The following is a 115,343-nucleotide window of genomic DNA, read 5'->3' as shown; positions in this document are numbered from 1 at the left end:
GAGCGATGGCTGTAGAGAACGCCCTTGGGGTTGCCGGTGGTACCCGAGGTGTAACACAGGATAGCGCCGGCATTCTCATCGAAGCTCGGCCACTGATCGAAGGACTCTTCCTGGGCCAGCAGCTGCTCGTAACCCAGCAGGTTCACGCCGGGCATGTCCGGCAGGTCCGCGTCGGCAAGCATGATGAAATGGCGGATATTGGTCAGCCGGGGCAACAGGCGCTGCACCAGATCGGCGAAGTTGCGCTCGAACAGCAGTACGCTGCTACCCGCATGGTTCAAGGTATAGGCGATCTGCTCGTCCGACAGGCGCGGGTTGCCGGTATGCAGTACAGCGCCGATGCCGGGCACCGCGAAGAACAGCTCATAGTGCCTGTGGGTGTTCCAGGCCAGGGTCGAGACGAAATCCCCCGGGCCGACTCCCAGCCGCTTGATCATGTTGGCTGCGCGCCCTGCCCGCTCGGCGAGGCCGGCATAGTCGTACCGCCACAGCGGCTCGTCTACCAGCCGCGAGACGATTTCACGGTCGCCGTGGGCGACCGCCGCGTGCTGCAGGATGCTGCTGATCATCAGCGGAACCCGTTGCATGCTGCCGATTTGGAATTTCTGCATTGTGCTACTCCTTGTTTTTGTTATCAAAGCGCCGGCCATGGCCGTATCGAGCATGGCCGTGATAGAACCGCCTGGTCAGTCACCACCCAGATTGCGGGCAATGACCAGCCGCTGTATGTCGCTGGTACCTTCGTAGATCTGGCAAACTCGCACATCGCGATAGATGCGCTCGAGCGGGAAGTCCCGCAGATAGCCGTAGCCGCCGAGTGTCTGGATGGCTGCCGAACAGACCTTTTCCGCCATCTCGGAGGCGAACAGCTTGGCCATGGAGGCCTCCGTCAGTGCCGGCTGTCCGGCATCGCGCAGCGCTGCCGCGTGGTGCACCATCTGCCGCGCCGCGGTTATCTGCGTGAGCATGTCGGCCAGCCTGAACGCCACCGCCTGATGTTCGGTCAGCGGCTTGCCGAAGGCCTCGCGCTCTCTGGCGTAATCGCGAGCCACCTCAAAGGCTGCACGGGCCATCCCCACTGCCTGGGCAGCGATGCCGATGCGCCCTCCCTCCAGATTGGCCAGGGCAATGCGATACCCCTCACCCTCTTCGCCCAACCGGTTTGCCGCTGGCACCCGCAACCCATCAAAGGCAATCTGGCAGGTATCAGAGGCGTGTTGACCGAGCTTGTCCTCAACCCGTACCACCTGATAACCAGGGCTGTCGGTAGGTACGATAAAGGCGCTGATGCCACGTTTGCCGGCATCCGGATCAGTGACCGCGAAGACGATCACCGTGCCTGCCTCGCGCCCCGAGGTGATGAACTGCTTGGCACCGTCCAGCACATAGCTGTCACCATCGCGGCGAGCCCGGGTGCGCAGTGATCCGGCGTCGGAACCGGCATGCGGCTCAGTCAGGGCGAAGGCGCCGATCTGCTCGCCTTTAGCCAGCGATGGCAGAAAACGACGCTTCTGTTCGTCGCTTCCGAACCGCAGGATCGGCGCGCAACCAACCGAGTTGTGCACGCTCATGATGGTCGAGCAGGCACCGTCACCGGCGGCAATTTCTTCCAGCGCCAGGGCGTAGGTCAGATAGCCGGTATCACACCCGCCCCACTGCTCTGGCACAAGCATGCCGAGAAAACCCAGCTGCCCCATCTCGGCCAGCGCCTGGGCAGGGAAGCGGTGCTCCCGATCCCAGTCCGCAGCGAAGGGCAGCAGCCGCTCCCGGGCAAATTGCCGGGCAACACCGACGATTTCCCGTTGTTCTTCAGTCAGCAGCATGATCTTCTCCTCAGTCCAGCAGCTCGATGGCCATGGCCGTAGCTTCACCGCCACCTATGCAGATCGCCGCCACCCCCTTGCGCTGACCGCGGGTGCGCAGTGCCGCCAGCAGGGTAACCAGGATGCGGGCGCCCGAAGCGCCGATCGGATGGCCCAGAGCGCAGGCACCGCCATGCACGTTGACCTTTGCCGGGTCCAGCCCCAGCTCCCGCACCGCGATCATGCTGACCACGGCAAAGGCCTCGTTGATCTCGAACAGATCGACCTCATCCAGCGACCAGCCAGTGCGTTCCTGCAGTTTGCGGATGGCGCCGATAGGGGCAACCGGAAACAGGCCTGGCTCGTCGGCAAAGGCCGCATGACCACGAATCGCTGCCAGCGGCTTGAGCCCCCGGCGCAGCGCCTCGGACTGGCGCATCAGCAACAATGCTGCGGCACCATCGGAAATAGAACTGGAATTGGCCGCGGTCACTGTGCCACCGTCACGGAAGGCCGGCTTCAGGCTGGGGATACGGCTCGGATCGACCTTCAGCGGCGTCTCATCCACCTGCATCTGTACCACCCGCCGCCCGACCTGGGCGCTGATCGGTGTCAGTTCCTCCGCGAACAGCCCCTGCTCGATGGCCGCCTGCGCCCGCTGCACCGATTGCAGCGCCCAGGCATCCTGCTCTTCACGGGTAAAACCATGCTGCTGGGCGCAATCCTCGGCGAAGGTGCCCATCAAACGACCCTTGTCATAGGCATCCTCAAGCCCATCAAGGAACATGTGATCAAGCAGACGCCCATGCCCCATGCGCAACCCCTGACGGGCACCATCGAGCAGATAGGGTGCGTTGGACATGCTCTCCATGCCACCGGCCACCACCACATCGACACTGCCGGCCAGCAGTCGGTCATGGGCGATGATCGCCGCCTGCATGCCCGAACCGCACATCTTGTTCAGGGTGGTGCACACCGTGGACTTGGCCAGCCCGACCGCCAACGCCGCCTGGCGCGCCGGTGCCTGACCGAGGCCGGCGGGCAGCACACAACCCATCAGCACTTCCTGTACCGCCTCGGCGGCCAGACCACTGCGCTCGACCGCAGCGCGAATCGCCGTAGCACCGAGCTGCGGGGCGGGAACACCGGCAAGTTCACCCTGGAGGGCACCCATGGGCGTGCGGGCACTCCCGACGATGACAACTGGATCCTGTTGCATAGGGGCCTCCTCAGCGTGCAGCCATGCGCAGCGCTCCGTCGAGACGGATTACTTCGCCATTCAGCATGGGGTTCTCGATGATATGGCGCACCAGCGCCGCGTACTCCTGCGGCAGTCCCAGACGAGGCGGGAAAGGCACAACCCGAGCCAGGGAATCACGCACTTCCTGCGACATACCGGCCATCATCGGGGTCTCGAAAATGCCTGGGGCAATGGTCATCACCCGGATCCCATGGCGTGCGAGTTCCCGCGCGATCGGCAGGGTCATGCTCACCACTCCCCCCTTGGAGGCGGAGTAGGCGGCCTGACCAATCTGCCCGTCATAGGCTGCGACCGAAGCGGTATTGATAATGACGCCCCGCTCGCCGTCGGCGTTGGCTGCACCCTCGGCCATGACCGCTGTGACCAGACGCAGCATGTTGAAACTGCCCAGCAGATTGATCCGCAGCGTCCGCTCGAAACTGGCGAGCGCGTGCGGCCCACTGCGGCCCAGCACCTTCTCGCCAGGTGCAATGCCTGCGCAATTGATCAGGCCGTGCAATGGGCCCAGGTCGGCGAAGGCCGCATTCACGGCGTTGTCGGCCTGCTGCTCATCGGCAATGTCGGCCACATAGCCTCGGGCCTGGGCACCCAGTGCGCTGACCTGCTGCTGCAGCGCCGCCGCGTTGAGATCGATCAGCCCCACATTGGCTCCCGCCTCGACCAGCATGGCAGCAGTCGCGGCGCCAAGGCCCGAGGCGCCGCCAGTGATGAGAAAAGTGTGTTTGCTCAGTTGCATGAAGGCTCCTGCTCAGGGCCGCTGCGGGCCCGTTCCGGTTGATATGCAACCATCTTGTCTGCGCTGGGCACCCGGGACAATGGTCGTTCCCTTCAACCTGCCTGACCGTTTTGGACACCCGGGAAGGCCAGGCCGAGCGGGCGCTCGCTGTGGGGCAAGGCCCCGATCAACAGCGAGCACCGGCACTCAGAAGCTCACGAACATCAGCAGTTGCGCATACAGATTGTCGCCCCTGCCACCGAGCTGCGTGCCGCCCTCGGCCGCTGATTTTTCCGGACTGAACAACCCGACCAGCGGGATCAGGGAGATGTGGTCAGTGGCGGCCCATTCGGCATACAGGTCCAGCTCCTGTCCGGACAGATCGCCCTCACTGGTATCCCGTGTACTGAAATCAAAGGCGGCAAGACCTATGCTCAGGTCTTCGCGCGGATTCAGCAGCAGACCGAGGTGGTGCACCTTGGCATTGCTGCTGAACGGGCCGGCATAGTTGGCCGCGACTTCACCCTGGTACCAGGTGCCGAAGCCCCGCGTGAAGCCGTAGAACAACGGATCGTAACCAGTGGAGAACTGGCTGTAGCGATAGGTCAGCGCAGGCTGCCAGGCGCGTTCGGTAAAGGTCCAGCCGGTCTCCAGATACCAGGCATTCTCGGTTCCCGAGTCGACCCTCTGGTGGGCATATTCGCCAGACAGGAACAGCTGCTCGATCCCGGCGTTGCCCTGGAAGCGGGCACTGTACACCTTCATCCCATCACGCTCTTCCAGGCCCAGGGCTTCGGCATAGCGCTGCTCGACATCCAGTCCCTTGAACGCCGACAGGCCGAACGTGGCGTTCTCCCCAACATGCTCGATGTTGGCGACGGCCATTTCCATTTCCGCCTGGAAGGGGTTGTCGGACCTGAGGTACATCAGATCCCCACGCCAGCCTTCGGCGCCGCCGACGGTGACGATGGCGGTGCGGTCGAAGGCAGTGCGTCCGCCCAGATAATAGGCACCGCCGCGGTCGAACTCGTCGCCCAGCCCACGGCCCATACTGACCATATCGGTGCCGAGGATGAAGCCGTCACCCAAGGTGGCGGCCTGGCGACCGGCCGAGATCACCAGACCATCCGCACCCAGCGCTGAGAGCAGCTGATCCGAACTCCAGCGCAACCAGGCCTGTTCCAGCTCGGTTTCGCGCTCACTGCCGTTGGAGAAGCCGGCAGCATCGCCATCGCCCCAGGTGCCCGAGCTCAGGGCGGTGAGCGCCCCGTCCCAGCGCCCCAGTGTGCTGCGGTAGCCGAAATGCAGACCGTATTCCAGATAGGCCTCACGCCAGGACACATCGCCGGCATCCACAGCACCGTCCATGTTGTAGCGCTTGTCGCTGTGGAAGATCCCCGCTGCGCCATTGACCTCGAAATTGAGGTGGCCGTTGGATCCGGAGGCCAGCTCCCAGGCGCTGGCTTGGGAAGCCACAGTCAGACTCAGAATGACAGGCAGCAGGATACGCCGCCCAGAAGTATGTTCGGTATGCATGATGAACCTCGTTGTTCTTGTTTGATGTGCCGCTCCGGTCACCCGGAGCGGCGGGGTATTACCGGATGAAGATCTGCGGCGTGGTGGTGGACATGTCTCCCCCCGGCAGGCGGATGCTGCCGATCTTGTCCAGGGTTTCCGGATCGTGGATGCTGATGTCGTTGAAGGTGCCAGCCAGGTACAGCTTGTCCCCGGCATGGTTGAATGCCAGCACGTAGTAGGTGTGATCCAGCTCCTGGGCATCGATCAGCGTCTGGGTGGCGATGTCGTACTTGGTCAGACGGTTGAGGACCGCATACATGTGTTTGGGATCCTTCGGCGAGCGAGCCCCGGTGAAATACACCTCAGTGAAGGGGGCGAAATCCTGGGTCATGGTTTCACCGGTCCTCAGATTGATGTTGTAGAAGCCGAACATGAACTCGGCAGTGTCCAGATTCTGCGTTTCATCAGTGAACTTGGGCGCGGCGTAGAGGATGCTGAAATCTCGACTGACCTGTTGCTTGGGCCACAGGTAGAGCACGTCCGGCTGACCATAACCCTCACGCTCCCAATCGCGAACGGGAATTGCAATTTCGCGCTCCCCGGTCTGGACATTGACGCGGTAGATGTTGTCCGCAGCCAGGTAAAGCGAGCCATCCTCGGCAGCCTGCATCAGATAGGACTGCCGGGGCGCCGGAAATACCCGGATCGGCTTGGCATCAATTCCCGCGCTGGTGTCATACACCTGCAAGCGAGGATCCCCCACTACATAGTGGTCCGGATTCTTCTGCGACGGATTAGCGACGGTATACAGCTCCTTGCCATCCGCGCTGATGGCGAATGAGTACATCGAGCGTGCCAGCTCACCTGGCGCCTGTGACAGCTCAGCGCGGAAGGACATATCGCAGCTGTCCAGTTCGATTCCATACACGGTGCTGTAGCGATTGCCGAGCACATAGGCGCGGGAGCCGTCCGGACTGACGATCGGCGTACCGGGGCCGAACTGATCGGGCAGGTCGCAGCTCTTGTAGACCTCGTCGGTGGCGACATCCACTACATGCAGGTTGTTGGGATAATTGGTGATGACCATGTATTCATGGCCGTCCTGCAACACCCGGCCGGCATTATTCGCCATCGCCGGCAACGCCAGCGCTGCCAACACTGCGGCGGCCATCATCTGTTTGTTTTTGTTGAACATAATCAAATCCTCAAGCCCCGAGCTTACTTGTCGTTGGGGAAAACCGTATCCAGTTTGCGCCAGTCCGTGCTGGAGTCGGCGGCATCCTTGTTCCAATCCGAGTGGGTACTCATCAGATCCGGCACCTGGGCCGGCCACCAGCATGGATCGGCGCAGCCGTAAAGATCAGCCTCCATGGGCTGACAGAGACCAGCCACCCCACCAAACACATCGGTTTCCCAGCCCGGATCAACCGTGCTGGTGCAGCCTACGGTAGCGTTCATCGCCAGGACTTCCTCGACCCGGTCCTGGGCCACGGCCTGCTCGAGCGCCTGCGCTTTATTGTTGATTGCTTTGAGATGTTTCATGTCAGTGCACCTTACGCGGAACGATATGGCGGGTAATGAAATCCGGATTGCTGCTCATGATCCGGGCGTAGACTTCGATACCGAAATCCACCCAGTCGCGCAGCAGGTCGCAGTAGTGATAGTTGGGGTGCTGGGGATCGCCATAACGGGCGTAGCTCTCGTGATAGCAGCCTCCCGAGCACAGATTGCGGATCCGACAGGTCTGGCAGCCGGTGTTGCTGCGATCCAGCCGATCCGAAAGAAACTGCGTCAGCGACGCATTGTCCACTTCGCCGTGGACGTTGCCGAAGGTCGGCAGCGAAGACCCGGTGAAGCGGTGGCACAGATTCAGATCGCCCTTGTGGTCCACCGCGAGCATCTTCAGGCCGGCTCCACAGGGCAGGGATTTCTTGTGCCCTTCATGGATGTCCGTCAGCAGCTGGTGGAGGTTCGAAAAACCGATATTGACGCCCTGCAGAGCGGCCTGCAGGTACCGCCGTCCCAGCGCCTTGAAGTTGGCGAACAATGTCACCAGCTCCTCCGGCGTGAGGTTGAAGCTGCTGATGTCACCTGAGGTCACCGGGGCAAAACCGACTTCGGCGAAACCAAGATCATTGATCAGGTGATCCCAGATTTCCTCGACCTCGGTGGTACCCCGGGTCAGGGTGACCCGGGCGCCTACCGGCCTGCTGTCATAGCGAGACAGCAGCATTTCGGCCTTGCGACGCACGACCTCGTAGGTGCCCTGCCCGCTGACAGTGATACGGTTCTTGTCATGGATGGCCTTGGGCCCGTCCATGCTGATCGACAGACCGAAGCGATGCCGATTCAGGTAATCGACTATCTCCTCGGTCAGCATGGTAGCGTTGGTGGTCATGATGAAATCCACCTGCTTGCCGGCCTCGGCAAAGCGCTTTTCACAGTAGTCCACCATGTACTCGATCAGGGGCCGATTGCTCAACGGCTCTCCGCCGAAGAACACAACCGAATACCGCTCCTCGTCCGGTGACTGCTCAAGCAGCATCTCGACCGAGGCGATTGCGGTTTCCGCAGCCATGCGCTTGCCGGCGGAAGGCTTATCCAGGTCTTCCTTGTAGCAATAGGTGCAGCTGAGGTTGCAGCCGGTATTGACGTTCAGTACCACCGTATTAAGGGCGGTTTTAGTAACGCCACCGGGGAATACGTCGCTGCTGAGCGGCGACCCATCGCCCACGATCTGCAGGGCGAGCAGGTCCTGCAGGGCTTCATCAATGTCCGCCACGGCAAAGCGTCCTGCCAGCGCCGACTGGACATGGTCGCGGGAGTCCGCACCAGCCCGCAACGCCCCCAGAATGCTGCTGGTCAGCTCGTCCTGAGCGAATAGCGAACTGGTGGGTATGTGAAACAACATCTGTTCGGCATCCACCTGCACCTGATGCAGGTTGTGCTCGATTACATTCAATTTGATGCCCATATGACCTACCTCGCTGAGTTTATCGGTGGCGCTTGCATCGCAGATCCCCACGGTCAGGGGATCGGCGGTATCACCCAGCGCTGCACGCCGACTATCAGCTGACCTTCGCCGGTCACAGTGTTGCCGCCCTCGTCCACGGTAGCGATCACCTTGAGGTTGCCCACGTTGTTCGCCATCATCTTGCGGTCAGGGTTGGGGCCTGCATCGCCCGGCACGAACACGCCGGTATGGCGATCCATCACGCCGGCATACTTGACGTCCTCAAGCTCTTCAGCTTTCTCATCGAAGGCTTCAACGGACCAGGTCGCCGGGACGAAACCAATGCGGTACGGCGTCTTGCCGTCCTCGCCGATCGCCCAAGCCTCGGCATCAAAGTGGCCTTCCACCTTCTCGGTCGGACTGCCATTGCCGCCGATCCGGGCCACCGCATAATCCGGTACCACCCGTACTTCGCTGATCTGACGGTAGATCGCCAGCGTAGCGCCGTCGGCGTCGCCCACGGCTACCTCACGCACACCCACCGGTGCGTCCGCAGCCACCCGGACCTGAACACGCATGCGCTCCGGGGAGCTGTCCAGCACCTTGATCACTTCGATGCCTTCGCCCAATTGCGGTGTGCCATTCAGTCCACTGCCGATCAGCGTCAATTCCTGCTGCTCGCCTACCTTCAGATAGGCCGGCTGCACTGCCACCACAGCTGCCGCGCTGTCCGGCACTGCGCGGAAATCCAGACCGCGTTCGTCGTGGTCCCGCTCGAACATGCGGCCGGTCATCTCGTTGTTCACTACGGCAAACACCTGGCGGAGGACGGTGCCATCCACCTCGACATTGGCGCGCCACTCGTAACCGTTGTGGACTACCGCCTTGCCGGTACCGACGAACGGCGTGCCATCGGCGTAACGCCCGTCCACCCGGACCTCGAAATTGTCTTCACCGATGTACTTGGCGGTCATGCTGCCGGTCAGCTCGCCCTTGCCGGGATAGTGACCGGTGAATATCCAGCGGCCCGCCAGGGTTTCGCTATCAGGACGCTGCTGCAGCCACTGGAACCAGGCTTCGCTTTCCAGGGGGAAACGCTTGGCCAGGTGCGGGACGGTTTCGTTGATGGCGATGGGGAACCAGTCACGGTCGCGACTGAGGGCCTGATATTCGAGGGCCGGCCAGTGGCCGAGGTGGAAATTGACCAGGTGACGCCATTCCTGTTCTGTACGCCCCTGCATGGCCAGGCGAGCACCGGAGTGACAGCGCACGCACATCTCCCCGAGCTGTGGATCTTCCATCAGGGTTTCCTGGGTATTGAGGCGGCGCTCCAGTGCATAGCGATAATCAGCTGTCTCGCTCGGAGCCATGCCCTGTTTATCGGCCAGGTATTTGATCAGCGTGCGGCGCTCTTCATCGGTCAGCTGAACCTTGTGCGCGGTCTGCATTCGCCCGATAGTCATCAGCCAGCCTTCCGGAGTCTTGCGCTGGTAACTGATACGGCTGTACTTGTCATCGCCCTCGGCCTGGTGACAGGCCGCGCAGCGGGTCGCCAGCAGCTCCTGCGCCGAGGCGGATTGCTCTGCCATGCCCATACCGGACTGAAGGAGCAATGACAGCCCCAGCAGTCCTCCGGCTACCCCTTGCCTCAAGAGTCTTGTTCTCATCGGGTCGTGCCTCCCACGGATATTATTCTGATAGTTATTCCAGCTTCGGCCTGCTCCTCTGGGGAGCGTGCCTGCCGCGCTTGAAAAGACAAGAGCAAGACCCGTGCCATAGATTTATTTTCCTTTAAAATCATCTGATTACACATCAAGCCAGAAATAGACCTCGGGATAGCGGTGTTTAATAGCGCGACAACTTGACTCAGTCGATGACACACAAAGCGCCACCGGGCCTGTGTTCCGCGCGACTGTCGCACCCCCTTCCGGGGTTGTATCACTTTGCTACAGCTTTTGTACGTTACCGAGGCCACGGGGAACCCGCCTCGCTCCCCCGATGCCCCACCACTGGCAGCGCGGGGATCTCTTGGCACACAGGTTGCACCAGGGCATGGGGACTTCATCCATCAGAGAGAAAACAAGATGACTGATGCGTACCCCCTCCACCCGCAAACCCGGGAATTTCTCGACCGCCCATGCCGCATGCTGATTGGCGGCAAGTGGACTGTCAGCGAGCAAGGCCAGACCATGGCGCTGCTCAACCCGGCCACCGCCACCCACCTGATTGATGTGCCCCGGGGCACGCCGGCGGATATTGATCACGCTGTCAGACAGGCCCGCCGCGCCTTCGACGATTCCAGCTGGAGCAGAATGCGGCCGCGTGAACGGCAGAATCTTCTGCTGAAGCTGGCCGATCTGCTCGAGCGTGACGCCGAAGTACTGGCGGAGCTGGAGTGTCTGAACAATGGCAAGAGTGCCCAGATGGCCCGCGCTGTGGACGTTCAGCTGTGTATTGACTTCTTCCGCTATATGGCTGGCTGGGCTACAAAGATAACCGGCACTACGGTGAACCCCTCTCTGCCGCTGATGCCCGATGCCCAGTTCCACGGCTACATCGCCCGAGAGCCGGTGGGTGTGGTTGGCGCCATTGTCGCCTGGAACTTTCCGCTGCTGCTGGCCTGCTGGAAGATCGGCCCGGCGCTCGCTACCGGCTGTACCGTGGTACTCAAACCAGCTGACGAAACCCCCTTGACCGCGCTGAAGCTGGGGGAGCTGATCCAGGAAGCGGGCTATCCGGACGGGGTGTTCAACGTGGTGACCGGTATCGGCGCCGAGGTCGGTGCTGCCCTGTCTGCCCATCCGGACATCGACAAGGTCACCTTCACCGGCTCGACCCCGGTCGGCAAACTGATCGGCAAGGCCGCGCTGGACTCCATGACCCGCATCACCCTCGAGTTGGGTGGGAAATCCCCGACCATAGTGCTGGAGGACATGGACCCGATGGAGGCTGCAGTGGGCGCAGCAAATGCGATCTTCTTCAACCAGGGTCAGGTCTGCTGTGCCGGCTCGCGCCTGTACGTGCAGCGGCGCCACTTTGACCGGGTGATGGCGGATATCTGCAGTATCGCCAACGGCATGAAGATGGGTAACGGCCTGGACGCCAGTGTGGACATGGGCCCGCTGATCTCTGCCAAGCAGCAGGCCCGGGTGCAGGGCTACATCGATATGGGCCGCGAACTCGGTGCCACCATCGCCTGCGGCGGAACGTCCTCCGGCCCCGGCTATTTCGTGCGTCCTACCCTGATCACCGATGTCGATCAGAAATGCCCGCTGGTGCAGGAGGAGATCTTCGGTCCGGTACTGGTGGCCCAGCCCTTCGACGATATCGAGGACGCCATCCGCCTGGCCAATGACAGCCCCTTTGGTCTGGGCGCCAGCATCTGGTCCAACAACCTCAGCCAGGTGCACCGGATGATTCCACGCATTCGCGCCGGCTCGGTCTGGGTCAACTGTCACACAGCGCTGGACCCTGCCCTGCCCTTCGGTGGCTACAAGATGTCGGGGATCGGCCGGGAAATGGGCGAAGCCGCACTGGAGTACTACACCGAAACCAAATCGGTGCTGATCAAGGTGTGAGGGCGTGGCCGGATGCTGCGGTATCCGGCCCGAATCCCACGTTTTGCAACCAGGCCGCCACCGGGCCACGCTGGGTCGGTGGCAGGCCGCTGATGACCTGTTCCCATGGCGTCTCCCGCAAGGCGTCGACCAGGGGCGCCAGTTCCACGCCATTAAGATGCCAGATGCCCAGCGGCTGATCCGGGGTGATGACCACCCGTGCCCGGCCGATTCGATCGCCGGTAACCACCGGAGCCCAGTCGGTGACGATCTGTTCCGGTGTCACCGGGACATGGGAGGGGTGATCGTCCGGCCACTGCTGACGCTGCTGCCAGAAGGATTGCTCCGGCACGGCTGTGGCCTGCCGATAGAAATCCCGCCCCAGTCGCGCGAATCGATAGAACAGTTCAGTCACCCTCCGGCAGTGAAAGCGCTGGGCCAACTCGGCATCCGCAGGGTACTGCAGCAAGGTGTTGATCACCGCCGGCGCCTGCAATGCAGACGACAACGACTGGAAAATGCCGTTGCCTGACAGTGGATCAACCGCCATGGCGGCGTCGCCTACGCGGATGCTCCGTACGTCGCACAGATTGGCAGCCAGGGTGCAGGTGGAACTGCGTGCGCGCAATTCCACCGCTTCGCCGGGATCGACGGTAAAGAACTCTCCCGCCAGGCGGCTGGTTCCGCGCTGGGCCGCACACCAGGCAGGCAGCTCGGCCTTGCCGGGCATATGCGGGTGGCGGGCGTCGAAGGTCCATTGCCAGTACTGGTCGCCACCCGGCAACCGGGCCAGCCAACACCAGCCGGACACCAGACTTTCCGCCGCGCTTGCCGCTGGCCCTTCCAGCCCGCGCCAGCGACACAGCAGACTCAGGGTTTCCGGCCCGCGTACGGCTTCGCCCGATTGGGGTGCCTGCCGCCCGCGAGCATCAACCACGAAGTCCGCCTCAAGGCTCGCCGCCCCATCAAGCTGCAGGCAGACACCGTCGGCGGCCACATCCACCGTCAGCACCCGTGCTTCCAGCAGGGCTATGCCGCTTCGACGCAGATCCTCGCGCAACGCTCGATCGAAGACCTGCCTGTCCAGCAGCCACTCGCGGTTTCTCAGGCTGTGATGACCCGCCCAGTAGACTTCCCGTCGTGCGGCGGCGATCGCTGTGCCGCTGGCCTGCCGCAGCCCGACGGTGCGCAGGGCATGCAGGACCCGCTCGGAGGTGCCTTCAATGGCGTTGAAACGACGCCAGTCGCTGATCACCGTGACCCGGTAGCCCAGGCGCAACAGCCCCAGCGCCGCTGCCGACCCCGCCGGGCCGGCGCCCAGTATGGCTATGTGTTTTCTGCGCACAGCGGCTCCCTTGTCTGCGGCCCGCTACGAATGGCGTGCTGCCGGAAATAATGCAGAACCTCAGCCCCACTCAGGCTCGGGCGCTCTGTCCAGAAGGCAGCGAGCATGCCGCTGAAGCGGGCGCAGGCCATGGACGCGCCGCCCTCGGCGCCCCTACCCACTGGCGCGCCGAATTCGGCACGCTCCTCCTGCAGCCAGCTCCATTGCCCCGGCTGGCAACGCGCATCACCGGTTACCGCTACCACGCCGCTATAGGCCGCCGGATAAACCGGCTGCCCCATCGCCGGACTGGAGGCACAGATCAGTACGCCCTGTTCCGCCGCCTGGCGGCATAGTTCACGCAACATCGGGCGGTCGGCGTGCAACCCCAGGCTGCAGTTGATCAGGCTCACACCCTGCTCCAGCAACCAGGCCAGCCCGGCACCAACCTGGGCAGCGGTAGTCGCGGGACGCTCGCCGAAGACCTGGGCCATCAACAACTGCGCTTGCGGGGCCTGCTCCGACAGCAGCTGCGTCACCAGGGTACCGTGTCCCAGATGATCCTGACCAAGCGGCCGGAGTAGAACCTCCTCGTCACTCAGAACAAAGGACTGACCACCGTGCAGGCGCTGCCATTGACCGCGCTGAAGACCGGTGTCAATGATGCCCACCCTCATGCCACGCCCTCGGTGGCGGGGCTGCGCAGCGTGAGCTGTCCGTCCAGCAGCTGGAAGTGCAGATCCGCGCCATCGGCGGCGCCGGGCCGGTGACTGATGATGATGCGGGTGCGCGTAGCAAAGAGAATGTCGATTTCCCTGATGATCGCCTGCTCGGTTTGCACATCCACCGCTGAAGTAGCCTCATCCAGCACCAGCACGTCCGGTTGCTGAAGCAGTGCTCGGGCGATGGCAATGCGTTGCCGCTGTCCGCCAGACAACTGTTGGCCACGCTCACCCAGCCGGGTATCCAGCCCTTCCGGCAGACTGGCCACCAGCTCCTCGAGCCGAGCCAGTCGGACCACACCGGCAACCTCTTCCTCCGTCGCCTCCGGCGCAGCGTAGCGGAGATTGTCAGCCAGCGACGCGCGGAACAGCACGATGTCCTGGCTGACCACCGCGAGCCGCTTGCGGTAGTCGGCCAGGTCCAGCTCGCGCAGGTCCACGCCACCATAGGTGATATGGCCCCGGTCCGGATCGTAGTAACGCTGCAGCAGATCAATCAGCGTGGTTTTACCGGATCCCGAGGGTCCGGTGAGCACCACCTTGCTGCCCACGGGGAAACGAGCTCTGCCGCCATCGATGATCTGTTGCTGCCGTCCCGGGTGGCGGAAACTGATGTCATGCAGCACCAGTTCGGCGGGAGCCCGCGGGGTGGGAACGGGCTTGGCTGCCGTGACAATATCGGGCTGCTCATCCCGCAGCTCGGTCACCCGCTGCAGGCTGACCGCCATGCGCTGCACGGCGACATACAGACCCAGAAGGCTCTGGGCCGGTCCTACCACCATACCCAGGTAGGTGGCGAAGGCAATCAGCGAGCCGAGCTGCCATGTACCCGTGATGACCCAGTAGCCGCCGATCATGAAGGCCAGCGCCCGGGTGACGGAGGTCAGCATGGTGGGAACGGCACTGGTGAAGAACTCCACCACCTGTAATCGCAGCAGCTGCCCGAGATAATTCTGTCCCAGACCGTGCAGGCGCTCGGCCTCATGGCGCTGGCGACCGGCTGCCTGGACGAACTTGATCGCTGGCAGGGTTTCCACCAGGAAGGACGACATGTCACTGGAGCGCTCGCGCAGAGAGCGGGTCTCATCTGCTACCTTGCGCCGCATCCAGCGCAGCCAGAGGAGCTCCAGCGGCACCAGCACAGCCACCAGCAGTGCCAGCTGCCAGGACAGCAGCGCCAGCAGAATGGCCGCGCCGATCAGACCTATGATGCTGGAGGTGGCGGAAAACAACGCATCGATGGCAAAGCGCTGGATCTCGGCGATGTCGCCATCCAGCCGGCTGAGCAGATCACCGATGCGGCGCCGCCCGAAGAATCTTGGTGACAGCTGCTGCAGGTGTCCATACAGATCCTCGCGCAGGGCAAACAGCACCTGCCCGGATAACCGCGTGTGCAGGTAGCGGTTGACCCCGGAGAGCACAGTCGCCAGTACCGTAGCACCTATCATGGCCAGGACTACTGCTCCGAGCATGGGGAAATTCCCCGCCAGCAGGCTGTCGTCGATCAACATTTTTGTCAGCCAGGGCTGCGCCAGAACCAGCAGGGAAGCCGCTATCGACAGCAACATGAGTCCGAGAATGGCGCGCAACTGTGGCCGGACGAAGCTGTACAGCCAGCGCAGCCCGCCCTCTACCGAGTCCCTCGGTTCACTGCTGACCAAGCGCGACAGCAGGCCGATCAGCATCCACCGGCCTGCTTGAGTTTTCGGTACAGGGTCGCTCGGCTGATACCCAGGGTGCGTGCCGCCGCAGAGACGTTGCCCTCATGGTCGGCCAGCGCCTGACGGATCATCTCCTGCTCGCGAACGCGGATGTTGCCGTCCTGCTCGCAGACCTCCTCGCTCAGTAGATCTTCCAGGGTACTGGATGGAAGGTGGTCGAGCCCCAGCTGCCGGTCCTCCGGCGCTCGCACCGCCAGCAGAGTACGCAGCACCATTTCCAGCTGACGAATGTTGCCCGGCCAGCGGTAACGCTCGAACAATCCAAGCAGATCGTCGTTGAGACTGACCTGCCCGGCACCGAGCCGGCGCAACAGAGTCTGGCAGAGCTCACGCATGTCCTTGCGCTCACGCAGCGCCGGCAGATGCACCGCCATCCCGTTTATCCGGTAGTAGAGATCCTCGCGGAAGCTGCCTTCGGCCACCAGCGCTCTGACCGGCCGGTGCGTGGCGCAGATCAGATTGATGTCCAGGTCCTGTTCGACTCCCGCCCCCAGTGGTGCCACCTTGCGCTCCTGCAGCACTCGCAACAGACGCGCCTGCAGCGGCAACGGCATGTCTCCCACCTCGTCGAGGAACAGCGTCCCGCCATGGGCTTGCTGCAGCCGCCCGGTCATGCCGCCGCGCCGGGCACCGGTAAAGGCACCGTCACGGTAGCCGAAGAGCTCAGACTCGATCAGCCCCTCGGGAATGGCCGCACAGTTCACCGCAATGAAGGGTTTGTCCGCCCGGTCACTGCCCTTGTGCAGCGCGCGCGCCACCAGTTCCTTGCCAGAGCCGGTTTCACCGAGCAACAGGATAGGTAACCCGTGCCGCAGGCCCCGTGCGGCCATGTCCAGCTCACGCAGATAGCGAGGATTGTTGTTGCCGGCAAGCCCCTCCAGGGTCGGCGTAGCCGGCTCCTTTCGCAGGCTGGGCACCGACACCGGGACGGACACCGCTTCCGGCAGGTGCAAGGTCTTGAAGAAAAAGTCACCGCGCGGCGTACGCAGATGCCCGGCAATGCCCCGGCGCACCTGTTCGAACCGTTCCTGCCATCCGGTGATCAGACTCTCACCGGGGAGGCCGACCATCTGCGCGCGCTCCATGCCGAAGAACTCACAGGCGCGCTGGTTGGCGGCCAGAATCCGGCCGTCGCCGTCCAGCGCCAGCAGACCCTGCCAGGCGGTATCCAGATACTGCCGGCGGGGATGGAAGGCCACGACATATTGCTGGCCGAAGGAGGCAATGAACAACCGGCTTTCAATCTGGCTGGCGGTCATGTCCAGCAGCAGAAGGCTGTCCTGGGCCTGCAGCGTCGGCCCGAGGCGAGTCAGGTCAAGCACACCCTCGATCTTGCCCTGGGGGTCTCGGATCGGCACGGAGGCACAGGAGAAGATGCTCAACCGGTCGAGGAAATGCTCGCCGTAACCGATCATTGTCGGTCGCCCTTCCACCAACGCAGTACCGAGTGCGTTGGTCCCACGCACGGCCTCGCTCCAACAGGCTCCCTCCTGGAGATCTCGCAGTTCCCGCCACTTGCTGCCGCCACCTTCAATCGCCAGCACTGTGGCCTGGGAGTTCACCAGAATCAGCAAGCTGTCATTACCGTGGTGTCCAAGACGGTCAGTCAGGTGCTGCAGAGCCGGCTCGGCACAGTCGAGCAACATGCGATTGCTCTCGTACAGCTCATCAACAGCGAGCGCCTGTGGCTCGGAACTGGGCGGCTCGGAGTCGGGCTGCAGGCCGTAGCCCATGCTGCGCTGCCAGGAAGCGCGAATTGGCTCACGCAGGGTAAACTCCTTGGCACACCATCCCCGGGCCGTCAGCGCCCTCTCCCGAGCGCGGAATATATCCGTCAATTCCTGGTCGAGCTTTGTATTCAGGTGCATAGGCCCTCCATCGAGTCTGTTTGCAGACTTTTATTCTATGAGGGATGCCGGTGTTCCGATTTCAACCCTCGAGGTGATACAGCAATAAACGAGCCAGCCTGTGGCGCAAGCTCCGCTGGCCGCCCGCGAGGCGGGCAGTACGCTCTGCATCATGCAGGGCGCTGCTGTATCGCAAGGCGCCTGCATGCGGACTGGTGTTTCATATTAAGACAAAGTCTCGGACAACTGGACACCTTTGGAACACAAGCCAGGTATTCAGCAGATGGATCGGCCCGGGGCAACCGCGGGTAACGGAGACACGGGCGTGGTGAGCGGGAGGTATCCCAACAGCGGGGCGGCCGGCGTCACTGCTCCCCCAGGATCAGCTGTCGATAATGCCCCGGATTGGTACCTGTCCATTTACGGAAGGCCTTGTAGAACGAGCTCACATCGGCAAAGCCGAGCCGCTCGGCGATGTCAGGGTAGCTGATCGTCGGTTCCGCCAGCCACCGAGTCGCCTGCTCTTCCCGCAGGCTGTCCTTGATCCCCTGATACTGAACACCTTCGGCCAGCAGCCGCCGGCGCAGGGTTGATGGTGACATGCACAGTGATTGCGCAAGGGCCTCGCTGGTGGGCCAATCGGCAGCAGGCAGGGCACGCAGAACATTACGTATCTGACTGACCAGACTGTTGGCATCCCGGTAGCGCACCAGAATATTGCCTGGTGCCTGTTCCAGAAATGCACGCACCTCCGACTCAGTGCGCCGGACCGGTACATCCAATGCTTCGGCTGCGAAGATGATGCGGGTGCAGGATTGGCCGAAGCGCAGATTGTCGGAGAACATTACCTGATAATCGTCAATATACTCCGGCTCCGGACAACGCAGCTCGACCGCCAGCAGGGGGATGCGCCGCCCGGCCAGCCAGCAGGCGAGTCCATGCACTATCATCCAGTAGGTGAAATAGGCAAACGGACGTTGCGCCTGCCCCGGCGTCTCGTCGAGCACAATCTCGGCAAGACTGCGGCTGCGTATCAGGCGTCCGCGGAAATTCTCCAGCATCAAGCCAAGAAAATTGACTATATGGATAAGCGCCTGCCCCACGGTCGGCTGGCTGATGCCTGTTCGGCACAGAAAGGAGAAACTGCCAACCCGCAACGGTCGCGGGTCCATGCCGAAGAACTCGTCATCATGTGCTGCGGCCAGTCGTAGCCAGACTGCACTGTAGTGGTCCACCGATATCCGCTCGTCAGGCTGATGCAGCGGCAGTTGCGCAAACCCCAACTCTGCCAACAGCGCCTCGGCGCTCTGGCCGGAACGGGTAAACCCGAGCAGGGCTTCCTGCAACAGGCGAACGGAGATGGTGTCTTTGCGCATGGTTCTGACAACCCAGCGTCCCGGGTCGCGGGAGCATCGAATCTATCGGATCAGAAGAGAGGGAGTGTAGCGCTGAGCATCATTGCCTGCTATCCCGCGCAGTGCGGGAAAGAGCAGGCAGTGATGGTCGCCGGGCGGCAGTCGCCCGGCAGCGGGTCAGAAGATCTGCCGCAGGATGATGGTCTCGTTGCGGTCGGGACCGGTGGAGATGATGTCGATGGGGGCGCCCACCAGCTCCTCGATCCGCTTGATGTAGGCCTGCGCAGCAGCCGGCAGCCCTTCGACGGTCTGGATGCCCAGGGTGGATTCGCTCCAGCCGGGCATTTCTTCGTAGACCGGCTCCAGTCCGGTGTAGCTGTCGGCATCGCTGGGGGCTTCGATCAGGTTGCCCTCGTCGTCGCGGTAGCCCACGCAGATGCGGATCGAATCCAGACCGTCGAGCACATCCAGCTTGGTCAGGCACAGACCGCTGATACTGTTGATCTCGATCGCCCGACGCAGGATCACCGCATCGAACCAGCCGCAGCGACGCGCACGTCCGGTGGTGGAGCCGAACTCGTGACCGCGGGTAGCCAGGCGCTCGCCGATATCGTCGAACAGCTCGGTGGGGAAAGGACCGGAGCCGACACGGGTGGTGTAGGCCTTGGTGATACCCAGCACGTAATCCAGGTACAGCGGGCCGACACCGGAACCGGTGGAGGTACCGCCGGCGGTAGTGTTGGAGCTGGTGACGTAGGGATAGGTACCGTGGTCGATGTCCAGCAGCGTGCCCTGGGCACCCTCGAACATGATATTGGCACCCTGGCGGCGCAGCTCGTGCAGACGGGCAGTCACGTCGATTACCAGGGGCTTCAGCCAGTCGGCAAAGGCCAGCGCCTCTTCCAGGGTCTTCTGGAAGTCGATCGGCTCGACCTTGTAATAGTTCTTCAGCACGAAGTTGTGGTAATCCAGTACCTCGCCGAGCTTGGCGGCAAAGCGCTCGCGATGGAACAGGTCACCGACGCGCAGGCCGCGGCGGGATACCTTGTCCTCATAGGCCGGACCGATACCACGACCGGTGGTGCCGATCTTGGCTTCGCCGCGGGCGTTCTCGCGGGCCTGATCCAGCGCCACGTGGTAGGGCAGGATCAGCGGACAGGCGGGGCTGATGCGCAGGCGGTCGCGTACCGGCACGCCACGGGCTTCCAGCCCACCCACTTCCTTGATCAGCGCTTCCGGGGACAGCACCACACCGTTGCCGATGTAGCACATGACATTCTCGCGCAGGATGCCCGAGGGGATCAGGTGCAGTACTGTCTTCTCGCCATCGATCACCAGGGTGTGGCCGGCGTTGTGACCGCCCTGATAGCGCACGACGGCGGATACCTGATCGGTCAGCAGATCGACGATCTTGCCCTTGCCCTCATCACCCCACTGGGTGCCCAGGATGACAACATTCTTACCCATGTTCAGCTCTTGCCTCACTCAATATGAATCGGCCCGGGGGCCAGAAAATCAAACTTGCAGTTCGTCAACCTGCCAGCCGTCGTTTGCAAAACGCAGTATGCGATCACATCCCAGTTGCGCTGCATCGGCATCCACCTGCCCCGGCAGCGCCGCGATCACCCGCTCGCCCGCCTGCCGCAGCTCTGCCACCTTCTCCTGCAACCCCGGCTGCTCGCCATGGGGTGCCCAGATGCCGCGATCGCGGCGGCCATCTGCCTGAATCTCACCGCATGCCACCAGCAGGCGCAGGTCGGTGGAAAAACCCGTCGCCGGGCGCGCCCGGCCGAAGTCCCGGCCGATCTCATCGTACCGGCCGCCCTGGGCGATGCTCTGGCCGGTTCCCGGTATGAAGGCCGCGAAGGTCACCCCGGTGTGGTAGTGATAGCCACGCAGCTCGGCCAGGTCGAAATACAGCGGCACCTGCGGATAGCGCCGCCCCAGTACCCGGGCAATCTCCGACAGCTCATCCAGGGCGACCATGATGCTCTCCGGTGCACCCTTGAGCAGGACATGGGCGCGCTCCAGCACCTGCGCATCCCCGGACAGGTCCACCAGACCACTGAGCATGGCCGCCAGCTCCGGCTGGGTGATGTGGGAGGTTAGCTCACGCACTTCATCCCCGGCCTTGCGCTGCAGTGCATCGAACAGCGCCCGCTCGGTAGCCTCGTCCAGCTCGGCGGCCTGCACCAGACCACGGTAGATGCCGACATGGCCCAGATCCAGATGCACATTCTCTACCCGGCTCGCTGCGAGGGTTTCCAGCATCAGCGAGATGACTTCGATGTCGCTGGCGCTGGAGGCGTCGCCGTAGAGTTCCGCACCCAGCTGAATCAGGCTGCGCGAGGTGGACAGCGGTCGCGGCAGCGTGTGCAGGACACTGCCGCAATAGCATAGACGACTGGGGCCTTCGGCACCGAGGGTATGGGCGTCGATACGCGCCACCTGGGGCGTGATGTCTGCGCGCAGGCCCAGCATGCGGCCGGACAGACGGTCAGTCATCTTGAAGGTCTGCAGGTCGAGATCATGACCGGAGCCGGTCAGGAGGGATTCCAGATATTCGATATGCGGGGTAATGACCAGGTCATAGCCCCAGCGGGAAAACAGATCAAGCAGTTGCCGGCGGGCGGCTTCGGTACGCGCCGCCTCCTCGGGCAGCACTTCCTCGATCCCGTCAGGCAAGAGCCAGCGATCAACAGTAGGCATCATCAGAACCTTAATTTCGTTAGCGGATCAGGTACAGACAGGCCGTACCCGTCAGCATGCACAACAGGCCGGCCACACGCAGCTGACGCTCTCCCATGAGGCTCACAGCTGCCAGCATGCGCTTCCAGGTCGCGGGGGCAAGAAACGGCATCAGACCTTCGATCACCAGCACCAGACACAGCGCCGTCGCCAGACTCTGCCACATCGGCTCATACCTCTATCCCGGAACCACCGGTCACAAAAAAGCCGGGAGGGCCCGGCTGCGCGATTGTAGCATGTTTTGAGGTGGCCACACCTGCCCGGCGGACAAGTGTGGCCAGTTTCCGATCAGGGCCGCTGCGCCCCCTGGAAGAACCGGAAGAACTCGCTGTCCGGATCCAGCACCAGCACGTCGGACTTGCTGGAGAAGCTTTCCCGATAAGCCTGCAGGCTGCGGTAGAAGGAGTAGAACTCCGGATCCTTGTTGTAGGCCGCCGCGTAGATGGATGCCGCCTCGGCATCACCCTGACCGCGGATCTCCTCGGCTTCGCGGAAGGCCTCGGCCAGGATCACCCGCTGCTGACGGTCGGCGTCGGCGCGGATACCTTCAGCCAGCTCGCGGCCCTTGGCGCGGTGTTCACGTGCCTCACGCTCACGCTCCGAGCTCATGCGCTCGAACACGCTGCGGTTGACTTCCCGCGGCAGATCGATGGCCTTGACCCGCACGTCCAGCACCTCGATGCCCATCTCGCGACTGGCAACCCGGTTGAGGTCGGCGGTGATGTCCGCCATCAGCTGGTCACGCTCGCCCGCCACGACCTCGTGCAGGGTGCGGCGAGCCACCTCGTTGCGCAGACCTGACTCCAGCTGCCGGGACAGACGCTCCTCAGCGATGGAGCGCATGCCGGAGGTAGCGGTGTAGTAGCGCTGGACATTGATGATGCGCCACTTGGCGAAGGAATCCACCATCAGCGCCTTCTTCTCCAGGGTCAGGTAACGCTGGGTAGCCGTGTCCAGGGTCAGCAGGCGGGCATCGAACAGCTTGGCCTCCTGCACAAAGGGCAGCTTGAAATGCAGACCGGAGGGCACATCATCACGCACCACCTTACCGAACTGCAGCACCAGCCCACGCTGAGTCTCGGAGACGATGTAGAAGCTGTTCCAGCCGACAACGATCACCACCAGCGCGACGATCAATCCGAAAATCGATTTGTTACTCATCAGCGAGCCTCCCTTGAACGCAGATCACGCTGCTGCAGTTGAACCGGTATGCGGTTGCTGGCGTCCGCCCCGGTGGCGGTGCCGGCCGATTGGCTGCTGGAGGATGACGATCCGGTGCTGCCGCCCTGTTGCATCAGCTTGTCGATCGGCAGGTACAGCAGATTGCTGTTGCCCTCGCCCGACACCATGATCTTGCTGGTATTGCTCAGCACATCCTGCAGGGTCTCGATATACAGGCGCTCGCGCATGACCTCCGGCGCCTGACGGTATTCGCTGATCAGCAGGTTGAAGCGCTCGGCCTCACCCTGGGCCCGCGCCACTACCGCCTGACGATAGCCGTTGGCCTCTTCGAGCAGGCGCTGGGCCTGACCGCGGGCTTCCGGAATGACACTGTTGGCATAGGATTCGGCCAGGTTGCGCTCACGCACCTCGTCCTCCCGGGCACGGATCACGTCATCAAAGGCATCCTGCACCTCCGCCGGTGCCTGAGCGCTCTCGATGTTCACCTGAACCACGGTAATACCGGTCTCGTAGGCATCCAGATAGCGCTGCAGACGTTCGGTGGTTTCCACCCCCATCTGTTCACGCCCTTCGGTCAGTACCTGGTGCATGGGGGTTGAACCCACCACGTGGCGCAGGGCACTTTCGGTGGCATGGCGCAGACTGGTTTCCGGATCCTCTACCTTGAGCACGAAATTCTCCAGGTTGGAAATACGGTACTGCACCGCCAGCGGCACCTCGACGATGTTCTCGTCCTCGGTCAGCATCTGACCCTGTTGGCGATAGGAACGGATTGCGGTGACGTTGCGCTGGAATTTCTTCTCGATCGGCGGGAAGTAGATATGCAGACCCGATTCAACCGTACGGTTGTACTCACCGAACCGCAGAATGACCGCCTGCTCCTGCTCGTCGACCATGTAGATGGCGTTGAACAACCAGAATACGAACAGCAGCACCCCACCGATGACCCAGGCTCCCCGGGGGATACCCTGGCCACCACCGACGCGCCGGCCGTTGCCACCGGCACCGCCGCCACGCTTCTTGTTGCCGAAAATGCCGTTCAGGCTGTCCTGCAGCTTGCGCAGGGCCTCGTCCAGGTCCGGCGGCCCCTGTTTGCCGCCGCGGTTGTCACCGCCGCCACGGTTACCGCCGCCCCAGGGATCCTGGTTGTTCGAATTGTTACCGCCACCAGGCTCATTCCACGCCATAGCGTTCTCCGTTGTCAAAAACCGTGAAACCGCTCAGGTCGGCCCGCCGGCCGACACAATCATTCGCGCATCCTACAGCAAATGCCGGCCGCTTCGCGAACCGCGGCCAGCATCCATTATTGCAAAGTATGTTGCTCGAGGAAGGCGTCGGGCTGCCAGCCCTCGCGTTTGACCAGGCGGTTGAAGTCCGCCCGGGGCAGGCGCAGGTCCAGCTGTTGCCGGCCATCCTCGGTCACACGTTCAGCTGTGACCGCGCCGGCGGCATAGAATTGCGCGCGCAGTCGGGCTTCAGCGTGCTCGAGCAGTATGCTCTGCTGTACTATGTCCTCGCCCAGCCGCTCGGCAATCGCCTGCGCCAGCAGGTCCAGCCCCTTCCCGTCCCGTGCGGAGAGCCAGACACGTACCGCCACTCCCTGCTCGTCGCGCTGTATCTGCGGCTCGAAGTCCTCAAGCAGGTCGATCTTGTTGTAGACCTCGAGAATCGGCAGCTCAAGGGCGCCGATCTCGCCCAGCACCAGATGCACCTGCTCGATATTGGAAGTCCGCTCGGGATCGGCGGAGTCGATCACATGCAACAGCAGATCGGCCTGACTGGATTCCTCCAGCGTGGCACGGAAAGCCTCTACCAGCTTGTGCGGCAGATGGCGGATGAAACCTACGGTATCGGCCAGCACGACAGGGCCTATATCGGCCAGCTCGATGCGGCGCAGGGTCGGATCCAGGGTCGCGAACAGCTGATCGGCGGCGTATACCGCCGCCTCGGTCAGCCGGTTGAACAGGGTGGATTTGCCGGCGTTGGTATAGCCGACCAGGGAGACCACGGGGATTTCCGCCCGTCGCCGTGCACGTCGGGCCTGATCACGCTGGCTGCGGACCTTCTCCAGACGCTTGGTGATCTGCTTGATGCGCACCCGCAGCAGACGGCGGTCGGTTTCCAGCTGGGTTTCCCCCGGACCACGCAGGCCGATACCACCCTTTTGCCGCTCAAGGTGGGTCCAGCCGCGGACCAGACGGGTACTCAGATGATCGAGCTGGGCCAGCTCGACCTGCAGCTTGCCCTCGTGGGTACGGGCGCGCTGGGCGAAGATATCCAGAATCAGACCGGTACGGTCGATTACCCGGCACTCCAGTTCGCGCTCCAGGTTGCGCTCCTGGCTGGGGGTAAGAACATGATTGAAGATGACCAGGTCACCCTCCCCCGCCTTGACCAGCGCACGCAGCTCGTCCACCTTGCCGCTGCCGATCAGGAAACGCGGGCTGGGCTGATAGCGGGTGATGGTCATGAAATCGACCACCTCGGCGCCCGCTGACCTTACCAGTTCGAGAAACTCCTGAGGGTCCTCACGACTGTGCTCGTCCTGACTTTCGAGATGAACGAGTACCGCCCGCTCACCCCCTTCATGGCGCTCGAAGAACAATCAGGCCACCTTCAGGCTCAAGGATTACCTGCCTCGGCTTCATCACCACCCTGAGCCGGCAGACGCACCGGACGGCCCGGAACCACGGTGGAAATGGCATGCTTGTAGACCATCTGGCTGACGGTGTTCTTCAGCAGGATGACGAACTGGTCGAAGGATTCGATCTGCCCCTGCAGCTTGATGCCGTTGACCAGATAGATGGATACCGGAACACGTTCCTTGCGCAGGACGTTCAGGTAAGGGTCTTGTAGGGAATGCCCTTTTGACATTACTCACTCCTTATGGAAACTAGTAGAGAAACTGTTTTCGAAACAAAAAATCATCTGGCCGGTCCGCCAGAGACGGACAGCCCGAAACCTGCCGACAGAACGGGATAAGCTATATGGCGATTGTCCTGAGATGTTTCAAGAGCTTGTCTGATCTTTTCGGATCCAGGCTGTCGAACCATTCGATTTCCTCATGCCAACCGCGCAGCCAGGTGAACTGGCGCTTCGCCAACTGCCGGGTGGCAATTACCCCGCGCTCGACCATCTCCTCCAGCGAGAGTCTCCCCTCGAGATAGTCCCAGGCCTGCCGGTACCCCACAGCCCTGATCGACGGCATCGACACATCCAGATCCCCCCGCGCATGCAGGGCTTCCACCTCGGCAAGGAACCCCTGCTCCATCATCTGCTGGAAGCGCAGGGCAATGCGTTCGTGGAGAATATGCCGCTCACGCGGAGCCACAGCCACATAGCGCGTAGTATAGGACATATTCGGCCTGCCAGTCGCGCTGCTTTCGGCATTTTCCAGCGCCTGGCGACGATGCCATTCGCTGAGCGGCACGCCGGTCAGCAGAAACACCTCATAGGCCCGCTGGATGCGCTGCGGGTCATTGGGGTGGATGCGCTGCGCCGCCTGCGGATCGACCTTCGCCAGCTCCCCGTGCACGGCCTCCCAGCCTGCGGCGGCCGCCATAGCCTCGATGCGCTGACGCACCTGCGGGTCGGCCGAGGGCATCTGTGCCAGCCCCCCAGCCAGGGCCTTGAAGTACAGCATGGTACCGCCGACCAGCAGCGGGATGCGCCCGCGCTCGAGGATGTCCGTGATCAGCGCCTGGGCATCGACACGGAAACGCGCCGCCGAATAGGCCTCGGCCGGATCGAGGATGTCCACCAGGTGGTGGGGGTAGCGAGCCAGGGTGGCCGCGTCGGGCTTGGCTGTGCCTATGTCCATGCCCCGATAGACCAGCGCCGAATCGACGCTGATCAGTTCACAGGGCAGATGCTCGGCCAGATGCAGGGCCAGGTCGGTCTTGCCCGCGGCGGTCGGCCCCATCAGGCAGATCACCGTGGGCGAAGCAGGGGAAGTCATCTAGCGCCCCCGCAGGAACAGCTTGTCCAGCTCGGCCATGCTCATGCGCGTCCAGGTCGGGCGCCCGTGATTGCACTGGCCGCTGCGCTCGGTCTGTTCCATGTCCCTCAGCAGCGCATTCATTTCCGCCAGCGTCAGCCGCCGATTGGCGCGGACCGAGCCGTGGCAGGCCATGGTCGCCAGCAGCTCGTTGCGGTGCGCCTCGATCCGGTCGCTGGTACCGTACTCCATCAGGTCGGCGATCACGTCCAGCACCAGCTGGGCGGCATCGGCCTGGCGCAGGAGCGCCGGAATCTCGCGGATCGCCAGTGTTTCGGGCCCCATGCGCTGCAGGGCGAAGCCCAGCCGGGCAAACCACTGGGCGTGTTCTTCGGCGCAGTCGGCCTGGCGCTGACTCACCGCCAGGGTTTCAGGCACCAGCAGCGGCTGGCTGCGCAGGCCTTCCAGATCCATGGCCTGCTTCAGGCGCTCGTAGGTGATGCGCTCATGGGCGGCATGCATGTCGACCACCACCAGACCCTCGGCATTCTCCGCCAGGATGTAAATGCCATGCAGCTGGGCAATGGCGTAGCCCAGTGGCGGCACCTCGCCAGCTTCGACTTCGGCCATCGGCATGGACGGGGCCGCCGGCTCACCATACAGATCGGCATAGGAACGGGTGGCGGCGGCCAGCTGCCCGGGTTCCGGACGGGTGACCGGCGGAACCGACCAGCCGGCGGCAGGCTCGTGCAACGGCATGCGGGTCTGCCCGGAGAACACGCCGGCATCTATGCCGCTGACGGTATTCACCGGACCGGTTGACTGCAGCGCCTCCGCCCCGGCGAGCGAACCGGCATCACCGGGCGCCTGACCGTCGGGACGCTGGTCCGCCAGCGCCCGGTACAGGGTACTGAACAGGAAATCATGCACCATGCGGCCGTCACGGAAGCGCACCTCATGCTTGGTCGGGTGCACGTTGACATCCACCACCGCCGGGTCCAGCTCGAGAAAGAGTACGAAGGTCGGGTGCCGGCCGTTGAACAGCACGTCCCGGTAGGCCTGGCGCACCGCATGGGCGACCAGCTTGTCACGGATCATCCGGCCATTGACGCAGAAATACTGCAGATCCGCCTGACTGCGGGAAAAGGTCGGCAGCCCCACCCAGCCCCAGAGCCTCAGACCGCCGCGCTCCTGGTCGATGGTCACCGATTGCTCGACGAAGGCGGGACCGCAGATGCTGGCCACCCGGCGCCGGGCTTCCTGCTCGGTATGTGCCGGTCGCAGGCTGAGTACGGTACGGCCGTTGTGACGCAGATTGAAGGCCACATCGAAGCGCGACAATGCCAGGCGCTTGACCACCTCCTCGAGGTGGCCGAACTCGGTTTTCTCGGTACGCAGAAACTTGCGCCGTGCCGGCGTGTTGAAGAACAGGTCGCGCACTTCGACCGTGGTGCCCTGCGGGTGGGCAGCCGGCTGAACCCGGGGGTTCATGTCGCGCCCCTCGGTCTCGACCTGCCAGGCCTGATCTGCGTCTTCGGCACAGGAGGTCAGCAGCAGGCGCGATACCGAGCTGATCGAGGCCAGCGCCTCGCCGCGAAAGCCCAGGGTGGCCACCCGCTCCAGATCATCCAGATCGGTAATCTTGCTGGTGGCATGGCGCGACAGGGCCAGCGGCAGATCCTCATGGGCGATGCCGCGACCATCATCGCGCACCCGCAACAGCTTCACGCCGCCCTGCTCGACATCGATATCAACGCGAGTAGCGCCGGCATCCAGGCTGTTTTCCAGCAGCTCCTTGATGACCGAGGCCGGCCGTTCCACCACTTCACCGGCGGCGATCTGGTTGGCCAGCCGCGGCGTCAACAAATGTATTCGGGACATCTTCAACCCCATGACCGCATCAGGGGTCATTTTTCACCAACATGCTGGAGGCCGGTACCTTGAGTACCTGCCCCACTCGAATCTGATCGTTGCGCAACCCATTGGCCTGGCGCAGGCTGGCCAGGCTGACATCGTGCCGGGTGGCAATCAGCGACAGGGTATCACCCCTGCGCACCGTGTACTCGCGATCCACCTGGGCCAGCTGGCCATTGCTCTTGAGCGCGGCCAGTCGGGTGCCCGGCGGCGGGTTGCGGTGGAAGTAGCCGCGGATCCCGCCGAGCATGGCCCGCGCCAGAGCCTGCTGGTGACTGCGGGTCACCAGTTTCTGCGCTTCCCCCGGGTTGGAGATGAATCCGGTCTCGACCAGGATTGACGGGATGTCCGGCGACTTGAGCACCATGAAACCAGCCTGTTCGACCCGGCGCTTGTGCAAGGGAGTGATCTGGCCGATGGAGCTGAGCACCTGCTGGCCCACGTCCAGGCTGGCCGACAGGGTCGCGGTCATCGACAGGTCGAGCAGCACGCTGGCCAGCACCTGGTCCTTGTTGTCCAGGCTCACCCCGCCCACACCACCGATAAGGTCGGAGCGGTTCTCCCGATCCGCCAGCAGGCGTGCGGTTTCCGAGGTAGCCCCCCGGTCGGACAGGGCGAACACCGATGCGCCAAAGGCACTGGGCCGGGTAAAGGCGTCGGCGTGGATGGAGACCAGCAGATCGGCATTGTGCCGGCGGGCAATCTCGGTGCGGCGGCGCAATGGGATGAAGTAGTCACCGGTACGCACCAGCACGGCCCTGAACCCGGGCTCGGCATCGATCAGGGTCTTGAGCTCCCGGGCGATTGCCAGCACCACGTCCTTTTCCAGCGCCTTGTTGTGACCGATGGCACCGGGGTCCTCACCGCCGTGACCGGCGTCCAGAGCAATGATCACATCGCGCTGCCCGGCCTCGGTCACCGATCGGGTCGGCGTCTGCGGCAGGGGTGAGGCGCTGGGCTCGGCGCGCGGAGGCAGCGAAGGGGCCGGCTCCTGATCGTAGAGGTCGATCACCAGACGATGGCCATACTGCTGGTTGGGTGGCAGCGAGAAACTCTTGGCGGTCACCTGGCGTGACAGGTCCAGCACCACGCGCAGGTCGGAGCCATCCCGGGGCGCCGAGCGCAGGCCGGTCAGCGGCGTATTCTCCAGCGCCAGGTTGCTGGTCGAGGCGTTGAAGGTGGTGCCACTGATATCGATGACGATCCGCTCGGGGCTGGCGAGAGTGAACAGCGTATGGTCGGCGGGCCCGCTCAGGTCGAACACCAGCCGGGTGTTGTCCGGTGCCCGCCAGAGCCGCACATTATTGATCTGAGCCGCCTGCAGCAGACCGCAGAACAGCATGCTGGCGGCTACCAGCAGAGCGGCGGCATACCTTATTGTCGTTCTGATCGTCACGGCGTTGTCGTGCCTCTTGAGCTATGCAGCCGCTGACATGCAGCCTGGCCGCGCGGTCCCTGTCCGTCAATCTGCAAGATACGGCCGGCGCCCTCTACCCGGATGCGGATACACAGATCCGGCACCGGCAGAACGCCATCCCCCTTTTCCGGCCATTCTACTAGACAGAGGCTGTTGTCGGAAAAATAGTCACGAATGCCCAGAAACTCCAACTCCTCGGGATCGGCCAGGCGGTAAAGATCGAAGTGGTAGATCTGCCGCTCCCCCAGTTCGTAGGGCTCGACCAGGGTGAAGGTCGGACTCTTCACCGCGCCGGTGTGCCCCGCCGCACGGATAAGGCCGCGGCTGAGCGTGGTCTTGCCGGCGCCCAGATCTCCACTCAGCCAGATACTGCCGCGCCATTCCAGCGCTCGACCGATCTCCGCTCCCAGGCTCTCCATGGCCTGATCACCCAGTACATGCACTTCCAGGCTCATCTACAGTTCCGCAGGTTCAGGTAATAACGTATGTGTTCGACAAGGTCACTGGCCAGGATGCCCAGCTCGCCCTGTTCGCGGGCGGCCCGGTCCCCGGCCAGGGCATGGACCAGCACTGCCAGACGGGCTGCCTCCGGCGCTGCCATGCGCTGCGCCAGCAGTGCCCCCACCAGCCCGGACAGCACATCGCCCATACCGGCGGTGGCCATACCCGGATTGCCATGGCTGCACAGACCGGGGAGCCGCTCACCTGCAGCATCAGCCACCAGCGAACCCACACCCTTGAGGACCGCGGTACAGCCGAAGCGTTCCGCCAGCTCACGGACGGCCCAGGGCCTGTCGGCCTGCACCTGCGCGGTGCTGATCCCCAGCAGTCGGGCGGCTTCGGCGGGGTGCGGCGTGATGACAGCCGCTTCGCCCAGTACCACTGACTGGCCGGCAAGCAGGTTGAGGGCATCGGCGTCCAGAATGCAGGGCAGCCCCCGCTGGAGGGCGCTGTCCAGCAAGCCACGCGCCCAGTCGTCGCGCCCCAGGCCCGGGCCTACCACTACAGCGGTGGCCTGGTCCAGTAATGGCGCCAATTGTGCCGGATCCGCCACCCCATGCGCCATCACTTCCGGGCAGCGGGTCAGCATTGCTCCCAGATGTTCGGCCCGGGTCGCCACACTGACCTTGCCGGCACCGGCGCGCAGGGCGGCCTGTGCCGCCAGCAGTATGGCGCCGCCCATGCCCCGGTTGCCGCCGATCAGCAGCAGATGCCCGAACATGCCCTTGTGGGCGGCCCGTGGTCGGGGCGCAAGACCGGCCTGGTGACCCAGCTCCAGCCGTTCCAGCATGGGCCTCACGCCCTGCCCGGTAGACTCGACCAGCGCCGCGAAACGCAGCTGACCTGCCTGATCCGGGCCCTGGCCGGTCAGCAGTCCCGGCTTGACGGCGATGAAGGTGACCGTCAGGTCGGCGCGCACGGCGCAGCCGAGTACCGCACCGGTGTCGGCCTGCAGCCCGCTGGGTAGATCCACCGCCACCACCGGCAGGCCGGAACGGTTGATCGCCGCAATCGCCCCGGCAAAGGGCTCGCCCACCGGGCGATCCAGACCGGTGCCCAGCAGCGCGTCCACCAGCACGCCGTCTTCGGGCAGCGCGACCGGCCAGGCCTCGATCGGCACGCCGGCATCCCGTGCTGCGGCCAGGGCCAGCGCTGCGTCACCAACCAGGCGCTCGGGCGGACTCACAGCCACAGCGCGGACCCGCCAGCCTGCCAGATGCGCCAGCTGGGCGATCAGATAGCCGTCACCGGCATTGTTGCCACCCCCGCACAGCACCGTCAGTTGCCGCGCCTGCGGCCAGCGACTGCGCAATTCCCGCCATACCGCCACGGCGGCGCGGCGCATCAGTTCGAATCCCGGGGTACCGGCGGCAATGATCCGCGCATCCAGCTCACGGGTCGCGGCGGCGCTGTACAGCAGTCGGGGCAGTTCGGGATGCATGGGCATGTCAACCTGATGGATGTCTGGCAGAATTATACGTTCAGTCAAGCAGGTACTCTAATCCATGTCCTCCCCCAGCCACGACCATGCCGCCCTGGCCGACCGCATACGCAGCATCGCCAGCGAACTCGGGTTCCAGCAGCTGGGCATCACCGATGCCGATATCGGCGAGCATGAGCAGCATCTGCAGCGGTGGCTGGAGGCCGGCTATCATGGCGAGATGGAGTGGATGGCCAGCCATGGCACCAAGCGCACCCGTCCCGCCGAGCTGGTACCCGGCACCTGTCGGGTGATCTCGGTGCGCATGGACTACCTGCCGGGGGACAGCCGCATGGCCCAACGGCTGGCCGACCCGGACAGCGCTTATGTGTCACGCTACGCCCTGGGCCGTGACTACCACAAGCTGATGCGCCGCCGACTGCAGCAACTGGCCGAACGTATCCAGGCGCTGATCGGTCCCTTCGGCTACCGCGCCTTCGTCGACAGCGCCCCGGTCATGGAGCGCGCCCTGGCCAGCCGCGCGGGGCTGGGCTGGATCGGCAAGAACACCCTGCTGATCAACCCGCGGGCGGGCAGTTACTTCTTTCTCGGTGAGCTGTACACCGATCTGCCCCTGCCGGTGGATGCGCCCTTCGACCAGCACCATTGCGGCAGCTGCAGCGCCTGTCTGAGCCGCTGTCCGACTGACGCCTTCGTCGGCCCGCAGGTGCTGGATGCCCGGCGCTGCATCTCCTACCTGACCATCGAGCTCAAGGGTGCCATCCCCGAGGAGCTGCGCGCGCCCATGGGCAACCGGGTGTTCGGCTGTGACGATTGTCAGCTGGTGTGCCCGTGGAACAAGTTTGCCAGCCCTGCCCGGGAGCCCGACTTCAGCCCCCGGCATCAGCTCGACCAGGCCGACCTGGTCAGTCTGTTCCGTTGGGACGAAGAAGAGTTTCTGAGAAACACCGAAGGCTCACCGATCCGCCGCATCGGCCACGAACGCTGGTTACGCAACCTGGCGGTGGGCCTGGGCAACGCCCGCACCAGCATCCCGGTGATAGAGGCCCTGCGCAGCCGACTGGCGCACCCCTCGGAACTGGTGCGCGAGCATGTGATATGGGCATTGGCGCAGCATGGCATCAGCCCTGACGGAGAGGGCGCGGCTGCCGGGTAGACCCTTCGCCGGGGGACCGGCCTCACAATAGGTTCCCGTAGCATCGGTTCGCACCCGGGGCGGGTGCTCCTACAAAACCACCAACGCCTGCCCGTAGGAGCACCCGCCGGATCGCCGGACCGCCCGGGTGCGAAAGTGCGAAGGACCAGCGCAGAAGCCAGATGCCGACTGATCAAACCTTGATGAAATGCTCGCGGTAATGGCGCAGCTCGGCGATGGAGTCACGGATATCATCCAGCGCCAGGTGGCTGCTTTCCTTCTGGAAGCCATCGCGCACCGCCGGGGCCCAGCGTGCGGCCAGTTCCTTGAGGGTTGACACATCCAGATTGCGGTAGTGGAAGAAACGCTCCAGCTCGGGCATGCCCCGATAGAGGAAGCGCCGGTCCTGGCAGATGCTGTTGCCGCACATGGGCGAGCGGCCGGCGGGCACCCACTGCTGCAGGAACGCCAGGGTCTGGCGCTCGGCCTCGGCGGCATCGACGCGGCTTTCACGGACCCGTTTCACCAGGCCGGACTGGTTGTGCTGACGGGTATTCCACTCATCCATGCCATCGAGCAGCTCGTCGGGCTGTTTGACCGCCAGCACCGGACCCTCGGCCAGTACGTTGAGCTGGGAGTCGGTGACCACGGTGGCGATCTCGATGATGACGTCCTTGTCCGGATCCAGCCCGGTCATCTCCAGGTCAATCCAGATCAGATTGTCGGGGTGTTTCATGGCGGCTCCTGCGCAGTGAAGGTAGCGCATCAGTATACGCTGCCCGTGCTACACTGCGGCGGATTATCCCAAGAAACGACCATGGCCAAGCGAAACCTTACCCGGCGCCAGAAATGGCGCATCGAGAAAATTCAGGAAGAACGCAGCGCCCGCGCCAACCGCCGGGGCGAGCGGGCCGAGGAAACCCTGCTCGGGGGCGACCTGGGCCCGGAACAGGAGGGGCTGGTGATCGCCCATTTCGGCGTCCAGGTGGATGTCGAGGTACTGGAGGGCGAGGACCGCGGTCAGGTGCGCCGCTGCCACCGTCGCGCCAATCTGCCGGCCCTGGTGACGGGTGACCGCGTGGTCTGGCGTGCAGACAACCAGCAGAGCGGCGTGATCGTTGCCCTGCAGCCCCGCCGCACGGAGCTCTACCGCCCGGACCATCGGGGCCAGCTCAAGCCGGTGGCGGCCAATGTCGACCGCCTGGTCATCGTCTTCGCTCCCCTGCCCCAGCCGCACCGCAACCTGATCGACCGCTACCTGGTGGCCGCCGAACAGGCCGGGCTCGAGCCTCTGCTGGTACTGAACAAGGCCGACCTGCTGGCGCAGCCGGAGCATGCGCAGATCCGCGGCTGGCTGGATGATTACGCCGCCCTCGGCTATCGCACCCTGTGCCTGTCGGCGGACTCGGGCAACGGTCTGGATCAATTGCGCGAGGAGCTGCGCGGGCACGTCAACGTGTTCGTCGGCCAATCCGGCGTGGGCAAGTCCTCGCTGATCAATGCCCTGCTGCCTGATGCCGATCTGCGCGTCGGCGCCCTGTCCGAGATGACCGGCAAGGGAACCCATACCACTACCACCGCCCGGCTGTTCCACTTCCCCGCAGGCGGGGACCTGATCGACTCCCCCGGCATACGCGAGTTCGGCCTGACCCACATCAGCCATGCGGACCTGCTGGAAGGCTTTATCGAGTTCCGTCCCTTCCTCGGCCACTGTCGCTTCCGGGACTGTCAGCATGTCCATGAACCCGGCTGCGCCCTGCTCGATGCGGTGGCCAGCGGTGCCATCTCCGCAGGTCGCATGGAAAGTTACCGGCACATCCGGGGCAGCCTGACGGAGGATTGAAGCGCAGGGCCGGACACTGCCGGCCAGCGCACTCAGGGACGCAGCTGGCGCAGCGGATTGTCCGCCTCGAACAGGTTGCGCGAGGTACGGGGCTCTGCGGGCGGCGGTGCGGGCTGGCTGGCTGTAGCCGAGACGGGCTGCGCAGCTTCCGGCGCCGGAACCGAAGAGGAGTCCGGGGTCTCCACCGCGGCAGCGGGCGGCACGCCGGTCTGGCGGACCAGATCCTGCTCCGCCCGGCGGTTCATCACCACGATGTCGATCCGGCGGTTGATCGGGTTGAGCGGATTGCCCGCGTCAAACAGGGCCGAATCGGCATAGCCCACCACCCGTGCTATCTGGTCCTTCGGATAGCCCGCCACCTCCAGGGTGCGACGCGCGGCGTTGGCACGCTGGGCGGACAGTTCCCAGTTGCCGTAGTCAGGTCGCCCGACGAAGGGCATGGCGTCGGTATGGCCGCTGATGCTGATCTTCTTCGGCGACTTCGCAATGGTGTCGCTCAGCGCCAGCAGTATGTCCTCGAAATAGGGCTGCAGATCAGGACTGCCACTGGCGAACATCGGCCGGTTCTCGGCATCGACGATCTGGATGCGCAACCCTTCCATGGTGAACTCCATGAGGATCTGTTCGCGGAACCGCTGCAGCACCGGTTCGGTTTCGATCTTGTTCTGCAGCTCCTGCAGCAGCAGGTCTAGCTCGCGCAGCTCCACTATATCCGGCGTCTGCTCGGCCTCCGGCGCCGGCATCTCCGGACGCGGTTCGCTGTCCACCGTCAGTTCGTTGAGGGTGCGCTGGGGGGCCGGGGTCGGCGAGCCGCCCAGGTCGATCGGATGCGGGCTGCCCCCGTCGAAATTGATCGGATCCTTGAAGTACTGGGACACCATCTTCAGCTGTTCCGGCGTCGCCACGGTGACCAGCCACATCACCAGAAAGAACGCCATCATGGCAATGGCAAAGTCGGCAAAGGCGATCTTCCAGGAGCCACCGTGGTGGCCGCCGGCCCGGCGGCTGACCCGCTTGACGATGATCGGCTGTTCGCTGGCGGACACGACTCAGCGCCCCTTGACCGAAGCTTCCAGCTCGGCAAAGCTCGGGCGGGCCGCCGCGAACAGAGCCTTGCGCCCGAACTCCACGGCCAGCGCCGGGGGCAGACCCTGGGCACTGGCGACCAGGCACATCTTGATTGCCTCGTAGGTATTGGCTTCCTCGTTGGCATCCTGCTGCATGGCCGCGGCAAAGGGTCCGACGAAACCGTAGGCGGCAAGAATCCCCAGGAAGGTACCGACCAGGGCGGTGGCCACCTTCTCGCCGATCATGGCGTTGTCCGCCTCACCGAGGATGCTCATGGTGATGACGATGCCCAGTACCGCCGCGACGATACCGAAGCCCGGCAGGGCATCCGCCACCCGGTTCAGTGCATGGGACGGCTCGCTCAGCTCCTCGGTCAGGGTGGAGATTTCCACATCGAACAGCGCTTCGAGCTCGTGCGGCGCCATGGTGCCGGTGGACATGATGCGCAGGTAGTCGCAGATGAACGCCGTCATGCGTTCATCCTTGAGAATGGCAGGGTACTTGGCAAAGATCGGGCTCTCCCGCGGCTCCTCGACGTCCGCCTCGATGGCCATCATGCCCTCGCGGCGACTCTTGTTGAGGATCTCGTAGAGCAGCCCGAGTACGTCCAGATAGAAGGGCTTGCTGTAGCGGTGACCGAAGATGATCTGGGGTATCTTGGCAAAGACGCCCTTCACCAGTGACAGGTTGTTGGCCACCAGGAAGGCGCCGAAGGCCGCACCACCTATGATCACTATCTCGAACGGATGCCACAACGCGGCGAGCGCGCCGCCGGACATGAGAAAACCGCCCAGCACACTGGCGATGACAACCACATAACCCGCAATTTTCAACATAAGAACTCACGATCCCTGAACAGCAACTCGGCCGCTTTCGCGTTATAGTCTGCAGTCGGCATGCCGCAACCACACGCAGAGGACTGCGCCGACTCCCTGCTATCGGCCAGCCCCGGAAAATTTTGAGCGCATTATAACGTCAGCCGGTCACCGGCTGGCGCACCGGCACAGGAATAATTGGAACAGATCATGACCGACACCACCCTTCCCCTCCTGCTGGAGCCCACCGATCTACCGGCCGAGCTGGATCCGACCCGCTTCCGGCTGGTGGATCTGAGCCGCTCGGAGCAGTACCTGGCCGGCCATATTCCCGGCGCCGTGCACCTGCCGCCGGGCAGCCTGACCTCCCCGGCGCCGCGCCCCGGCCTGCTGCCCGATGTGCAGAGCCTGCAGCATATCCTCGGCAGCCTGGGCCATCACGACCAGCTGCATTACATTGTCTACGACGACGAGGGTGGCGGCTGGGCCGGCCGTTTCATCTGGCTGCTCGACAGCGTCGGGCATCACAGATACAGCTATATCAACGGCGGCCTGGTGGCCTGGCACGACGAGGGTCTGCCCCTGGAGCGCCAGATCAATCAGGTCGAGCCCACCCAGCCGACCCTGCAGATAGATACCAGCCCCACCATAGACGTGGATACCCTGATGGCTGATCTGGACAACCCGGACCGGGTCATCTGGGACGCCCGCTCCCCCGCCGAGCACCAGGGTGTGCGGGTGTTTGCCGCCAAGGGCGGACATATTCCCGGGGCGATCAACTTCGAGTGGACCTCGGGCATGGACCCGCAACGCGGGCTGCGCCTGCGCGAGGATCTGGCCAGCCGTCTGCAGGCGCTGGGTATCACGCCGGACAAGGAGGTGGTCACCCACTGCCAGACCCACCACCGCTCCGGTTTCACCTACCTGGCGGCAAAAATTCTCGGTTATCCCCGCATCAGGGCCTACGCCGGCTCCTGGTCCGAATGGGGCAACCACCCTGACACCCCCGTAGAGATCTGAGGCTGCTGACGCATGCGTGACCGTTTATTCATCCTGTCCCAGTACCTGTTACCCCACCATCTGCTGTCGCGCCTGGCCGGAGCACTGGCCAACTGCACCTGGGACTGGGTCAAGAACCCCTTCATCAACTGGTTCGTCAAGCGCTATCAGGTCGACATGACCCAGGCCGTGGAACAGGATCCCACCGCCTATGCCTGCTTCAACGACTTCTTCACCCGTGCCCTGGTGGCCGATGCCCGGCCGCTGGACCCGGGCGCGGACAGCATCCTCTGCCCGGCCGATGGCGCCATCAGCCAGCTGGGCCGCATCGAGCATGGCCGCATCTTCCAGGCCAAGGGCCACAGCTTCAGCGTGCTGGAACTGCTCGGCGGCAACCCGGAGCACGCCGCGCTGTTCCAGGGCGGCGAGTTCGCCACCGTATACTTGTCGCCGAGCGACTACCATCGGGTGCACATGCCCCTGGGCGGCACCCTGCGGGAAATGATCCATGTGCCGGGCAGACTGTTCTCGGTCAACCAGACCACCGCCGAGAATGTGCCCGAGCTGTTCGCCCGCAACGAGCGGGTCGTCTGCCTGTTCGATACCCAGGCCGGCCCCATGGCCGTGGTGCTGGTCGGGGCCATGATTGTGGCCTCCATCGAGACAGTCTGGGCGGGGCTGGTGGCACCGCCGCTTCGTCGGGTCCGCAGCCAGCGGTATGACACCCGCGCGCCCGAGCTGGAACGCGGCGCGGAAATGGGCCGTTTCAAGCTGGGTTCCACCGCCATCGTCCTGTTCGGCCCCGGCCAGGCACGCTGGGAAGAGCATCTGCAAGCCGGCGCCCTGGTGCGCATGGGGCAGAAGCTGGGCCAGATCGCCCACTGAGCAAAGGCCGGGGCCGCCGCCCCGGCCGGCGCCCGCCCCACCGGCCGCTGTCGCACCACCCGCGACGCCTCCCCAGACATGAAAAAACCCCGGTACGGGCTGGCCCGTACCGGGGTTCTGACTGGCGTGGTTAGCCGGGTCGGCTGATTACATCATGCCGCCCATACCACCCATGCCGCTCATGTCGGGCATGGCCGGCTTTTCTTCCGGCAGCTCGGCAATCATGGCCTGGGTGGTGATCATCAGGCTGGCAACCGAGGCAGCGGCCTGCAGCGCGCTGCGGGTGACCTTGGCCGGGTCCAGGATACCCATCTCGATCATGTCGCCGTACTCGCCGGTGGCAGCGTTGTAACCGTAGTTGCCTTCGCCAGCGCGCACGTTCTGCAGTACCACGGCAGCTTCCTCACCGGCGTTGGTGACGATCTGACGCAGCGGCGCTTCGATGGCGCGACGCAGCAGCTTGATGCCCACGTTCTGGTCTTCGTTGTCGCCCTGCAGGTTTTCGAAGGCCACCAGGGTGCGCACCAGAGCTACGCCACCGCCAGGAACCACGCCCTCTTCCACGGCAGCACGGGTAGCGTGCAGCGCGTCTTCCACGCGGTGCTTCTTCTCTTTCATTTCCACTTCGGTGGCAGCGCCAACCTTGATTACGGCAACACCGCCAGCCAGCTTGGCCAGACGCTCCTGCAGTTTTTCCTTGTCGTAATCGGAAGTGGTTTCTTCCACCTGCTTGCGGATCTGGGCAACGCGGGCTTCGATGTCGGACTGGGCACCAGCACCGTCGATGATGGTGGAGTTGTCCTTGTTGATCTGCACGCGCTTGGCCTGACCCAGGTGCTCCAGGGTAGTGGTTTCCAGGTTCAGACCCACTTCTTCGCTGATCACGGTACCGCCGGTCAGGATGGCGATATCCTGCAGCATGGCCTTGCGACGATCACCGAAGCCCGGGGCCTTGACCGCAGCCACCTTGACGATGCCGCGCATGTTGTTGACTACCAGGGTAGCCAGTGCTTCACCTTCAACGTCCTCGGCGATGATCATCAGCGGACGACCGGCCTTGGCCACAGCTTCCAGCACCGGCAGCATTTCGCGGATGTTGGAGATCTTCTTGTCAACCAGCAGGATGTACGGGTTGTCCAGCTCGGCGGACATGGTATCGGGCTTGTTGATGAAGTACGGGGACAGGTAGCCGCGGTCGAACTGCATGCCCTCAACCACGGACAGCTCGTTCTCCAGACCGGAACCTTCCTCAACGGTGATCACGCCTTCCTTGCCAACGCGATCCATGGCTTCGGCAATGATCTTGCCGATGGACTCGTCGGAGTTGGCGGAGATTGTGCCTACCTGGGCGATGGACTTGGAGTCGGCGCAGGGCTTGGCCAGGTTCTTCAGCTCGGCAACAACGGCAGCGGTAGCCTTGTCGATACCACGCTTCAGGTCCATCGGGTTCATGCCGGCGGCAACCGCCTTCAGACCTTCGGTAACGATGGCCTGGGCCAGGACGGTAGCAGTAGTGGTACCGTCACCGGCGTCGTCGTTGGCGCGGGAGGCAACGTCCTTGACCAGTTGCGCACCCATGTTCTCGAAGCGGTCTTTCAGCTCGATTTCCTTGGCAACGGAAACGCCGTCCTTGGTGATCAGCGGAGCACCGAAGCTGCGCTCGATCAGAACGTTGCGGCCCTTCGGCCCCAGGGTGGACTTGACCGCGTTGGCCAGAACGTTAACCCCTTCCAGCATCTTGTTGCGAGCGGCGACGTCAAACAATACTTCTTTAGCAGCCATTTTCACTTTCCTTCAATGAATTCTCTTGCGGATGAACGGTGGCGTCTCAGCCTTCGAGGACACCGTAGATTTCGGATTCGCTCATGATCAGCAGTTCTTCACCATCGATCTTGATGGTGCTGCTGCCGGAGTAAGGGCCGAACACTACCTTGTCACCTTCCTTCACGGCCAGGGAACGTACTTCACCATTGTCCAGCAGACGCCCGGTACCAACAGCGACCACCACACCGGTGTTCGGCTTTTCTGCTGCAGAGCCAGGCAGAACGATACCGCCAGCGGTTTTGGTTTCTTCTTCGCTGCGACGAACGACTACGCGATCGTGTAACGGACGGATTTTCATCGTTGTGAGTCTCCCAATAGTAAGCAAATCGCCGGTCTCCCGGCATTCCAGTAAAAGCTCAGGCCAGCGGCCTGAAGGGCGCACGCGCCCCTGTTCAAACGGCCCCCGTCACCGGGGGCCGGAAATCTCGTGCATCCTTTATGGGGACCGCTTTGCGCTTTTCAAGGGTCGAACCCGTAAAATTTTCAGCGATCTCCCAGACGCGAGGGATCCTGCTCGCGGGACGGCTCGCCGGCCTGCCACTCGCCCTCGATAATGGTGTATTCACCGTGTCGGTAGGTCCGCGGACCCTCGTCGCTGCCGGCACCCGGCCCGGAGCCGCCGCCACGATGACGCAGCGCCATGATCAGGCAGGGGACCGCCAGCACGTCGCTGACCAGTCCCGGGAATGCGATCAGCGCCCCGGCCAGCACGCCCCACATGCCGGACTTGAGCACGGCACCTGGATTGCGGTTGGCCAGCATCTGCTGTTGCAGCCGCTGGAACATGCCCCAGCCCTGCCGCTGGATGAGCATCAGACCCAGAACACCGGTAAACAGCACCCAGAACAGCGTCCAGCCTACGCCGACGGCCTGACCCAGCAGGATCAGACTGGCCAGCTCGATCAGCGGGAAGGCCAGCAACAGTATGCGCAACAGGGGCATGAGCACCTCGTGTGTGATTGCAAAGTTTCTATATGGGGCGTATCCCCGGCGTTTCAAGGCCTGAGGTCATGCTCGACCTTTCGGGTATTTCATATTGCGTACGGTCTGATGCATGCTTGTGGCTCCAAGAACAAGCACCCCGTTAAGGAAGTATCCGCATGCAATTGAAAGACAGCGTAATCATCGTCACCGGTGGCGGTCAGGGCCTGGGCCGGGCGATGGCTGAATATCTGGCCGGGCGTGGCGCCCGCCTGGCTCTGGTGGACCTGGATCAGCAGCGCCTCGACGAAGCCGTCGCCGCCTGCAAGAGCGCCGGCGGCGATGCCCGCTCCTACATCTGCAACGTCGCCAATGAGGATCAGGTGAGCAACATGGTCAGCCAGGTCGCCGGCGACTTCGGCACCATCAACGGCCTGATCAACAACGCCGGCATCCTGCGCGATGGCCTGCTGCTCAAGGTGCGGGACGGCGAGATCCAGAAAATGCCGCTGAATCAGTGGCAGTCGGTGATCGACGTCAACCTGACCGGGGTCTTCCTGTGCACCCGCGAGGTCGCCGCCAAGATGGTCGAGCTGCAGAGCAAGGGCCTGATCATCAACATTTCCTCGATCTCCCGGGCCGGCAACATGGGCCAGTCCAACTACTCAGCCGCCAAGGCCGGCGTCGCCGCCATGACCGTGGTCTGGGCGAAGGAACTGGCCCGTTACGGCATCCGCGTGGCCGGTATCGCACCTGGCTTCATCGAAACCGAGATGACCGCCAGCATGAAACCCGAGGCGCTGGAGAAGATGACCGCCGGCATCCCCCTGCGACGCATGGGCAAACCCGAGGAAATCGCCCACTCGGCGGCCTACCTGTTCGAGAACGACTACTACAGCGGTCGCATCCTCGAGCTGGACGGGGGGCTGCGTCTGTAAAGCGTAACCGAGAGGGACGAGCCCCGGCTCGTCCATCATCGAGCTGGTGCTCGACGTTCCCAGGAGGCTCGACGTTACCGGCAAGAGCCGAGCCAAGGCCGGGCGTGCGACAGGACGCAGCGTTTCACCGCAGGCACGGCTTGATCCCGGGAGGGGCGAGCACCAGCTCGTCCGAGGCACCGCGGGCAGCTCCGCCCATCGAGCTGGTGCTCGACGTTCCCGGGAGGCTTAACGTTCCCAGGGGGCGACGCTCCCAGGGGCTCGACGTTCTCCTGCCCCCTCCTACCAGTTGACCCCCAGCCCCAGCTTGTAGCGCCGCTCGTTCTGACTCTTCTCATCCGAGCTGCTGATGTAATCCCACTCGGTCATCAGGCTCAGCGACGCCCAGCTGTTGAGCAGGTAGCGCAGACCCAGTTCGGCATCCACCAGATAATCCACATTGCTATCGTTGGGAATGATGGTTTCCGCATTGTGTACCAGCTGGAAACGCTTGCCCCACAGATAACGGCGGTAATCCCAGTTCAGACCCAGACCGTTGGTGCGGCTGTCCGAACCATCCCGGGCATCCATGCGGATGTGCTCGAAGCGGGCCGAGGTCTCGAAGCGGCCCAGGGCATTGTTCCACCACTCGTAACCGGGACCGGAACCGATCTGAATCTGCCGCTCGATATCACCCAGATGATCACGCATGTAGCTCACCCGGTTCTGCCAGAACCACTTGTCGGCAAAGAACCAGCTCAGGGTATAGTCGGTCTCCCACCAGTGGCGGCTCTTGATGTCATCGCGATAATCACGTTCGAACTCGCTGGACAGCACGTGACGCCAGTCGCCATGGCGCGCCTCGGTGGTCACATCGATATCCAGATCGCGCTTGCGCGATTCGGTGTTGTCCAGCTCCAGCGAGAAGGTGGCCCGGCCGTCCCAGACCCAGTCCTCGATGATCGGCTGCGGCTCCATGATCTGCCGCAGGTCGGCAATCTGCAGCGGCTGCGGTGGGGTGTCGCCGTTGACCAGCACTATCTCCCCTTCCGTCTCGGACGCTTGAATGCGCCGGGCCTGCTTAGTATCGTCACGGGTCTTGATCAACAGCGGACCGTCGCTCTCCAGGGTACGTATGCGGCGAATATCCACCGCTACCTGCCCGGCGAATTCGGTCTGCAGTATGAGTCGATTGCCCTCCATCAATTCGATACGGCCGGTCAGGCGATCGCCGTTATCCAGCCAGAGGGTATCGGCCATGACCGGCCAGGTGAACAGCAACGACAGCAACGACAGCAACCACAGAAAACGCGACATCGGCAATCATCCGCAACAGTGAACAGAACCAGAGACATTATCCATGATTGAACGTTCCGGCGCTGCTCCTGACGGCACCGACCTGCGACGAGAAGCGGTGTGGCAAGTGCTGGCCGCCATTCCGCCGGGGCGGGTCACCAGCTACGGTCAGCTGGCCCGGATGGCCGGGCTCGGCCGGGGTGCGCGGCTGGTCGGGCGCTGGCTGGGGCAGCTGCCGGAGGACACCCGTCTGCCCTGGCACCGTGTACTCAACAGTCAGGGCCAACTATCATTGCCGGCGGACCACCCCGCCGGGCGCGAGCAGCTGCAGCGACTGCTGGCCGAGGGGGTGGTGGTGCGCAACCGCCGCGTCAGCATGGCCCGATATGGCTGGCCGGATCATCCCCATTCCATCGAGACAGCTTCAGAATGAATGACACCATGGCAGAACCAGCGCGCGAGGGCTGGAAGGTCTACCTCAAACCCCGCGTGATCGGCATGCTGTTTCTGGGCTTCTCCGCCGGCCTGCCGCTGCTGCTGGTAGGCGGCACCTTCAGCGCCTGGCTGCGGGATCTGGGCATAGAACTGGCCGCCATCGGTTTTCTCAGCTGGGTCGGCATGGCCCACTCGATCAAGGTGCTCTGGGCACCGCTGATCGACCGCGCCCCCCTGCCCCTGCTCAGCCGCCTGCTGGGGCGACGCCGCTCCTGGATGCTGCTGGCTCAGCTGGTAATTGCCGGTGCCCTGCTCGGCATGGCGCTGACCGATCCCCGGGAGAATCTCAGTCTGGTCGCCCTCTGGGCAGTACTGGCGGCCTTCGGCTCGGCGACCCAGGATGTGGCCATCGACGCCTACCGGGTGGAAGCCGAGGCCCGCCATCGCCAGGCGGCAATGGCCGCCACCTATGTCACCGGCTACCGGGTGGCCATCCTTGCCGCCGGCGCCGGGGCACTGCACCTGGCCTCCATCGACAGCTGGATGCTGGCCTACGGCACCATGGCGGTACTCATGGGTGTAGGTGTAGTGACGACTCTGGTGATTGCCGAGCCGGCGGTGGCGGTGGACAGCACCACGGTGCGCTTCGAGCAACGCGTGGCGGACTATCTGGACCGCACCGACCACGCTGGCTGGCAGCGCACCATCACCGCCTGGTTCATCGGCGCCATCGTCTGCCCCTTCGCCGAATTCTTCCAGCGCTACGGCAAGGCTGCGCTGCTGATCCTGGCCTTTGTCGCAACCTTCCGCATCAGTGACATCTTCATGGGAGTGATGGCCAACCCCTTCTATCTGGATCTGGGCTTCAGCAAGGCACAGATCGCCAATATCGCAGCCGCCTTCGGTCTGGCCATGACTCTGCTCGGTGCGGCACTGGGGGGACTGCTGGTGGCGCGCTTCGGCATCGCGCCGATACTGCTGCTGACCGCCTTCATGGCGCCGGCGACCAATCTGATGTTTGCCTGGCTGGCCTACACGGGTCCGCAGACCCAGGGGCTGGTGATGGCCATCATTGCCGACAACATCACCGGAGGGCTGGCGATCTCGGTGTTCATCGCCTATCTGTCGAGTCTGACCAATACCGCCTACACGGCGACCCAGTACGCCCTGTTCAGCTCACTGATGACCCTGCCCGGGCAATTCGCCGCCGGCTTCACCGGGGTCATGGCGGCGGCCATGGGCTGGGTGCCCTTCTTCATGGTCACCGCTCTGACCGGCCTGCCGGCCATAGTGCTGGCAGCCCTGTTGATCCGTCATGCGCACCCGGACCGGGTGCAGCGTCCGGGACTGGATTGAGCGGCCGGGGCCGCCGGCCCCGGGCAGCGGTCAGTCGCGGAAGTTGGTGAACTGCAGCGGCATGTCGAGCTTGGCACCGCGCAGCAGGGCCATGGTTTCCTGCAGGTCATCGCGCTTCTTGCCGGTAACCCGCACCTGCTCGCCCTGGATGGCGGCCTGGACCTTGATCTTGGAGTCCTTGATGGTGGCGACAATCTTCTTCGCCAGCGCCTGATCGATGCCTTCGCGCAGCACCACTTCCTGCTTCATGTTCTTGCCAGAGGCATAGGCATCCTTCACCTCCAGGCACTGCACATCGATTTTGCGCTTGGTCAAACTCAGGCGCAGGATCTCCAGCATCTGCTCCAGCTGGAACTCGGCCTCGGCAGTGATGGTCACTGTAAGCTGCTTGTCGTTGAACTCGAAACTGCCCTTGCCCTTGAGATCGTATCGGCGATCCAACTCCTTCATGGCATTATCGACAGCATTGGTGACTTCGTGTTTGTCCAGCTCGGACACGACATCAAAGGACGGCATGATGGAACCTCAAATAAACATGATTTTATGACCGTTATGGCAGAATAATAGCCGCACGTCGTGGCATTATAGCGATGTCGCTGATAATACAGGCAGCAGGGAGCTCAGACATGCCAAACCCGCAACTCAGCATAATGGTGGTGGACGATACCAAGTTCAGCAGCGCGGTCATAGGCCATACGCTGTCCCAGGCTGGGTACACCGACATCCGCTTCGCCAGCTCCGCCATGGCAGCCCTGGCGATGCACGAGGAGCGGGCCGCCAGTGTCATGGTGGCGGACTGGCTCATGCCGGAAATGGATGGCCTGCAGCTGACCACGCGCATACGCCAGCGCGACGAGCAGACCAACCACTACACCTACGTCATGCTGTTGACCGCCCGGGAAGGCGACAACGTGCTGGGACAGGCCTTCGACCGCGGCGTGGACGACTTCATCAGCAAGTCGGCAATGAGCGAACAGCTGCTGCCGCGCATCTTTGCCGCCGACCGTATCAGTCAGCTGATCAATCGCCTGCTGGAAGAGAATCAGCTGCTGGCCCGCAACAACGCCCTGCTTGAAGAACACAATCTGATCGACAGCCTCACCGCCCTGGGCAACCGCCGCTACCTGCTGCAACGTCTGGCCGATGCACTGCAGCGGGTCGAGTCCCGCGGTGGTTTCTGCTCCCTGCTGGTACTGGGCATCCAGAATTACGAGGATATGGGCACCCGTTTCGGCGAGCACGTGCAGCAGGAACTGCTCCGCGGCGCGGCCAGACGCCTGCAGCAACTGGTCCGGCCCATGGATGTGATAGCCCGGATCGGTCCCGGCACCTTCGGCATCTGCACGGTGGGCAGCGACGCCGACGAATGCAAGCCCAACAGCTTCCGCCGCCTGCATGACGGCCTGAACCTCAAGGCGTTCAAGACCAGCGAGGGCTACCTGTCCCTGCGCGCCGGCATGGCTTTGAGCACCCTGGGCAAAAATGATCCGCGCATCGATGCCGACCAGATGCTGCAGGGTGTCGAGGCCCATCTGGAACAGGCCTGGGCCACCAACCTGATCACCGAAGTGCGGATTCCCCAGCTTGTCTGACCCGCTGCACATTCTGGGGGCCGGCAGCCTGGGGCTGCTGCTGGCCGCACGCTGTACCCTGGCCGGTGTTCCCTGCCAACTCATACTGCGAACCCGGGAAGCGGTCTGCGCCTGGCGGCAGCGCGACAACCTGCTGCTGCTCGAGCAGCAGGGCCAGAGCACACCGCTGAAAGTCGCCGGGGAGCTGGCCGACGAATCCGCCCAACCCATACGCCTGCTGGTGGTAGCGACCAAGGCCTGGGCGGTGGCCGATGCCCTGGACAGCGTTCTTCACCGACTCACCCCGGACAGCCAGATACTGCTTCTGCAGAACGGCCTGGGCAGCCAGCAGGCCGTCAGCCGCCGGCTTCCCGACCACCGCGTTCTCTACGCCAGCGTCACCGATGGCGCCTGGTTGCGCAGCCCCAACCAGGTGGTCTGGGCCGGTTCCGGGCAGACCCTGATCGGTGACCCCGCCGCCGGCCCTGCCCCGGACTGGTTGCAACGGCTCACCCGTGCCGGTATCGACTGGCGCTGGGAAAGCGACATACTCCCGGTGCTCTGGCTCAAGCTGGCGGTCAACTGCGCCATCAACCCGCTCAGCGCCCTGCATGATTGCCCCAACGGCGAGGTGCCGGAGCGGGCCGGCGCGATCTTCGAACCCCTCCTCGCCGAGCTGCATGCCCTGCTCTCCAGCGAGGGCGTGAGCCTGTCACTGGCCGAGCTGCGCGAGCGCATTCTGGCAGTGATCCGAGCCACCGCCAGCAACAGCTCATCCATGCGCCAGGATGTGCTCGCCGGCCGCCGTACCGAGATCGACTTCATTCTCGGTCACGCCTGGCGCAGTGCCCGGCAGGCCGGGTTGAGCACCCCCGTACTGGACGCGCTCTACCTGCAGCTGCAGAATCACCTGACCGAACGCGGCATGCCCCGCAACTGAACTGTCCCGCGCTGCGCCCTGTCCCGCCGCCGCACTTCCGAGGAGACCTTCATGGGTTATCGTCTGAGCAAACTCTATACCCGCACCGGCGACGCCGGCACCACAGGACTGGCCGACGGCAGCCGGGTTCCCAAGGACAGTCCGCGTATCGAGGCCATGGGCACCGTGGATGAGCTCAACAGCAGTCTGGGGGTCTTGCTGGCCGGCATGTGCAGTTCCGCCCTGCAGCCCCTGGTCGAGGCGCTGGCACCGGTCCAGCATCGGTTGTTTGATATCGGCGGTGAACTGGCCGTGCCGGGCGTGGACATCATAGAGGAGGAGGACGTGGCCGCTCTGGAGCGGCTGATCGACCGCTTCAACAGCGAGCTGCCACCATTGAGGGAATTCATCCTGCCGGGAGGATCGATGCTGATTGCCCAGGCCCATCTGGCGCGCAGCATCTGTCGCCGCGCCGAACGGCGCTACCTGACGCTGGCCGCCGCCGAGCCGATCAACACCCGGGCCATGGCCTATCTCAATCGCCTGTCGGACCTGCTGTTTGTCATCGCCCGCAGCATTGCCCGGCTGGACAATACCCCCGAGGTGCTCTGGCAACCCAAGCCCCGCCCCGAAGCCTGACAGCCCGGGGCAGGACGGTGGTTCAGACGCGGAAGGTGCTGATCAGCTTCTGCAGCTCGCTCACCAGTTCGCCCATGCGGCTGCTGGCCTGCTCGGTACGGCGGGCACCTTCGGCGGTACGCTCGCCGGAATGGTTGATCTCCACGATGCTCTTGTCGATATCGTGGCTGACGGCGGTCTGCTGCTCCGCCGCCGAGGCGATCTGCTGACTCTGATCGACGATCTGGGTCACGGCGCGCAGGATGTTGTCCAGCGCGGCCTGCACCTTGAGTGAGGAATCAACCGCCTCGCCGGTCATGCCATGACTGCTGCCCATGGCCTTGACCGCAGCGCCGACCCCTTCCTGCAGACGCGCGATCATCTGCTCGATTTCCTGGGTCGACTGCTGGGTGCGCTGGGCCAGGGTACGGACCTCGTCGGCGACCACGGCAAAGCCGCGGCCCTGCTCGCCGGCCCGAGCCGCCTCGATGGCCGCGTTCAGGGCCAGCAGGTTGGTCTGCTCGGCCACGCCCTTGATCACATCCAGCACCCGACTGATGGAAGCGCTGTCCTCGGCCAGGTTGTTGATGACCTTCACCGAGTTCTCGATTTCCTGAGCCAGCTTCTCGATGCCATCCACGGACGCCTCGACCATCCGCCGGCCACTGAGGGTTTCCTGATTCACCTGCTCGGCGTTGGTTGCTGCCAGCGCGGCGCTGCGGGCAACCTCCTGGGAAGTGGCGGCCATCTCGTTCATGGCCGTGGCTACCTGCTCGATCTGGTTGCGCTGGGCATCCACTGCCTGGCTGCTCTCGCTGGAGATGCTGACCACCTGCGCCGACTGGTCGTGTACCTGCCCCGAGGTCCGGCGCACGTGCTGGATCAGGCTCTGAATGCGCTCCAGACTGCCGTTGAGTTCCTGTGCCAGGGCACCAAGCTCATCCCGACTGGCAACCCTGACCCGACCGGTCATGTCACCGGCGGCCACCTGACGCATCACCAGGGACAGCTCGCCGATGGTCTGACGGGTGGAGAAGTAGAAACCCAGATACAGCCAGATGATCAGCACCATGATCACCGCCAGCGCCGTCACCAGCAGGGTCATCGACCGGTTTCCGGCGCTCAGGCGCTGGTCCAGTGCCTGCTGCAGATGGTCCAGCACGGCATGGCTGAAGTCGTAGGTCTTGTTCATTTCCAGGGTGACGGTCTGGAAGAAGTCGTCCCAGGTATCGTCAAAGGAGGATGCCAGGATCACCTGCTCCTCGAAGATTTCCGCCACCCGCTCCAGGGACTCCACACTGGCCGCCGCCGATGCCCGCAGGGACTGCAGCGAGGGTTGCTGCAGCACCGCCTGGGCCTGGACATACTGCCCCCCGAGTCGCTGGATCTCCTCCAGCACATAGTCCATGTAGCGGCTGGCATCGGAGTTCAGGTAGCCCAGACCGATGGAGTAGGCCCCTGTGGCCCGGCCCAGACCAACGGTGGAGGTGACCTGGGGGGCGTGATTGACCAGCAGATCCATCAGCTGCCGCACATCGCGGTCGTAGTCATGGGACAGGCCGCTGTAGGCTGCGCTGAATGTGAGCAGCGACAGCAGGTCCACATGCGCCTGGGTGCTCATCTGACCGCGGTTGCGCAGGGAGGCGGTAGCGGTTTCGCGATAGGCGGCCACCAGGGCGTCGCGCTGCTCGTTGAGCTCACGCGCTTCCGCCGAGTTGCCTTCGATGACCACAGCCTGAAGACCGGAGATGATGCGCTGGCGCACCTCCTGGCTGCGCTGCTCGAGCACGGCTCCCTCATCACCCACACCCAGATGGAAAGCGGCGATATCGAGACCACGGACCCGCTCGGCATCCGGAATCAGCTGTACCAGCTGACGCAGGATGTGCATGGAGTCCAGGGCGTGGCGTGACGCCTGCACCCGGTCCCAGGCCTGATGAACCAGCAGACCGCTGACCACCACCAGGGGGATGAAGCACAGGGCACTGATCAGACAGAATTTCCAGGCGTAACTGAGCCTGTTCATCAGGGCCATGGCCGGTGCCAATAGACTGTTCAAGCGACTCTCCTCACAACTTGACTCCCTTCAGGAGTATTTCTTGTACTCCTGCCGCCGGTCGCATCCCGGTGGCGCTTGTCATTCTATCGGCGCTGCCTCCCGCTTCTTTAACCCAGCAGGGAAAGAAAGGCGATGATCACTGCCCAGCTGAGTATGCAGCGGACCAGCAGCTGTCGCTGCTCGTCAATCACCGCAATGTCCTCCGCGCCGCGCTCGGTGCTCAGGGCCGCCGCTGCACACCGCGCCACCAGCTCCCCGGCAGACAGTTCCCACTGGGCAGCCAGCGACCTCAGGGTGCGCAGCGTACTCTCGAACTGGCCGACCAGGGCGAAGCTCAGTGCCATCAGCCTGGCGGGTATCCATTCCAGCGCGTGTACCAGCATCCCCGCAGGCTGCACCGCTGCATGCGTCCCCTGCTGCCGCAGCAGCTCCAGCAGACGATAGGCCAATGCCCCCAGCGGCCCGACCAGCAGATACCAGAAGGCCGGCACCAGATAATCCTGCAGGCAGGTCGCGGCCATGCGTGCACGCACCTGGGTCAGCAACCCCGCCGGCGCGGAGTCGACCACTCCCAGCTGCTGCTCTGCAACCAGAGCGGCCGCCGCCTGGTCGCCGCGCTGCCAGGCGCTCACGAACTCCCGACCGAAACCGCGCAGCGGATCGTGCCGTCCCACGCACAACAGCATCAGTGCCACATGCAGCAACAGGGTGAGAAACCCATAGGCCACCCCCTGCACCAGCCACAACAGCACAGCGATCGGCAGCAGCAGCGCGAGCACCGCCGCTACCGCACGCCAGCCAGTCCCGATGGCACCGGCGCGCAGCACCCATGGCTGCAGCAGATCCCGCGGATAACCGCGCTGCCAGGGTGACCACAGCAGGATCAGTCCAACCAGCAACAGCACCAGAAAATTCATCAGTCTTCACCTTCTTCGAGAGGGGCGTCGAGCCGCGCGAGGTAGGAGTTCCAGTCAAAGGCCGGACCGGGGTCGGTCTTGCGTCCCGGGGCAATATGCTCGTGCCCGGTAATACGTTGCGCCGTGATCAGCGGATAGGCCCGTCGCAGGGCCCGGGTCAGCCTCACCAGGCTGTCATACTGGGCGGCGGTATAGGGCAGCTCGTCGGTGCCCTCCAGCTCGACGCCGATGGAAAAGTCATTGCAGTTGTCACGCCCGGCAAAAGCTGACTGACCCGCATGCCAGGCGCGCTGCAGGCAGGATACGAACTGGGTGATGGAGCCATCGCGTTCGACAAGGAAATGGGCCGAGACACGCAGATCGGCGATTTCCAGGAAATAGGGGTGGGCTGAGCAATCCAGGGTGCCGCTGAAGAACTGCTGCACGCAGCCGGTGCCGAACTGGCCCGGCGGCAGGCTGATGTTGTGGATCACCAGCAGGGAAATGTCGTCCGGATCCGGACGCTCATTGAAATGGCTGGAGGGGCAATGCGCTGCCTCGCTCAGCCAGCCGTTCTGATCAACCTGCATGGAAACCGCACCCCGACAGCAAAACCGCTATCCTAGGGCGTCCCGGGCCCGGGCTGCAAGCCGGGCAGCCCGCCCCTCAGGAACGGCTGCCGCGCAGTTGCCGCAGATTGCCGATCACCGACTCCAGGGCGCGATCGAACAGCTGATCGTTGGCCAGCAGGCGGATTTCGCCGCGCTGGTAGAGGCTGCTCAGTTCCAGATGCCCATATTCTGCGACCTTCATGCCACTGCGATTGACGAAGATGTACTTGCCGCTGAAGCTGATGATCGCCGCCAGCTTGCAGCGTTGCGCCGGCCGGTCTTCGCTCGCGGCCAGTTCGAACCAGCTGCCGGTATGCAGGCTGTCGACCCAGGCCGCGGCCTCGGCGTCCGGCAGCTCCGCCACGGTCTCCGGCTGCGACTCGGGCAGCGGCTCCTCCAGAACCGGTTCCTCGACCAGCACCATATCGGTCAGCAGCGGAATGTCGACGGCAAGCTCGGGCTGACCCGGTTCGGCTGCCGGAACGGATTCAACCTCGGAGATCGAAGCCGATACCGGCTCGACCATAACGGACGATTCGACCGGCTCGACCACCGGCGGTGCCGGCGGTGCCATCGTGGCCAGTGCCGCCTGCTGCAGCGCCTGAAGCTGATGCAACTGCGGAGAATCCTCCGGCTGCTCCTCGCCAATCAGTCGCAGCCCGTCACACAGTCCTTCGCAGACCTGCTCATTGAGCCGACGCCGCTGCTCGAGGGTTTCCCGAACAGGGATTTCGACACTTTCCACCAGGCGTTCGGCCAGGGCCACGGCATCCTGCCAGGCGCTCGAGTCCCTGCCCTCGCGCAGGTGCGCCAGCTGCAGAACCTGGCTCCAGCGATCGCGCAGCAGATCCACCACGAATACCGGCAGAGTCCGCCCCATCAACAGACCATTGAGCACCCTGGCAGCCTGGCTGCGCGCCGCCTCGACCCGCGCCCGGCCCTCTTCAGCATCCCGGGTACGCTGCTCCAGCCGCTCTGCGCGACGCTGTTCCAGGCGCACGAAACCCGCCAGCTCCTCGTGCATCTGCTCGAAGAAGGCCGCATCCACCAGCGCCTCGCCGTGCATGCGATCGACCATGCGTTCAAGCAGGGCATGCAACTGGTCGCGCTGCAGATCATCATGGTCGCTCCAGCCCATGGTCGCCCGAGCCAGCTCGTTGAGCAGCCGGCGAGCCGGATGGGAAGCTCTGTTGAACAGGCTCTTGTCGGCAATGGCGACCCGCAGGATCGGCAGCTGCATGCGGCCGATCAGCGCCTTGAGGGCGGCGGGCAGCTGGTCATCATCCAGCACCACGTCAAACAGCATGGACACCAGACTGATGACATCGTCATCCACCCGGTCCAGCTTGCGCACCTCGCCGGTCTGGCGCTGCTGTTCGGTCAACTGGTGATTGATGTGATTGCGCAGATCGGTCAGCGAGGCGCCGGAATGGCTCGCCTGACTGGCAAAATGGTTGAGCATGCCGAGCAGCTCATCACTGCGCACCGGGGGAGCGCTGGGCGCGCCCAGGGCACTGAGGGCCACATCGCCACTGACGTGCCGCCAGCTGCTGATCAGCTCGCTGAAGATCGACAGGACCTGCTGCTGCTCAGCGCCATCATCCGCCGCTCCGGTGGTGGCAGCGGGCCGGCTGGCGGCGGGCGCCGGACGTTCGGCCCGGGGCCGGCGCACCGGACCGCCCTGTTTCAGATCGGGGAGCACGCCGGCATTGGCCAGCAACTCGTTGATGTCCGCGTAAAGGGAATCGAGGGAGTTGAACACGTGCCGCTCGAACATCTTGAGGATGATCAGGCGGACCTTGATGTCCAGGTTCAGCGGCGCATAGCCATCGACAAACAGCTGCACCAGCTGGGCCGGCGCCAGAACATTGTCGGCATCGCTGATCCCGCCATTGATCAGAGCATTCAGGCGCAGGGTCAGATGGGTAAGGGCCTGCTGATTGCGCGCCAGAACCCGACCCACCATGCTGTCCATGGCGACCGTCTGCTCCAGCTCGTCGGGCTGTACCAGGCTCAGGGAGTCGAGATCGTAGGAGGCGGGCGCCTCGGCGGCGCGACGGTAGCCCTGCAGTTCGTTGAACTGGCGGTCCAGGCCTTCGCAGCAGCTCTTCTCAACCGCGTGACGCTGCAGGCGCAGCAGCCGCATGGCGTCGAAGAACATGCTCTGATCGGCATTGCTGGCGGCGCGATCGGCCTTGGCAAAGAGGGTGTCATCGGCATTATCGAACAGCTCGCTCAGGCCGACCCGCAGGAAGGTCTGCACTCGGTCGCGGACCGCAGCCAGCGGCGGGGGCAAGCTGCCACGCGACACCGCCCCCTGGCGGCGGACGCCCTGACCCACAGAAGCAAGGGAAACAACCTTGTTGTGATCCTTGGACATTGCCATTCTCCCGGCGAGCAGTCCTTCATGGTGGACGCTCTTTAATGACGATTTTCTGACGTCAAAATATAGTGGAAGTATACATGCTTTGCTGACAGCGGTAGTAGCAAGCACTCAATATTTGCTCGGCGTCACAATTTATGAAGGCGCACCGCCCATGTTCCCGGCCCCGACCACGGGGGTATACTGACAGGCTTTCGCCGTACCATCGACCGCAACGGAGCCGCCCATGCCCAATATCACCCTTGAAAGTCTGCAGCCTTCCATACAGGACGAGGTGCGCCGGGCGCTGGCCGAGGACGTCGGCAGCGGTGATATTACCGCGGCACTGATTCCGGCGGATCGTCAGGCGCGGGCGACCATCATCTCGCGGGAACCCGCCACCCTCTGTGGCACCGCCTGGGCGGATGAGGTCTTCCGCCAGGTCGACCCGCAGATCAGCGTCGAATGGCTGGCCGCCGATGGCGACCGGCTCGAGCCCAACCAGCCGTTCTGCCTGCTCAGCGGCCCGGCGCGGGGACTGCTGACCGGCGAGCGTTGTGCTCTCAATTTCATCCAGACCCTGTCCGCCACCGCCACCCGCAGCCGCTACTTCGCTGATCTGGTCGAGGGCACCGGCGTGAAGTTGCTGGACACGCGCAAGACCCTGCCCGGCCTGCGCCTGGCACAGAAGTATGCGGTCACCTGTGGCGGTTGCCACAACCACCGCATCGGCCTGTTCGATGCCTTCCTGATCAAGGAAAACCACATTGCCGCCTGCGGCGGTATCCAGGCGGCGGTCAGCCAGGCCCGCGCGCTGGCTCCGGGCAAACCGGTGGAAGTCGAGGTGGAAAGCCTGGAGGAACTGCGCCAGGCACTGGAGGCCGGTGCCGACATCATCATGCTGGACGAGCTGAGCCATGAGGACATGCGCACCGCAGTCAGGATCACCGCCGGCCGCGCCGGACTCGAGGCCTCCGGTGGCATCAACGAGGCCAACCTGCGCAGAGTGGCGGAAACCGGTGTGGACTACATCTCCATCGGCAGCCTGACCAAGGACGTCAAGGCGGTTGACCTGTCCATGCGCCTGAGCATGTAAGCCGCCTCAACCGGCGGACCGCACCTGTGCCAGCAGCGCATGGCAGTCCGGCACATGCAGGTCGGCCAGCGCCGGCCAGCTGTTGTCCGGGTGCACCAGGCAGGTATGGCAGCCCGCCGCACGCCCGGCCTCCAGGTCGAAGCGGAAATCCCCGACCATGACCGCCTGCTCCCGGCGCAGCTGCCAGCCGGCGAGCAGCTGATGGATACCGTCAGGCGCAGGCTTGGGAGCCGTATCGTTGCGTCCGAGCACATGCTCGGGCGCGAAACATTCCACCACACCTATCCTGTCCAGCGAGGCCAGCGCCACCGTGCGCAGGTTGCGCGTGAGTATCCCCAGCCGCGCGCCGCGGCCGTGCAGCTCGCGGATCAGTTCCGCCGCCCCCGGGGCCGGCTCCACCTGGCTGGCCAGGCGCAGCTCGATGTCGTCGAGACGGGCATTGAGCTCGTCGCGCTCGGCAATCGGCAGACGCCCCAGATGCTCGAGAATATCCTCCTCGGCGGGGATGCCCAGCTCCCGGCGGATCGCCGCGAAGTCATGCTGGGCGACGGTCAGGGTACCGTCCAGATCGAATATCCAGCCCCGCAGCGGCAGGTCAGATACCGTCATTGCGCTCACGCATCAGCGACTCCTGCGCCACCGAGGCCACCAGTTCGCCGGCACGGTTGTACACCAGACCACGGGAGAAGCCCCGGGCGCCGCTGGCCGAGGGGCTGTCCATGGCGTACAGCAGCCAGTCATCCATGCGCAGCGGGCGATGGAACCAGACCGCATGGTCGATGCTGGCTACCTGCATGCGCGGTGACCAGGTGGAAATGCCATGGGGCAACGCCGCGGTGCTCAGCAGGTTGAAGTCCGACGCGTAGGCAAACAGGTAGCGGTGCAGGTGGTCGTCATCGGGCAGCTCGCCTGCGGCGCGGAACCAGATGTACTGCTGCGGCTCGGACTTCTTCGGGTTGAAGGGGTTGTAGCCGTTGACCCGACGGATCTCGATCGGCTTGGGACACAGCACGCTCTCGCGCACGGCCTCGGGGATCAGGTGCTGATGCTCCAGTGCCACGTCCAGCTCGCTCTTCAATCCTTCCGGGCCGACCACCTCGGGCATCGGCGTCTGGTGCGAGACACCCCGCTCATCACCGTGAAAGGATGCCATCAGGGTGAAGATCGCCCGTCCCTTCTGGATGGCGGTGACGGTGCGGGTAGTGAAGCTGCCGCCATCGCGGGGCGACTCCACCTGATAGACGATCGGCAGACGGGCATCGCCCGGACGCAGGAAGTAACCATGAACCGAGTGCACCTTGCGCTCCGGCGCCACTGTCTGGCTGGCAGCGGACAGGGCCTGTCCGAGAACCTGGCCACCGAACAGCTGGCGAAAGCCAAGATCCTGACTCAGACCACGAAACAGATTCTCTTCTATCTTCTCCAGCGCCAGCAGGCTGACCAGGTCATCCAGTTTTTCGCTCATAGCGGCTCCTCGACTGCCCTGCCGCCAGGGGGCGGGAGGGGACGACGTCATAATCGCGACAGAGTGTCGCACCGAAAAGGGATGAGATTCTAAACCCCGGCGTCGCATTCTGACAGTATCGGCTTGTAAACCGTGCTGTCACTGCGTACTCGCCCGGCTTTGAGGTACACTGCGCCGCAGTTCACACCGGAGCTCCGCATGTCGCCCCAGCCCTCCTCAAGCGCGCCCCTCGTCGCCGTCATCGGCGGTGGCCCGGCCGGCCTGATGGCCGCAGAAACCGTGGCTGGCGCCGGCCTGTCGGTTGCCCTGTTTGACGCCATGCCCTCGGTGGGCCGCAAGTTCCTGCTGGCCGGGGTCGGCGGCATGAATATCACCCACTCCGAGGCAGCGGAGCGTTTTATCAGCCGTTACCGCGAAGCCGCGCCCTGGGTGGCGGGCTGGCTGGAACAACTGGATGCCCCTGCCCTGCGCCAGTGGATTCACGACCTGGGCATAGATACCTTCGTCGGCTCTTCCGGTCGGGTATTTCCCACCGACATGAAAGCGGCACCCCTGCTGCGCGCCTGGCTCAAGCGCCTGCGTGATGCGGGTGTGCAGCTGCACACCCGCCACCGCTGGCTGGGCTGGGATGAGCAGCAGGCCCTGATGTTCGACACTCCTGCCGGGCACCGGCGGGTACAGGCCGACGCCGTGATCCTCGCCCTGGGTGGCGGCAGCTGGGCACGCCTGGGCTCCGATGGCCGCTGGGTATCATTGCTGCGTGAGAAGGGCATGGACATCCGGGATCTGCGGCCGGCCAACTGTGGCCTTCTCTGCAACTGGAGCCAGCACCTGAGCAGCAGGTTCGCCGGGCAGCCGCTCAAGCCGGTGGTTGCCCGTCTGAGCACCACCAGCGGCGAGCAGCTGGAGCGCCGCGGCGAATGCATCATCACCGAGGATGGTCTGGAAGGCAGCCTCGTCTATGCCCTGTCCGCGCCCCTGCGCGAATTACTGGAGCGTGACGGGCAGGCCACCCTGCAGCTGGATCTGGCCCCGGACCGCACTCCGGCACAGCTCGCCGAGCTGCTCACCAGACCGCGCAAGGGCCAGACACTGTCGAGCATACTGCGCAAGCGCGCCGGTCTGGATGGCCTGAAGGTCGCTCTGCTGCATGAATGTCTGGAGCGTGGGCAACTGCTGGATTCCGCGCAACTGGCCGCCGGCATCAAGGCGCTGCCGATCCGGCTGCACGGCACCCGACCGCTGGACGAGGCCATCAGCAGCGCCGGCGGCATCGCCCGCCAGGCGCTGGATGACCAGCTGATGCTGCGCCGGCTTCCGGGGGTGTTCTGCGCGGGGGAAATGCTGGACTGGGAAGCACCGACCGGCGGCTATCTGCTGACCGCCTGCTTCGCCAGTGGCCTGGTCGCCGGCCGGGGCGCCCTGGCCTGGCTGAAGGCGCGCTGATACGCCGGCGCGCCCCTCACGGGGCCAGGCGTTCGCGCACCCAGGCATCCTCGACCCGGCGATAACGCAGCCGGTCATGCAGCCGGCTCGGCCGGCCCTGCCAGAATTCGATCATCTGCGGCACCAGACGGAAGCCGCCCCAGTGCGGTGGACGCTCCGGTTCGGTATCGGCAAACCGCGCTTCGACCTCGGCCAGACGCCGTTCGAGCTCTTCGCGGCCGCTGATCACCTGGCTCTGGGGTGAGGTCCAGGCGCCCAGCCGACTGCCCAGAGGGCGGCTGTGGAAGTACTGGTCGGATTCCTCGGCGCTGACCTTCTCCACCTGGCCTTCGATGCGCACCTGGCGCTCGAGGTCGTGCCACCAGAAGGTCATTGCCGCCCTCGGGTTGGCCAGTAGCTGCCCCGCCTTTGCGCTCTGGTAGTTGGTGAAGAACACGAAGCCCCGCTCGTCGAACCCCTTGAGCAGCAGGGTGCGCAGATGGGGCTGACCGTCGCCGTCAACGCTGGCCAGCATCATCGCATTGGGTTCGGTGGACTCCACTTCCACCGCCTGGCTGAACCAGAGGCCGAACAGACTGAAGGGATCATCGGGGGCCTGCTCCTCCACCAGTCCATAACGGGTGTAGTTGCGGCGCATATCGGCAATGCTGTATTTCACGGGCGAACTTCCTGAAAGATCATGCTGCTGATTCTGGCATATCTGCCTGCGGACGCCATTGACGCTGCTCAACAGAACTCGCGCAGGCAACGGTAGACCTCGCGGCTGAGCTCGCCCGCCCGGGGGTCGGTGAGCACATAGGGCCCCATGGTATTGGTCACATAGCCGAAACCGACCTTGGCGTCCGGGTCGGCAAAGCCCAGCGAACCACCGGCACCCGGATGACCGAAGGCATTGGCGCCCATGCCGAAGCTGCCCCCCTGCCAGTCCTGCTCGAGCATCACGCCCAGGCCGAAGCGGGTCGGACACAGCAGCGTCAGATCGTCCCCGGCACTGTGCTCACGGCGCATCAGTTGCACCAGTTCGCTGTCCAGCAGGCGGACATCCCCGAGCTGCCCGTCGTGGGCCAGCGCTTGCCAGAAACGCGCCAGGGAACGGGCATTACCGGTGCCGTTGGCGGCCAGGATCTGCGCCTGCTGCCATTCCCGCTTGTTGGTACTGGTCTGCAGGCTGCTGGGGTTGGCGAAGGCCTTCCACTGCAGGCCTGCGGCATTGCCCATGGCGGCGAACAGGGCGCGGGCGTACTCGTCCCCGGACTGATTGCGCAGCCGCGACAGGTGCGCGATACGCGGCAGATCCGCGTCGGGGACGCCGACATGGAAGTCCATGCCCAAAGGCAGAAACAGCCGTTCACGCAGGTAATCTCCCGGCATCTGTCCGCTCAGCCGGCGCAGGGGTTCACCCAGCAGCCAGGCATAGGTCAGGGGCGCATAGCCATGCCGGCTGCCGGGCTCCCACCAGGGTTCCTGGGCTGCAATGGCGGCGGTCATGGCCTGCCAGTCGAACAGCTGTTCCGGCGCCATCGGCTCGCTGATGGCGGAAACCCCGGAGCGATGACTGAGCAGCTGACGCAGGGTGACCTGCTGCTTGCCGGCCTGGGCAAACTCCGGCCAGATGTCCGCCACCGGCTGATCCAGCGTGATACGACCGGCCTCTACCTGCTGCAGCAGGGCCACCGCACCCAGCGGCTTGGTACAGGAGAAGACGTTGACCAGGGTGTCCTGTTCCCAGACCCGGCTGTTGTCCTTGTCCATCACCCCGGCCCAGATATCCAGCACAGTGGTATCCCCCACGGTCACGCACAGCGCCGCCCCACGGGCCTGCGGGTCGCGCTGCTGCTGGGCAAAGAGTTCACGCACGGTTTCGAAGCGGGGGTCGAAATAGCCTTGTATCTGGGTCATCTTATTGGTTCTTGTCCGATTAATGGGTTGGCCTGGGTTGTTCCGGTCCGGGTCCGGTGATGCGGGTATTCGCGCCAGGGGCGGCGCTCCTACAGCCCAGCTGGCGCCTGCAACTGCAGGAGCCGCGCCCCGGGGGGAATAGCCTTCTACTCGATTTCCCGCCGAAACGGCGGCAGCGCGGCAAGGATAGCCTTGCCATAGCGCTGGGTCACCAGCCGCCGATCCAGCAGGGTAATGATGCCGGTGTCCTGCTCGGTTCGCAGCAGCCGGCCGCAGGCCTGGACCAGGCGCAGGCAGGCATCCGGTACTGCAATCTCCATGAAGGGGTTGCCACCGTTGCGCTCTATCCACTCCGACAGCGCCGCCTCCACCGGATCATCCGGCACGGCGAAGGGGATCTTGGCAATCACCACGTGTTCGCAGTACTTGCCCGGCAGGTCCACCCCTTCGGCAAAGCTGGCCAGACCGAAGATCACGCTCTGCTGGCCCTTGTCCACCCGCGCGCGGTGCTGGCGGATCAGTTCCTGCTTGGACAGGTCGCCCTGCACCAGTATGCGCTCGCGAAAATCCGCCGGCAGACCGGCGTACACCTCGAGCATCTGCCGGCGCGAGGAGAACAGCACCAGGCTGCCCGGCTCGTCACGCAGGATGTCCGGCAGATGCTCGATGATGGCAGCGCTGTGGGCGGTGTTGTCCCGCGGATCTGCACCATAGTCGGGTACCCGCAACACGCCACTCTCGGCATAGCGGAACGGACTGGGTGCCAGGGTGCACACCGCGCTGCGCGGCAGACCGGCGCGGTGGATGAAACGGTCGAAGCGGCCCAGGGCGGTGATGGTGGCGGACGTGACCAGGGCGGCAAAGGCCGTGTGCCACAGGTACTGACGCAGGGTGTCGGCCGCCAGTATGGGGCTGACATGCACCTCCAGATCACCCTGCTCGGTCAGGGTCATCCAGCGAGCGGTCGGCGGCTTGTCCTCGGGGTCGACCAGACTGAACTGGGTCCACAGGGTCCAGTTGGCCTCGGCCCGGGCCTGCAGTGCGCCGAACAGCGGATACCATTCCTCGGCCTGGGTCTGGTGCACGCCACTGACCTCGCCATCCATCGCGTCCTTGAGCAGATCGACCAGCCGCTGCAGCAGGTCGCTGATGCGCCCGAAGCCGCCCTTGAGTTCCACCGACATCTCACGCAGCTGCTCTGGCACCACCCCATGCTCGAAGCGATACTGCGGCCGGATCTGGCCGCTGCCGTCCTCGGCACTGGCAAAGTCCGCGACCTCGCCCAGGGCCTGGGCCATGAACTGCTGATGCGGCCTCAGTTCCCGGGCCTGCTGGGGCACCTGCTCCAGCAGACGACCGAAATCCCCGGGCAGCGGGTGCTGGGCCAGCAGCTTGGTCAGGTTCTTGTCCAGCTGATCGAGCCAGTCGGCAGTGGCGCCCATGCGGGTATGGTGGGCGAAATGGCTGATCGCCTTGTCCGGCAGGTGATGCCCCTCATCGAACACGTACAGGCAGTCCCGCGGGTCGGGCAGTATGGCCCCGCCGCCCAGGGCCAGATCGGCCAGCACCAGGTCGTGGTTGGTGACTATGACATCGATCTTCTGGATGCCCTCGCGGGCCTTGTAGAACACGCACTGGTTGAAGTGACCGCAGCGGCGGTTGGTGCACTGGATATGATCGGTAGTCAGCCGCGACCAGTCCTGATCCTCCAGCGCCTCGGGCCAGGAATCGCGCTCGCCGTCCCACTTGTTGCTGGCCAGCGCCTCGACCATGCGGGTGTAGAGCTTCAGGCCCGCCGCATCCACATCGATGCGAAAGCCCTCTTCGGCAAAGCCCTGCTGCTGGCTGGCCAGCGCCTGGTTGTCCTGCAGCAGCTGGTCCAGTTTGGACAGACACACATAGCGTCCGCGCCCCTTGGCCAGGGAGAACTGGAAATCCAGGCCCGCATTGCGCTGAATATCCGGCAGGTCCTTGAGCACTATCTGCTCCTGCAGGGCCACGGTGGCGGTGGAGATCACCAGCGGCTTGCCCAGATGCCTGGCTATGGGAATGCCGGCCAGGCAATAGGCGACCGTCTTGCCGGTCCCGGTGCCGGCCTCGACCAGGGCAACCGCCGCCTCTCCATCCCGATGGCCTTCCTCGTCCAGGCTCACTCCACCGAACAGCTTGGCCACCTCGGCGATCATCAATCGCTGGCCGTAACGCGGCTTCAGCGACTTGTTTTCGAGGAAGGTACGGTAGGCCGTCTGGATCTGGGCCTTGAGGTCATCGTTGAGCATGCGGTCTCCGGGGCAGAACAGGGATGATACCATCTCACCCACCTCTGTTCAGACCTCAAGGCAAATACCATGCTTGCATCACAGCCCGACATGCCCTGTCCCTGCGGAGACGGTCGCCCCTATGCCGACTGCTGCCAGCCCCTGCACCAGGGTCGCCGCGCCGCCGGCGCCGGGCGCCTCATGCGCTCACGCTACAGCGCTTACGTGCTGGGACTGATCGACTATCTGGTGCAGACCACGCTGCCCGCGCAGCAGGCACTGCTCGACCGGCAGGCCATGGAGCAGTGGAGCCGGGAAAGCGAATGGCTGGGGCTGGAAGTGACCGAGGATGCCCCCGATGGCGACACCGCCAGCCGCGCCCGGGTCAGCTTCGTGGCCCGTTGGGCGGACCCGGACGGCACCCGTCACAGTCACCTGGAACGCTCGGAGTTCTGCCAACTGGACGGGCGCTGGTACTTCATCGATCCCAATCACCCGCTCAGCGTCGGTCGCAACGATCCCTGCCCCTGCGGCTCGGGACGCAAGTTCAAGCAGTGCTGCCGGTACTGACAGCCCCTAGCCGTTATTGCCCTCGTCGGCCAGATGCAGATGACTGGTATCGGGAATTGGCCCGGCGGGGCTGCGGGGGAGCTGCCCCATATCGCTGCCGACAGGCGCCAGCGAAAAGGCTGACAGATCGATATCCAGCGGCGTGAATTCGCTGTAACTGTCCTGCATGTCCGCGCCCAGCGGGGCGATGGGCAGGTCCGGCGCCTGAACATCGCGGAAGGCCGCCATGTACTCGTCCCTCGGCTGAATCGCCGCGGCGGCGGGTGCCGCTGGGCGGGCCGGCTCGGGCGCGGGTGTAGGCGCGGGTGCGGATGCGGGTTCAGACGCAGGCGCAGACACCGGCTCATCGACCATCGGCACTATCTCGCAGAGCGCACCGGCCCGCTCGATGGCGTCGCGGTACTTCTGCGCACCGGCCTCGTCCAGCCCCTGCTTGATGACTATCCGGCGGCCGGAGAACAGCACCTCAAGCTGCCGCTCACCAACCTGGAACAACTGCCCGATGCGGCTCCTGGCCTGCTCGATATCCACTCCCGGGCGCACCTGCCCGCGGAAAACCACCTCGAACGCTGCCATTTTTCACTCCCTTGTCTCAAATCGGTGCTAGGTTCGGTTGCCGTTTCAACTCAACTGAACCTAGTATGGACAGGCTGCCGGTGAGCGACAACTCCGTCCACTCACGGGGCAGTTCCTGCAAGGAGGGATCGCCATGATGCTGCGCTCGACTGGACTGACACTGCTGATGCTGCTGGGGCTGTTCAGCCTGCAGGGCTGTGCCATGTTCAGCCGGTCCTACAGCGAGCCGGAGGTGACCCTGGCCAACGTGGAAATGCTCAAGGCCAATCTCTGGGAACAGTCCTTCCGCCTGCGCATGCGGGTGGACAACCCCAATGACCGCAGTCTGCCGGTTCGCGGCATGCAGTATCAGGTGTATCTGAACGGCATGCGGCTGGCCACCGGCGTGGCGGACCGGCATTTCACGGTACCGGCCTACGGGTCGGAGTACTTCGATCTGACGGTGAGATCCAATCTGTGGCGTCATCTGGGTGGTCTGCTGGACATGGTCGAGCACCAACAGCCGGTTGATTACCGGATCAGCGGCCATATCAATACCGGGCTGTTCTGGGCCCGGCGCCTGACGCTGGACGAACAGGGTACCCTGGCTCCCGCTGACCTGAACCTGAAACGATGACCCGCCGAACCGGGCCGAAGGGATAACCACCATGCAGCCAACCGAATGGCTGGTCCTCAGTGGACTCTTGCTGATCTTCCTGCTCGCCGGCTACGCCGCCTGGCTGTGGTACCAGGTATGGCGCAATCGCCAGCGTCAGGCCGAGTCACTCCAGGCCCGCAACCAGCGGCTGGCCGGTGATATCCGGGTCCTGGCCCAGGCCCTGCTTGACGGTCAGCTGCCGGCGATCGAGGGCGCCATCCGCCTCAAGGTCCTGCTGGACAACTACAGCGGCGCCCGACCGGCCGATCTGGATATCGAGGTACTGGAAACGCTCTACAATGCCACGGCGCACATTCCGACCCACGCCGCCTGGAAGGAGCTGCCCCTGGCCGAGCGGCGGCAGCACGAGCGCCACATGGCCGAACTGGAGCAGCAGCACCGCGACGCACTGCTGCGTACGGCCGAGGTGCTGCGCCACGGACTGGGCTGAGAATCAGACGGCAGAATAGCCTCCGTCCACGGCAATTGCCTGACCGCTGATATGGCGGGACGCCTCGCTGGCCAGCAGCAGTGCCACACCCTTGATGTCATCCTCGCCACCGACACGCCCCATCGGGGTGCCCTGGATGATGGACTCGGCAACGTGGTCCAGCCCCTTGGCCAGCTTGGTCGGGAAGTAGCCCGGGCAGATGGCATTGACGTTGATGTTGTAGGCACCCCACTCGCCAGCCAGTGCACGGGTCAGGTTGATGGCTGCGGCCTTGCTGGTGTTGTAGGCAGCAGTATGCACCCCGGTATTCGGGCCGTTGCCCTTGAGGCCGGCGATGGAGGCAATGTTGATGATCTTGCCCGACCGTCTGGGGATCATGAAGCGGCGGGCCACTTCCTGGGCCAGCAGGAAGCAGGCGTCCACGTTCAGGTACATCACCTTCTGCCAGCCGGCATAGCTGTGCTCGGCCGCCGGCTCGCCCCAGGTGGTGCCGGCATTGTTGATCAGGATGTCGATGGTGCCGAAACGGGCTTCGGCGGCATCCACCAGGGTAGTGATGGGGTTGCCTTCGGGCTTGCTCAGGTCGCAGGCGATGCCGTCGGCTTCGATGCCACGGGCCTTGAGCTCGGCCACTACCTGCTGCACTTCGTCAGCCTTGCGCGCGTTCATGAAGATGCGTGCGCCCTGCTCCCCCAGTGCCTGGGCCATCTGCAGACCCAATCCCTTGGTGCCGCCGGTGATCAGGGCAACCTTGCCGGTCAGGTCGAACAATTGCATTACGCTCATGGTGTGTCCTCTGGTGTATTGGTCTGGCTGTTGGTCAGATCCTACAAGCCCAGCGCCGCGAGGCGGACCATCAGTGAGCGTGGTGATATGCCAACCTGCACCGGTGTTATCATGTGGCCTTTCCCCCCGGTGGATACTCCCATGGCAGAACATGACTTCCGGCGCACGGCGCTGAACCCTTCACATACCCTGATCGAATGCCGGACCCTGGCCGGCGGACTCTATCAGGTGACCGGTCAGGGCGGCGGCATCCAGCCGGGCGATACGCTGATCTGCACGGTCAAGGGCAGCCGCGATCTGCCGCTGCCCCTGCAGGTGAACAAGATCCGCTATCTGATCAATCCGCCCGGCCAGTGGACCGCCACCGCCAGCGGCCCGGATCTGCGCGGTCAGCTGGTGCTGGGCTGGTCGATCCGGTGCGACCAGTGCAGCAGGGAACAGGCCTTCGAGTTTCTCGCCGCAGACAGTGACGACCTGCAGCAACGCACCGCCAAGGCCGTGCAGCGCATCAGTCAGCTGGGCTGGACGCCCCGGGGCGACAACCATCTGTGCCCTGCCTGCAGCAAGGCTGCCCGGGCCTAGAACAACGGCAACTGCTCACCGATCGGGCTGTGCGCGTTATCCAGGCGCACACCCACACCGATCAACCGCACCGGCCGCCCACCCCGGGCATAGGCCTGGCTGCACAGTTCCTCGAAGCCCGCCGGGGTCACCGGCATGCCGGCCTGCTCCAGGGTAGTCTGGGTAAAGTCCTGAAACTTGAGCTTGATGAAGGGTTTGGTCACCCGGTAGTCGCCTTCCAGCCGGCCCAATCGCTGGGCCAGTTTTTCCAGCAAGGACGGCAAGGCGGCAATGCAGGCCGCCAGATCCGGCAGATCCTGCTCATAGGTATGCTCCACACTCACCGACTGCCGCACTCGCTCCACCACCAGCGGACGGTCATCAATGCCGCGGGCCAGCTCCCAGAGGCGCTCGCCGAAACTGCCGAACTCGCGCAACAGGTCCTGGCGACGCCAGACCCGCAGTTCCTCACAGGTATCCACCCCCAGGCTGTGCAGACGACGGGCGGTGACCTTGCCGACCCCCGGCAGGCGGTCCACCGGCAGTGCCCTGACAAAGTCATCCACCTCCTCCGGCAGTATCACCTTGAGCCCGTCGGGCTTGTTCCAGTCGCTGGCGATCTTGGCCAGGAACTTGTTCGGGGCCACACCGGCGGAAACCGTGATGCCCTGACTCTGGCGAACACGCTCGCGGATTTCCCGGGCCATCAGCGTGGCGCTGCCGCGGCAGGCGGCGCTGTCGGTGACATCCAGATAGGCTTCGTCCAGCGACAGCGGCTGGACCAGCGGGGTGTAATCGTGAAAGATCGCCTGGATCGCCTCTGACACTTCCCGGTAGACCGACATGCGGCCGGGCACGATCAGCAGATCAGGACAGAGCTTCTTGGCGTAGGCCGAGGCCATGGCCGAGCGCACGCCGTAGGCGCGGGCCTCGTAATTGCAGGTGGCGATCACCCCGCGCTTGCCGGGATCACCACCCACCGCCAGCGGCCGGTTGCGCAGTCGCGGGTCATCCCGCATCTCGATGGAGGCGTAGAAACAGTCGCAGTCGATATGAATGATCTTGCGCAAGGCCAACAGTCCGCCGTATGACGGCGACGATTGTACCCTATCAGACCACCACCACCTGATTGCGTCCCGACCGCTTGCCGCGATACAGGCCCGCATCGACGCGGCGCAGGGTTTCGCTGATATCGTTCTCCGAATCCAGCACCAGCGACAGGGAGAAGGTCGCCGTCAGGCTGCACGGACTGCCGGCCACCATCAAGGGCTCCTCCTCCAGCGCCTGCCGCAGGCGCTCCACCACCCGCTCGGCCTCCGCCACGCCGGTATCGGGCAGCAGTATGATGAACTCCTCGCCACCGAAGCGCCCGACCACATCCCCTTCCCGCAACTTGCTGGTGAACAGCCGGGCAACGTGGCGCAGCGCCTCGTCACCGCCGTCATGACCGAACTCGTCATTGAGCGCCTTGAATCTGTCCAGATCGGCCATGGCCACGCAGATGGCACTGCCCTGCCGCCGACAGCGCTCGCGCTCACGGCGAAACAGCATCTCGTACTGGCGACGGTTGAACAGTCCGGTCAGCGGGTCGGTGGTGGCCTGGCGCTTGAGTTCCTCCTCCAGCAGGCGACGGCGCTCGACCTCCTTCTTCAGCTCCCGGTTGGCCCGCCGCGCCTGGCTGTACATGGCGAACTGGCGGCGCTGCACCGTGTGCAGCTGCTGGGTAGCGAAGAAGCCCGTGACCACCGGCAGCGACATCAGTATGAAGGCTCCGATGATCACATCCGCGCCGAGGCCCTTGGACCAGATCGACACCAGGATCAGCGTTACCCCCACAGCCACTGACAGGAGCGTTAACTTGAGCCGATTCGGTACGAACAGGAACATTGCCAGCAGCATCAGCGCCAGCACCATCACGGTGATGGTGGCGATATCGGGGCGCAGGAAATAGATGGGCAGAAACAGGACCAGCCCGGTTATCTCGAGTGCCGTGACGGCATACCCCGAGGCCGCCAGGCCCGGATAGCGAGGCAGCAGCAGCGCCAGAGCGAAGACCAGTGCCGCCTGCAGGGCCCTGCAGCCGGCCAGAATGAGGAATTCATCGCTCATGCCCAGGGCCTGCAGATCCTGCAGACCGAACGCCAGCAGCAGGCAACCCCAGACCCAGAGCGCCACCCTCAGGTGTCGTGCCAGCAATGGCTGCATGTGCAGACGGTAGGCACGTTCCATAGCCGGATCGACGAACTCGGCCCAGAGCCGGGAGATGCGGTAAGGGTTCGCCGATTCTGTCATAAGTGTTCCTTGTGCCGTTCCTGTTGATATAGCACAACGGCCCGCAGGACCCTCAGGAAAACAGGACGTGAAATTGGTACAAGACACGATGGCATATCATAACGCCATCACCCATTAGGGCTATGCTATCCCGCCGTGCACGCCACGGTAAATAAAAATTCTTTTTGCATCAATCGCTTGACAGCCCTCTTCGAATGAGTAGAATGGGCGACCTCAGACGCGGGGTGGAGCAGTCTGGTAGCTCGTCGGGCTCATAACCCGAAGGTCGTAGGTTCAAATCCTGCCCCCGCAACCATATTATCGTGATCGGCCCCGACTGCCCTGCAGCCGGGGCCGATTGCTTTCTGCAGCACCCATTCCGCAGCTTCTTTCTCTTGTCCGCGTTGCGCTACTCTCTACTGGTTCATATCGGAAACCAGACGCGCGCGTCTGTTTCCTTGGATGCCACCCGCTTCAAGAGATTCCAATGAAAAAGACCATAGTCGCCTTCAGCCGTGTCTACCCCGAGCTGCTGGAAAGTATTGCCACCGAGTTCGACGTGATTCAGCTGGACGCCAGCGCACCGGATCGGGATGCGCGCCTGCAGGAGGTGCTGCCCCGGGCCCACGGCCTGATCGGCTTCAACCGGCGGCTGGGTGAGGCCGAACTGGCCGGGGCGCGGCAGCTGGAAATCCTCTCCACCATCTCGGTGGGTTACGACAGTTACGATGTGGGCTACCTGACCGGTCGCGGCGTCATGCTGACCAACACGCCCGATGTGCTGACCGAAACCACGGCCGACCTCGCCTTCGCCCTGATCCTGGCCACGGCCCGGCGGGTGCCCGAGCTGGATGCCTGGGTGCGTAGCGGCCAGTGGACGCGACCGGTGGACGAGACGCGCTTCGGCTGTGACGTGCACGGCAAGACTCTGGGCATCATCGGGCTCGGCAAGATAGGCGCAGCGATTGCCCGACGCGGGCGCTTCGGTTTCGGCATGGACATCGTCTACAGCGGCAACAGCCGCAAACCCGAGCTGGAACGCGAACTGGGCGCACGCTTCCTGTCCCGCGAGGCGCTGCTGGCCGAGGCGGACTTTGTCTGCCCCATGGTGCCGCTGACCCCGGAAACCCGCCACCTGATCGGCGCCGATGAGCTGGCCCTGATGAAGCCCGAGGCCATCCTGATCAACGTATCCCGTGGCCCGGTGGTGGATGAGCAGGCGCTGGTCGCGGCGCTGCAGGCTGGTCGTATCCGTGCCGCCGGTCTGGATGTCTTCGCCAGGGAGCCACTGAGCGCCTCGCCCCTGTTTGCCCTGAACAATGTGGTCTGCCTGCCGCATATCGGCTCGGCTACTCGGGAAACCCGCATGGCCATGGCCCGTCGCGCGCTGGAGAATCTCCTCGCAGGGCTGCGCGGCCAGCGCCCACGGGATCTGGTCAACCCGCAGGTGCTGGCTGCGGGGGAAACCCTGCCCCTGGCTTGACGCCGTCCGGCAACTCCTTTACAAGTCTAGAGTAATTACTCGAAAACGGGAGTTGCCATGGACCAGTCGTCCTTTCCTTCCCAGACGGTCGCACTGGAGACCCTGCTGGAACGGCAGAGGGCTGCCTTCCTCGCCGATCCCATGCCCTCGGTTGCGGCCCGGCGCGGCTGGCTCAAGGCCCTGCGCCAGGCGCTGGTGGACCAGCAGCACGCCTTGACCTCAGCGGTAAGCCGGGACTTCGGCAACCGCTCCGTTGACGAGACCCTGTTCGCCGAACTGCTGCCCTGCCTGCAATCCATCGACCACGTTTCCCGGCACCTGCCCCGCTGGACGAAACCATCGCGCCGCCCGCTGGGGCTGGCGTTCCAGCCCGGCTCGGCGCAGGTGGTATATCAGCCGCTGGGAGTGGTCGGGGTGATAGTGCCCTGGAACTACCCGCTCTTTCTCGCCATTGGCCCGCTGGTCGGCGCCCTGGCTGCGGGCAACCGGGTGATGATCAAGATGAGCGAGTCCACACCGGAGACGTCGCAGCTGGTCAGGGACCTGCTGGCCCGGGTCTTCCCGGAGGATCAGGTGGCGGTCGTGCTGGGCGAGGCGGATGTGGGCGCGGCCTTTGCCCGCCTGCCCTTCGATCATCTGCTGTTCACCGGCGCCACCAGCATCGGCCGGCACATCCTGCATGCGGCGGCGGACAACCTGACACCCGTCACCCTGGAGCTGGGCGGCAAGTCGCCGGCCATCGTTTCCCGGGACGTCCCCCTGGAAGATGCCGCCGAGCGCATCGCCTTCGGCAAGACCATGAATGCCGGCCAGACCTGTGTTGCCCCCGACTATGTACTGGTGCCCCGGGACCGCATCGAGGGCTTTGTCGAAGCCTACCGGCGCGTCATCCAGTGCTTCTATCCGCAGCTGGCGGACAACCCGGACTACACCAGTATCATCAATGCCCGCCAGCAGGCGCGGCTCTACAGCTATCTGGAGGATGCCCGGGCTCGGGGCGCGCGCGTGGTACCCCTGTTCAGCGAGGGCCAGGATCGCCGCCTGCCGCCTACCCTGCTGCTGGATGTGAATGACGACATGCGGGTCATGCAGGACGAGATCTTCGGCCCCCTGCTGCCGGTGGTGCCCTACGCTCACATCGACGAGGCCATTGCCTATATCAATGCCCGGCCACGTCCGCTGGCGCTCTACTATTTCGGTTACGACCGGCAGGAGCAGCAGCGGGTCATAGCGCGCACCCACTCAGGCGGCGTGGGGATCAACGAGACCCTGCTGCACGTGGCGGTATGCGACCTGCCCTTTGGCGGCATAGGGCCGTCGGGCATGGGGCACTACCATGGTCATGAAGGTTTCCTGACCTTCAGCAAGGCCAAGGCGGTGCTGCGCAAACCCCGACTGAATGCCACCCGGGTGCTCTATCCGCCCTATGGTCGAACCATGCAGAAGCTGCTGCGCCGGCTGTTGATCCGCTGAGCCGGCCACCCCGTTACAAGGTGCGACAACAACAATGAACACGAGCACAGAACAACCCGGCATCAGTCGCCGCCAGCTGCTGCGCTGCGGCCTGCTGGGGACCCTGGTGCTGGCGACCGCCGGCGGTATCGCCAGCGTCACCCGGACCCTGCGCAGTGGTCCCGGCACCGGTTACCGCCAGCTGCGCGAGAGCCACATACCCATGCTGCGGCGCATCATCCCGGTCATTCTTGATGGTGCCCTGCCCGCCGGTGAGGCAGACGCAACGGTCCAGGCCGTGCTCGATGGGCTCGACCGGAGCCTGGACCACCTCTCCCCGGCCATGCGCAGCCAGAGCCTGCAGCTGTTCGACCTGCTCAGTCTGGATCTCACCCGCGGCGCCGCCACCGGGATCTGGCGCAGCTGGGAGAACGCCACCAGCGAGCAGGTGGCAAATTTCCTCTCGCGCTGGGAACACAGTCGTCTGGCCCTGTTCCGCCAGGGGTATGGCGCCCTGAACCAGGCCATCCTGCTGGTGTGGTACGGCCAGCCCTTGGCCTGGGCCCATTGCGGCTATCCCGGCCCGCCGCGTTTCTGAGCTCCAAGGAGATGACAAGATGCTGATTCCCGATCTCTTCCGCCATGGCCTGGAGCGTGGCTGGCAGGTACAGAACGCCTCACAACTGGTGGAGGATCTGACCCTGGAGGCCGATATTGCCATCGTCGGCAGCGGCGCCGGCGGGGCCACCAGCGCGGAGATTCTCAGCGCCGCCGGATTCAGGGTACTGCTGATAGAGGAAGGCGGACTGTTCACCAGCAGCGACTTCCGCATGCAGGAAAACGAGGCCTATCCGACCCTGTATCAGGAAGGTCTGGGCCGCCTGTCCAAGGACGGCGCCATTACCATACTGCAGGGCCGCGCCGTGGGTGGTACCACCCTGGTGAACTGGACTTCCAGCTTCCGCACCCCGGACCAGACACTGGCACACTGGGCCAGCGAGCACGGCGTGGTGGGCCATGACAGTCGGAGCATGGCGCCCTGGTTCGAGCGCATGGAGCAGCGCCTCGGGGTGGAGCGCTGGGCCGCGGAGCCCAATGCCAACAACGATGTACTGCGCCGGGGCTGCGAAGAGCTGGGCCTGCACTGGGCGGTGATTCCGCGCAACGTGCGCGGCTGCTGGAACCTGGGCTACTGCGGTCTGGGCTGTCCGACCAATGCCAAGCAGTCGATGCTGGTGACCTGCATTCCGGCGATGCTCGACCAGGGCGGCAGCCTGCTCTATCTGGCCCGCGCCGACCGCCTGCTGCTGGCGGGCGACCGGGTCGCCGGTATCGAGTGTGTGGCCATGGACGAACGCTGCGTGGCACCGACCGGACGCCGGGTACGGGTCCGCGCCCGACACTACATCCTGGCTGGCGGCGCGATCAACAGCCCGGCCCTGCTGATGCGCTCGGAGGCGCCCGACCCGCATCACCTGCTGGGCAAGCGCACCTTCCTGCACCTGACCAGTTTCTCCTGGGCCCAGTTCGACCATCTGATCAATCCCTTCTACGGCGCGCCCCAGTCGATCTACTCGGATCACTTCCAGTGGCGCGACGGAGTCACCGGCCCGATGGGCTACAAGCTGGAAGTGCCACCCATGCAGCCCGGCTTCAGCGCCACCGTGCTCGGCGAACCAGGCACGCCGGGCGCGGGGCTGATGGAACAGCTGCCCAACAGCAACATGCTGCTGGCCCTGTTGCGTGACGGCTTCCACCCGGACAGCGCCAGCGGCACCGTAACGCTGCGCGGCGACGGCTCACCGGTGCTGGATTACCAGCTCACCGACTACACCCGCGAGGGGCTGCGGCGCAGCTACCTGAGCATGGCGGAGATCCAGTTCGCCGCCGGGGCCAAGCTGGTGAAAACAGTGCACAGGGATGCGACGCCGGCACGCAACATGGCCCAGGCCCGGGAGATCATTGAGCAGCTGCCGCTGGAGCGCTACCGCGCCCTGCTGGGCAGCGCCCATGTCATGGGCGGCTGCCCCATGGGCGAGGACCCGCAGCATGCTGTCACCGACAGCCTCGGGCGGCACCACCAGCTGGAAAACCTGTCGATCCACGATGGGTCCCTGTTTCCCACCAGCATCGGTGCCAACCCGCAACTGTCCATCTATGGCCTGACCGCCAAGCTCGCCAGCCTGCTGGCCGAGCGCCTGGCCTGACCCTGCCTGCCACAGGCGCCACACCGGAGCGCAACAACAATGCACAACAAGCTACTCCCCGCCCTGTTCATGCTGAGTCTGGGCCTGCCCGGCATTCTGGCGGCCCAGAGCCAACCGGCCGAGCCGGCTACCGCCCGCGCCAATGCGGCGGTGCTGGAGCAACTGGATTTCACCGACGCCCGGGCTTTCGAGGACGCCCGTCGCGGCTTCATCGCTGCCGCCGAGGATCCGCTGCTCAATCCCGATGGCAGCCTGTCCTGGGACATGGGCGCCTACGCCTTCCTCGACGGGGCCGCGCCGGATACCGCCAACCCGAGCCTGTGGCGCCAGGCACAGCTGAATCGCATCCATGGCCTGTTCCGGGTAACCGACGGCATCTACCAGATCCGCGGCATGGACCTGGCCAACATGACGGTGGTCGAGGGCGACAGCGGTCTGATCATCATTGATCCGCTGCTCACCCCGACCACCGCCCGCGCCGCGCTGGACCTGTACCTGCAGCACCGCCCGCAGAAGCCGGTGGCGGCGGTGATCTACACGCACAACCACGTCGACCACTTCGCCGGCGTGCGGGGCATCGTCAGCGAGGCCGATATCAGCGAGGGCCGTGTCCGCATCTACGCCCCGGAAGGCTTCATGGAACATGCGGTCAGCGAGAACGTCATCGCCGGCAATGCCATGACCCGCCGTGCCATGTACATGTATGGCACGCGGCTGGAGCCGGGCCCCCAGGGCCACATCGACAACGGTCTGGGCAAGGCGCTGAGCCGTGGCGAACTGACCCTGATCCCGCCCACCGACATCATTGCCCGGAGCGGTCGGCACCAGATCGCCGGGGTTGCCATCGATTTCCACATGGCCCAGGGCAGCGAGGCCCAGGCCGAGCTGATGATGTACTTCCCGGCCAGCCGGGTGCTCAACACCGCAGAGGTGACCTCCCACCAGCTGCACAACATCTATACCCTGCGCGGCGCCGAAGTGCGCGACGCCAGCCGCTGGTCCCGCTACATCGATGAGGTTCTTGAAGAGTACGGCCCGAAAACCGACATACTGATCGCCCAGCATCACTGGCCGGTGTGGAATCAGGCCGGGGTGCGCGAGTTTCTCGGCGTGCAGCGCGACCTCTACAAGTACATCCATGACCAGAGCGTGCGGCTGATGAACAAGGGCTACCGGCCGGATGAGATCGCCGAGCAGCTGCGCCTGCCGCCGAGTCTGGCCAGCCGCTGGATCGCCCGGGACTACTACGGCACCCTGCGCCACAATGCCCGGGCCATCTATCAGAAGTACCTCGGCTGGTACGACGCCAACCCGGCCAACCTCAACCCCCTGCCCGCCCGGGAAGCTGCCCGTCGCACCATCGACTACATGGGCGGGATCGATCAGGTGATCGCCCGTGCCCGGGAGGATTTCGCCAGAGGGGACTACCGCTGGGTGGCCTCCATCATGAGCCAGGCGGTGTTTGCCGAGCCGGATAACCGGGCCGCCCGTGAACTGAATGCCGCCGCGCTGGAGCAGCTCGGCTACCAGGCCGAATCCGGGCCATGGCGCAATGTCTACCTGTCCGGCGCGCTGGAGCTGCGCGAAGGCGGCCCCGGCCAGGAATCCGCGGCCCTGGCGGCGGACCTGCTGCGGGCGCTGGATACCGGCATGTTCTTCGACCTGCTCGGGGTACGGCTCAACGGCCCGCGGGCCGAAGGACAGCACCTGGTGCTGAACTGGCATTTCACCGATACCGACGAGCGCTTCCGGGTCAATCTGGAAAATGCCACCCTGACCTGGCTGCCCGACCGACAGGCCGAGCAGGCGGACGCCAGCATCCGCCTGGCGCGCAGTACCCTGGATGCGATCCTGCTGCAGCGCACCAGCTTCCCCGAGGCCATACAATCGGGCACCATCCGCATCGAGGGCGACCCGCAGAAGTTCTTCCAGCTGCTGACGCTGATGGACCAGTTCACCCCGGACTTTGCCCTGATCGAACCACTTGAGGAATAATCCCCGCTGCCGCCGTGACCCCACGGCGGCTCTCCACGCAAAAGAGAGACCAATGACCCGCAGAGCCAATACCCGCGATCGCATCCTGCAGGCAAGCCTGCAACTGTTCAATGAACAGGGTGAGCGCAATGTCACCACCAACCACATTGCCAGCCACATGGGCATTTCGCCGGGTAATCTCTACTACCACTTCCGGAGCAAGAGCGAGATAGTCGCCGAGCTGTTCGCCGGCTTTCAGCAGCAGATGGAGGCCTTCTTCACGATACCGGCGGACGAGCCCCTGACCCTGGAAGACAAGGCCCGCTATCTGGAGAACCTGCTGGAGATTCTCTGGCAGCACCGCTTCATGCACCAGGGTCTGGAATACCTGCTGGAAGCGGATCCGGCGCTGGCCGAAGGTTATCGGCAGTTCGCCCAGCGCACCCTGGCCGGCAGCACCGGTATCTACCTGGCCTTTGCCGAGGCGGGGATTCTCGAGCTGACCCCGCGCCAGGCCGAAACGCTGAGCATCAATGTGTGGATAGTGCTCAGCGGCTGGCTGCAGTTTCTGACCACCAGCCATGGCCTGCACCCCGGCCGGGACCGGCGGATGCTGCAGCGCGGCATCTACCAGATCCTGGCCCTGGAGGAAGGTTATGTGGCACCGGCCTATCGCGAGGCGGTACGCGAGCTGCGCGACCGCCTCCATGTACCGCTGGAGGATCTCAGCGACGCCGCCGGCGCCACGCAGTGATACCCAGCCCCACCAGCAGCACCAGTACCACGCCGGCTATCACCAGCTGGCGACCATGGCGTTCGAGGAACTGCTGGCGGGCATTGCGGTTCAGCTGCTCCCAGGCGTTGTAGTCATCGGGCACTTCGACCAGCCCGTGCTCATCAACGAATGAGCGGTAGGCCGCCAGCATGGATGCCACGCGCTCGGGCTCCTGCTGCGCCAGATCCTGACGCTCCAGCGGATCGCTGCGCAGGTTGAACAGCCGCGTGCCGGCCGAATCTCCCAGGGCGCTGCTGCGCGCATGCACCAGCTTGTAGTCGCCCTGCCACACCGCCACACCGCCGGCCAGCTCGTAGACCAGCACTTCGTCCTCCGGGTGCACCCGGTCGCTCTCGCCGCGCAGCAGCGGCAGCATGCTGGTTCCCATGATGCGATGCACCGGCCGCCCCTGGTACTCGCCGTCCGGCACGGGTGTGCCGGTCAGCTCCAGCAGAGTCGGCGCGATATCCATGACGTAGCCGAACGCCGGGGTGCGCTGACCGGGCTCGATCAGGGTCGGATGGCGGACAATCATCGGCACCCGCAGACCGCCGCCATAGGGCGAGCCCTTGTAGGAATAGAAGGGCGTGTTGGAGGCATAGCCCCAGCCCCGGCCATACTCGCTCCAGCTGCCACGCGAACCCAGCGCCTCCAGCTCGCGGTCATAGCGCAGGCGGTAGAACCAGGGAGCCACCTCGGTCAGCACCGTGGACTCGGCGCCGTTATCGCTCATGAAGATGATCAGGGTATTGTCCAGCTCGCCGCTGGAGCGCAGGTGGTCGATGACCCGCCCGATGCTCTCATCCATGGCTTCGGCCATGCCGGCGAACACCGCCATCTGCCGCGCCCGGTAACGCTGCTCCTCGGCATCGAGGCTGTCCCAGTCCAGGGTCGGAGTGCCGTAGAAGGTGCCCCAGTCGCGGCTGACCACCGATTCTGCGGTACGCGGCAGAACGCCCATGGCGGTCATGCGGTCGTAGCGGCGCTGGCGAATCACGTCCCAGCCCTCGACATAGGTGTCGGCGTAGCGCTCCACGTACTCCGCCGGTGCGTGATGGGGCGCATGCACTGCCTGGAATGCCAGGTAGGCGAAGAAGGGCTGTTCGCTGTCCGGTTCGCTGCTCAGGTATTCGATCAGCTTGTCGGCGTAGAAGAAGGAGGAGTAGAAATCATCCGGCAGGCGGATCGGCTGATCGTCCTCGACCCAGGTGGCGGTGCCGGCAGGCAGATAGTGCTTGGCTTCCCAGTTGTCCGCGCCACTCTCCAGCAGCGCTACCGAGCGCTGGAAGCCACGGGCACCGGGCAGGCTCTCCGGTCTCGATCCCAGATGCCACTTGCCGGCCATGTAGGTGCGATAACCGGCATCACGCAGCAGGGTCGGCAGGGTCACCGCCTGGTCGTTGAGCCAGGTCTCGTAGCCGGGCTGCCCCTTCTGGTTGTCGGCCATGATTTCCTTCATGTTGCCCATGCCGACCTTGTGACTGGTCACTCCGGTCATCAGCATGGCGCGGGTGGGCGAACAGGTGGCGGCGACGTGGAAGTTGGTGAACTGCAACCCCTCGGCGGCCAGGGCGTCGATGTTCGGGGTACTGATCTCCCCACCGTAGGCTCCGGGGTCGGAGAAGCCCATGTCATCCGCCACTATCAGCAGTATGTTGGGTCGCGGGGCAGCCTGCACTGCCAGCGGCAGCAGGCAGGCGAGCATGCCCAGCAGGGCGGGATGGAGCAGCGTCCGTTTCATGGCAGTACCCTTTCGTTGTTGTTATGGCTGTCCACGGGCAGGGCTTTTTCCACTGCCCGGTTGCGATATTGATGCGGGATGCCCAAGATATAGAGCAATTGCTCTAAAATGTAAAGCTGGCCGCCCGGAACCTGCTTCGCTTGGTAGAATGCACAGCGGCCTTAACAATGGGGATCATCCATGGACATCAGCCTGGCCAGAACCTTTCTGGAAATCGTGCGCAGCGGCAGCTTCGTCGCGGCGGCGGAACGGCTGCATGTTACTCAGGCAGCCGTCACCTCGCGGATCCAGAGCCTGGAAAGCCAGCTGGGTTGCACCCTGTTCATCCGCAACCGCTCGGGCGCTCGCCTGACTGCCGATGGTGAGGCCTTTCTCACCCACGCCAGTCAGATGACCCAGGCCTGGGACAATGCGCTGCGGGATCTGCCGCTGCTCAAGGGCTTCAGCGATGTGCTGCATATCGGCGGCGAGGCCAGTCTGGCCACGCCGCTGATCCTGCAGTGGGTACGTACCCTGCGCCAGCAGATTCCCGAACACTCGGTGCGCGCGGAGATCGGCGACAGCAGTCTGCTGATGCAGCGGGTGGAACAGGGCACCCTGGACGCGGCACTGGTCTACCGGCCGGAATACCTGCCGGGTCTGCAGGTCGAGGAACTGCTGGAGGAGAAACTCATCCAGGTGTGCCGTCCGGATTGTCCCGAACCCTATGTCTATATCGACTGGGGCGAGGAATTCCGCCGCCAGCACGATGCCGCCCTGCCCGACTGTGCCCGCGCCCCGGTGACCTTCAACCTCGGCCCCCTGGCCCTGCAGTACATCCTGGAATCCGGCGGGTCCGGCTACTTCCGCAGCCGCGTGGTGCAGCATTATCTGGACACAGGCATGCTGCGGCGGGTGGAAATGGCCCCCGAGTTCAGCTTTCCCACCTATCTGGTGTATTCGCGCCAGCGCACTTCGGCTGTACTGGATCGGGCTCTGGAACTGCTGCGGGAACTGGCGCAGATCGAGCAGGACTGGTCCCAGCGCTGGGACCCGATCCCACCCACTGCCTAGGCCCGGATCTGTCCAGCCTCAGGCCAGGTGATTGACCAGATCCCGGTGCAGGGCAGCGATCACGTCGGTCTGGGTGACCATGCCGACGATATGTCCGTTATCCAGTACCGGCAGGCAATGCAGCCCCTGACTGGAGAGCAGCGGAATCATGTCCACCACGTGGGTATGACGGTCGACGGTGACCACCGGCGCGGTCATGATGCGGTGCAGCGGCTGGTCGCGCCACAGATTCACCCGGGTCGGCAGGATCCGCCCCATGGGCAGGTCCAGCTGCGCCAGCAGATCACTGAGGCTGATGATGCCCTGCACCCGCCCTGCACTGTCCACTACCGGCAGCGTCTTGACCTGATGATGGCGGAACATGCCGATGGCCTGACGTACCGTGGTGTCGGGACCCACGGTACGGATATCCCGTGACATTATCTGCTCGGCGCGGATGTTACCCATCTTGCGCCGCAGGGCAGAGCTTTCGGTGTCGCGGATGATCTGCTCCAGATCATGGCGGGTGATGTCGATGAAGGAACCGAACCTGTCCAGCGCCCGATCCAGATCCTCCTCGGTAAAGCCGACCCGCTGTTCGGGCAGCAGGTCCTGGGTACGGTGCAGATCAATACGCGGCGCCTGCTTCGGGTAGCGCACCCCGGTCAGGTTGTTGTACAGCGTGGCGCAGAACAGCAGACAGCAGGCATTGAGCATGATCGGCAGGGGCAGCCAGGCGCCGAGAGGTTCCAACAGCTGCGCCGCCAGCACGATCACCACCGTCATGGCACTGGCCGGTGGGTGCACACAGCGCAGCAACAGCATGCCCAGCACCACTGTCCCCAGGGCCACGGGCAGGCGAACAGTCAGTTCGGCTCCGGCCAGCGCCGGCAGGTGAAGCACAGCAGCACCGGTCAGACCGGCAAGCAGATAACTGCCCAGGACCGGCCAGGGCTGGGCCAGCGCGCCGGAGGACACCACGAACAGCAACACCGCCGATGCGCCGGCCGGCCCCAGCAGCACCATGGCGGTGGTGGGGCCATAGAGCAGACTGGACAACCAGTAGGTGAACACCACTGCCAGCGCCACACCGCCGGAGGCACGCAGCCACTCACCAGGTCGGGTCTGCACGGTACGGGGCAGCCAGCCGAAGAGGCGGCGGGAGAGAAGCAACAACTGATCAGACATAGACACCTGTTCCTGCCGGTGACCGCCGACAGCGCATCAGAAACCGGAACTGCAAAGGGATATCAACGGGGGCGGCTATATTGCCTCTCCGGACGACAACAGGCCAAACGATAATATCTGATCATGAATCAACCATTGCTTATGGATGACCTTACACCCCTCAACCGGGCGCCTGCTCCAGCACCCCTTCCTTCACGGTCGCTCCGCGCATGGTCATGGCACAGTTGAACACCATCAGGAACATGCCGGCAGCGAAGATGCCGCCGCCGATCAGGCGCACCACATACCCCGGATGAGAGGCCTCCAGTGCTTCGACAAAGGCGTAGGTCAGCGTCCCGTCTACGTTCACCGCGCGCCACATCAGCCCCTGGGTGATGCCGTTGACCCACATGGCGACGATGTAGAGCACCGTACCCATGCTGGCCATCCAGAAATGCAGATTGACCAGACGGACGCTGTACATCTGCTCCCGCCCCCAGAGCCTCGGCACCATGTGGTACAGGGCGCCGATACTGATCATCGCCACCCAGCCCAGGGCCCCGGCATGCACATGACCTATGGTCCAGTCGGTGTAGTGGGACAGCGCGTTCACCGTCTTGATCGCCATCATCGGCCCCTCGAAGGTGGACATCCCGTAGAACGCCAGCGCCACCACCAGGAAGCGCAGTACCGGGTCGGAGCGCAGTTTGTGCCAGGCCCCGGACAGCGTCATCATGCCGTTGATCATGCCGCCCCAGCTGGGCGCCAGCAGAATGATGGACATGACCATGCCCAGGGTCTGCGCCCAGTCCGGCAGCGCGGTGTAATGCAGGTGATGCGGACCGGCCCAGATGTAGAGCGCGATCACCGACCAGAAGTGCACGATGGACAGCCGATAGGAGTAGATCGGCCGCTCCGCCTGCTTCGGCACGTAGTAGTACATCAGTCCGAGAAAGCCCACCGAAAGGATGAAGCCGACCACGCTGTGACCATACCACCACTGAATCATGGCATCGGCGGCGCCGGCATACAGCGGGTAGGACTTGAGCAGTGTCACCGGCAGGTCGATGTGATTGATCACATGGACCATGCCGGTGACTATGATGAAGGCACCGTAGAACCAGTTGGCCACGTAGATGTGCCTGACCTGTCGCCGGGCGATGGTGCCGAAGAACAGCCAGGCATAGACCAGCCAGACGAGCGTCAGCAGAGTCGCCAGCGGCCAGATCATCTCGGCGTATTCCTTGCTCGTGGTCAGCCCGTTGGCGTAGCTCAGGATCATGGCCGCCACCAGCAGCTGCCAGGCCCAGAACACGAAGTTCGCGGCTCCGTCCGAGATCAGACGCGCGCGGCTGGTGCGCTGCACTACGTAAAAGGAGGTGGCAAAGAGCGCGCCACCGCCAAAGGCGAAGATGACCAGGTTGGTATGTACCGGGCGGATACGCCCGAAGCTGAACCAGGGCAGGTCGAAATTGAGTGCCGGCCATACCAGCTGTGCAGCGAGGATGACGCCCACCAGCATGCCCAGGGCGCCCCAGACCAGCGTCATGACGGTGAATTTGCGAACGATATCGTAGTTGTAACCGGGCTCCGCTGGGGTGCCCGCGGCAATGGAAGGGGTGTGCATGACTACTCCGTACAGCAAGGCAAGCTGAAAACGAAAAACAGTCTGCGCCCCTCACTTAATAAAATCAAAACAATAATAACGTATATTAAATTCGCGTTTTGTAATATTTGATAACCATCAAGGCATTCCCGCGAAAGTCCTGTCCACAGACGGCGATTGACACCCGATGCGCCACTGCCTAGCTTGGGGGTAGTCACTAACTACAATAACAAGGTGGCACATGAGCAATTCCGACCTTGATTTCGCTCTGGGGGAAACCATCGATCTGCTGCGCGAGCAGGTGCGCGGCTTCGTCAATCGCGAACTGGCGCCCCGGGCCGCCGCCATCGATGCGGACAATGCCTTTCCCATGGACATGTGGCGCAAGTTCGGTGACATGGGTCTGCTGGGCATCACCGCCCCCGAGGAGTACGGCGGCGCCGGTATGGGCTATCTGGCCCATGCCGTGGCCATGGAGGAAATCAGCCGCGCCAGCGCCTCGGTCGCCCTCTCCTACGGTGCCCACTCCAACCTCTGCGTAAACCAGATCAGCCGCAACGGCAGCGCCGAACAGAAGGCCCGTTACCTGCCGAAGCTGATCAGCGGCGAACATGTCGGCGCCCTGGCCATGAGCGAGCCGGAGGCCGGCTCCGATGTGGTCAGCATGCGCCTGCGCGCCGAACGGCGCGGCGATCACTACCTGCTCAATGGCAGCAAGATGTGGATCACCAACGGTCCGGATGCCGACGTACTGGTGATCTACGCCAAGACCGAACCCGAACGCGGTGCCCGGGGCATTACCGCCTTCATCGTCGAGGGCGACAGCCCCGGTTTCAGCCGCGGTGTCAAGCTGGACAAGCTGGGCATGCGCGGCTCCAACACCTGCCCGCTGTTCTTCGATGACGTAGCCGTACCCGTGGAGAACGTGCTGGGCGAGGTCAATGGCGGGGTTCGGGTGCTGATGAGCGGGCTCGACTACGAGCGCGTGGTGCTGGCCGCCGGCCCGGTGGGCATCATGCAGGCCTGCCTCGATCTGGCCCTGCCCTACGCCCGGGAGCGGCGGCAGTTCGGTCAGAGCATCGGCGAGTTCCAGCTGATCCAGGGCAAGTTGGCGGACATCTACACGGCGCTCAATGCCAGCCGTGCCTATCTGTATACGGTGGCGCGCAGCTGCGACAACGGTCAGGCCACCCGCAAGGACGCCGCCGGGGTCATTCTCCATACCGCCGAGCAGGCCACCAGGGCCGCGCTGGAAACCATCCAGATCCTCGGCGGCAACGGCTACATCAACGACTACCCGGCCGGTCGCCTGCTGCGCGATGCCAAGCTCTACGAGATCGGCGCCGGCACCAGCGAGATCCGCCGCATGCTGATCGGCCGGGAGCTGTTCAATGATCCACAGGGAGGCCACTGATGGCCCGCTGGCAGACCCGCATCAACCCCGGCTCACCCGACTTTCAACGCAACCGCGAGCATATGCAGCACCTGACCAGGGAACTGCAGACACTGCTTGAACACATCCGGCGGGGCGGCGGCGAACAGGCCCAGCAGCGGCATGTCAGCCGCGGCAAGCTGCTGCCCAGGGAACGCATCGACGCCCTGCTCGATACCGGCTCGCCCTTCCTCGAGCTCAGCCCGCTGGCCGCCTGGCAGGTATATGACGAGGAGGTGCCGGCCGCCGGCCTGATCGCAGGCATCGGCCGGGTGTCCGGGGTCGAATGCATGATCATAGCCAACGACGCCACGGTCAAAGGCGGCACCTACTACCCGCTGACGGTAAAGAAGCACCTGCGCGCCCAGGCCATCGCCGAGCAGAACCGCCTGCCCTGCCTCTATCTGGTCGACTCCGGCGGCGCCAACCTGCCCCGCCAGGACGAGGTGTTCCCGGACCGTGAGCACTTCGGTCGCATCTTCTTCAACCAGGCGCGCATGAGCGCCGCCGGCATCCCGCAGATCGCCGTGGTCATGGGCTCCTGTACCGCCGGGGGCGCCTATGTTCCGGCCATGGCCGACGAGGCAATCATGGTGCGCAATCAGGCGACCATCTTCCTCGCCGGCCCACCCCTGGTACGCGCCGCCACCGGCGAGGTGGTCAGCGCCGAGGAGCTGGGCGGCGCCGACCTGCACTGCCGCACCTCCGGGGTGGCGGACCACTATGCGGAAAACGACGAGCATGCCCTGGCCCTGGCCCGGCGCTGCATCAGCCAGCTCAACTGGCGCAAACAGGGCCAGCTGCAGACCCGCCCGCCGCGTCCGCCCCAGTACCCTGTCGAGGAGCTTTACGGCGTGGTGCCGGTGGACGGCAAACAGTCCTGGGATGTGCGCGAGGTGATCGCCCGGCTGGTGGACGACAGCGAGTTCGACGAGTTCAAGGCCCTGTTCGGCCCGACTCTGGTCTGCGCCTTCGCCCACCTGCACGGTTACCCGGTCGCCATACTGGCGAACAACGGCATCCTGTTTTCCGAGGCGGCGCAGAAGGGCGCGCATTTCATCCAGCTGGCCTGCCAGCGCGGCATCCCGCTGGTATTTCTGCAGAATATCACCGGCTTCATGGTCGGTCAGAAATACGAGGCGGGCGGCATTGCCAAGCATGGCGCCAAGCTGGTCACCGCCGTGGCCTGCGCCAGGGTACCGAAGTTTACCGTGATCATCGGCGGCAGCTTCGGCGCCGGCAACTATGGCATGTGCGGCCGGGCCTACGACCCGCGCTTCCTGTGGATGTGGCCCAACGCGCGGATCGGCGTCATGGGCGGCGAGCAGGCCGCCGGGGTGCTGGTGCAGGTCAAGCGCGAACAGGCCGAACGCCAGGGAGCGCCCTTCACGGAGGAGGATGAACGGGCGCTGAGAGGGCCCATACTGGAGCAGTACGAACGCCAGGGCCACCCCTACTACTCCAGCGCCCGGCTGTGGGACGACGGCGTGATCGATCCGGCCCAGACCCGGGATGTGCTGGGACTGGCGATTTCGGCAAGTCTGAATGCCGAGGTTGAAGAGACGGCGTTCGGCGTATTCAGGATGTAAGGGCGACGGGGAAAACAGATGCCATTCAACACCATACAACTCGAACACCACCCACAGGGCCATGCCACCCTGTGGCTGAACCGCCCGGCCCGCCACAACGCCTTCAACGCTCAGATGATCGCCGAGCTGCTGCAGGCGCTGGAGCAGTTGCACGGCAATGACCGACTGCGGCTGCTGGTATTGCGCGGCCGGGGCAGGCATTTCAGCGCCGGGGCGGACATCGAGTGGATGCGCGAGGCCGCAGAGCTGGATTATGCCGCCAACCTGCGGGACGCCGAGGCGCTGGGCGAGCTGATGTATCGCCTGTACCAGCTGCCGATGCCGACCCTGGCCGTGGTCCAGGGCGCGGCCTTTGGGGGCGCCCTGGGGCTGATTGCCTGCTGTGATCTGGCCCTGGGTGCGGAGGACGCACAGCTGTCGCTGTCGGAGGTGCGCATAGGTCTGGCCCCGGCGGTGATCAGCCCCTATGTAGTCAAGGCCATCGGCGAACGCGCCACCCGGCGGCTGGCGATCAGCGCCGAGCGTATCAGCGGCGAGCAGGCCAGAGCCCTGGGGCTGCTGACCGAGACCGCCCCCGCTGATGCTCTGGAGGCGCTGCTCGAGCGCTGGGTAACCGCCCTGATGGGCAACAGCCCCCAGGCCATGCGCGAGAGCAAGGCGCTGGTACAGGAGGCCAGCCGCCACAGCCTGACGCGGGAGCTGCGCCGCCATACCGTGCAGAGCATCGCCCGCATCCGCGTCAGCCCGGAAGGTCAGGAGGGGCTGCGGGCCTTTCTGGAGAAGCGCCCGCCGAACTGGTCAGTGGAGCCCGAATCATGATCCAGCGTCTGCTGATAGCCAACCGTGGCGAGATTGCCTGCCGCATCATCCGCACCGCCCGCGCCATGGGTATCGCTACGGTGGCGGTATACAGCACTGTCGACCGCCGGGCCCGGCATGTGCAGGAAGCGGATATGGCCATGGCCCTGTCCGGTGCCCGCCCCAGCGAAAGCTATCTGGATATGACACAACTGCTTGATGCCGCCCGGGCCAGCGGCGCCGATGCAATTCATCCCGGTTACGGTTTCCTCTCGGAGAACCCGGCCTTTGCCCGGGCCGTGGCCGAGGCCGGTCTGACTCTGATCGGACCGCCCGCCAGTGCCATAGAGGCCATGGGCGACAAGGCCGCGGCCAAGGCGCTGATGGCCCAGGCAGGCGTGCCGCTGGTGCCCGGCTACCACGGCACGGACCAGTCGCCGGCGGCCTTTGCCCGGGCGGCAGAGCAGATCGGCTTCCCGGTACTGCTCAAGGCCAGCGCCGGTGGTGGCGGCAAGGGCATGAAGATAGTCGAGCGGGCCGACGAGCTGACGGCCGCCATCGAGTCGGCTCGGCGCGAAGCCCTTGCCGCCTTCGGTGATGACCGGCTGCTGCTGGAGAAATACCTGAGCCGGCCCCGGCACGTGGAGATCCAGATCTTTGCCGACCACCGGGGCAATTGTGTCTTTCTGCATGAGCGGGACTGCTCCATCCAGCGCCGCCATCAGAAGGTGCTGGAGGAGGCCCCCGCCCCCGGGCTGGAGCCGCCACTGCGCCAGGCCATGGGCCAGGCAGCAGTTCGCGCCGCGCGGGCGATCGGCTACGTCGGCGCCGGAACCCTGGAGTTTCTGCTGGACGCCAGGGGTGACTTCTATTTCATGGAAATGAATACCCGGTTGCAGGTCGAGCACCCGGTGACCGAGGCCATTACCGGGCTGGATCTGGTGGAGTGGCAACTGCGCATCGCCCGGGGTGAACCGCTGCCGCTGACCCAGCAGCAGATCCCTCTGCAGGGCCACGCAATCGAGGTGCGGCTGTACGCCGAGGACCCGGACCACGACTTCCTGCCCGCCAGCGGCCAGCTGCAGTTGTACCGCGAGCCGCTCCCCGGGCCGGGCCAGCGCATCGACAGCGGCGTACGCGAGGGCGACGAGATCAGCCCCTGGTACGACCCGCTGCTGGGCAAGCTGATCGCCTGGGGCAACGACCGGGAACAGACCCGGCAGCGCCTGCTGGACCTGCTGCGCCGCACCCTGGTCGGCGGCATTCACAGCAACCGCGGCTTCCTGTTGCGGCTGCTGCAGCACCCGGCCTTTACCGCCGGTGCTCTGGATACCGGTTTCATCGCGCAGCACGCGGCCGAGCTGCTGCCTGAACCCACGCCCCTGCCGGAGGAATTCTGGGAGCAGGCCGGGCGGCATTTTCTGGCTACCCTGCCCGACGAGCCCCGGTCGGATGATCCCGCATCGCCCTGGGCCCGGCCCAGCGGCCTGCGGCTGGGCGGCCCCGCCACCGCGCGCCTGCATCTGCAGTGCGGCGACCAGCAGCGCCGCCTGTATCTGGACCCGGAGAGCGAGCCGGCCCCCTCGCTGGGTGCAGTGCGCCGGGGCGAGGTGCTCTTTGTGCCCTGGCAGCATCAGATTTACAGCGTGCGCCGCCATGACCCACTGGCGGCCGCCGGCAGCCATGCCCTGCCCGAGGGTGGCCTGAGCGCCCCCATGAACGGCAGCGTGGTGCGGGTGCTGGTGCAGCCGGGCCAGCAGGTCGAGGCCGGTACTGCGCTGATGGTACTGGAGGCGATGAAGATGGAGCACAGCGTTCGCGCCGACCGCAGCGGGACCGTGCGCCAGTTGTTCTTCGGCGAGGGGGACATGGTGACCGAGGGCAGTCTGCTGCTGGAACTGGAACCGGCCGGGGGCGACTCACCGGCCGCTATAATCGAATGACCATGACCGGCAGTACAGGAGTCCAGCCCATGCCCCTGCCCCGGCAAGTGCGCCTGGTGGAAGTCGGACCGCGCGATGGCCTGCAGAACGAGGCCACCCCGGTCAGCGTGGCCCAACGCATCGAACTGGTGGACCGTCTGAGCGCCACCGGCCTGAGCCATATCGAGGCCGGCGCCTTCGTTTCCCCCCGCTGGGTGCCGCAGATGGCCGACTCCGCTGCGGTGCTGGCTGGTATCCGGCGCCGGCCCGGGGTTCGGTACGGCGTACTGACGCCCAACCTGCAGGGACTGGAAGCCGCGCTGACCGCCGGCGCCGATGAAGTGGCGGTGTTCGCCTCCGCCTCCGAGGGTTTCTCGCAACGCAACATCAACTGCTCGATCAGCGAAAGCCTGCAGCGCTTCGCGCCGGTGCTGGAGCTGGCGTCGGAGCGGGGTGTGGCGGTGCGCGGTTATGTCTCCTGTGTACTCGGCTGCCCCTACGACGGCGCCGTGGCCCCGGAGCAGGTAGCGGCGGTGGCGGCAGATCTGCAGGCCATGGGGTGTTACGAGATTTCCCTGGGCGACACCATAGGCGTGGGCGTGCCCAGTGCCACCCGACGGCTGATCGAGGTGGTCGGTGAACGGGTTCCCCGGAACCGGTTGGCCGGCCACTTCCACGACACCTATGGCCAGGCGCTGGTCAATATCCACGCGGCTCTGCTGGAGGGCGTCAGCGTGTTCGACAGCTCGGTCGCCGGACTCGGCGGCTGCCCCTACGCCCAGGGCGCCAGCGGTAATGTGGCCAGTGAGGACGTGCTCTACATGCTCGACGGCATGGGCATCAGCACCGGCGTGGATCTGCGCTCGCTGGTCGCGGTCGGTCACTGGATCTGCCAGCAGCTGGGCAGGGAGAATGGCTCCCGGGTCGGCCGGGCGATGGGCAAGCAGTGACCCGCCGGGAGCGTCGAGCACCCGCTCGATGAGCGGCTTTGCCTGCCAGATTGCGGACGAGCTGGTGCTCGTCCCTCCCGGGCACATTCGCCCCGAGGGCGGGGCTCATGCAGCGCGTTACCCGTAGGAGCGGCGCCCCCGCCGCGAAGGGTACCAGGGTAAACCCGAGGCTGGACCTACACAGGCCAGCGCAGGAACAGCTCAGAACAGGAGTAGCAGCATGCCCCACACGCTCTGGATACCAACCCCCGAACGCATTGCCCACAGCCGGATGGACAGCTTCCGCCGCCATGTGAACCGGCAGTTCGGCCTGGCGCTGGAGGATTACGCCCAGCTGCATGAGTGGAGCATCCGACAGCGCGGCGACTTCTGGCAGAGCCTGGCCGAATTCTTCGGCGTTCACTTCCATACTCCTGCCACCAGCGCCCTCGAAGAAAACGGCGACATGACCCGGGCGCGCTGGTTCAGCGGCGCCGCGCTGAACTACGCCGAGCATCTGCTGCAGGGTGATGACCGGCAAACCGCGCTGATCAGCCGGGACGAGGGCGGTCAGCGTGTTGAGCTGACCTATGCCGAGCTGCGCGCCCATGTTGCCGGCCTGCAGCGCAGCCTGCGCGGTGCAGGGGTCGGCCCCGGCGACCGGGTCGCGGCTATCCTGCCCAACGGCTGGCAGGCGATAGTCGCCCTGCTGGCCACCAGCAGCCTGGGCGCAGTCTGGTCTTCCTGCTCGCCGGACTTCGGCAGCCGCGGCGTGCTCGACCGCTTCGGCCAGATCGAACCCGCCGTGCTGATCGCCTGCGGCCGTTACCGCTATGGCGGCAAGGACGTGGCGCTGGGGCAGCGGCTGGACGAGGTGCTGGCCGGACTGCCGAGTCTGCGCCAGCTGGTGCTGGTGGATGGCGACACTGATGACCGGCGCCCCAGCCCCAGTCCCGTCCCGGTACAGGACTGGCAGGATTTCTATCAGCCCGGCGGCCAGCCGGACTTTGCCGCCCTGCCCTTCGATCACCCGCTGTATATCCTCTACTCCAGCGGCACCACCGGGGCGCCGAAATGCATAGTGCACCGCGCCGGTGGCGTGCTGCTGCAGCATCTCAAGGAGCTTGGCCTGCACACCGACCTGCGCAGCGGCGAGCGACTCTTCTACTACACCACCTGCGGCTGGATGATGTGGAACTGGCTGGTCTCCGGCCTGGCACTGGGTGCAACCCTGGTGCTCTATGACGGTTCGCCCTTCCATCCCGCGCCAGGCCATCTGCTCGACCTGATCGACGAGGAGTCCATCGCGGTCTTCGGCGTCAGCGCCCGTTACCTGTCGGCATTGGAAAAACAGGGCCTGCACCCGGCAGACAGCCACCGGCTGCACAGCCTGCGCTGCATTCTCTCCACCGGCTCGCCGCTGTCAGCCGAGGGCTTCGACTACGTCTACCGGTCGTTCAAGGCGGACGTGCAGCTGTCCTCCATCTCCGGCGGCACCGATATCGTCTCCTGTTTCGCCCTCGGCAGCCCGACGCTGCCGGTGCGGCGCGGCGAGCTGCAGGGCCCGGGTCTGGGAATGGCGGTGGAGGTATGGAACGATCAGGGCCAGCGCGTCTTCGACGAGAAGGGCGAACTGGTCTGCACCCGGGCCTTCCCCAGCATGCCGCTGGGCTTCTGGCGCGATGGGGATGGCAGCCGCTATCGCGCCGCCTACTTCGAGCGCTTCCCCGGGGTCTGGGCCCATGGTGACTATGCCGAGCAGCGACCCCACGGCGGCCTGATCATCCACGGGCGCTCGGATGCGGTGCTCAACCCCGGCGGCGTGCGCATCGGCACTGCGGAAATCTACCGGCAGGTGGAGCGTATCGACGAGGTGCTGGAGTCGGTCGCCATCGGTCAGCAATGGCAGGGGGATGTGCGCGTGGTGCTCTTTGTGCAGTTGCGTGAGGGGGTGGAGCTGGACGCCGCGCTGGAGCGACGCATCCGCGAGGAGATCCGCCAGCACGCCAGCCCACGGCATGTGCCGGCACGCATCGTTGCGGTGCAGGACATACCGCGTACCCGCAGCGGCAAGATAGTGGAGCTGGCCGTGCGCAATGTGGTGCACGGCCAGCCGGTGAACAATACCGAAGCCCTGGCCAACCCGGAGGCGCTGGACTGCTACCGCGACCGGGTCGAGCTGCAGAGCTGAGACATCACTCGGCCTGTTCGCCCTCGGGCTTGTAATAGCCCACGGCGACCAGATAGCTGCCTACCCGACGGGCAAAGGCATGCTTGGTCTCGACTTCACCGGTGATGGGATGCTCCCACTGGTAGGCGAACTCGATGGCACCCTCGGCATTGACCCGGGTCAGATCCTCGGCATTGATCGGACGACCCACGCGGTTGGCCAGGGCGCTCAGATCGCGACCCACCAGGCGCAGGTTGGAGCCATGGGCGACGATACGCTGGCTGTCCATCTCGACCACGAAGACGTAGAGGTCGTCCTTGTAGAAGCGCTCATCCAGTGCGTTGATCGCCTTGAAGGTTTCCCGTGCGTCGGCTCCGACCGCCTCAACCGCCGAGTTCAGCAGCTGCAGCGCCTCCTCCGAGGTGGCACGCGGCCGGTAGTAGCCCACCGCCAGGACCGTATCCCCTACCCGCTGGTAGTAGACGTGCTTGGTGATCTTGCGGCCACCGGTATCCCAGCTGCCCCAGGGATAGTCCGCCTCGAGAATCTCATCGCCCGGAGGCATGCTGAGCGCCTGCTGGAACTTGGGTTTGAGCTCGTCATCGATGCTGTTCATGATGTCGCGCCCGATCAGCATCACCGACGGCCCGCCGCTGGCCAGCATGATGCCGTTGGTGTTGATCGCGAACACATAGAGATCATCCCTGACAAAAGGTCCCTGACGGCTGAATACCGCCAGTGCCTTGTCACCGTTTTCCTTGTAGTAGTTCACCGCATCGGTGAGCAACGCCTTGGCTTTCGCAGCTTCATCCTCGCTCTGCGTCTGCGCCTGTACAGCTCCGATGCCCATGACCACAGACAGCAGAGCAATCCCCCACATCCTCCAGATTTTCAGCATTTCATCGTCCTCGGAACGCTATATCGGTCTGCGCAGTATTAACCAGAACAAGCATAAAAACCACGTTTGGCCTTGCGACTCGGGCAGCCCGCTTCGACCATCTCGCGCAGCAGCGGAGCCGGGGGGGTATGACAGCGTAACAGCGTTCAGGCAATGCGCTCTTCAAGAATCAGTCGGACTATGGAGAGCACGAGGCCTGCAAAAGCTAGCCTGCCACCCCCATCAACCGCCCCCGCTCCCGCTCCGCCTGTTCCCGCAGAAAGTCCCAGGTCACCCGCATGCGGGCAATGTCCTTGAGCTCGATGGGCATCAGCATCCAGAAGGTACGGATGAAGCGGATCTGGGTCGGCATGATCAGGCTCAGGCGCGGGTCCTGATCGGCGGTGAACGCCGGCAGGATGCCCAGCCCGGCGCCGGCGGCAATGGCCTCCTGCTGCGCCAGCACACTGGTACTGCGCACCCCGACCGCGCCGGAGCCGGCAATCTCGTCGAGAAACAGCAGGTCCTTGCTGAACACCAGATCGTCCACATAACTGACAAAGCGGTGCTTTTCCAGATCGCTGCGGCTGTTGATCGGCCCGTGCGCCTCAAGGTAATCCTTGCCGGCATACAGGCGCAGCACGTAATCACTGAGCTTGGTGATGATGAAGGGCCCGCGCTCGGGGCGCTCCAGGGTAATGACGATATCCGCCTCGTGGCGGGACAGGCGCACCGCCCGGGGCAGCGCCAGCAGGTCCAGGTTGAGATCGGGGTGGCGCTGACTGAGTTCGCTGAGCTGGCCGGCCACCAGCATGGTGCCGTAGCCCTCGGTGGCACCGATGCGCACCTGTCCGGAGAGGCTGTCCCCGGGGCTCGGCAGGGCCTGTTCGATGCGCACACTGGCCCCCTCCATCAGCTCCACCTGGGGCAGCAGACTGCGGCCGGCCTCGGTCAGGGTGTAGCCATTGGTGTCACGGATGAACAGTGCCACCCCCAGGCTCTTCTCCAGCGCCTGCAACCGACGGGAGACGGTGGTGTGGTCCACGCCGAGACGGCGGGCGGCGGCAGTGAGGCGTCCCGCCCGGCTTAATTCCAGAAAAAACCGCAGGTTATCCCAATCCATAACACGTCCTGCCCGGCACTGTGCATAAATGCAGACCCACGGTGCGAATGAGCCAATTGTTTGTTGTAAAAACGCACTGCTACTATCCATGACATCTTTCAGCACCACAAGGGCCAGAGCCCAGAGGCGACCAATGAGTAATAACAATATCCCTACCATCAAGCTCCTCATCAACGGCGAGTTCATCGAGTCCAAGACCGACCAGTGGCGCGATGTGATCAACCCGGCCACCCAGGAAGTCCTGGCCCGCGTGCCCTTCGCTACCCCGGATGAGATCAACGCCGCCGTGGCCAATGCCAAGGAAGCCTTCAAGACCTGGCGCAAGACCCCGATCGGTGCCCGCGCCCGCATCTTCCTCAAGTATCAGCAGCTGATCCGCGAGAACATGAAGGAGCTGGCCGCCATCCTCACCGCCGAGCAGGGCAAGACCCTGGCCGATGCCGAAGGTGATGTATTCCGTGGTCTGGAAGTGGTCGAACACGCCTCGGCGGTCGGCAACCTGCAACTGGGCGAGCTGGCCAACAACGTGGCCGGTGGCGTCGACACCTACACCCTGCTGCAGCCGCTGGGCGTCTGTGCCGGTATCACCCCGTTCAACTTCCCGGCGATGATCCCCCTGTGGATGTTCCCCATGGCCATCGCCACCGGTAACACCTTCGTGCTCAAGCCCTCCGAGCAGGACCCCATGGTCACCATGCGCCTGGTCGAACTGGCGCTGGAAGCCGGCATTCCTCCGGGCGTGCTGAACGTCATCCACGGCGGCGTGGACGCGGTGAATGCGATCTGCGATCACCCGGACATCAAGGCCGTGTCCTTCGTCGGCTCGACCCACGTCGGCACCCACGTCTACAACCGCGCCAGCCAGGCCGGCAAGCGCGTGCAGTGCATGATGGGCGCCAAGAACCACGCCATCGTCATGCCCGATGCCAACAAGGAACAGACCCTGAACAACCTGGTGGGTGCTGCCTTCGGTGCCGCCGGTCAGCGCTGCATGGCCCTGCCGGTAGTGATCCTGGTGGGCGAGTCGCGCAACTGGCTGCCGGAGCTGGCACGCAAGGCCCAGACCCTCAAGGTCAGCGCCGGCACCGAGCCGGGCACCGACGTCGGCCCGGTCATCTCCACCGCAGCGCTGGAGCGCATCAACGGTCTGATCCAGAAAGGCATCGACGAAGGCGCCGAGCTGGTTCTCGACGGCCGCAACCCGGAAGTGCCCGGCTACGCCGATGGCAACTTCGTCGGCCCGACCATCCTGGCGGGCGTCAAGCCCGGCATGAGCGTGTACGACACCGAAATCTTCGGCCCCGTGCTCTGCGTGATGGAAGCCGACTCCCTGGACGAGGCGATCGATATCATCAACGCCAACCCCAACGGTAACGGCACCGCCATCTTCACCCGCTCCGGCGGTATCGCCCGTCGCTTCCAGGAGGATATCGACGTGGGTCAGGTCGGCATCAACGTGCCGATTCCGGTGCCGGTCCCGCTGTTCTCCTTCAGCGGTTCGCGCGGCTCCAAGCTTGGCGACCTGGGTCCCTACGGCAAGCAGGTGATCCTGTTCTACACCCAGACCAAGACCGTCACCGCACGCTGGTTCGATGACGACGAGCAGGCCGCTGCCGTCAACACCACCATCACCCTGAAATGATGTACCGGGCCGGTCGCCCTGAGCGACCGGCCCCTTCGCAGGAGCAATGACATGAGTTTTGAAACCATTCTGGTCGAAACCCGCGACCGTGTGGGTCTGATCACCCTGAACCGTCCCCAGGCGCTGAACGCCCTCAATACCCAGGTGCTGGATGAGCTGAACCAGGCGCTGGACCAGTTCGAGAACGACCCCGCCATCGGCTGCGTGGTGCTGACCGGTTCCAGCAAGGCCTTCGCCGCCGGTGCCGACATCAAGCAGATGGTCGACCTGCAGTACCCCGGCGTGTTCATGGATGACTTCTTCTCCCCCGCCGACCGCATTGCCAACCGCCGCAAGCCGCTGATCGCCGCCGTGGCCGGTTACGCCCTGGGTGGCGGTTGTGAACTGGCGATGATCTGCGACTTCATCTATGCCGCCGACAACGCCCGCTTCGGCCAGCCGGAAATCAACCTCGGCGTGCTGCCGGGTATCGGCGGCACCCAGCGCCTGACCCGCGCCATCGGCAAGGCCAAGGCCATGGAAATGTGCCTGACCGGGCGCCAGATGGATGCCCGGGAAGCCGAACAGGCCGGCCTGGTAGCCAAGATATTCCCGGTCGACCAGCTGCTGGAAGAAACCCTGAAAACCGCCCAGGTCATTGCAAGCAAGTCGCTGCCGAGCGTGATGATGACCAAGGAATGCGTCAACCGCGTATTCGAGACCAGTCTGGCCGAAGGCGTGCGCTTCGAGCGTCGGGTGTTCCACTCGATCTTCGCCACCGCCGACCAGACCGAGGGCATGCAGGCCTTCGTCGAGAAGCGCCAGCCGAACTTCAAGCACAACTGAGCGGGCGCGCGCTGCGCGCCATTCGCCCCGAGGGCGGGGCTCCCACAAAGGTCTGTAGGAGCAGCGCCCCCGGGAACAGCCCTTCCCCCCGCGGGCAGGGCCCCACAGAGGGGGGTAGGAGCAGCGCCCCCGCTGCGAACGGCGTGCAAAGCACGCCCAGGGAACAGCCCTTCGCCCACAGGCAAGGCCCCACAGCGGTGTGTAGGAGCGGCGCCGGAACGCCGGACCGCCCCGCCGCGAACGGCGTGCACAGCACGCCCAACCGCCTGACAACAACAACGAGGCAACCACATGAAAATTGGCTTTATAGGACTGGGTAACATGGGCGGGCCGATGGCCCGGAACCTGCTCAAGGCAGGGCATCAGCTTACCGTATCCGACCTCTCCCAAAGCGCCGTCGCCGGCCTGGTCGAAGCCGGTGCCACCGCCGCCGCCAGCATCGCCGAACTGGCCCGCAGCGACGTCGAAATGATCATCACCATGCTGCCCGCAGCGCCCCACGTGAAAGGAGTCTACCTGGGCGAAGACGGCCTGCTGGCCCATGTCGCTCCGCATGTGCGCCTGATCGACAGCTCCACCATCGACCCCATGAGCGCCCGCCAGGTAGCCGAAGCCGCCGCCGCCCGTGGCAACAGCCTGATCGACGCGCCGGTATCCGGTGGCACCGGCGGCGCCACCGCCGGCACCCTGACCTTCATGGTCGGCGGTGACAAGGCCGACTTCGACGCCGCCCTGCCGGTACTCCAGGCCATGGGCAAGAACATCGTGCACTGCGGCCCGACCGGCAACGGTCAGGTGGCCAAGGTTGCCAACAACATGCTGCTGGCCATCACCATGATCGGCACCGCCGAGGCGATGAACCTGGGCGTGTCCCTGGGCATGGACCCGGCGGTACTGGCCGGCATCATCAACACCTCCAGCGGCCGCAACTGGAGCTCCGACACCTACAACCCCTACCCCGGCGTCATGGACAACGTGCCCGCTTCCCGCGGCTACACCGGCGGTTTCGGTACCGACCTGATGCTCAAAGACCTGGGGCTGGCCACCGAGGCCGCCAAGCAGGCGCGCCAGCCGGTCATCCTCGGCGGCCTGGCCCAGCAGCTGTACCAGACCTTCAGCAGTCAGGGTAACGGCGCGCTGGACTTCTCGGCGATCATCAAGCTGTACAACGGAGCAATCAAATGAGCGAGCAGACTGTACTGGTCGAGGTGCGCAACAGCGTCGGTCACCTGACGCTGAACCGGCCGGCCGGACTCAACGCTCTGAACCTGGACATGGTGCGCCAGCTGCGCAGTCAGCTGGACGTCTGGCTGCAGGACGATGGCATCAAGGCGGTGGTACTGCGCGCCAATGGCGAGAAGGCCTTCTGCGCCGGCGGCGACATCCGCGGCCTGTACGAGAGCTACCTGGCCGGCGACGGCATGTACATGACCTTCTTCCGCGAGGAATACGCGCTGGATCAGCTGATCCACGCCTATCCCAAACCGGTCCTGGCGCTGATGGACGGCTTCGTGCTGGGTGGCGGCATGGGTCTGGCCCAGGCCGCATCCCACCGGGTGATCACCGAGCGGGTCAAGATGGGCATGCCGGAGACCGGCATCGGCTACTTCCCGGATGTGGGCGGCAGCTACTTCCTGCCCCGCCTGGAAGGCGCCATCGGTCAGTATCTGGGGGTAACCGGCACCCATATCCGCGCGGCCGACGCCCTGTACTGCGGCCTGGCCGACCACTGCCTGGGCAGCGAGCTGATCGGCGAGTTCGACGAGGCACTGAACCAGCTGGACTGGTCCGCCGAGCCGGCGAAGGATCTCGACCAGCTGCTGAACAAACGCGCCTCGCAGAAGATCCCGGGCTCCGAGATCAAGGCCATGCGTTCGGCCATCGACCACCACTTCAGCCAGCCCGACATGCACCGCATCCGCGCCTCCCTGGCAGCCGAGGAATGCCCGGCCTTCCAGGACTGGGCCGAGCGGACCCTGGCAGCCATCGATGCCAAGTCACCGCTGGCCATGTGCGTGACCCTGGAGCTGCTGCGCCAGGGCAGAGAGCTGACCCTGGCCGATTGCTTCGCCCTCGAGCTGCACCTGGACAGCCAGTGGTTTGCCGATGGCGACATCATGGAAGGCGTGCGCGCGCTGATCGTCGACAAGGACAAGAACCCGCGCTGGAATCCGCCCACCCTGGCCGAGGTCGACCCGGCACGGGTAGCCGCCTTCTTCGCCGGCTTTGAACCAGGCCAGGCCGCCGAGCGCGCCTGACGGAGAGACAGAAATGCACGATATCGAACTCAATGAAGACCAGCGGATGATCCGCGACATGGCCCGCCAGTTCGCCCAGAGCGAGCTGGCGCCCCGGGCCGCCGAGTGGGACAAGTCCGGCTGGATCGACGATGCCGTGGTGAGCCAGATGGGCGAACTCGGCCTGCTCGGCATGGTGGTGCCCGAGGAATGGGGCGGCAGCTACGTCGACTATGTCGCCTACGCCCTGGCGGTCGAGGAAATCGCCGCCGGCTGCAGCGCTACCGGCGCCATGATGAGCATCCACAACTCCGTGGGCTGCGGCCCCCTGCTCAACTTCGGTACCCCCGAACAGCAGGAAGCCTGGCTGCCGGATCTGGCCGCCGGCCGCAAGATCGGCTGCTTCGCCCTGACCGAGCCCCAGGCTGGCTCAGAAGCCAACAACCTGCGCACCCGCGCGGTACTGGAAAACGGCGAGTGGGTGCTCAACGGCGCCAAGCAGTTCGTCAGCAACGCCAAGCGCGCGCACCTGGCCATCGTCTTCGCGGTGACCGACCCGGAACTGGGCAAGAAAGGTCTGTCGGCCTTCCTGGTCCCCACCAACACCCCGGGCTTCAAGATCGAACGCATGGAACACAAGATGGGCATCCGCGGCTCGGACACCTGCGCCGTGACCCTGGACAACTGCCGCATCCCCGAGGCCAACCTGCTCGGCCCCCGCGGCAAGGGTCTGGCCATTGCCCTGTCCAACCTGGAAGGCGGCCGCATCGGCATCGCCGCCCAGTCCGTGGGTATCGCCCGTGCGGCCTTCGAGGCGGCGCTGACCTACGCCCGCGAACGCACCCAGTTCGGTGTGCCCCTGACCGAGCACCAGAGCGTGGCCAACATGCTGGCGGACATGCATACCCGCATCAACGCCGCACGCCTGCTGATCCTGCACGCCGCGCGCCTGCGTACCGAGGGTGTACCCTGCCTGTCGGAAGCCTCCCAGGCCAAACTGTTCGCCAGCGAGATCGCCGAGCAGGTGTGCTCCCACGCCGTGCAGATCCACGGTGGCTACGGCTATCTGGAGGATTACCCGGTGGAACGGCTGTACCGCGATGCGCGCATCACCCAGATCTACGAAGGCACCAGCGAAATCCAGCGCCTGCTGATCGCCCGGGAGCTGAAAAACTATCCGCTGTAAACGCATGCCGGGCAACCGCAACGGTTGCCCGGTCCATCGGCCCGATCCTCAGCGTGGCTGCAGGGTAAAGGGCTCCACCAACCCCACCCCGATACACATTCCCACCAGTGCCGGCAGGCTGTCAGCCTGCATGCGTTTCATCACCCTGGAGCGGTACAGATCCACGGTCTTGACGCTGATGCCCAGCTGCTCGGCTATCTCGCGGTTGCTGCGGCCCTGTACCAGCGGCAGCAGCACGTCCCGCTCCCGTGGGGTGAGCTGATCCAGGCGCTGCTGTACTTCGCTCGCCTGTGGTCCTGCGGCGGAGGGACGCGCACGCTGGCGCAGGGCCCGTTGCACGCTGTCCAGCAGCAGCTGCTCGTTGTAGGGCTTTTCGATGAAATCCACCGCCCCGGCGCGGAAGGCGCGTACCACTATGGGCACATCGGCATGGGCGCTGACGAAGATCACCGGCAGCTGACTGCCGCGCTCGCGTAGGGCGTCCTGCACCGCCAGCCCGCCCATGCCGGGCATGCGGATATCCAGCAGTACGCAGGCCGGTATGTCTTCGCTGCAGCTGTCGAGAAAGGACTGGCCGGAGGTGAAGGGCACCGCCTGCAGACCTACCGATTCCAGCAGCCAGACGGTGGACTCCAGCATGCCCTGATCGTCGTCCACCACATACACGCGCTGCTGATGCATCTCCATATTCACTTCTCCGTTACCTGTTCCTGTGCGGGCAATACCGGCAGCCAGCCATGCAGGCACAGGCCGCCGCTCTCGGCCGGGCGCGCTTCCAGCCCGCCGCCGAAGCCCTCGATGATGCTTTGACTCATGGACAGCCCCAGTCCCAGGCCGTCTTCCTTGCTGGTGAAGAACGGCGTGAACAGGCTGGCCAGTTGTTCGGGGGCCAGTCCCGGCCCCTGGTCGGTGACTTCCAGATGCACCCGGCGTTCATCCTGACTCAGTGTCAGCCAGATCCGCGAGGGACTGTCCGGGTGGGTTTCCTGATTGGCCTCGATGGCATTGCGCAGCAGGTTGAGCAGCACCTGCTGGATCAGCACCGGGTCCACGTGCACATCGGGCAGTTCGGCCGGTATCTGCTGGATGATCTCCACCTGCTGTTGCTGGGCCTCCCAGGCGCAGAGTCGCAGCGCATCGGCTGCCAACTGCGCCGGATTGATGCGCTGCGCCTTGCGCGGCCCCTTGCGCAGAAAGGCGCGCAGCCGCTTGATTACCTCGGCGGCATGCTGGGCGTGACTGTTGATGCGCTCCAGCCCCAGGGTCAGGCGCTGGACCAGCTCGGCATCGGCCTGCATTGCCGTCAGATACCGCTGACTGGCGCTGGCGTAATTGACGATGGCCGCCAGCGGCTGATTGATCTCATGGGCGATGCCCGAGGCCAGCTCGCCGAGGGTGGCCAGGCGCGTGGCATGGGTCAGCTCTTCCTGCAGGCGCCGGTTGTGCTCCTCGCTGCGCACCCGTTCGGTGATGTCCCGGGACACGCTGACCACCTCCACCACACTGCCGGTATAGGTCTCGCGAATAGCCCGGCTGGCGGTCTCGAACCACAGGTAATGGCCATCCCTGTGGCGGATGCGGTAACTCAGGGTGAGGTAGCCGTCCTGCTCCAGCGCCCGGGAATAGCGCTGCACCAGTTCATCACGCTCCTGGGGGTGGATCAGCTCCTGGATGCGAGTACCGCGCAATTGCTCCGGCCAGTAGCCCAGCAGAGCCCAGGCCGCCGGGGAGGCGTCGAGGAATTCGCCGCCAGGTGTGTGCCGGGAGATGAGGTCGGTGGTGTTCTCGATGATCAGACGATACAGCCGTCGCGCCTGCTGCGCCTGCTGAAAGGTACTCAGGGTCTCGGTGGCATCCCGGGCACGCCCCTGCACATGGCCATCGGTGAGGGCAAAGAAGCTCCACAGCAGCTGCCGTCCGTCGGGCACCGCCACGCGCACATCCTCGATGGCACGCTGTTGTTCCAGCACCGCCTGGACCAGATGGGCGAGGTTTTTCGGCAGCAGCAGATCAGGCGCCAGCCCGGCGCTGAGCCAGGCATGCATGGCTGGATTCCAGTCACACAGGCGGGCACGGGCGTCCAGCACCAACGCGGGCTGGGGGTCTGCAGCGGGCAGCCACCAGCCTCGTGCTGGGGCGGCGTGTTTATTCTTATCAGGCACGCATCACCTTATAGGATAACTACTATACCACCTTAGTAATACTTCCAATCCTTTAACGGATAACCTATAAAAGATTCCAAGAACCAGAAGGATGCCGTCTCGATAATGGCATTCTTTCTAAACAAGAGCTAATAAAACGCCATACAGGATAAGTGCCATGTCCATCTTTCAGGAAGGCCTGCCGGCCACCGCCGTCAACCACACTGCCCTGTCGCCGCTGACCTTCATCGAGCGCACCGCCAGTGTTTATCCCGACTATCCCGCCGTGGTACATGGTGCCGTGCGCCGCAACTGGGCCGAGACCTACACCCGTTGCCGTCGCCTGGCCTCCGCCCTGAAGAATCGCGGCATCGGCAAGGGCGACACCGTCGCCGCCCTGCTGCCCAATATTCCGGAAATGCTCGAAGCCCACTTCGGCGTGCCCATGATCGGTGCGGTGCTCAACACCCTGAATGTGCGCCTGGACGCCGAAGCCATCGCTTTCATGCTGCAGCATGGCGAAGCCAAGGTGCTGATCGCCGACCGCGAATTCCATGACATAGTGCACTCGGCCATCGGCATGCTCGACCATCCGCCGCTGGTGATCGACGTCAACGACCCCGAGTACGGCGAAGGTCAGCCCACCAGCGAGCTGGACTACGAAGCCTTCCTCGCCGAGGGCGATCCCGAATTTGCCTGGCAACTGCCGGATGACGAGTGGGACGCCATCAGCCTCAACTACACCTCCGGCACCACCGGCAACCCCAAGGGTGTGGTCTACCACCACCGCGGTGCCTTCCTCAACGCCATGGGCAACCAGATGACCTGGAACATGGGTCAGCACCCGGTCTACCTGTGGACCCTGCCGATGTTCCACTGCAACGGCTGGTGCTACCCCTGGACAGTCACCGCCATGGCCGGTGTGCACGTGTGCCTGCGCCGGGTCGACCCGCAGAAGATCCTCAACCTGATCCACGACGAGCAGGTCACCCACATGTGCGGCGCACCCATCGTGCTCAACGCGCTGGTCAACATGCCCCCGGAAGCCAAGGCCGCCATCGACCATCCGGTGCACGCCATGGTCGCCGGCGCAGCGCCGCCGGCCAAGGTCATCGGCGCGGTCGAGGCGATGGGCATCAAGGTGGCCCACGTCTATGGCCTGACCGAAACCTACGGTCCCGTGACCATCTGTGCCTGGCACGGCGAGTGGGATGAGCTGCCGCTGGAGGAGCGTGCCGAGATCAAATCCCGTCAGGGCGTGCGCTACCCGACCCTGGAAGGGGTCATGGTCGCCGATCCGAAGACCCTGCAGCCGGTACCGAAGGACGGCCAGACCATCGGCGAGATCTTCATGCGCGGCAACACCGTGATGAAGGGCTACCTGAAGAACCCGACCGCCACCGCCGAAGCCTTCGAGGGCGGCTGGTTCCATACCGGCGACCTGGGTGTGTGGCACGAGGACGGTTACGTGCAGATCAAGGACCGCCTCAAGGACATCATCATCTCCGGTGGCGAGAACATCTCCACCATCGAGGTCGAAGGCGTGCTCTACCGGCACCCGGCGGTACTGGAGGCCGCAGTGGTCGCCAAGCCGGATGACAAGTGGGGCGAAACACCCTGCGCCTTCATCACCCTCAAGGCCGGCCAGCGGGTCAGCGAGCAGGACATCATGCGCTTCTGCCGCGAGCATCTGGCCGGGTTCAAGGTGCCCAAGGACGTGGTCTTCCTCGAGCTGCCGAAGACCTCCACCGGCAAGATCCAGAAGTACGTTCTGCGCGAATGGGCCAGCCAACGCCAGGCCAGCTGATCCGCTGAACACCTGAATACCCCGCAGCCCGCGCTGCGGGGTGCCGGGCGGCCAATCGCCGTACCGCGGCAACATTTCCTGTTTCACAACAACAATAAGCCGACGTCCGTCAGGCCGGGCGCTCCTGCCCTGCACCCGGCGTTCGGCCAGAGGAGTGTTTACATGCAAGTCTACAAGCGCGCCCACGGCGCAGAGCAACCCCACTGGCCCTGCGGCCCCTTCAAGATCCGCCTGCCCTTCATCCACTACCGCTGGGAAGCGGCCGAAATGCTCCAGGCACTGATCATGTTCGTGGTCAGTCTGGGCATGATTCCCCTGCTGCAGACCTACCTGGGCCTGCCCTACGAGGTCGCCCTGGCCTATGTGGTGGTGTGTGGCGTCGGCTTCATGCTGCCGGCCCTGCTCGGGGTGCCCTTCGTCCCCGGCTGGATCACCCCGGGCATTCCGGTGGTGCTGCTGTTTCTCGGCAACTTCGAACCGGGGCCGGAGGCCATCCAGGCGCTGTTCGCTCTGCAGTTCCTGGTGTTCCTGATCTTCCTGTTCCTCGGCATCACCCGGCTCGGCACCGTACTGGTCCGACTGATACCCAACTCGATGAAGGGCGGCATCATCATCGGCGCCGGTATCGCCGCGCTGATCGGTGAGATCGACGCCGGCGGCCGGCTGGCCAACACCCCGGTGTCCCTGGTGCTGGGCAGTCTGATCTGCCTGTACCTGATGTTCTCAGTGTCCTTCCAGGGCCTGACCCAGCGCTTCCCGCTGGCCCGCAAGGTGGTCAACTACGGCATGGTGCCGGGCATCCTGATCGCCATCTTCGTCGGCATCGCCACCGGCGAATACGCCATGCCCGATGTGCAGTTCGGCATCACCGCACCGGCCTTCGGCGAGATGTGGAACTACCTGCCGTTCACCGTCGGCTTCCCGGATGCCCAGGTATTCATGCTGGCGGTACCGACTGCGGTGATCGCCTACGTGATTGCCTTCGGTGACATCATCGTCGGCCAGTCGCTGATGCAGCGCGCCGATGAGCTGCGCACCGACGAGGTGATCGAGAACAACATCGACCGTGTGCATCTCGTTACTGCCATCCGCAACGCCCTGCATGCCTTCTTCGCGCCCTACCCCGGCCTGGCCGGCCCGCTGTGGACAGCTGTAGCCGCCACCATGGCCGAGCGCTACAAGTATGGTCGTCATGCGATGGAGTCCATTTACAGCGGTGCCGGCACCTTCTGGATCAGCGGCTTCCTGGCGCTGTTCATCCTGCCGCTGGTGAGCTTCTTCCAGCCGGTACTGCCGATCGCCCTGTCGCTGACGCTGATCCTCACCGGCTACATCTGCCTGATGGTCGGCTTCGAGCAGCTGCAGAACAACACCGAGCGCGGCATCGCCGGCACCATGGGCGTGGTACTGGCAGTCTACGGCGCGGGCTGGGGCCTGGCCGCCGGAGCCGTACTGTACATCCTGGTGGAACGCACCCACCTGCTGAAATTCCGCAGCGTCAGCGACGTCAAGACCACCAGCCAGGAGGGCGCACAATGAACCGACTCAACCTGACCAAAGGCATCGCCATCGCCGCCGCCCTGCTCGGCGGTGGCCTCGGCACCCTGCCCGCCCAGGCCGAATTCTTCGAAGACAGCACCGCCAGCCTCAGCCTGCGCAACCTGTACTTCAACCGCGACTTCCGCCACGCGGCGGCAACCCAGAGCAAGGCCGACGAATGGGCCCAGGGCATGCGCGCCGAATGGCACTCCGGCTACACCCCCGGCCGCCTTGGCCTGGGTATGGATGCCATCGGCCTGCTCGGCATCAAGCTGGACTCCAGCTCCGAGCGCAGCGGCACCGGCATTCTCAAGCGCAGCACCAGCGACGGCCGCGCAATGGACGAGTACGGCGAGCTGGGCCTGACCGCCCGCCTGCGTCTGGACGGACATATACTGCGCCTCGGCACCCTGCTGCCGTCCCTGCCGCTGGCCATGCACAACGACACCCGCCTGCTGCCGCAGACCTTTCGCGGCGCCTGGCTGCAGAGCGATCCGTCAGCGCCCCTCAAGCTGGACCTGGGCCGCTTCGACCGGATCAACCTGCGCGATTCCTCCAACCATGAGCGCATGACCCCGGTCATGGGCGGTGCACGGAACGTGCAGCTCAACGCCGCCGGCGTCGACGCCAGCGCCTTCGACTTTGTCGGTCTGAGCTGGCAAGCCAGTGACCAGACCAAGGTCAGCTGGCACGTCGGCGAGCTGGAGGACATCTACCGCCAGCACTATCTGACCCTGGGTCACGGCTGGCAGCTGGAGAACGGTCATCGTCTGAATCTGGATCTGCGCCATGCCGACTCCAGCGACGCCGGGCGCAGCAATATCGACAACCGCATGACCAGCCTGGGCCTGAGCTACCAGGCCGGCATGCACCGCTTCAGCACCAGCTACCAGCACATGGAAGGCGACACCGGCTTTGCCTACATCAACGGCACCGATCCCTTCCTCGCCCACCTGGTGCAGATCCAGGACTTCGCCAACCGCGACGAACGCAGCTGGCAGGTACGTCATGACTATTCCTTCGCCGATCTGGGTCTGCCCGGTCTGAAGCTGATGAACCGCTACACCCATGGCCACAACATCGAGCATGCCAGTGGCCGCGGCAAGGAATGGGAGCGCAACACCGATCTGGTCTACGTGATCCAGAGCGGCGCGCTGAAGAACCTGTCCCTGCACTGGCGCAACGCGACCTATCGCAGCAACTACGCCACCGATATGGACGAGAACCGGCTGATCATCGGCTACACCTTCAACCTGTAACACGCCCCCGGCCGTCGGGCTCGCCCGGCGGCCGGCCAAGGAGAACCCCATGCGTACTTTCACCACCCTCGAAGGCAACAGTCAGCGCCTGGACGGCGGCGCCATGTTCGGCAACGCCCCCAAGGCCCTGTGGTCCCGCTGGGTCGACACCGACGAGCAGAACCGCATCGCCCTCAGCTGCCGGGCCCTGCTGGTGCAGGAGGATGACCGCAACATCCTCATCGAGACCGGCATCGGTGCCTTCTTCTCACCGCAGATGAAAGAGCGCTACGGCGTGGTCGAGGACAATCACGTCCTGCTCGACAGCCTGAAGGAAGTCGGCCTCAGCCATACCGACATTGACGTGGTGGTGCTCACCCACCTGCACTTCGACCACGCCGGCGGTCTGCTCACCGCCTGGGAGGAAGGCAAGGAACCGGAGCTGCTGTTCCCCAACGCCACCTTCATCATCGGCGAACGCCACTGGGCCCGCGCCCGCCGCCCCCACCCGAGGGACCAGGCGTCCTTCATCCCCCAGCTGATCAACCTGCTCAACGCCAGCGGCCGGGTGGAACTGATCAAGGACGGCCAGCAGTCCCCCACCCTGGGCAAGGACTGGCGCTTCAGCTTCAGCGACGGCCACACCCCCGGCCTGATGCTGCCCGAATTCAACATGCCCGACGGCCCGGTGGTCTTCCCCGGCGACCTCATCCCCGGCGCCCCCTGGCTGCACCTGCCCATCACCATGGGCTACGACCGCTTCCCCGAGACCCTGATCGAAGAAAAGGAAGCCCTGCTCAACGACATGGTCGCACGCAACGGCAGACTGGTATTCACCCACGACAGGGACATTGCCGTGGCCTATGTAGAGCGGGATGAGAAGGGCAGATATACGGCGCGGCTGCCGCAGGGGAATGTGCGGAAGGTGGCGATGTAAGGTGGCGAACGGGTTCTCCGGGAGACAGGAATTATGGCCCGGCTCGATCCCGTATCCTCAGGCCAGCCAACAGCGCATCGGCAAGGGACTCACTGCCAAGAACATCGAGGTAATGAACAAGGTCGTCGTCGAGAATGAGAAAGGCGTGGTAGCGCTCACCACCGGCTCGCGTCTGCGAGTAGGTAAAAAGATCCGTACCGGCAAGCCGGTAATGCCTGGCATCTATGCAGCCAGACACCATTGCGCGCCAGACGGCATCAGCCTCTGCCCGATCAGCACTGGGGGCGTCGGACACGTCTTTCCTAAATACCAGACGGATGAAGTCCACAAAGGGCAGATCACTGGACTGGTCTTCTCGGAGCTCCGACGGCGCCATCCAACGATGGGACAGCGTAGCGCCATCAGCAAATTTGACGATCAGCATTTCCGGAAGATGAGCAATGGTCTCCGCCGACTTGCCGAGATCAAGCGCCAGCCTCCCCTTCCCGGCGAGCAGCAGAGTCTGCCCTTCAGCCGCCTGAGCGGCGGGCAGACTGGCTTCTGTAACAGAATCGCTGCAGACTTCCTGACCGTTGGCGGCAAAAGCAGCTGCCAGCAAAAACAGCCCTGTCCACCGACACATTCCGACCATCCCGTTCACCTGTCCGACAGCGAACGCCCGGCTCGCTCATAGGCCGGCTGGTCATACCGATCGTAATTGATCACAGATTCTTGCCAGCGAGCTTCACCCTCCTGGCGCCGTTCCTCGATGCTCTTGCCGAACACATCGAAGTGGATACGCTCCATCACCCTGCCCAGCTCCGCACTGGTGGCAAACCCCATGAAAACCGCACCCTGCATAAAGCCTTCCAGACGGTGGCGGTCCTCAGCTGGCGGTTTGTAGCCATCCCGGGAGGCGGAAAAGTAACGGCGCAAGCGAAGCTCGATTTCGGCCAGATAACTTTCTTTATCCATGGTGTTCCTCCACATACATGCGGCAATCAAAGCAATGGCGACGGCGCCAACTCCCAGCACTGTTCATTACGAACAAACCCCAGCTTCGGGTAATAGCCCACGGCAGCGGGGGCACTGATCAGGCGGAGTTTGCAACGTGGGCCCAGCGCCTGCTGGGTCTGGCGGATCAGCTCCCGGCCGATACCGCTGTGCTGGTAGGCAACATCCACCGCCAGATCTGACAGATAACAGGCGTAGTGAAAGTCGGTCATCGAGCGGGCGATGCCGACCAGCTTGTCTCCATCCCAGGCGGTAACGGTGAGGTTGGCATGCTCGAGCATGCCTTCAATGCATTCTTTGTCATCCACCGGCCGCCGCTCGGCCAGAGTGGATCGTGTCAGCACATCAATGAACTGGTCAGGGCTGATTGGTTGGTTGATCCGGTACTCCATTCCTCGTCCCCCCGGTCAGCGGCGGGCAGTCGCCCGCCCGCTGCAGCGCCTTGTCAGGCAATCACGTCTTTCGGATTGGCTCCGTACTGGTTCTGCCCGGAATTGCTGTCCAGTACCAGGAACACCAGCAGGACGATTGCACCGATAAGTGGAACCAGTGCAATCAGCAGCCACCAGCCGCTGCGGTCAGTATCATGGAGCCGACGCACTGATACGGCCAGACTGGGAATCAAAACGGCCAATGCATATATTCCACCCAGCAAGCCCATTCCCGTTGCCTCGCTGAAAGTACCGGTAATACCGTCGAAGAAAGCCAGAACAATACTGATGATGGTATTGAACAGGACGAAGTACCAGTACTCCTTTCTTCTGGCCCGTCCACTGAATCCCGCATAGTTTTTCAATACTTCCATATACCAATTCATACCATTTCCTTTTTTTCCCCGAGGTTAGCTGATCAGAGGGCAGCGGGGCACTCTGCCGTCTGACGTGAAGCTGAGTGGCGAACCGCCGGAGCGGTATACCAGGCAAGGTGAGCCCGTACGCTCGATACGCGGAATGCCCGAATGGCCGCCATTAGTACGCAGGCTGGTGTGAAACTTCAGCCCATGGCCAGCCCGAGGAAGAGAATGAAAAGCGTGATCAGCAGCGCCGTAGCCGAGAACACCACTCCCAGGATGGCAAAAATCTTCTTGCGATCCTTTTGAATGAGGCCACCTATACCCAACCCAAGTGCAACGAGCTCAGCGCCCAGGAAAGCGAACAGGAAAAGACCAATGAGAACGGCGGCAATGGATTCCTCATCCATTCCCCCGGGTGTCGACACTTCCAGGACCCCGGCAATTATGACCAGCAGGAAGATGAGAACCCCTGCGACTATGCTTGTAACAAATGACGCGATCCCTACCCCTGAATGCTTCACTTCCTTTGTGACCTCTTGTTCTATTGACGCCTGAAGCCTTAATCAACACTGAGTATCAGAGTGGTTGATTCCGCATATTAAAGCGGCTGCTTGATTAAGGGAACTTGCTGAAGCACACCTTCGCCAATCGCTGCATACCATCGCCCTGTTCCCTGGCTCAACAGGTGCTTCCCGGCTATACCTGCTGCGCTCTGTTCATACCCTGCTCTGCCATCCAGGCGGGCAGCGCCTGCGGCGGCATCGGCTTGGCGAACCAGTACCCCTGCACCACCGGATAGCCCTGGGCCTGCAGGATATCCTTCTGCGCTACGGTCTCGACCCCTTCGGCAACCACGGTCAGGCCCAGGCTGGTGCCGATTCCCAGGATGGCAGCACTCAGTGAGCGGGCCATCGGGGCATGCTCCAGATCAGCGACAAAGCTGCGGTCCAGCTTGAGTTCGGTGATGGGCAGACGCCTCAGGTAGCTCAGACTGGAGTAGCCTGTCCCGAAGTCATCCAGGGACAAACGCACACCCAGGTCATGCAGCCGCTCGATCGTCTGCAGGGTGGAGCTGTGGTCTTCCAGCAGGGTGCTTTCGGTCAGCTCCACGTACAGGTCAGATGGCTGCAGCCCGTGGCGTTCCAGTATCTGCTCCACGAGGGTCGGCAGCTCCAGGTTGTGAAAGTTGGAGGCCGAGAGATTGACCGCCACCGCAGGCACGGCCAGCCCTTCCCGCCGCCACTGCGCCAGCTGCCCGCAGGCCTGCTCCAGCACCCAGCGACTCAAGGCTCCGATCAGACCGCATTCCTCGGCCAGGGGTATGAAGCGGTCAGGAGGGATGGTACCCAGGGTCGGATGCTGCCAGCGCGCCAGGGCTTCGAGCCCGTGCAGGCGCCCCACCGCCAGTTCGATCTGCGGCTGGTAATACAGCTCCAGACCACCGGTCTGCAGCGCCTCCCGCAGTGCTATCTCCAGGGCAAGACGCTCTTCGGCGGCGCGGCTCAGCGACAGGCTGAAGAAGCCGACCCGCCCGGTCCCGCCGCTCTTGGCCTGATGCATGGCCATCTCAGCCCGGTACAGCAAGCTGGTAATGACGTTGCCGTCCTGCGGATACATGGCCACGCCCACGCAGACGCTCAGATCCACCTGGGCTTGGGGCAGCTGCAGCGGGCGCATCAGATGAGCCTGCCAGCGCTCGATCAGGGAACTGACCTTTTCCTCGGCATCCAGCAACGACGCCACCACAAACTCGTCACCGTGAAGGCGCCCTGCCACACCGCCACTACGCACCAGATTCCTGATGCGAGCGGCCACCTCACGCAACAGCGCATCCCCATCGGCATGGCCGAAGGAGTCATTGATATTCTTGAACCGGTCCAGATCCAGATACAGGATGGCGACGTATTGGCCGGTCTGCTGTGCAGTGTCCAGCAGCTGCGCGATCTGCGTCTCCAGCAGGCGGCGATTGGGCAGACCGGTCAGCGCGTCATAGTAGGCCAGCTCCTTGATCCGCTGGCGCGCCTGTTCCCGCTCCATGGCCAGAGCGCACAGGTCAGTACACGCCTCCACCAGCTGCTGATGGAAACTGGAGGCCACGAAGGGGCCGTTTTCCTTGTAATAGAAGGCGAAGGTACCCAGCACCTTGCCGTCTTTCTGCAGGATGGGCGTCGACCAGCAGACCTTGTAGCCCAGCGGCCGTATCAGCGCCTTGAAATCGGCCCACAAGGGATCGGTCTCGATATCCGTCACCAGCACGGGCTCCTTGCGCCAGGCGGCGGTACCACAGGAGCCCACTGTCGGGCCGATCGCCACGCCATCGAGCTGGGAGGAATAGCTGAACGGCAGGCTCGGGCTGGCCAGTGGATGCAGCAGACCCTGCTCATCGACCTGCAGAATGGAGGCGCAGACCTCCGGCGCCACGCGCTCCACTTCCTCGCACACCACCTCCAGCACCCGCATCAGCGGCAGGTCATGGGACATGGCCTGCAGTGCACGGTGGTGCAGCACCTCGTGGATCTTGGTCTTGGTGATATCCAGCAGTACCAGCACGGTGTACGCCCATTTCCCCTGGGCATCCATGACCGGGTTGCAAATGATCTTGCCCCAGTAACGCCGGCCGCCCTTGCCCGTGACCACCTCTTCCATCTCCACTGGAATGCCCCGGCGCAAATCGGCACGCACACGCTCGAACAACTCCACGGGTGTCTGCTGCGCCAGCAGTTCCAGCGACTTGTGGTCCTGGATTTCGCTCAGGGTCCAGCCGAACATGCGCTGACAGCCGCCGTTGCTGTACACCACCCGGGAATTGGAGTCGGTGATCAGGATCGCCGCATCGGTGGAATCAGCCACCAGCGACAGACGCCACAGGTGATCCTGCCGGGCCAGCTCCGTGCGCTTGCTCTGGGTAACGTCGGTGGCGACCATCATGATGTGGGTGACAACGCCCTGCTTGTCCCGCACCGGGGCATACAGGGCCTCGAGCCAGCGATGATTGCCATCACTGCCCACACGCTCCACCACACCGGAAAACTCGTGACCGGCACAGAGCGACTGCCACATGGCGTCGTACTCAGGGGTCTGGACCAGTCCCGCCGGGCATAACTGGGCATGCTGCAGCCCCACCAGATCCGCTGGGGTCAAATGCAGCAATGCCTGGAACTTGGCATTGGCAGAGATCAACTGCCCATCCAGAGCAAAACCCGCCAGCGCCAGAGCCTTGTCGAAAGCGCTCCAGCGAAGTTCCAACTGTGCAGCAGTATCAGCGCTAGCGGAGGAAAAAGGCATGTTAGAACTCCAAAATGGTCGGCTGCTGGCATCCATTTCCCAAGGCGCTCCAGCTCCCGAATCACACCGATCCGGATGTATTGGAATCAAACATCAAGCCCGGCCGGTCAATCCGGCAAAATTACCCCCAACCGCGCAAGGGCAAACTCGCCGACACCTGAGCAATACATAGACCGCCCCGCGCGAAACGTCGACCCCCACTCCCGAATAATAGACGCAGTCCCGTAAACCTGGGCGGTCGCGGAGGGAGCAACAGACAGCATGAACAGCGTCCTGCGCTGTGCATAGGGAGCAGACCACTTAGGCGATGGTCTCAACCACACCATTGGACTCGGTCTGCCGCTGCTCGCGCGTCACCTGCATCACTTCCACCTTAGGGCGAGCCTGTACATCTGAGTTGGCCACAAGATTGATGAACAGTTCCTTCGTAACCTTGGTATCCGCACGGCGCCCACGGACTGCACAGAAATTCGTATCGTCCTGCAGGGGTCAGTATTTAGGTGCCATGCCTGTCCGGGACCGGCAGGCTTGCCCCTTGCGACCGGCCAGAACCGGAAGCATGGATGTCATGTGCTCATTCAGCCCAGAATGCCGTGTCTGGACGTTCAATAATGTCGCGGAAGAAGAGTGCAAACGGAATCGTCAGCAGCCGAGTTTTCATATCTCGCTCAATCCCTTTTTCGTATAACGCCCGCAACACCGGCAGAACGGAGCTAAGCGTAGTTCTGTCCGAGTGCTTGCGTTTGTTAGATGATTACCAATTGATGTACTGCGCTGAAAGTTTCTTGAAATCGCTATCCAAGACGCACTTTCCATTGTCTTCGATTTTCGATATCAAGTAATCGAGGCATTCAATCAATCTCGCATTTACGACGCTTTGCTTGATCGTTTCTAACGCTTGTTTCGCTTGAGCCCTGCACACAGGAGCTTCTAACTTCCTCTGAATTTCATAATGTGTAAGAATGGCCATTGCATGTGGTGTATATTTGTCACCCAGTTTTGACAATATATAGTCGTAATAGTCCTTACCTCTAGGCGAAACGCCATTACAATACGTGACGCCTCTGCCAATTCTACACATCATTATTACCTTGACTAATTTCTCGGCATTGTTTGGAAGAATATCGTTTTGCTCCTGTATGTAAGATGCCAGAGAGTCTGCAACCGGCGCTTCATGATGGAAGTTGTCCCAGCCATTATGCTTTTCAAGCAATTGATCTAAAAGGGTGTCAACAATTACAGCCCGTTCACTTGGCGAGCGGAACGGATTCCCGCCGATAACCTGAAAGAATTGCTCACCAAGTTCATATTTTTCGCGATGGAGATTGGTGTTGTACCCCTCCAGAATGAGCCCAAGTTTGTATTTTGGCTCGTCAATACAATTTCCCCATATCGCTGGAGCAATAAGGGAAATGTTTTTTCTAACCTGTGGGTCAGTATCTGGGGATACGTAAATTCCGAACGTTGTGCGAAGTATGCTTGCAACGTGATGACTTGGAAGCTCGGAAATTTTGCTTTCGATGGTTCGTTTTGTTGCTTCGTCGATTGGATCTGTATGCGACTTGAGATTTCTTATGAACGCCTGTACTTGTAGAGCAGCTTCAGTGGGGCGATCATTCAGCACGTCTTGAATGCAGGTTTGTAGCCATCCAAGAAGCTCGAACGCATTGATCGTGTAGTTTGTCGGATGAGAAATTCCGATGTCATTTCTCATATCCAGAATATGCTTGAGCTTCTTATAGGTGGTATCCGAGATTAGCTCAAGCTTGCGACAGGTATCCAGAAGAACCGCATCTTTTAACGATCCAAGATCGTCTTCTGTTTTATAGAATTCTCGATTTTTACCACCGCCAACAGCAGAGTCAAAGAAAATATCAATACCATAGGCGATAGCCTTCTTTCGGAGGTCGAGGACCACTTCATTCCAAATGGCGTTTAAAGAGTAGTCGAACAACCCGAAGCCAGCACCCACGACAAACTTTGACAAATAACGAGCGTCTCTCTTAATTTCTTGGGGCAAGGATGCGATATAGGCGGGTAGATTTTGGCCAATAATCGCTCTTTCAGATTGCTCTGCGATGATGTTATCAGCAGGAAGGCCAATCTGCTCTAAGAAATCTACAACTCTCTGCGCCTGTGGATCAATCAGCTCCACATGTGTGTTCTTCGTGACGATATCAGACATTTCTTTTCCTTTCGGTTAGCCCACGGTGTCGGATGCTTGGTCCATCTAACAGTGATTAGACCGCACGCGGCACTAATACATAACAATGACTGCGGCATAACTCCGGTTCAGCCAGAATCACACCGACCATAAAAGCCATAAACATCAAAGCATTACAAAGACCAAGCCAAATTCACTCGTACTCGCTTGACTGCGCTCATAATCCATCACAACCGGATAAAGCCACTCCCCAGGCACGCTACCGCCCTACCCTTTTCGGCGGGCATGGCCTGGGTGGCTTATCAAATTCGGAGAGACTGATGGCTGTCCTTGCCTCTGGGCGGGGATAACCGCACTCCTTTGCCTTTGCCCCACCATAAGCAAAATTATGGCGCATGGCTACCAGTGAAAAGCCGGTTCATCTGTCAGTGGAAATCCCGGCTTCTTGTATCCAGCCCCTGCAGCATGGGGGTGAGGTCAGTCAGTCTGCTGGCGATGAGATGGCGGATGCCTTCCTTGTGTTCGAGCTTGCCTTGCACTTGCAGCAGTTGTGAGTGCACCAGTTCCTTTCTCTGGCGTTCGGCTAATGTGCGCCAGACGACGACGTTGATCATGCCGTGTTCGTCTTCGAGGGTGACAAAGGTGACGCCGCTGGCGGTGCCGGGGCGTTGGCGGCCGGTGACCAGGCCTGCGACCTTGACGTAGGTGTTGTCTTTCATCTGTTTGAGCTGTTTTGAGCTGCGGCAGCCTCTGGCCTTGAGCTGGCTGCGCAGCAGGCGCAGGGGGTGTGGGCCCATGGTGGTGCCGACCAGGGCGTAATCGGCCATCAGGTTTTCGCCGATGCTGGGCAGGGGCAGGGCTACGCCCTGCTCTGCCTGGGTTGGTGCTTCGGTAAACAGGGGCAGTGGTTCCTGTACGCCGGCGACGGCCCAGCGGGCCTGGTGGCGGTGGCCGGCGAGGCCGCGCAGGGCGCCGGCGTCGGCGAGCAGTTCCATGGCCCGGCGGCTGAGTTGGCTGCGCAGGGCCAGCTCCTCTACTGATGTGAAGCCCTGCCGTTGTCTGGTTGCAACCAGCCTGTGGGCATCGTCCTCGCGGAAGCCGCGAATCATGCGCAGGCCGAGGCGGATGCCGTATTCGCCCTTGCGGTCATGCTCCAGGGTGCAGTCCCAGTCGCTGTAGCGCACGTCTACCGGCCAGGTTTCGATGCCGTGGCGGCGGGCGTCCTGCAGTATCTGATCGGGGCTGTAGAAGCCCATGGGCCAGCTGTTGATCAGGGCGCAGGCGAAGGCGGCCGGTTCGTGGCATTTGAGCCAGCTGCTGGCGTAGGTGAGCAGGGCGAAGCTGGCGGCGTGGGATTCAGGGAAGCCGTAGTCGCCAAAGCCCTTGATCTGCTCGAACAGGCGTTCGGCAAACTCCCTCGTATAGCCGCGCTCAAGCATGCCCTGGGTGAGTTTGTCCCGGTGCGGCTCCAGCCCGCCCTTGCGCTTCCAGGCGGCCATGGAGCGGCGCAGCTGGTCGGCTTCGCCGGCGCTGTAGCCGGCGGCGACTATGGCAATTTCCATGACCTGCTCCTGAAACAGGGGGACGCCGAGGGTACGCTCCAGCACTTTTTTCAGCGCGGGGGATGGATAGCTGACCTCCTCTTCGCCGTTTCGGCGGCGCAAGTAGGGGTGCACCATGTCGCCCTGGATCGGGCCGGGGCGGACGATGGCCACTTCGATCACCAAATCGTAGAACCGTCTGGGTCGCAGCCTGGGCAGCATGCTCATCTGCGCCCGGGATTCGATCTGGAAGACGCCTATGGTGTCGGCCTGGCTG

Annotated in this window: 102 protein-coding genes and 1 tRNA gene (2 of these 103 running past the window's edge); 40 read left to right on the top strand and 63 right to left on the bottom strand. The window is 64.0% G+C overall.

Going from position 1 to position 115,343, the window contains the following annotated elements; genetic code table 11:
• The 9 genes from BM046_RS02175 to peaA form a co-directional block, all read right to left on the bottom strand.
• On the bottom strand, positions 1–587 hold the beginning of the coding sequence (locus BM046_RS02175; RefSeq protein WP_090536879.1) for a long-chain fatty acid--CoA ligase. 1,039 nt of this gene lie to the left of the window's left edge; the window shows 587 of its 1,626 coding nt (coding positions 1–587); its start codon is at positions 585–587; the stop codon falls past the left edge of the window.
• Positions 588–686: 99 nt separating this feature from the next.
• The gene (locus tag BM046_RS02170; protein WP_090536513.1) at positions 687–1,823 is read right to left on the bottom strand and encodes an acyl-CoA dehydrogenase family protein; all 1,137 of its coding nucleotides are present in this window, start codon (positions 1,821–1,823) and stop codon (positions 687–689) included.
• Positions 1,824–1,833: 10 nt separating this feature from the next.
• Entirely contained in the window at positions 1,834–3,021 is a 1,188-nt protein-coding gene (locus BM046_RS02165) for an acetyl-CoA C-acyltransferase (protein ID WP_090536511.1), read from the bottom strand.
• A gap of 10 nt (positions 3,022–3,031) precedes the next feature.
• Positions 3,032–3,799 carry a 3-hydroxyacyl-CoA dehydrogenase gene (locus BM046_RS02160; protein ID WP_090536509.1) on the bottom strand — a complete coding sequence of 256 codons (768 nt, stop codon included), beginning with the start codon at positions 3,797–3,799 and terminating at the stop codon, positions 3,032–3,034.
• 186 nt (positions 3,800–3,985) lie between these two features.
• Positions 3,986–5,314, bottom strand: coding sequence for an alginate export family protein (locus BM046_RS02155; protein WP_235818546.1), 1,329 nt, complete (start codon positions 5,312–5,314; stop codon positions 3,986–3,988).
• 58 nt (positions 5,315–5,372) lie between these two features.
• On the bottom strand, positions 5,373–6,491 hold the full coding sequence (peaD, locus tag BM046_RS02150; protein WP_090536507.1) for a quinohemoprotein amine dehydrogenase subunit beta: 1,119 nt from the start codon (positions 6,489–6,491) through the stop codon (positions 5,373–5,375).
• A 23-nt stretch (positions 6,492–6,514) separates the two neighbouring features.
• Complete coding sequence (gene qhpC, locus BM046_RS02145; RefSeq protein WP_090536505.1) at positions 6,515–6,838, bottom strand: quinohemoprotein amine dehydrogenase subunit gamma; 324 nt, start codon at positions 6,836–6,838, stop codon at positions 6,515–6,517.
• A 1-nt stretch (position 6,839) separates the two neighbouring features.
• Complete coding sequence (gene peaB, locus BM046_RS02140) at positions 6,840–8,270, bottom strand: quinohemoprotein amine dehydrogenase maturation protein (RefSeq protein ID WP_090536503.1); 1,431 nt, start codon at positions 8,268–8,270, stop codon at positions 6,840–6,842.
• Positions 8,271–8,323: 53 nt separating this feature from the next.
• Positions 8,324–9,916 (bottom strand): quinohemoprotein amine dehydrogenase subunit alpha, encoded by a 1,593-nt coding sequence (peaA, locus tag BM046_RS02135; RefSeq protein ID WP_090536501.1) that lies wholly within the window; start codon positions 9,914–9,916, stop codon positions 8,324–8,326.
• Positions 9,917–10,333: 417 nt separating this feature from the next.
• Here peaA and BM046_RS02130 point away from each other — a divergent pair, with 417 nt between their 5' ends.
• Positions 10,334–11,827: an aldehyde dehydrogenase family protein gene (locus BM046_RS02130; protein WP_090536499.1), complete on the top strand. Its 1,494-nt coding sequence runs from the start codon at positions 10,334–10,336 to the stop codon at positions 11,825–11,827.
• Here BM046_RS02130 and qhpG read toward each other — a convergent pair.
• From qhpG to BM046_RS02045, 17 genes are all read right to left on the bottom strand, one after another.
• On the bottom strand, positions 11,817–13,151 hold the full coding sequence (gene qhpG / locus BM046_RS02125; RefSeq protein WP_090536497.1) for a flavin-dependent monooxygenase QhpG: 1,335 nt from the start codon (positions 13,149–13,151) through the stop codon (positions 11,817–11,819). The genes BM046_RS02130 and qhpG overlap by 11 nt on opposite strands.
• Positions 13,133–13,807, bottom strand: a complete 675-nt coding sequence (gene qhpE, locus BM046_RS16375; protein WP_090536495.1) for a subtilisin-like serine protease QhpE — start codon at positions 13,805–13,807, stop codon at positions 13,133–13,135. The genes qhpG and qhpE overlap by 19 nt, the downstream gene beginning before the upstream one ends.
• A complete protein-coding gene (locus BM046_RS02115; RefSeq protein ID WP_407920425.1) occupies positions 13,804–15,537 on the bottom strand; it encodes an ABC transporter ATP-binding protein in 1,734 nt (577 codons plus the stop codon). Before BM046_RS02115 ends, qhpE begins: the two co-directional genes overlap by 4 nt.
• Positions 15,531–17,441, bottom strand: a complete 1,911-nt coding sequence (locus tag BM046_RS02110; protein ID WP_090536493.1) for a sigma-54-dependent Fis family transcriptional regulator — start codon at positions 17,439–17,441, stop codon at positions 15,531–15,533. The genes BM046_RS02115 and BM046_RS02110 overlap by 7 nt, the downstream gene beginning before the upstream one ends.
• A 344-nt stretch (positions 17,442–17,785) precedes the next feature.
• Entirely contained in the window at positions 17,786–18,796 is a 1,011-nt protein-coding gene (locus tag BM046_RS02105) for an AraC family transcriptional regulator (RefSeq protein WP_090536491.1), read from the bottom strand.
• 156 nt (positions 18,797–18,952) lie between these two features.
• Entirely contained in the window at positions 18,953–20,242 is a 1,290-nt protein-coding gene (locus tag BM046_RS02100) for an adenylosuccinate synthase (RefSeq protein WP_090536489.1), read from the bottom strand.
• A gap of 48 nt (positions 20,243–20,290) precedes the next feature.
• Complete coding sequence (locus BM046_RS02095; protein ID WP_090536487.1) at positions 20,291–21,484, bottom strand: ATP phosphoribosyltransferase regulatory subunit; 1,194 nt, start codon at positions 21,482–21,484, stop codon at positions 20,291–20,293.
• A 19-nt stretch (positions 21,485–21,503) separates the two neighbouring features.
• Positions 21,504–21,689: a DUF2065 domain-containing protein gene (locus BM046_RS02090; RefSeq protein WP_090536485.1), complete on the bottom strand. Its 186-nt coding sequence runs from the start codon at positions 21,687–21,689 to the stop codon at positions 21,504–21,506.
• A gap of 122 nt (positions 21,690–21,811) precedes the next feature.
• Positions 21,812–22,684 (bottom strand): protease modulator HflC, encoded by an 873-nt coding sequence (gene hflC / locus BM046_RS02085; RefSeq protein WP_090536483.1) that lies wholly within the window; start codon positions 22,682–22,684, stop codon positions 21,812–21,814.
• The gene (hflK, locus tag BM046_RS02080) at positions 22,684–23,892 is read right to left on the bottom strand and encodes an FtsH protease activity modulator HflK (RefSeq protein ID WP_090536481.1); all 1,209 of its coding nucleotides are present in this window, start codon (positions 23,890–23,892) and stop codon (positions 22,684–22,686) included. The genes hflC and hflK overlap by 1 nt, the downstream gene beginning before the upstream one ends.
• A 116-nt stretch (positions 23,893–24,008) precedes the next feature.
• Positions 24,009–25,310, bottom strand: coding sequence for a ribosome rescue GTPase HflX (hflX, locus tag BM046_RS02075; protein WP_090536479.1), 1,302 nt, complete (start codon positions 25,308–25,310; stop codon positions 24,009–24,011).
• A gap of 17 nt (positions 25,311–25,327) precedes the next feature.
• Positions 25,328–25,579 carry an RNA chaperone Hfq gene (gene hfq, locus BM046_RS02070; RefSeq protein ID WP_090536477.1) on the bottom strand — a complete coding sequence of 84 codons (252 nt, stop codon included), beginning with the start codon at positions 25,577–25,579 and terminating at the stop codon, positions 25,328–25,330.
• A 109-nt stretch (positions 25,580–25,688) separates the two neighbouring features.
• Entirely contained in the window at positions 25,689–26,663 is a 975-nt protein-coding gene (gene miaA / locus BM046_RS02065; protein WP_090536475.1) for a tRNA (adenosine(37)-N6)-dimethylallyltransferase MiaA, read from the bottom strand.
• Positions 26,664–28,523: a DNA mismatch repair endonuclease MutL gene (gene mutL, locus BM046_RS02060; RefSeq protein WP_090536873.1), complete on the bottom strand. Its 1,860-nt coding sequence runs from the start codon at positions 28,521–28,523 to the stop codon at positions 26,664–26,666.
• 19 nt (positions 28,524–28,542) lie between these two features.
• Positions 28,543–29,898, bottom strand: coding sequence for an N-acetylmuramoyl-L-alanine amidase (locus tag BM046_RS02055; protein ID WP_090536474.1), 1,356 nt, complete (start codon positions 29,896–29,898; stop codon positions 28,543–28,545).
• Positions 29,899–29,948: 50 nt separating this feature from the next.
• Positions 29,949–30,428 (bottom strand): tRNA (adenosine(37)-N6)-threonylcarbamoyltransferase complex ATPase subunit type 1 TsaE, encoded by a 480-nt coding sequence (gene tsaE, locus BM046_RS02050; RefSeq protein WP_090536472.1) that lies wholly within the window; start codon positions 30,426–30,428, stop codon positions 29,949–29,951.
• Positions 30,425–31,915, bottom strand: coding sequence for an NAD(P)H-hydrate dehydratase (locus tag BM046_RS02045; protein ID WP_407920428.1), 1,491 nt, complete (start codon positions 31,913–31,915; stop codon positions 30,425–30,427). The genes tsaE and BM046_RS02045 overlap by 4 nt, the downstream gene beginning before the upstream one ends.
• A gap of 64 nt (positions 31,916–31,979) precedes the next feature.
• Between BM046_RS02045 and queG the strand changes: the two genes are divergently transcribed.
• Positions 31,980–33,071: a tRNA epoxyqueuosine(34) reductase QueG gene (gene queG, locus BM046_RS02040; RefSeq protein ID WP_090536468.1), complete on the top strand. Its 1,092-nt coding sequence runs from the start codon at positions 31,980–31,982 to the stop codon at positions 33,069–33,071.
• A gap of 172 nt (positions 33,072–33,243) precedes the next feature.
• Here the strand turns inward: queG and orn are convergent, their stop codons facing one another.
• Positions 33,244–33,786, bottom strand: a complete 543-nt coding sequence (gene orn / locus BM046_RS02035; protein WP_090536467.1) for an oligoribonuclease — start codon at positions 33,784–33,786, stop codon at positions 33,244–33,246.
• A gap of 81 nt (positions 33,787–33,867) precedes the next feature.
• Between orn and rsgA the strand changes: the two genes are divergently transcribed.
• Complete coding sequence (gene rsgA / locus BM046_RS02030) at positions 33,868–34,893, top strand: small ribosomal subunit biogenesis GTPase RsgA (protein ID WP_090536465.1); 1,026 nt, start codon at positions 33,868–33,870, stop codon at positions 34,891–34,893.
• Positions 34,894–34,925: 32 nt separating this feature from the next.
• Here the strand turns inward: rsgA and motB are convergent, their stop codons facing one another.
• A complete protein-coding gene (motB, locus tag BM046_RS02025) occupies positions 34,926–35,939 on the bottom strand; it encodes a flagellar motor protein MotB (protein WP_090536463.1) in 1,014 nt (337 codons plus the stop codon).
• Between the two features lie 3 nt (positions 35,940–35,942).
• Positions 35,943–36,797, bottom strand: a complete 855-nt coding sequence (gene motA / locus BM046_RS02020; protein WP_090536461.1) for a flagellar motor stator protein MotA — start codon at positions 36,795–36,797, stop codon at positions 35,943–35,945.
• A gap of 189 nt (positions 36,798–36,986) precedes the next feature.
• On the opposite strand from motA, the gene BM046_RS02015 reads away from it, so the two are divergent.
• Together BM046_RS02015 and asd are read left to right on the top strand one after the other, a co-directional pair.
• Complete coding sequence (locus tag BM046_RS02015) at positions 36,987–37,796, top strand: rhodanese-like domain-containing protein (protein ID WP_177197764.1); 810 nt, start codon at positions 36,987–36,989, stop codon at positions 37,794–37,796.
• Positions 37,797–37,808: 12 nt separating this feature from the next.
• Complete coding sequence (gene asd / locus BM046_RS02010; protein WP_090536458.1) at positions 37,809–38,660, top strand: archaetidylserine decarboxylase; 852 nt, start codon at positions 37,809–37,811, stop codon at positions 38,658–38,660.
• A 147-nt stretch (positions 38,661–38,807) separates the two neighbouring features.
• Here asd and groL read toward each other — a convergent pair whose 3' ends face one another.
• From groL to BM046_RS01995, 3 genes are all read right to left on the bottom strand, one after another.
• Entirely contained in the window at positions 38,808–40,442 is a 1,635-nt protein-coding gene (gene groL, locus BM046_RS02005) for a chaperonin GroEL (protein WP_090536456.1), read from the bottom strand.
• A 46-nt stretch (positions 40,443–40,488) separates the two neighbouring features.
• Positions 40,489–40,782 (bottom strand): co-chaperone GroES, encoded by a 294-nt coding sequence (locus BM046_RS02000; protein ID WP_090536453.1) that lies wholly within the window; start codon positions 40,780–40,782, stop codon positions 40,489–40,491.
• A gap of 185 nt (positions 40,783–40,967) precedes the next feature.
• On the bottom strand, positions 40,968–41,426 hold the full coding sequence (locus tag BM046_RS01995; protein WP_090536451.1) for an FxsA family protein: 459 nt from the start codon (positions 41,424–41,426) through the stop codon (positions 40,968–40,970).
• A gap of 158 nt (positions 41,427–41,584) precedes the next feature.
• Here BM046_RS01995 and BM046_RS01990 point away from each other — a divergent pair, with 158 nt between their 5' ends.
• Positions 41,585–42,343 (top strand): SDR family oxidoreductase, encoded by a 759-nt coding sequence (locus BM046_RS01990; protein ID WP_090536449.1) that lies wholly within the window; start codon positions 41,585–41,587, stop codon positions 42,341–42,343.
• A 282-nt stretch (positions 42,344–42,625) separates the two neighbouring features.
• Here BM046_RS01990 and BM046_RS01985 read toward each other — a convergent pair whose 3' ends face one another.
• A complete protein-coding gene (locus BM046_RS01985; protein WP_090536447.1) occupies positions 42,626–43,639 on the bottom strand; it encodes a DUF481 domain-containing protein in 1,014 nt (337 codons plus the stop codon).
• A gap of 43 nt (positions 43,640–43,682) precedes the next feature.
• Between BM046_RS01985 and BM046_RS01980 the strand changes: the two genes are divergently transcribed.
• Positions 43,683–44,051, top strand: a complete 369-nt coding sequence (locus BM046_RS01980; RefSeq protein ID WP_090536443.1) for an MGMT family protein — start codon at positions 43,683–43,685, stop codon at positions 44,049–44,051.
• Between the two features lie 8 nt (positions 44,052–44,059).
• Complete coding sequence (locus tag BM046_RS01975) at positions 44,060–45,409, top strand: AmpG family muropeptide MFS transporter (RefSeq protein ID WP_218149986.1); 1,350 nt, start codon at positions 44,060–44,062, stop codon at positions 45,407–45,409.
• Positions 45,410–45,439: 30 nt separating this feature from the next.
• Here BM046_RS01975 and BM046_RS01970 read toward each other — a convergent pair whose 3' ends face one another.
• Positions 45,440–45,925, bottom strand: a complete 486-nt coding sequence (locus BM046_RS01970) for a YajQ family cyclic di-GMP-binding protein (protein WP_090536439.1) — start codon at positions 45,923–45,925, stop codon at positions 45,440–45,442.
• Between the two features lie 110 nt (positions 45,926–46,035).
• On the opposite strand from BM046_RS01970, the gene BM046_RS01965 reads away from it, so the two are divergent.
• Genes BM046_RS01965 through BM046_RS01955 form a run of 3 tightly spaced genes read left to right on the top strand, consistent with a single transcriptional unit; the run spans position 46,036 to position 48,538 of the window.
• On the top strand, positions 46,036–47,001 hold the full coding sequence (locus BM046_RS01965) for a GGDEF domain-containing response regulator (RefSeq protein WP_090536437.1): 966 nt from the start codon (positions 46,036–46,038) through the stop codon (positions 46,999–47,001).
• Complete coding sequence (locus BM046_RS01960; RefSeq protein WP_235818545.1) at positions 46,994–47,920, top strand: 2-dehydropantoate 2-reductase; 927 nt, start codon at positions 46,994–46,996, stop codon at positions 47,918–47,920. The genes BM046_RS01965 and BM046_RS01960 overlap by 8 nt, the downstream gene beginning before the upstream one ends.
• 51 nt (positions 47,921–47,971) lie before the next feature.
• Positions 47,972–48,538: a cob(I)yrinic acid a,c-diamide adenosyltransferase gene (locus BM046_RS01955; RefSeq protein ID WP_090536435.1), complete on the top strand. Its 567-nt coding sequence runs from the start codon at positions 47,972–47,974 to the stop codon at positions 48,536–48,538.
• Between the two features lie 22 nt (positions 48,539–48,560).
• On the opposite strand, the gene BM046_RS01950 is transcribed toward BM046_RS01955, so the two are convergent.
• From BM046_RS01950 to BM046_RS01935, 4 genes are all read right to left on the bottom strand, one after another.
• Complete coding sequence (locus BM046_RS01950) at positions 48,561–50,576, bottom strand: methyl-accepting chemotaxis protein (protein ID WP_090536433.1); 2,016 nt, start codon at positions 50,574–50,576, stop codon at positions 48,561–48,563.
• A gap of 107 nt (positions 50,577–50,683) precedes the next feature.
• The gene (gene ampE / locus BM046_RS01945; protein WP_090536431.1) at positions 50,684–51,493 is read right to left on the bottom strand and encodes a regulatory signaling modulator protein AmpE; all 810 of its coding nucleotides are present in this window, start codon (positions 51,491–51,493) and stop codon (positions 50,684–50,686) included.
• Positions 51,493–52,062: a 1,6-anhydro-N-acetylmuramyl-L-alanine amidase AmpD gene (gene ampD / locus BM046_RS01940; RefSeq protein ID WP_090536428.1), complete on the bottom strand. Its 570-nt coding sequence runs from the start codon at positions 52,060–52,062 to the stop codon at positions 51,493–51,495. The genes ampE and ampD overlap by 1 nt, the downstream gene beginning before the upstream one ends.
• 76 nt (positions 52,063–52,138) lie before the next feature.
• Positions 52,139–54,463: a DUF1631 domain-containing protein gene (locus BM046_RS01935; RefSeq protein ID WP_177197763.1), complete on the bottom strand. Its 2,325-nt coding sequence runs from the start codon at positions 54,461–54,463 to the stop codon at positions 52,139–52,141.
• A 229-nt stretch (positions 54,464–54,692) separates the two neighbouring features.
• Between BM046_RS01935 and nadC the strand changes: the two genes are divergently transcribed.
• Entirely contained in the window at positions 54,693–55,541 is an 849-nt protein-coding gene (gene nadC, locus BM046_RS01930) for a carboxylating nicotinate-nucleotide diphosphorylase (protein WP_090536424.1), read from the top strand.
• 6 nt (positions 55,542–55,547) lie between these two features.
• On the opposite strand, the gene BM046_RS01925 is transcribed toward nadC, so the two are convergent.
• Both BM046_RS01925 and tesB read right to left on the bottom strand, forming a co-directional pair.
• Positions 55,548–56,150, bottom strand: coding sequence for an HAD family hydrolase (locus tag BM046_RS01925; protein WP_090536422.1), 603 nt, complete (start codon positions 56,148–56,150; stop codon positions 55,548–55,550).
• Positions 56,137–57,006, bottom strand: a complete 870-nt coding sequence (gene tesB, locus BM046_RS01920; RefSeq protein ID WP_090536420.1) for an acyl-CoA thioesterase II — start codon at positions 57,004–57,006, stop codon at positions 56,137–56,139. The genes BM046_RS01925 and tesB overlap by 14 nt, the downstream gene beginning before the upstream one ends.
• A 198-nt stretch (positions 57,007–57,204) precedes the next feature.
• On the opposite strand from tesB, the gene BM046_RS01915 reads away from it, so the two are divergent.
• Complete coding sequence (locus BM046_RS01915; RefSeq protein WP_090536418.1) at positions 57,205–58,452, top strand: TIGR03862 family flavoprotein; 1,248 nt, start codon at positions 57,205–57,207, stop codon at positions 58,450–58,452.
• A 16-nt stretch (positions 58,453–58,468) separates the two neighbouring features.
• Here the strand turns inward: BM046_RS01915 and pdxH are convergent, their stop codons facing one another.
• From pdxH to dinG, 3 genes are all read right to left on the bottom strand, one after another.
• A complete protein-coding gene (pdxH, locus tag BM046_RS01910) occupies positions 58,469–59,089 on the bottom strand; it encodes a pyridoxamine 5'-phosphate oxidase (RefSeq protein ID WP_407046220.1) in 621 nt (206 codons plus the stop codon).
• Between the two features lie 89 nt (positions 59,090–59,178).
• The gene (locus tag BM046_RS01905; protein WP_090536414.1) at positions 59,179–60,351 is read right to left on the bottom strand and encodes a serine hydrolase domain-containing protein; all 1,173 of its coding nucleotides are present in this window, start codon (positions 60,349–60,351) and stop codon (positions 59,179–59,181) included.
• A 146-nt stretch (positions 60,352–60,497) separates the two neighbouring features.
• Complete coding sequence (gene dinG, locus BM046_RS01900) at positions 60,498–62,630, bottom strand: ATP-dependent DNA helicase DinG (RefSeq protein WP_090536412.1); 2,133 nt, start codon at positions 62,628–62,630, stop codon at positions 60,498–60,500.
• Between the two features lie 69 nt (positions 62,631–62,699).
• On the opposite strand from dinG, the gene BM046_RS01895 reads away from it, so the two are divergent.
• The gene (locus BM046_RS01895; RefSeq protein ID WP_090536410.1) at positions 62,700–63,179 is read left to right on the top strand and encodes a YchJ family protein; all 480 of its coding nucleotides are present in this window, start codon (positions 62,700–62,702) and stop codon (positions 63,177–63,179) included.
• 6 nt (positions 63,180–63,185) lie between these two features.
• Here the strand turns inward: BM046_RS01895 and BM046_RS01890 are convergent, their stop codons facing one another.
• A complete protein-coding gene (locus BM046_RS01890) occupies positions 63,186–63,755 on the bottom strand; it encodes a hypothetical protein (RefSeq protein ID WP_090536408.1) in 570 nt (189 codons plus the stop codon).
• A 133-nt stretch (positions 63,756–63,888) separates the two neighbouring features.
• On the opposite strand from BM046_RS01890, the gene BM046_RS01885 reads away from it, so the two are divergent.
• Together BM046_RS01885 and BM046_RS01880 are read left to right on the top strand one after the other, a co-directional pair.
• The gene (locus BM046_RS01885) at positions 63,889–64,371 is read left to right on the top strand and encodes an LEA/WHy family protein (protein WP_090536406.1); all 483 of its coding nucleotides are present in this window, start codon (positions 63,889–63,891) and stop codon (positions 64,369–64,371) included.
• Between the two features lie 31 nt (positions 64,372–64,402).
• The gene (locus tag BM046_RS01880) at positions 64,403–64,843 is read left to right on the top strand and encodes a DUF2489 domain-containing protein (protein ID WP_177197762.1); all 441 of its coding nucleotides are present in this window, start codon (positions 64,403–64,405) and stop codon (positions 64,841–64,843) included.
• Positions 64,844–64,846: 3 nt separating this feature from the next.
• On the opposite strand, the gene BM046_RS01875 is transcribed toward BM046_RS01880, so the two are convergent.
• Positions 64,847–65,629, bottom strand: a complete 783-nt coding sequence (locus BM046_RS01875; RefSeq protein ID WP_090536403.1) for an SDR family oxidoreductase — start codon at positions 65,627–65,629, stop codon at positions 64,847–64,849.
• Between the two features lie 141 nt (positions 65,630–65,770).
• Between BM046_RS01875 and BM046_RS01870 the strand changes: the two genes are divergently transcribed.
• Positions 65,771–66,211 carry a hypothetical protein gene (locus BM046_RS01870; RefSeq protein ID WP_090536401.1) on the top strand — a complete coding sequence of 147 codons (441 nt, stop codon included), beginning with the start codon at positions 65,771–65,773 and terminating at the stop codon, positions 66,209–66,211.
• Here the strand turns inward: BM046_RS01870 and dinB are convergent.
• Positions 66,208–67,266: a DNA polymerase IV gene (dinB, locus tag BM046_RS01865; protein ID WP_235818544.1), complete on the bottom strand. Its 1,059-nt coding sequence runs from the start codon at positions 67,264–67,266 to the stop codon at positions 66,208–66,210. The two genes, BM046_RS01870 and dinB, sit on opposite strands and share 4 nt — an antisense overlap.
• A gap of 34 nt (positions 67,267–67,300) precedes the next feature.
• Entirely contained in the window at positions 67,301–68,482 is a 1,182-nt protein-coding gene (locus tag BM046_RS01860; RefSeq protein WP_090536397.1) for a GGDEF domain-containing protein, read from the bottom strand.
• Between the two features lie 218 nt (positions 68,483–68,700).
• On the opposite strand from BM046_RS01860, the gene BM046_RS01855 reads away from it, so the two are divergent.
• The 7 genes from BM046_RS01855 (at position 68,701) to BM046_RS01825 (ending at position 76,331) form a co-directional block, all read left to right on the top strand.
• A tRNA-Met gene (locus BM046_RS01855) sits at positions 68,701–68,777 on the top strand.
• Positions 68,778–68,948: 171 nt separating this feature from the next.
• On the top strand, positions 68,949–69,944 hold the full coding sequence (locus tag BM046_RS01850; RefSeq protein ID WP_090536395.1) for a 2-hydroxyacid dehydrogenase: 996 nt from the start codon (positions 68,949–68,951) through the stop codon (positions 69,942–69,944).
• Positions 69,945–70,001: 57 nt separating this feature from the next.
• Positions 70,002–71,417, top strand: coding sequence for a coniferyl aldehyde dehydrogenase (locus BM046_RS01845; RefSeq protein ID WP_090536393.1), 1,416 nt, complete (start codon positions 70,002–70,004; stop codon positions 71,415–71,417).
• 34 nt (positions 71,418–71,451) lie between these two features.
• On the top strand, positions 71,452–71,994 hold the full coding sequence (locus tag BM046_RS01840) for a twin-arginine translocation pathway signal protein (RefSeq protein ID WP_090536391.1): 543 nt from the start codon (positions 71,452–71,454) through the stop codon (positions 71,992–71,994).
• A gap of 19 nt (positions 71,995–72,013) precedes the next feature.
• On the top strand, positions 72,014–73,603 hold the full coding sequence (locus BM046_RS01835) for a GMC family oxidoreductase (protein WP_090536388.1): 1,590 nt from the start codon (positions 72,014–72,016) through the stop codon (positions 73,601–73,603).
• A gap of 39 nt (positions 73,604–73,642) precedes the next feature.
• Positions 73,643–75,598, top strand: coding sequence for an alkyl/aryl-sulfatase (locus BM046_RS01830; protein WP_090536386.1), 1,956 nt, complete (start codon positions 73,643–73,645; stop codon positions 75,596–75,598).
• Between the two features lie 52 nt (positions 75,599–75,650).
• Entirely contained in the window at positions 75,651–76,331 is a 681-nt protein-coding gene (locus BM046_RS01825; RefSeq protein WP_090536384.1) for a TetR/AcrR family transcriptional regulator, read from the top strand.
• On the opposite strand, the gene BM046_RS01820 is transcribed toward BM046_RS01825, so the two are convergent.
• Entirely contained in the window at positions 76,303–78,093 is a 1,791-nt protein-coding gene (locus BM046_RS01820; RefSeq protein ID WP_090536382.1) for an arylsulfatase, read from the bottom strand. The two genes, BM046_RS01825 and BM046_RS01820, sit on opposite strands and share 29 nt — an antisense overlap.
• Positions 78,094–78,273: 180 nt before the next feature.
• On the opposite strand from BM046_RS01820, the gene BM046_RS01815 reads away from it, so the two are divergent.
• Positions 78,274–79,146 (top strand): LysR family transcriptional regulator, encoded by an 873-nt coding sequence (locus tag BM046_RS01815; protein WP_090536381.1) that lies wholly within the window; start codon positions 78,274–78,276, stop codon positions 79,144–79,146.
• 18 nt (positions 79,147–79,164) lie between these two features.
• Here BM046_RS01815 and BM046_RS01810 read toward each other — a convergent pair whose 3' ends face one another.
• Positions 79,165–80,313: an HPP family protein gene (locus tag BM046_RS01810; protein WP_090536379.1), complete on the bottom strand. Its 1,149-nt coding sequence runs from the start codon at positions 80,311–80,313 to the stop codon at positions 79,165–79,167.
• Positions 80,314–80,473: 160 nt separating this feature from the next.
• Positions 80,474–81,919, bottom strand: coding sequence for a cytochrome-c oxidase, cbb3-type subunit I (gene ccoN / locus BM046_RS01805; RefSeq protein WP_090536377.1), 1,446 nt, complete (start codon positions 81,917–81,919; stop codon positions 80,474–80,476).
• A gap of 220 nt (positions 81,920–82,139) precedes the next feature.
• Between ccoN and BM046_RS01800 the strand changes: the two genes are divergently transcribed.
• The 6 genes from BM046_RS01800 (at position 82,140) to BM046_RS01775 (ending at position 90,759) form a co-directional block, all read left to right on the top strand.
• Positions 82,140–83,312 carry an isovaleryl-CoA dehydrogenase gene (locus BM046_RS01800; protein ID WP_090536375.1) on the top strand — a complete coding sequence of 391 codons (1,173 nt, stop codon included), beginning with the start codon at positions 82,140–82,142 and terminating at the stop codon, positions 83,310–83,312.
• Positions 83,312–84,919 (top strand): carboxyl transferase domain-containing protein, encoded by a 1,608-nt coding sequence (locus BM046_RS01795; RefSeq protein WP_090536374.1) that lies wholly within the window; start codon positions 83,312–83,314, stop codon positions 84,917–84,919. The genes BM046_RS01800 and BM046_RS01795 overlap by 1 nt, the downstream gene beginning before the upstream one ends.
• A gap of 18 nt (positions 84,920–84,937) precedes the next feature.
• Positions 84,938–85,738, top strand: coding sequence for an enoyl-CoA hydratase-related protein (locus tag BM046_RS01790; RefSeq protein ID WP_090536373.1), 801 nt, complete (start codon positions 84,938–84,940; stop codon positions 85,736–85,738).
• Positions 85,735–87,660 (top strand): acetyl/propionyl/methylcrotonyl-CoA carboxylase subunit alpha, encoded by a 1,926-nt coding sequence (locus BM046_RS01785; protein ID WP_090536370.1) that lies wholly within the window; start codon positions 85,735–85,737, stop codon positions 87,658–87,660. Before BM046_RS01790 ends, BM046_RS01785 begins: the two co-directional genes overlap by 4 nt.
• 29 nt (positions 87,661–87,689) lie before the next feature.
• Positions 87,690–88,589: a hydroxymethylglutaryl-CoA lyase gene (locus tag BM046_RS01780; RefSeq protein ID WP_090536368.1), complete on the top strand. Its 900-nt coding sequence runs from the start codon at positions 87,690–87,692 to the stop codon at positions 88,587–88,589.
• 220 nt (positions 88,590–88,809) lie between these two features.
• Positions 88,810–90,759 carry an acetoacetate--CoA ligase gene (locus BM046_RS01775; RefSeq protein ID WP_090536366.1) on the top strand — a complete coding sequence of 650 codons (1,950 nt, stop codon included), beginning with the start codon at positions 88,810–88,812 and terminating at the stop codon, positions 90,757–90,759.
• A 4-nt stretch (positions 90,760–90,763) separates the two neighbouring features.
• Here the strand turns inward: BM046_RS01775 and BM046_RS01770 are convergent, their stop codons facing one another.
• Positions 90,764–91,636, bottom strand: a complete 873-nt coding sequence (locus BM046_RS01770) for a cache domain-containing protein (protein WP_235818543.1) — start codon at positions 91,634–91,636, stop codon at positions 90,764–90,766.
• 205 nt (positions 91,637–91,841) lie between these two features.
• Positions 91,842–92,738 (bottom strand): LysR family transcriptional regulator, encoded by an 897-nt coding sequence (locus tag BM046_RS01765; RefSeq protein ID WP_090536363.1) that lies wholly within the window; start codon positions 92,736–92,738, stop codon positions 91,842–91,844.
• A gap of 133 nt (positions 92,739–92,871) precedes the next feature.
• On the opposite strand from BM046_RS01765, the gene BM046_RS01760 reads away from it, so the two are divergent.
• From BM046_RS01760 to BM046_RS01740, 5 genes are all read left to right on the top strand, one after another.
• On the top strand, positions 92,872–94,380 hold the full coding sequence (locus tag BM046_RS01760; protein WP_090536361.1) for a CoA-acylating methylmalonate-semialdehyde dehydrogenase: 1,509 nt from the start codon (positions 92,872–92,874) through the stop codon (positions 94,378–94,380).
• Positions 94,381–94,431: 51 nt separating this feature from the next.
• A complete protein-coding gene (locus tag BM046_RS01755) occupies positions 94,432–95,205 on the top strand; it encodes an enoyl-CoA hydratase (RefSeq protein ID WP_090536360.1) in 774 nt (257 codons plus the stop codon).
• A gap of 291 nt (positions 95,206–95,496) precedes the next feature.
• On the top strand, positions 95,497–96,390 hold the full coding sequence (gene mmsB, locus BM046_RS01750; protein WP_090536358.1) for a 3-hydroxyisobutyrate dehydrogenase: 894 nt from the start codon (positions 95,497–95,499) through the stop codon (positions 96,388–96,390).
• Entirely contained in the window at positions 96,387–97,463 is a 1,077-nt protein-coding gene (locus BM046_RS01745) for an enoyl-CoA hydratase/isomerase family protein (protein WP_090536356.1), read from the top strand. Before mmsB ends, BM046_RS01745 begins: the two co-directional genes overlap by 4 nt.
• A 13-nt stretch (positions 97,464–97,476) precedes the next feature.
• Positions 97,477–98,628 carry an acyl-CoA dehydrogenase family protein gene (locus BM046_RS01740; RefSeq protein WP_090536354.1) on the top strand — a complete coding sequence of 384 codons (1,152 nt, stop codon included), beginning with the start codon at positions 97,477–97,479 and terminating at the stop codon, positions 98,626–98,628.
• Between the two features lie 48 nt (positions 98,629–98,676).
• Here BM046_RS01740 and BM046_RS01735 read toward each other — a convergent pair whose 3' ends face one another.
• Together BM046_RS01735 and BM046_RS01730 are read right to left on the bottom strand one after the other, a co-directional pair.
• Positions 98,677–99,315 (bottom strand): response regulator transcription factor, encoded by a 639-nt coding sequence (locus BM046_RS01735; protein ID WP_090536352.1) that lies wholly within the window; start codon positions 99,313–99,315, stop codon positions 98,677–98,679.
• 2 nt (positions 99,316–99,317) lie between these two features.
• The gene (locus BM046_RS01730; protein WP_235818542.1) at positions 99,318–100,790 is read right to left on the bottom strand and encodes a sensor histidine kinase; all 1,473 of its coding nucleotides are present in this window, start codon (positions 100,788–100,790) and stop codon (positions 99,318–99,320) included.
• A gap of 157 nt (positions 100,791–100,947) precedes the next feature.
• On the opposite strand from BM046_RS01730, the gene BM046_RS01725 reads away from it, so the two are divergent.
• The 4 genes from BM046_RS01725 to BM046_RS01710 all read left to right on the top strand — a co-directional run bounded on the left by BM046_RS01725 (position 100,948) and on the right by BM046_RS01710 (position 106,290).
• A complete protein-coding gene (locus tag BM046_RS01725; protein ID WP_090536348.1) occupies positions 100,948–102,576 on the top strand; it encodes an acyl-CoA synthetase in 1,629 nt (542 codons plus the stop codon).
• 162 nt (positions 102,577–102,738) lie between these two features.
• Positions 102,739–104,115 carry a solute carrier family 23 protein gene (locus tag BM046_RS01720; RefSeq protein ID WP_090536346.1) on the top strand — a complete coding sequence of 459 codons (1,377 nt, stop codon included), beginning with the start codon at positions 102,739–102,741 and terminating at the stop codon, positions 104,113–104,115.
• Positions 104,112–105,374, top strand: a complete 1,263-nt coding sequence (locus tag BM046_RS01715) for an OprD family porin (RefSeq protein ID WP_090536344.1) — start codon at positions 104,112–104,114, stop codon at positions 105,372–105,374. Before BM046_RS01720 ends, BM046_RS01715 begins: the two co-directional genes overlap by 4 nt.
• 49 nt (positions 105,375–105,423) lie before the next feature.
• Positions 105,424–106,290 carry an MBL fold metallo-hydrolase gene (locus BM046_RS01710; protein WP_090536342.1) on the top strand — a complete coding sequence of 289 codons (867 nt, stop codon included), beginning with the start codon at positions 105,424–105,426 and terminating at the stop codon, positions 106,288–106,290.
• Positions 106,291–106,321: 31 nt separating this feature from the next.
• On the opposite strand, the gene BM046_RS01705 is transcribed toward BM046_RS01710, so the two are convergent.
• The 9 genes from BM046_RS01705 to BM046_RS01670 all read right to left on the bottom strand — a co-directional run.
• A complete protein-coding gene (locus BM046_RS01705; protein WP_143084131.1) occupies positions 106,322–106,912 on the bottom strand; it encodes a hypothetical protein in 591 nt (196 codons plus the stop codon).
• A 14-nt stretch (positions 106,913–106,926) separates the two neighbouring features.
• Positions 106,927–107,244: a hypothetical protein gene (locus tag BM046_RS01700; RefSeq protein ID WP_090536338.1), complete on the bottom strand. Its 318-nt coding sequence runs from the start codon at positions 107,242–107,244 to the stop codon at positions 106,927–106,929.
• A 26-nt stretch (positions 107,245–107,270) separates the two neighbouring features.
• On the bottom strand, positions 107,271–107,627 hold the full coding sequence (locus BM046_RS01695) for a GNAT family N-acetyltransferase (RefSeq protein ID WP_235818541.1): 357 nt from the start codon (positions 107,625–107,627) through the stop codon (positions 107,271–107,273).
• A gap of 101 nt (positions 107,628–107,728) precedes the next feature.
• The gene (locus BM046_RS01690) at positions 107,729–108,100 is read right to left on the bottom strand and encodes a DUF805 domain-containing protein (protein WP_090536334.1); all 372 of its coding nucleotides are present in this window, start codon (positions 108,098–108,100) and stop codon (positions 107,729–107,731) included.
• Positions 108,101–108,276: 176 nt separating this feature from the next.
• Positions 108,277–108,597 (bottom strand): hypothetical protein, encoded by a 321-nt coding sequence (locus BM046_RS01685; protein WP_218149985.1) that lies wholly within the window; start codon positions 108,595–108,597, stop codon positions 108,277–108,279.
• A 175-nt stretch (positions 108,598–108,772) separates the two neighbouring features.
• A complete protein-coding gene (locus tag BM046_RS01680; protein ID WP_090536330.1) occupies positions 108,773–111,361 on the bottom strand; it encodes a bifunctional diguanylate cyclase/phosphodiesterase in 2,589 nt (862 codons plus the stop codon).
• A gap of 300 nt (positions 111,362–111,661) precedes the next feature.
• Entirely contained in the window at positions 111,662–111,847 is a 186-nt protein-coding gene (locus BM046_RS16580; protein ID WP_407920427.1) for an NMCC_0638 family (lipo)protein, read from the bottom strand.
• 268 nt (positions 111,848–112,115) lie between these two features.
• Positions 112,116–113,546: a lipase chaperone gene (locus BM046_RS01675; protein ID WP_090536328.1), complete on the bottom strand. Its 1,431-nt coding sequence runs from the start codon at positions 113,544–113,546 to the stop codon at positions 112,116–112,118.
• Positions 113,547–113,950: 404 nt separating this feature from the next.
• Positions 113,951–115,343 carry the 3' end of an error-prone DNA polymerase gene (locus BM046_RS01670; RefSeq protein ID WP_090536326.1) on the bottom strand. The gene runs 1,685 nt beyond the window's last position, so the window shows 1,393 of its 3,078 coding nt (coding positions 1,686–3,078); its start codon lies beyond the right edge, outside the window; the stop codon is at positions 113,951–113,953.

Source organism: Halopseudomonas formosensis, assembly GCF_900115905.1.
GTDB lineage: Bacteria > Pseudomonadota > Gammaproteobacteria > Pseudomonadales > Pseudomonadaceae > Halopseudomonas > Halopseudomonas formosensis.
Note: the sequence above shows the minus strand (reverse complement) of the source record. Positions and strands in the feature narration are given on the sequence as shown.

What these genes read in the sequence shown, in the direction of transcription:
- BM046_RS02170 (WP_090536513.1), bottom strand. Translation starts at nt 1,823, where the DNA reads ATGCTGCTGACTGAAGAACAACGGGAAATCGTCGGTGTTGCCCGGCAA.
- BM046_RS02165 (WP_090536511.1), bottom strand. Translation starts at nt 3,021, where the DNA reads ATGCAACAGGATCCAGTTGTCATCGTCGGGAGTGCCCGCACGCCCATG.
- BM046_RS02160 (WP_090536509.1), bottom strand. Translation starts at nt 3,799, where the DNA reads ATGCAACTGAGCAAACACACTTTTCTCATCACTGGCGGCGCCTCGGGC.
- BM046_RS02155 (WP_235818546.1), bottom strand. Translation starts at nt 5,314, where the DNA reads ATGCATACCGAACATACTTCTGGGCGGCGTATCCTGCTGCCTGTCATT.
- peaD (WP_090536507.1), bottom strand. Translation starts at nt 6,491, where the DNA reads ATGTTCAACAAAAACAAACAGATGATGGCCGCCGCAGTGTTGGCAGCG.
- qhpC (WP_090536505.1), bottom strand. Translation starts at nt 6,838, where the DNA reads ATGAAACATCTCAAAGCAATCAACAATAAAGCGCAGGCGCTCGAGCAG.
- peaB (WP_090536503.1), bottom strand. Translation starts at nt 8,270, where the DNA reads ATGGGCATCAAATTGAATGTAATCGAGCACAACCTGCATCAGGTGCAG.
- peaA (WP_090536501.1), bottom strand. Translation starts at nt 9,916, where the DNA reads ATGAGAACAAGACTCTTGAGGCAAGGGGTAGCCGGAGGACTGCTGGGG.
- BM046_RS02130 (WP_090536499.1), top strand. Translation starts at nt 10,334, where the DNA reads ATGACTGATGCGTACCCCCTCCACCCGCAAACCCGGGAATTTCTCGAC.
- qhpE (WP_090536495.1), bottom strand. Translation starts at nt 13,807, where the DNA reads ATGAGGGTGGGCATCATTGACACCGGTCTTCAGCGCGGTCAATGGCAG.
- BM046_RS02115 (WP_407920425.1), bottom strand. Translation starts at nt 15,537, where the DNA reads ATGCTGATCGGCCTGCTGTCGCGCTTGGTCAGCAGTGAACCGAGGGAC.
- BM046_RS02110 (WP_090536493.1), bottom strand. Translation starts at nt 17,441, where the DNA reads ATGCACCTGAATACAAAGCTCGACCAGGAATTGACGGATATATTCCGC.
- BM046_RS02105 (WP_090536491.1), bottom strand. Translation starts at nt 18,796, where the DNA reads ATGCGCAAAGACACCATCTCCGTTCGCCTGTTGCAGGAAGCCCTGCTC.
- BM046_RS02100 (WP_090536489.1), bottom strand. Translation starts at nt 20,242, where the DNA reads ATGGGTAAGAATGTTGTCATCCTGGGCACCCAGTGGGGTGATGAGGGC.
- BM046_RS02095 (WP_090536487.1), bottom strand. Translation starts at nt 21,484, where the DNA reads ATGCCTACTGTTGATCGCTGGCTCTTGCCTGACGGGATCGAGGAAGTG.
- BM046_RS02090 (WP_090536485.1), bottom strand. Translation starts at nt 21,689, where the DNA reads ATGTGGCAGAGTCTGGCGACGGCGCTGTGTCTGGTGCTGGTGATCGAA.
- hflC (WP_090536483.1), bottom strand. Translation starts at nt 22,684, where the DNA reads ATGAGTAACAAATCGATTTTCGGATTGATCGTCGCGCTGGTGGTGATC.
- hflK (WP_090536481.1), bottom strand. Translation starts at nt 23,892, where the DNA reads ATGGCGTGGAATGAGCCTGGTGGCGGTAACAATTCGAACAACCAGGAT.
- hfq (WP_090536477.1), bottom strand. Translation starts at nt 25,579, where the DNA reads ATGTCAAAAGGGCATTCCCTACAAGACCCTTACCTGAACGTCCTGCGC.
- miaA (WP_090536475.1), bottom strand. Translation starts at nt 26,663, where the DNA reads ATGACTTCCCCTGCTTCGCCCACGGTGATCTGCCTGATGGGGCCGACC.
- mutL (WP_090536873.1), bottom strand. Translation starts at nt 28,523, where the DNA reads ATGTCCCGAATACATTTGTTGACGCCGCGGCTGGCCAACCAGATCGCC.
- BM046_RS02055 (WP_090536474.1), bottom strand. Translation starts at nt 29,898, where the DNA reads ATGCTGTTCTGCGGTCTGCTGCAGGCGGCTCAGATCAATAATGTGCGG.
- tsaE (WP_090536472.1), bottom strand. Translation starts at nt 30,428, where the DNA reads ATGAGCCTGGAAGTGCATGTACTGGGTGATCAGGCCATGGAGAGCCTG.
- BM046_RS02045 (WP_407920428.1), bottom strand. Translation starts at nt 31,915, where the DNA reads ATGCATCCCGAACTGCCCCGACTGCTGTACAGCGCCGCCGCGACCCGT.
- queG (WP_090536468.1), top strand. Translation starts at nt 31,980, where the DNA reads ATGTCCTCCCCCAGCCACGACCATGCCGCCCTGGCCGACCGCATACGC.
- orn (WP_090536467.1), bottom strand. Translation starts at nt 33,786, where the DNA reads ATGAAACACCCCGACAATCTGATCTGGATTGACCTGGAGATGACCGGG.
- rsgA (WP_090536465.1), top strand. Translation starts at nt 33,868, where the DNA reads ATGGCCAAGCGAAACCTTACCCGGCGCCAGAAATGGCGCATCGAGAAA.
- motA (WP_090536461.1), bottom strand. Translation starts at nt 36,797, where the DNA reads ATGTTGAAAATTGCGGGTTATGTGGTTGTCATCGCCAGTGTGCTGGGC.
- BM046_RS02015 (WP_177197764.1), top strand. Translation starts at nt 36,987, where the DNA reads ATGACCGACACCACCCTTCCCCTCCTGCTGGAGCCCACCGATCTACCG.
- asd (WP_090536458.1), top strand. Translation starts at nt 37,809, where the DNA reads ATGCGTGACCGTTTATTCATCCTGTCCCAGTACCTGTTACCCCACCAT.
- groL (WP_090536456.1), bottom strand. Translation starts at nt 40,442, where the DNA reads ATGGCTGCTAAAGAAGTATTGTTTGACGTCGCCGCTCGCAACAAGATG.
- BM046_RS02000 (WP_090536453.1), bottom strand. Translation starts at nt 40,782, where the DNA reads ATGAAAATCCGTCCGTTACACGATCGCGTAGTCGTTCGTCGCAGCGAA.
- BM046_RS01995 (WP_090536451.1), bottom strand. Translation starts at nt 41,426, where the DNA reads ATGCCCCTGTTGCGCATACTGTTGCTGGCCTTCCCGCTGATCGAGCTG.
- BM046_RS01990 (WP_090536449.1), top strand. Translation starts at nt 41,585, where the DNA reads ATGCAATTGAAAGACAGCGTAATCATCGTCACCGGTGGCGGTCAGGGC.
- BM046_RS01985 (WP_090536447.1), bottom strand. Translation starts at nt 43,639, where the DNA reads ATGTCGCGTTTTCTGTGGTTGCTGTCGTTGCTGTCGTTGCTGTTCACC.
- BM046_RS01980 (WP_090536443.1), top strand. Translation starts at nt 43,683, where the DNA reads ATGATTGAACGTTCCGGCGCTGCTCCTGACGGCACCGACCTGCGACGA.
- BM046_RS01975 (WP_218149986.1), top strand. Translation starts at nt 44,060, where the DNA reads ATGGCAGAACCAGCGCGCGAGGGCTGGAAGGTCTACCTCAAACCCCGC.
- BM046_RS01970 (WP_090536439.1), bottom strand. Translation starts at nt 45,925, where the DNA reads ATGCCGTCCTTTGATGTCGTGTCCGAGCTGGACAAACACGAAGTCACC.
- BM046_RS01965 (WP_090536437.1), top strand. Translation starts at nt 46,036, where the DNA reads ATGCCAAACCCGCAACTCAGCATAATGGTGGTGGACGATACCAAGTTC.
- BM046_RS01955 (WP_090536435.1), top strand. Translation starts at nt 47,972, where the DNA reads ATGGGTTATCGTCTGAGCAAACTCTATACCCGCACCGGCGACGCCGGC.
- ampE (WP_090536431.1), bottom strand. Translation starts at nt 51,493, where the DNA reads ATGAATTTTCTGGTGCTGTTGCTGGTTGGACTGATCCTGCTGTGGTCA.
- ampD (WP_090536428.1), bottom strand. Translation starts at nt 52,062, where the DNA reads ATGCAGGTTGATCAGAACGGCTGGCTGAGCGAGGCAGCGCATTGCCCC.
- BM046_RS01935 (WP_177197763.1), bottom strand. Translation starts at nt 54,463, where the DNA reads ATGTCCAAGGATCACAACAAGGTTGTTTCCCTTGCTTCTGTGGGTCAG.
- nadC (WP_090536424.1), top strand. Translation starts at nt 54,693, where the DNA reads ATGCCCAATATCACCCTTGAAAGTCTGCAGCCTTCCATACAGGACGAG.
- BM046_RS01925 (WP_090536422.1), bottom strand. Translation starts at nt 56,150, where the DNA reads ATGACGGTATCTGACCTGCCGCTGCGGGGCTGGATATTCGATCTGGAC.
- tesB (WP_090536420.1), bottom strand. Translation starts at nt 57,006, where the DNA reads ATGAGCGAAAAACTGGATGACCTGGTCAGCCTGCTGGCGCTGGAGAAG.
- BM046_RS01915 (WP_090536418.1), top strand. Translation starts at nt 57,205, where the DNA reads ATGTCGCCCCAGCCCTCCTCAAGCGCGCCCCTCGTCGCCGTCATCGGC.
- pdxH (WP_407046220.1), bottom strand. Translation starts at nt 59,089, where the DNA reads ATGCGCCGCAACTACACCCGTTATGGACTGGTGGAGGAGCAGGCCCCC.
- BM046_RS01905 (WP_090536414.1), bottom strand. Translation starts at nt 60,351, where the DNA reads ATGACCCAGATACAAGGCTATTTCGACCCCCGCTTCGAAACCGTGCGT.
- dinG (WP_090536412.1), bottom strand. Translation starts at nt 62,630, where the DNA reads ATGCTCAACGATGACCTCAAGGCCCAGATCCAGACGGCCTACCGTACC.
- BM046_RS01895 (WP_090536410.1), top strand. Translation starts at nt 62,700, where the DNA reads ATGCTTGCATCACAGCCCGACATGCCCTGTCCCTGCGGAGACGGTCGC.
- BM046_RS01890 (WP_090536408.1), bottom strand. Translation starts at nt 63,755, where the DNA reads ATGGCAGCGTTCGAGGTGGTTTTCCGCGGGCAGGTGCGCCCGGGAGTG.
- BM046_RS01885 (WP_090536406.1), top strand. Translation starts at nt 63,889, where the DNA reads ATGATGCTGCGCTCGACTGGACTGACACTGCTGATGCTGCTGGGGCTG.
- BM046_RS01880 (WP_177197762.1), top strand. Translation starts at nt 64,403, where the DNA reads ATGCAGCCAACCGAATGGCTGGTCCTCAGTGGACTCTTGCTGATCTTC.
- BM046_RS01875 (WP_090536403.1), bottom strand. Translation starts at nt 65,629, where the DNA reads ATGAGCGTAATGCAATTGTTCGACCTGACCGGCAAGGTTGCCCTGATC.
- BM046_RS01870 (WP_090536401.1), top strand. Translation starts at nt 65,771, where the DNA reads ATGGCAGAACATGACTTCCGGCGCACGGCGCTGAACCCTTCACATACC.
- BM046_RS01860 (WP_090536397.1), bottom strand. Translation starts at nt 68,482, where the DNA reads ATGACAGAATCGGCGAACCCTTACCGCATCTCCCGGCTCTGGGCCGAG.
- BM046_RS01850 (WP_090536395.1), top strand. Translation starts at nt 68,949, where the DNA reads ATGAAAAAGACCATAGTCGCCTTCAGCCGTGTCTACCCCGAGCTGCTG.
- BM046_RS01845 (WP_090536393.1), top strand. Translation starts at nt 70,002, where the DNA reads ATGGACCAGTCGTCCTTTCCTTCCCAGACGGTCGCACTGGAGACCCTG.
- BM046_RS01840 (WP_090536391.1), top strand. Translation starts at nt 71,452, where the DNA reads ATGAACACGAGCACAGAACAACCCGGCATCAGTCGCCGCCAGCTGCTG.
- BM046_RS01835 (WP_090536388.1), top strand. Translation starts at nt 72,014, where the DNA reads ATGCTGATTCCCGATCTCTTCCGCCATGGCCTGGAGCGTGGCTGGCAG.
- BM046_RS01830 (WP_090536386.1), top strand. Translation starts at nt 73,643, where the DNA reads ATGCACAACAAGCTACTCCCCGCCCTGTTCATGCTGAGTCTGGGCCTG.
- BM046_RS01825 (WP_090536384.1), top strand. Translation starts at nt 75,651, where the DNA reads ATGACCCGCAGAGCCAATACCCGCGATCGCATCCTGCAGGCAAGCCTG.
- BM046_RS01820 (WP_090536382.1), bottom strand. Translation starts at nt 78,093, where the DNA reads ATGAAACGGACGCTGCTCCATCCCGCCCTGCTGGGCATGCTCGCCTGC.
- BM046_RS01815 (WP_090536381.1), top strand. Translation starts at nt 78,274, where the DNA reads ATGGACATCAGCCTGGCCAGAACCTTTCTGGAAATCGTGCGCAGCGGC.
- BM046_RS01810 (WP_090536379.1), bottom strand. Translation starts at nt 80,313, where the DNA reads ATGTCTGATCAGTTGTTGCTTCTCTCCCGCCGCCTCTTCGGCTGGCTG.
- ccoN (WP_090536377.1), bottom strand. Translation starts at nt 81,919, where the DNA reads ATGCACACCCCTTCCATTGCCGCGGGCACCCCAGCGGAGCCCGGTTAC.
- BM046_RS01800 (WP_090536375.1), top strand. Translation starts at nt 82,140, where the DNA reads ATGAGCAATTCCGACCTTGATTTCGCTCTGGGGGAAACCATCGATCTG.
- BM046_RS01795 (WP_090536374.1), top strand. Translation starts at nt 83,312, where the DNA reads ATGGCCCGCTGGCAGACCCGCATCAACCCCGGCTCACCCGACTTTCAA.
- BM046_RS01790 (WP_090536373.1), top strand. Translation starts at nt 84,938, where the DNA reads ATGCCATTCAACACCATACAACTCGAACACCACCCACAGGGCCATGCC.
- BM046_RS01785 (WP_090536370.1), top strand. Translation starts at nt 85,735, where the DNA reads ATGATCCAGCGTCTGCTGATAGCCAACCGTGGCGAGATTGCCTGCCGC.
- BM046_RS01780 (WP_090536368.1), top strand. Translation starts at nt 87,690, where the DNA reads ATGCCCCTGCCCCGGCAAGTGCGCCTGGTGGAAGTCGGACCGCGCGAT.
- BM046_RS01775 (WP_090536366.1), top strand. Translation starts at nt 88,810, where the DNA reads ATGCCCCACACGCTCTGGATACCAACCCCCGAACGCATTGCCCACAGC.
- BM046_RS01770 (WP_235818543.1), bottom strand. Translation starts at nt 91,636, where the DNA reads ATGCTGAAAATCTGGAGGATGTGGGGGATTGCTCTGCTGTCTGTGGTC.
- BM046_RS01765 (WP_090536363.1), bottom strand. Translation starts at nt 92,738, where the DNA reads ATGGATTGGGATAACCTGCGGTTTTTTCTGGAATTAAGCCGGGCGGGA.
- BM046_RS01760 (WP_090536361.1), top strand. Translation starts at nt 92,872, where the DNA reads ATGAGTAATAACAATATCCCTACCATCAAGCTCCTCATCAACGGCGAG.
- BM046_RS01755 (WP_090536360.1), top strand. Translation starts at nt 94,432, where the DNA reads ATGAGTTTTGAAACCATTCTGGTCGAAACCCGCGACCGTGTGGGTCTG.
- mmsB (WP_090536358.1), top strand. Translation starts at nt 95,497, where the DNA reads ATGAAAATTGGCTTTATAGGACTGGGTAACATGGGCGGGCCGATGGCC.
- BM046_RS01745 (WP_090536356.1), top strand. Translation starts at nt 96,387, where the DNA reads ATGAGCGAGCAGACTGTACTGGTCGAGGTGCGCAACAGCGTCGGTCAC.
- BM046_RS01740 (WP_090536354.1), top strand. Translation starts at nt 97,477, where the DNA reads ATGCACGATATCGAACTCAATGAAGACCAGCGGATGATCCGCGACATG.
- BM046_RS01735 (WP_090536352.1), bottom strand. Translation starts at nt 99,315, where the DNA reads ATGGAGATGCATCAGCAGCGCGTGTATGTGGTGGACGACGATCAGGGC.
- BM046_RS01725 (WP_090536348.1), top strand. Translation starts at nt 100,948, where the DNA reads ATGTCCATCTTTCAGGAAGGCCTGCCGGCCACCGCCGTCAACCACACT.
- BM046_RS01720 (WP_090536346.1), top strand. Translation starts at nt 102,739, where the DNA reads ATGCAAGTCTACAAGCGCGCCCACGGCGCAGAGCAACCCCACTGGCCC.
- BM046_RS01715 (WP_090536344.1), top strand. Translation starts at nt 104,112, where the DNA reads ATGAACCGACTCAACCTGACCAAAGGCATCGCCATCGCCGCCGCCCTG.
- BM046_RS01710 (WP_090536342.1), top strand. Translation starts at nt 105,424, where the DNA reads ATGCGTACTTTCACCACCCTCGAAGGCAACAGTCAGCGCCTGGACGGC.
- BM046_RS01705 (WP_143084131.1), bottom strand. Translation starts at nt 106,912, where the DNA reads ATGTGTCGGTGGACAGGGCTGTTTTTGCTGGCAGCTGCTTTTGCCGCC.
- BM046_RS01700 (WP_090536338.1), bottom strand. Translation starts at nt 107,244, where the DNA reads ATGGATAAAGAAAGTTATCTGGCCGAAATCGAGCTTCGCTTGCGCCGT.
- BM046_RS01690 (WP_090536334.1), bottom strand. Translation starts at nt 108,100, where the DNA reads ATGAATTGGTATATGGAAGTATTGAAAAACTATGCGGGATTCAGTGGA.
- BM046_RS01680 (WP_090536330.1), bottom strand. Translation starts at nt 111,361, where the DNA reads ATGCCTTTTTCCTCCGCTAGCGCTGATACTGCTGCACAGTTGGAACTT.
- BM046_RS01675 (WP_090536328.1), bottom strand. Translation starts at nt 113,546, where the DNA reads ATGTCTGATATCGTCACGAAGAACACACATGTGGAGCTGATTGATCCA.